Below are 115,343 nucleotides of genomic sequence, written 5' to 3'. Positions count from 1 at the left end.
AGCGACTACGCGAAGGTGACCGGCTCCGACGAGGACTGCCTGTTCCTCAACGTGACGGCGCCGCGCGCGCCGAAGAGGAACCGGCCGGTGATGGTGTGGATCCACGGCGACGGCGCCCTGGGCTCCGGCGACCTCAGCGACGTGCGCCGGATCGCCACGCGCGGGGACGTGGTGGTCGTCACGATCAACTACCGGCTCGGGATCTTCGGGGGCTTCGGGTACCCGGGGCTCAAGGGGTCGGGCACGTACGGCCTGCGGGACCAGCAGGCGGCGCTGCGCTGGGTCCGCCGCAACGCCGCCGCGTTCGGCGGGGACCCGGCGAACGTGACGGTGTTCGGCGTCTCGTGGGGCGCGCTGAGCATCAGCGGGCACCTGACCTCGCCGGGTGGCGGAGGCCTGTTCGACCGGGCCGTCATGCAGAGCGGCGAGGGCATGATGGACATGCTCGCCGGCAGCATGGGCGAGGGCGTCCCCGCCTACCCGTCCTACGCCTGGCGCACCGTGGCGGAGGTCGAGAGGATGGGCACGTACGTGTCCCCGAGGCTCGGCTGCGAGGATCTCCGCTGCCTGCGGGCCCTCCCGGTGGAGAGGATCCTCGGGGTGCCGCAGATCATGAACATGTTCCAGACGTACGCCTACGGAGGCGAGACGCTGCCCGGATCGCCGTCCGCGGAGATGCGGGCGGGTCGTTTCCACCGGGTCCCGGTGATCTCCGGGGCGACCCGCGACGAGCACCGGATCTTCGTCGGCTTGTTCCACGACGCGGCGGGCGAGCCGGTCACCGCCAAGCGGTACGGCGAGCTGCTGAGGACCGCGTTCGGCGAGGACGCGGCGAGGGTGCGCGCGGAGTACCCGCCCGCCCGGTACGGCTCGCCGGGGCTGGCGTGGGCCGCCGCGATCACCGACCGCATGTGGGCCAGGGCCACCTTCGAGCAGAACCGGCTGCTCAGCGGGAAGGCGCCGACGTACGCCTATCGGTTCGCCGACCGCCGGGCCCCGATGTTCCTGCCGTTGAAGACGGACTTCCCCTGGGGGGCCTACCACGCGGGCGACATGCCGTACCTGTTCACCGAGAAGGCGGTCACGTTCACCCCGGCCCAGCGGAGGCTGTCGGACCAGATGATCGCCTACTGGACCAACTTCGCCCGGACGGGCGACCCCAACGGAGCGGGGCTGCCCCGCTGGGAGCGTTTCGACCGTGCCGCCCCCGTCCCGTACACCCAGTCCCTGGAGCCTGACGCGGTCGGACCGGTCGACTACGCCGCCGACCACAACCTCGCCTTCTGGGCATCCCGGTAGTGACCGGGTCCCCTGGTCCGGCGAGTACGACACCGCCCCCGGCCCTCCGCGATCGGCCGGAGGCGGTGCCGTGCGGGAACGGCGGATCAGGCGACGGCCCCGATCCGGTACCGGCCGCCGTCGCCACAGCAGAACTCGTAGTCCCGGGTCACGTCCCCGGTGACGGTCTGGCCTCCGATGGTGTCGTGGGGGTCGAGGTCGTCGTACTCCATGAGACGGAGCTGGGCGCCGACCGGGACGCACTTGTCGACCTCGACCCGCTGACCCGCGGACATCGACACGTAGGTCGAGGTCGTCGGCCAGATCTTCGCGCCGTTGCTCGTGATGTACACCTCGTCACGGCCGACCTCGCTGACCGTGAGAGCCCGGAGGCCGTCGAGGAACACGCCGGCGCCACAGGTGAGCGCGGCCTTCTCCTGGGCCAGGTTCGCGTCGGCGACCGCCGCCGGGGTTCCGGCCAGCGCGAGGCATCCGGCCACCGTGGCCGCGACCGCGAGCTTCGGCAGCTTCCGCCGGGCGCGCATCCCGGTTCCCCTCTGTCCCCCGTGGGAGTTCTCTTCGACTCGCATTCGTGTGCACTCTCCGTTTCGACTGCTGGTGATGTGCGTTCGCGCCACGCGTGCACCCCGCCCCCGGCGGGCGCGTGGCTCTCCTTGTCTCCGTCAGATCTACGGCAGAGCCACTCGCACGGACCAGGATTGGGCACGGTCCTGTCGGTAAACCTGGAGTTCGTGTCCGTTTTCGACAGGGTGTGCGCACCTGACCGGGCGTAGCGTGTCGGCGACCGTGAACCGGGAGGTCAACGGCTATCAGCCGGGTGAGGGGACGACCGTGCGGCCCGACTACACGTACGGCGGCTGTGACGAACCGCACGGCGCGCGAAGCTTCGGAGGCGTCGTCCTCCGGCCTAAATACGTTGGCGTCGCGGTCCTTGATCGGGCTAGCTTGGCTTCCGTCATGCGCCGGGCGGATGTGCCCTGTCCGCGCCCGCGAGCCAACAGATGGGAGACGCGGGATGACTGCCCAGCTCGTCGCGCTCTGCTTCGACGCGAACGACCCGCTCCGTCTCGCGCGTTTCTGGGCCGGGGTTCTGAGCTGGGAGACGGTCGACGACCCCCGTGACGGCATCACGCTCCTGCCGGGCGACGACACCGGGTTCCGGATCCGGTGTCTTCCGTCCCAGGAGAAGAAGACCCGCCAGAACCAGATGCACTTCGATCTGACGAGCACGTCCCTGGAGGACCAGCGGCGGACGGTGGCGAAGGCCCTCGAACTCGGTGCGCGGCACATCGACATCGGGCAACTCCCCGAAGAGGATCACGTGGTGCTCGCCGACCCCGAAGGCAACGAGTTCTGCGTCATCGGGCCGGACAACAAGTTCCTCGCCGACTGCGGATTCGTCGGAGCGCTCGCGTGCGACGGTTCGCAGGAGGTCGGATACTTCTGGAGCGAGGCGCTGGGCTGGCCGCTGGTCTGGGACCAGGACCAGGAGACCGCGATCCGCTCGCCGCACGGCGGCCCGAAGATCACGTGGGGCGGTCCGCCGGTGGCGCCGAAGACCGGGAAGAACAGGCTGCGCTTCGACCTCGCCCCATCCCCGAACGGCGATCAGGAGGCGGAGGTCGCCCGTCTCGTCTCCCTCGGAGCGACACGGATCGACGTCGGCCCGCACGAGGCCGGTCAGGTGATGATGGCCGATCCCGATGGCAACGAGTTCTGTGTGCGGAGCTCTCGATAGCGTGACCCCGGCCCGGGGGCGGCGCGTCCCCGGCTCCCCCTGTGGCACGGTGTGACGCCGGCGACGCCGCAGCTCGCGGTGACGTGATCGCCGCCCCTTTCCGTTCGTGACGTCATGATCATTGGTCGGTACGGAGACAGGACCCATCGGCTTCCGGGGGTGAACCCGGGCGGCCGACAGAGGCGACGTGCTTAACCGTCCTCGGCGGTGCGGGCGTTCCGGTCAGCGGTGGGAACCGAAGGACGGGCTCGACGCGATCACGTGCGCCCGGTGGCGCGAGCCCCGCCGGCACCCCGTGATCCTTACCCGTACGCGGCCGCGGGCCGGCCTCGGTCCACGGGCCGCGACCAGATGCCGGCTCACTCGGCGCCGGGCACCGCCCCTTAGTTGCGTACCTCGTACCCAGTGACTTAGTCTGGCCGCTTAACCGCGTACGACGTACCCAATTATGAGGGTGCGGAAGACCCGATCGCGGTCTTCGAGGGGCGGTCCGGACGAGAGGAATGAACGTGGCAGAACCCGTACACACCGTCAACGCGCTGCCGACTGCACGGCGGCCCGGCTGCCCCTTCGACCCGCCCGAGGCGCTGATCCAGGCTCGCGAGCACGGCCCGATCAGCCGCTACACCTTCCCCGGCGGGAAACCCGGCTGGCTGGTCACCGGCTACGACCTGGTCCGGTCGGTCCTGGCCGACTCGCGGTTCAGCTCCCGCAAGGAGCTCATGCGCACTCCGTACGTGGACATAGGCGACATCGAGATTCCTCCGGCGGCGCCCGGCGAGTTCCTCCTCATGGACGAGCCGCGCCACGGCCGCTACCGGAGACCGCTTGTGGGAAAGTTCACCGTACGGCGGATGCGGCTGCTCACCGAGCGCGTCGAGCAGATCACCGCCGAGCACCTGGACGCGATGGAGAAGGCCGGGCCGCCGGCGGACCTGGTGACCGCGTTCGCCGAGCCCATCCCCACCATGGTGATCTGTGAGCTGCTGGGGGTGCCGTACCGGGACCGGGGCTCCTTCCAGGAGCAGGCCGCGACGATCTTCGGTGGGGACGCGGAGGACCAGCTGGCCGCCTACCTCGCGATCCGGGAGTACATCGCACGGCTGGTGGCCGCCAAGCGCGCCGATCCCACCGACGACGTGCTCGGCGACCTGCTCGACAGCGACCTCACCGACGAGGAACTGACCGGGGTCGGCCTTCTTCTGCTGGCGGCCGGGCTCGACACCACCGCGAACATGCTGGCGCTGGGCACCTTCGCCCTGCTGAGCAACCCGGCGCAACTGGCCGCGCTGCGCGCCGATCCCGCGCTCGCCGACAAGGCCGTGGAGGAGCTGCTGCGGTATCTGAGCGTCGCCAAGACCTTCATGAGGACGGCCCTGGAGGACGTCGAGCTGGGCGGCCGGACCGTCGAGGCCGGGACGACGGTCGTCCTGTCGTACAACACCGCCAACCGTGACCCCGGGCGCTTCGCCGATCCCCACACGCTCGACCTCGGCAGGCAGGACGGCGGGCACCTGGCCTTCGGCCACGGCATCCACCAGTGCCTGGGCCAGCAACTGGCCCGCGTCGAGATGCGGGCCGCCTTCCCCGCCCTGGTCACCCGCTTCCCCACCCTGCGCCTGGCCGTACCGGCCGAGGAGGTCGTCCTGCGCCCGGAGACCGCGGACGTCTACGGGGTGAAGAGCCTCCCGGTCACCTGGGACGCGTGACGGACGAGGATCACCGGGGACGCCGGGCTCGACCTCGTCGTCCAGCCGGCCGGGTTCGCGTCGGAGACCACGCACATCCTCGTGATCACCGTTGGCGGGGGGCCGCTGGGCGTGACCCCTCTCCGAAAGCCATAGCGGCGGGGCCCGTCGGGCTGACGGGCCCCGCCCCTGTCCGGGGTGATCGGTGGCGAGCGGTGGGACCGGCCCGCTATCCGGCGTAGGTCTCGAACTCGGCGACCCTCGGCGTGCCGGTCGAGCCGGTGATCCTGAAGGTGATCTTGCTCAGCGAGGTCGGGGCGAAGGTGATGGTGCCCGCCCCGGTGCCGGACCTCAGGACGGTGCCGCCGTTGAGGAGCTGCCAGGACCCGATGCCGCCCGTGGAGCCCGACGCCTCACGGATGACGACCCTGGACACCGTCCTGGCGGAACTCCACTTGATCGAGATGTCACCGGTCGAGCCGGCCGGTGACCAGTAGGTGCTCAGGTTGCCGTCCCGCACGTTGCCGTAGCTCGTCCCGTCGGCCTTGCTGGAGCCGTCGGAGCCCGCCCCGATGCTGAGGTTGGTCCCGCCGGGCGGAGGGGTGATCGTGGGGGTGGGCGTGGGAGTCGGGGTCGGCGTCACCGTCGGCGTCGGGGTCGGGGTCGGCGTCTGCGGCGAGCAGCTGCCGTTCGACACCCGCAGCCCCTTGTTGGCGCCCGCCGTCTGGCGGACGATGTCCGGCACGCAGCTCGCCCCGTCGAGGCCGTAGGAGTACGGGACGCTGACGGTGGTGTTGGACTGCGGGTTGGGCCCGGCGGGGGCGTTGTCGCCGCCGGGGGCGGACCAGGTCACGTTGTCGAAGATGTTGCCTGCGACCTGCCAGTAACCGGCCTCGCTGGTGTAGAAGGTGCCCAGGACGTCCTTGGAATCCTTGAAGTAGTTGTTCTCCACCTTCGCGCGAGCCCCGGCCCGGGAGTTGATGCCGGACTCGTGGAGGCTCACGTAGGAGTTGTTGTAGATGTGGGCTATGCCGCCGCGCAGCAGCGGGGTGCGGGAGTCGATGTTCTCGTACAGGTTGTGGTGGAAGGTGATGAAGCCGTTCGAGCGGTCGCTCTCGCTCGACCCGATGAGCCCGCCGCGGCCGGAGTTGCGCAGGGTGCTGTAGGACAGGGTCACGTACTGGACGTTGTCCTTCATGTCGAAGAGGCCGTCGAAGCCCGCGTCCTCCCCGCCCGAGGCCTCCAGGGTGACGTGGTCGACCCAGACGTTGCGGACGGTGCTCTCCATGCCGATGGCGTCGCCGCCGTTGGAGGTGGGCGAGCCCGACTTCTTGACGTTCCGTACGGTGACGTTCTGGATGATGATGTTGCTGGAGTCGCGGATGTGGATGCCCAGCTGGTCGAAGACGGCCCCGTTGCCGACCCCGATGATCGTGACGTTGCTGATCTGCTTGAGTTCGATCACGCCGGCGGCGGTGTTGCAGCTTGAGCCCGACACCTTGGTGGTGTTGCCGTGGTTGATCGTTCCCTCGACCTCGATGGTGATCGGGGTGCTGCCGCTCGCCCGGCCGCACAGGGCCGCGTGGATCGCGGTCCCCGTGGTGGCCCGTACCGTCTGCCCGCCCGCGCCGCCGGTGGTCCCGCCGTTGCCGGTCGCGTAGCCGGTGGCGCTGCCGACCGCCGCCGACGCCCGCATGGCCGGTACGGCCACACCGACCGCGGCCACGGTGGCCGCCGCGGCCAGCGCCGCCTGGAGTCGCAACGCGACTGCTCGTCTCATCCTCGTCTCACCTTCGTGCTCGAACGCCTGGTCCGGGGGGTGGTCGCCGGCCGCCACGTGGCCGGCGTAGACGTGCGCGTACCTGAACCGGACGCGGGAGTGGCGGCACGCGAAGGTTCGGGGTTGTTCCTGTCGGCCCGCTTTTGGGCCGAGTGAAGGCGCACGAATCCATACAAGGCGGCACGGAAAGCGCTTTCCTGCCATTTGGACCATAACGTCGGCCGCCAAAAGGCGTCAATGGCGAGAACGGAAGCTGCAACAAAGCTGCAAACGCACATGTGAGATCAGCGCGACATCTCCCCCGCCCGCCCACCGGGACGCGGAGGCTCAGGCGTCGTTCGCGAGCCGGTCGCGCTGGATCCGGCAGGCGAGGGCGCGGCGCACGGAGGCCGGGGCGGCGGCGACGGCCTTCGAGGGGACGTCGAGACCACGGCTGATCTCGTCGTAGGCGTCCCGGTAGCCGCCGGGCAGCTCCGCCCGGTGCAGTCTCAGGTCCTCCTCGACGAGACGTCGCAGCTCGTCGACATGCTGGGGGTCGAAGCGCTTCCTTCCCCGGGCGATGGCGTTGACGTGGCGCGTACAGCGGGCGGCGCCCTGGAGGGTCTCGGAGATCTCCTCGGCGAGGCCCCACAGGCGCCCTTCGAGCCAGGGGGCGTCGCGCTGGTCGAGGGAGAGCTCCACCGAGGGAGGCGGGTCGCCCACCCCGTACTTCGTCACCTGCTTGGAGACGGCGGGCCGCGCGGCACCGGCCGGTCCGCGACCCCCGAGGACACCGCCTCCTACCGCTGCGACCGCCTGGCCGACGACGTCGAGGCGCTCCGCGAGCACCTCGGGCTTTCCCGGATGGACCTGCTCGGCCACTCCGCCGGCACGAACATCGCGACGCGGTACGCGGCCCGCCACCCGCACCGCGTCGGCAGACTCGCCCTGATCGGCCCCAGCACCCGGGCCGTCGGTATAGAGATCACCGGGGAGACGCGACGTGAGGTCGTACGGCTCCGCGAGAACGAGCCGTGGTTCCCGGCGGCGTTCGCCGCGCTGGAGGCGATCACCGAGGGCACCGGCGACGACTGGGAGGCCGTCGCCCCCTTCTTCCACGGCCGGTGGGACGCCGAGGCACGGAGGATCCACGCGGCCGGTCAGCCGGACAACGAGGAGGCCGTCGCCCTCTTCGCGGCCGAGGGCGCCTTCCACCCGGAGACCACCCGCGCGGCGCTCGCCACCTTCGAGGCCCCCGTCCTGCTGCTCACCGGGGAGTTCGACGTGAACAGCCCTCCCCGGTCGGCGGCCGAGTTCGCCGGGCTGTTCCCCGACGCCACGCTCGTGGTGCAGCCGGGGGCGGGCCACCACCCCTGGCTCGACGACGCCGACCGGTTCGTGGCGACCGTCGCGGCGTTCCTCGGCTGAGGGCCCCTCGCCCCGGGCCGTGAAATGGCCGCTCCCGGCCGGAGGCTGCTCCGGCTCGCCCCTCACCCTCACCCCGGGCCGCGAAGTGGCCGCGCCGGGAAAAGGGCGGCCCCGCGACCCCCGATCTGCCGTTGTGTGGTCGACGAAGGGGTCCTCCATCGTCCGATCGGCGGCCACAGGACAATGAAAGAGCGGTTAGAGCACCTGATTTCGGTGGTCGATCCACGGCTGAGTGTTCAGGTGACACCTCACGGGATGCGTTCGGGCTTGATGGGCGGGTTCGTAATCGCGACGCCGGACGGAGGAGGAGACGTACTGTGTGCGGAGACGGCCGTACGAGGTCTCATCACGAGCGATCGGGAAGGCGTCACGGCGGCCGTGGAGCGTTTCGCGGCGATCCGGACCGAGGCGCTGCCGCTGAACATGTCCATCGAGCTCATCCAAAGGGCGGTAGAGGAAAAGTGGACCTGAGTAACGCCACATGGGTCACGTCCAGTTTCTCCGGCGACAACGGCGGCGACTGTGTCGAGGTCGCGAAGCTCGGAGACACCACGGGCCACCCCGCCCTGGTCGCCGTACGCGACTCCAAGGACCCCGAAGGCCCCAAACTCCTTGGCGGCGTGCGGGCCGGCCGGTTCGGCCTCGGTTGAGAGGGCCGCTCCCGGCCGGGGTACGCCCGGCGGCCGGATCGCGAGCGGTCATCGAGTTCAATGGCACGGAACGTCCCGCTCCGCCGCATCGGCGCCGGAGCGCTCACCATGGCCGTGGAGGGGATCCGACGTGAGAAGCACGACCTCGTCCGTCGCGGGCGACCGGTACGCCCGCCTGTCGGTCACCGACCGGATGATGCTGAGGGTGGAACGGCCGTCGGCGCCCCAGCATGTCGCCGGGCTCTGCGTGGTGGAGGCGGCGCCGCTGCTCGACGCGGCCGGCGAGCTGGACCTGGACGCGATCAGGGACCGCCTTGAGCGGCGCCTGGCCCGGGTTCCCGAGCTGCGGCGGATGCTGCGCCCGACACCCCCGCTGTGCGGGCCCCCGCTCTGGGTGGACGACCCCGGCTTCTCGATCGAGCACCACGTGCACACCGTGCGCGTACCCGCGCCGGGTGACGAGGCGGCCGTCCTGGAGACCGCCGAGCGGCTGCTGCGCGACCCGCTCGACCGCTCGCGGCCGCTGTGGGACCTGCGGTTGCTGACCGGCCTGGAGAACGGCCGTGTCGGCCTGCTCGCCAGGGTCCACCACGCGCTCGTCGACGGCCTGGCGGCGATCGCGCTGATCACCGCCTTCCTGGACGTCGAGGCCGGGGCCGCCGACCCGCCCGCGACCGCGTGGCGGCCCGTACCTGCGCCCTCGAACCCGGCGCTCCTCCTCGACAACGCGCACGGGCGGCTGTCGGCGCTCGGCTCGGCTCTCGCGCACCCGGTACGGACCGCGCGGGCGCTCGCCTCCGTGGCGGGCTTCGCGGCGCGCCTGCTTCCCGGCGTCGACGCCGCCCCGCGGACCTCGCTCAACGCGCCGATCGGGTCCGGTCGCCGGCTGCGCGTCGTACGGCTGGACCTGGAGACCGCCGCGAAGGTGGCGCGCGCCCACGGGGCCAAGGTCAACGACCTGCTCCTGGCCGTCGTCATGGGAGGCGTCCGCGAGCTCCTGCTCGGGCGCGGCGAGTCCGTCGCGGGCCTCGACCTGGTGGTCGCGATCCCGGCGTCGATACGGCACGCGGACGAGGCCCGCGAGCTGGGCAACGCGGTGGGCGCGCTGTACTGCCGGATACCGGCCGGGGAGCCGGACGCCACCCGGCGCCTGGACCTGGTCTCCGCCGTGACCCGCGACGCCAAGGCCACCCAGCACCTGTCCCAGGAGGGCTCGACCCTCATGTACGGCCTGCTCGGCTGGGCCGCGGCGCTCGGGGTGTCCCTGGAGGACCACCAGCGGTCGATCAACTTCCAGGTCGCGAACGTCCCGGGACCGGAGGCCCCGCTCTATCTGTTCGGTGCCCCCATAGAGGACGTGATACCGATCACGGAACTCGCCGGCAACCTGACCCTGACGGTGGCCGCGCTCTCCTATCGCGGGCGGCTCACCCTCACGGTGACCGCCGACCGCGGTGGCTGCGCCGACGTGGACGTCCTCACCGACGGGATGCGGCGGGCATGGATGGAGCTGACGGAACTGACAGGGGCCACGGCGTCTTTGGAAAGCTCCACGCCGGGGACCCGGCGGCTGACACGGGACTGACCCGCGTCAGGAACCGTCCGGGGCCGGGGAGCGGCGGACCAGCCTGACCACGACGCTCTTGGACGTGGGCGTGTTGGAGGTCTCCGCGACCGAGTCGAGCGGCACGAGCACGTTGGTCTCCGGGAAGTACGCGGCGCAGCAGCCCCGGGCGGTCGGGTAGGCGACCGCGCGGAACGACTCCGCCGTGCGCTCCCCGTCGGGCCACTCGCTGACCAGGTCCACCGTGTCGCCGTCGGCCAGACCCCGTTCGGCCAGGTCGTCGGCGTGCACGAAGACCACCCTGCGGCCGTTGCGGATGCCCCGGTAGCGGTCGTCCATGCCGTAGATCGTGGTGTTGTACTGGTCGTGGCTGCGGACCGTCTGGAGCAGCAGCCGCCCCGGCGGGACCCGCAGCACCTCCAGGTGGTTGACGGTGAAGTTGGCCTTGCCCGTCGCGGTCGGGAAGCGGCGCTCGTCGCGGGGCCCGTTGGGCAGCGTGAAACCGCCCGAGAGGCGGGCGCGCAGGTTGAAGTCCTCGAACCCGGGCACCACCCGGGAGACGCGGTCGCGGATCACGTCGTAGTCGGCCGCGAACAGCTCCCAGGGCACGTGCGGGTCGGCGCCGAACAGCTCCGTCGCCAGGCGGCAGACGATGTCCACCTCGGAGAGCAGGTCGTCGGAGGCGGGCGGCAGGTTGCCCCGCGAGGCGTGGACCATGCCCATGGAGTCCTCGACCGTGACGAAGCGGCCCGCGCGGCCACCGCGTGCGACGTCGCGTTCGGTGCGTCCCAGCGTGGGCAGGATGAGCGCCTCGCGCCCGCACACGGCGTGGGAGCGGTTGAGCTTGGTCGACACCTGCACCGTGAGCCTGGCCCGGCGCATCGCCTCCTCGGTCACCGCCGTGTCGGGGGTCGCGGCCACGAAGTTGCCGCCCATCGCGACGAAGACCTTCGCCCGCTCCGACCGCAGGGCGCGGATCGCCTCGACGGTGTCGAAGCCGGGGTGGCGAGGCGGCTCGAAGCCGAACTCGGCGCGCAGCGCGTCGAGGAACCAGGCCGGCGGCCTCTCGTAGATGCCCATGGTGCGGTCGCCCTGGACGTTGGAGTGCCCGCGGACCGGGCACACCCCGGCCCCCGGGCGGCCCACGTTGCCACGCAGCAGCAGGAAGTTGACGACCTCCCTGATGGTGGCGACGGAGTTCTTGTGCTGGGTGAGGCCCATCGCCCAGCAGACGATGACCGACTTCGCGCCGAGCACCTCCCGTACGGCGTCCTCGACGGCCGGGCGGTCCAGGCCGGTAGCCTCCTCGACCTCCGCCCAGTCCAGGGAGCGCAGGTCCTCGGCCCACTTGTCGAAGCCGTGGGTGTGGGTCTCGACGAAGGCGCGGTCGACCACGGTGCCGGGGGCGGCGTCCTCCGCTTCGAGCAGGAGCAGCGACATGGCCTGGAAGAGCGCGAGGTCGCCGTTCAGGCGGATCTGCAGGAACCGGTCGGCCAGCGTGGTGCCCCTGCCCACCAGCCCCGAGGCCTTCTGCGGGTTCTTGAAGCGGAGCAGCCCGGCCTCGGGCAGCGGGTTGACCGCGATGATCCTGGCGCCGCCGCGCTTGGCCCGCTCCAGCGCCGACAGCATGCGCGGGTGGTTGGTGCCGGGGTTCTGGCCGACCACGAAGACGAGGTCGGACTGGTACAGGTCCTCCAGCGAGACCGTGCCCTTGCCGATGCCGAGGGTCTCGTTGAGCGCCGAGCCGCTGGACTCGTGGCACATGTTGGAGCAGTCGGGCAGGTTGTTGGTGCCGAACCTGCGCACCAGGAGCTGGTACGCGAACGCGGCCTCGTTGGAGGTGCGGCCGGAGGTGTAGAACAGCGCCTCGTCGGGGCTGTCGAGGGCGCGCAGCTCGCGGGCGATGATGGCGAACGCGTCGTCCCAGCTCACCGGCACGTAGTGGTCGGAACCCTCGGGCCGGTGCATCGGCTCGGTGAGCCGTCCCTGCTGGCCGAGCCAGTAGTCGGTGTGCCGGGCCAGGTCGCCCACGGTGTGCCGGGCGAAGAAGTCGCGGGTGACCCTGCGGACGGTGGCCTCCTCGGCCACCGCCTTGGCGCCGTTCTCGCAGAACTCGGCCGGGCTGCGGTGCCCGCCCTCTGGCCAGGCGCAACCCGGGCAGTCGAAGCCCTCCTTCTGGTTGACCACGGCGAGGGTGCGCAGGGTGCGGCCGACGCCCATCTGGGCGTTCGCGGCCTTCAGCGACCGGGTCACCCCGGGGATGCCGGCGGCCCACTCCTTGGGCGGGCCGACCTCGATGCCGTCCTCGTTGACGTCGTCGCGCGGGGCCTTCCTGGCCATCCTCGCGCCTCCTTCCGGCCGGTCACCTTCGCGAACGCACAATACAGGCGCTCAGCCGGGCCCGGTTCGCGGCCCGGTCCGCAGCCTGTCGAGCACCCAGTCGTGGAAGGCCCCGATGTGGTGCTCGCTGGGCACCAGGACCCCACCCTCAGCGTACGCCCGGGAGTTCATCGCGGGCTGGCAGCGCTCGCAGGCCTCGAAGTCCTGGACGTTGACGCGGTGGAAGAGCTCGACGGACGGGCCGAGATCCCGGCCCGAGTCCACGACGTCACCGAGGAAGAGCCAGTCGCACTCCACGATCGTCCGGTCGGCCGCCAGCGGGAACATCCGGTGCAGGATCACGTGGTCGGGCACGAGGTTGACGAAGACCTGCGGCTTGATGGTGATCGCGTAGTAGCGGCGGTCCTGGTCCTCGCCGACCCCGGGGATGCGGTCGACGCCCTCGGAGCCGTCGACGGTGAACCCCCGGATCTCCTCGCCGAACTCCGCCCCGTGCCCGACGAAGGACTGCGCCGCGTACCCGTCGGCGAACTCGGGCAGCACCTCGGTGAGCTCGGGATGGATGGTGGCGCAGTGGTAGCACTCCATGAAGTTCTCGACGATGAGCTTCCAGTTCGCCTTCACGTCGTAGACGATCCTGCGGCCCACCCGGAGGTTGGCGATGTCGTAGTTCTCGATGGACCTCTCGTCGCCCAGCCTGTGCGTCGCCTCGGCGATCACGTCCGCCTCGAACGACGGCGGCTCGTCCGCGAGGCACACCCACACGTAACCGATCCACTCGCGCACGTGGACGTTGATCAGCCCGTACTCCACCCGGTCGATGTCGGGCATCCTGGTGAGGTTCGGCGCGGCGATCAGCTTGCCGTCGAGGTCGTAGGTCCACGCGTGGTACGGGCACTGGAAGGACCGCTTGACCTCGCCGGACTCCTCGGTCCGTATCCGGGCGCCCCGGTGGCGGCACACGTTGAGGAAGGCCCGGATCGAGCCGTCCCTGGCCCGGGTGACGAGGACGCTCTCGCGGCCCACCTGGACGGTTTTGAAGGCTCCCGGCTTACCGAGGTCGGACGCGCGGGCGACGCAGAACCACATCGTCTCGAAGACGCGTGCCTGCTCCAGGGCGAAGACGTTCTCGTCGGTGTAGTAGCTGCCGGGCAGGGTGGCGATCACGCTGGGGGGCAGGCTTCTCGCGGTCACGGTCGCTCCTCCTCACGCGGCGCTCGCGTCTCCACGCGACTCGCCTCCTCACCTGGCGCTCGCGGCTCTGCGCGGCTCGTGTCATTGCGCGGTGCTCGCGTCTTTGCGCGGCTCGTGTCGTTGAGCGGTGATCGCGTCCTCACGCGGTGCTCGCGCGGACGCCGGGCGGCAGGTTCGGGGGCTCCTCGGAGGGGATGACGTAGACGGTGCCGTCCTCGACCACCACCCGGTGGGTGCGCAGCGGCAGCTTGGCGGGAGGAGAGCTCGGCCGTCCCGTCCGCAGGTCGAAGCTCGACGCGTGCAGCGGGCACTCGATCTCGCAGCCCTCCAGCCACCCGTCGGATAGGGAGGCGTCCTGGTGGGTGCAGGTGTCGTCCACGGCGTAGATCTCGCCGTCCTCGGTGTGGAAGACGGCGATGGGCGGGTCGACGTCGAGCCGGTGGGCCTCACCTGGTGGCAGGGCCGCGAGGGGACAGGCAGGGATCATCGCAACAAACCCCAGTTTCGTAAGGCGGAACAGGCAGCGCTATACGCAACAGCGTGACCTCAGGAAATCCCGATGTCAAGAGTCGCCACCTGGGTCTCCCCCATGGTCACGCAGGGTTTCCCGGACAAGTCCGGGAGGTCCCACGGTTCCGACGTTCCGACGTTCCGACGAGGGTACGTACACGCGATGATCGCGCCGCCGCCGGACGCACCGTCCGGGAAAGCGGTCCCGCGCCTTCGCGGGATCACGCGTAGGCGTCGGCGCCGAGTTTGACCGCGACGAGCAGGCCGCAGGTGGCGGCGCCGAGCCGGAGGGCGCGGCCGGGCAGGCGGCGGGCGATCGGCGGCCCGAGCAGGCCGCCCAGGAAGAATCCCAGCGAGAGCGGCACCACCGCCGACCACTGCACCGGGCCGAAGAGGGCGAAGCCGATCGTCGCCACACCGTTCGCCATCGAGGACACGACGGACTTGATCGCGTTGACCCTGGCCGGCGTCTGGTCGAGCACGGCCGAGAGCACCGCGAACATGAGGATCCCGCCCGCGGCCCCGAAGTAGCCGATGTAGACGGCGACGCCGAAGAGCGCGGCGCGCGCCGCCCATCCGTCCTCGCCGCCGAAGCCTCCCTCGGCCCTGGGCGGGCGGATCAGCAGCAGCGAGGCGACCGCGATCAGCCACGGCGCTATCGCCTCGAACGTGTCGGAAGGGGTCAACAGCAGCAGCACCGACCCCACCGCCCCGCCGATCAGGGTCATCACGCCGAGCCGCAGGACCCTGCCGCCCTGCCCGGCGAGCTCGGGCCGCGACCCGAGCGCCGCCCCCACCCCGTGGAAGGTCAGCGCCACCGTGTTCGTGACGTTCGCGGTCAGCGGCGGCAGGCCGAACGCGAGCAGTGCCGGGTAGGAGACCATCGACGCCAGGCTCACCACCGTACCGACCACCCCGGCCAGTGTCCCGGCTCCGAGCAGCCCCAGCATCTCAGCGACGTCCACGGGGGCACAGCCAATCACACGCCCCCGCACGGCATGCCATGGCCCCCGGCTATGGGGCGGGGCCTGCGAGATCGTACAGTGGCCGCCGTGACGAATATGGCGCAGATGGTGGCTTTCGCCGGCGTGATGACACTCGGGGCGATGTCTCCCGGGCCCGACTTCGCCGTGGTCGTCCGGCGTTCCGCCGTGTCCGGCCGCGCGTACGGCATGGCCGCCGCGGCCGGGGTCTCGGTCGGGGTGTTCGTCTGGGTGCTGGCCGCGGCGAGCGGCATCGCGGCTCTGCTGGCGACTTCGGCCATGGCGTTCACCGTGGTCAAGGTCGTCGGGGCCGGCTACCTGCTGTATCTCGGGGTCAGGGCCTGGCGTGCGGCTCTGCGCAAGGGCGGCGACCTGCGGCTGGATCCGCCCGACCCAGGAAGGCGCGGCCCGCTGGCGGCGTTCACCGAGGGGCTGCTGACGAACATGCTCAACCCCAAGGCGGCGCTGTTCCTCATCGCGCTGGTGCCCCAGTTCGTCTCCGGCGACGCCGGGCTGGGAGACGCGCTGGTGCTGTCGCTGATCGCGGTGGCGGGGACCGTACTGTGGTTCCTCCTGGTGGCCAACATCGTGGGGGCACTGCGCCGACTGTTCGCCAGGCCAGCCGTACGCAGGACCGTGGACGGGCTCACCGGAACCGCGCTGGTCGCCCTCGGCGTCAACCTGGCCGTCGCCGGCCGCTCGTAGAAGGGACGCGGACCAAGTAACGCCGAAAAGGGCCGATCTCCTGGTCACGGCGGTGTCAGACCGTCCCGGTTCACGTGTGCGCGCGGAAGGGTGTCGCGGATGCCGCGGAACTCAGGGCCGCGTCGTGCGTGTGCGGGTGCTTCGCTTTCGGTGCCAAGGCGTCGACGGGGGCGGAGGAAGAGGGCACCACGACGTCGCCTCGGGGTGGTGTGAGCTGTGCGGCCCGCCGCGCTTTACAATGTAGATTATTTTCTCCCGGGGGCAGCTCGTCCGGCTCCGGCTGATTCCTGGCCGACGTTCGCCGCGTCACGGCAACCGGTTCGGCAGGCCCGAGGAGCGTGTTCCCCGAAGGCTCTCCCGGTCGTCCTGTGGCTATGCCAAATCGGCGAAGTCGTGTACGGTCGCCGATCCTGACCGGACAACATGGATCCCGCTTCCAGTGCCGATCTCTTCCGAGCGGACCTTGAGGGCTTCGGTGTCCATGCCTCGCGGCCACTTCGTTCCGCTCTCGGACCAGCGCACGCCATCGAGGTTCACCCCGGTCACGTTCGCGGCGCGTAGATCAGCGGTCGTGAAGTCGTCCAGGAACGCCTTCAGTGAGGCTTCGTCGAGGCCGGGTAGATCTTGGCCCAGCGCCAGGGCGATGGCTTCCCGCACCTCGGCCACATGGAAGTCGACGATGCCGCCGGCGAGGTCGAGGCGGAGAACGAGATCGAGGTCGCGGGCGAGAGAGCGTGCGAGGGCACGGACGCGATCACGGACGCTGTCGAGGTCAAGGTCGAGGTCGCGGGCGAGGTCGCGGACACAGTCGAGGACGCGACTGAGGACGCTGACGAGGTCGAGGACACTGCCGCGGTCGAGGTCGAGGTCGAGGTCGCGGACGAGTTCAGGGCAGAGGGCGCGGATGCGGCCGAAGGCGAGGTCGAGCCGGTGGGCGAGGATGCCGATGAGGACAAGGTTGCGGGATGTCGTCATGACCTGAGGGTGGAGGCGCAGCATCAGGCGGTCTTCGGGACCGATCGGCCAGGTGAGCTGTCCGGAGGCCGGGCGATCCTGCTCCGTCGCGTGCGGCTGCGGTTGGACGACCGGCGCGGGTGGGGGTACGGCGGCCGGCAGGATCGCGGCCAGACCGGCTTCGACGTCGAGGACGGTGTCCAGGTCGTCCATGAGGGCTACGTGACGGGAGTGGAGCAGAACCTCGCGCAGGCCGGCTTCGACGTCGAGAACGGTGCCGAGGTCGTCCACGAGCGCGCGCCGGTGCTCGTCGAGCCAGTGGCCGGCGGCCTCGTCATGGTGTTCGGACGGTCGATGAGTGTTCCCTGTTCCCCCTCCCCCGCCTCACGGTACGCGGCGGCGGCGCGGCGGGCCTTCTTGAGGTTGGCGCTGACCGCGTTGGGGGTCATGCCGAGCTGTTCGGCGATCTCGGAGGGTGTGAAGTCGCTCATCGTCCAGGCCAGAACCTGGCGTTGTCGAGGCGGCGGGCTCCGGAGCATCCCCAGCCCGTCGTGGCGGGCCTCCCACTCCGCCACGCGTTCGCCCGCCCCTCCGTAGTGATCCACCCCCTGCCTCGGGGTCAGTCAGGCGAAGTGAGCCAGCCGCGACGGCGCAGGGTCGATGCGGTGCACGTCGCTGCAGTCCATCAGGGTGCAGCCGAGCAACTGCCGGACGGTGACCAGGTCGAAGGCGTGGATGTTGCGGGCGCTCTTGAACTCGACCAGGACTCCGCCGGCGATCAGGTCGGCGTCGGCCGCGCCGAGTATCGCGGTGAGTTCTGTTGAGCGCCGGATTTCTGTCACCGGAAGCGCCGATCCATCTGTTGCGCGCGAAGATGATGTCGGTGGACGCGCGGGATTGTCGCAGTGGGTCGCGGACCTGATGTCAGTCACTGGTTGCCGATCGCATTGAGCGGGCGGGAGCGCTCGCCGTAGTAGTCGTCCTGCGCTCCCGAGCCGCTCGTTTCGTTGTCGTGGCCGTTGAGCGTGGAAAACCGTCAGTCGTCCGCACGGAATCAATGGCGGTGCTGTACATGGACTCGTAGGGGACCCGCCGCCTGCCGTCGCCGTGTTCGAGGACGTCCTTGAGGCCGTGGCCCTCAGTTGACGCGGCGGATTTCAGACCTTCCGCGCGTCCATCAGATGGTGATCTTTTTTGTGTGAGGGAGAACCCCTCGTGGCTTCCGATGAAAGAATCAGGACCGGAGGTGATCATGGCTGCGACGTCTTTGGGACCGGCGTACCACCGTTTGTGGCTGGCGACGGCGCTGTCCAATCTCGGCGACGGGATTCGGATGGCGGCCTTGCCGTTGCTGGCGGCTGTCATGAGTTCGGACCCGGTCGTGGTGGCCGGCGTGGCCGTCGCCGGGCAGAGCCCGTGGTTGATATTCGGGTTGTTCGCGGGAGCCGTTGTCGATCGTTACGATCAGCGCCGTCTGACGGTTCTCGTTGATGTGGCACGTGTGCTGCTGCTGCTCGTCCTGGTGGTCTCGCTCGCTTTCGGCGTCGCCAATATCGCCGTGGTGTACGCGGTGGCGTTCGCGTGCGGTGTCGGAGAGACCTTGCGCGATACGGCGACGGCCACCCTCCTTCCTCCCCTGGTCAGTGACGAAGACCTCGATCGGGCCAACGGTGGTTTGGTCAACGCGGAGGTCGCGGGTAACGAGTTGGTGGGGCCACCTCTCGGCGGGTATCTGTTCGGTGTCGCCTTGGTGCTCCCCTTCGCGGTCAACGGCAGCGCGCTGGCGTTGGCGGCGGCCCTGGTGTTCAGCCTGCCGAACGTGTTCGCGCGCAAGGCCGCGTCCTTCACCTCCAAGAGACAGATGGCGGCTGACACGCGTGCGGGTCTGCGGTGGCTGGCGCGTCATCGGCGTTTGCGCACCCTTGTTGTCCTGGGTGCTCTGTTCGCGTTGATGGACAGCGTCTGGTTCCCCATCTTCGTGCTCTACGTCGATCAGACCCTCGGACTGCCCGCGTGGGCCTACGGCGGATTGCTGGGTGTGGGCGCCGTAGGAGGTCTGGCGGGCGGTTACCTCGCCGCACGTCTCACGAATTCGCTCGGATCCACGACGGTTCTGACGAGCTGCCTCGTGTGTGCCGCGGTGGGACAACTGATGCTCGGGCTCACCACGTCGGCCCCTGTCGCGGCCGCCGGTTTGGTGATGACGAGCGGCGCGTTCGGGGTGTGGGCGGTCGCGGCCCGGACACTTCGCCAGCGGCTCACCCCACCGGAGCTTCTTGGCCGAATCAGTAGCGCGTCGATGACCGTCGTGATGGGGGCGGCGCCTCTGGGAGCTCTGGCCGGCGGGCTCATCGCGGCCGGCTGGGGACTGACCGCGCCGATCCTGGTGGGGATACCCGTACTTACGGTGGGCGCGCTTGTTTGCCACACGACGTTCCGCGAGCGCGACGAGCCCGGATGACGGCGGTCCGAGTATCTGCGGCCGGTCACTGACATCATCTCCGCGCGCGGCACCATCGACGGTGACCGGCATCGGCCTGACGTCGGCAGGTTGCGGTTGGGAGATGCCACTGATGGACGGATGGACGGCGTTCACCGGGTCATCGGCCGGGTGATGGCAAGGCCGAGGTCGGCTTCGACGAGGTCGCGGGTATCGTGCGAGCGATACCGGTCGCCGCGCAGGTTTCGGACGACACCCGTCCTGCCGGGCGGGTACGGCGACGAGGTGGATGTGGTCACGGGCGTGCCGCAGGGCGATGCATCGACAGGCTTCGGCCTCGGCGAGGGGAGCGATGCCGCGCGGGTGTGCGGGGAGAGTCCTCGTCGGCGGTGGCGTCGTCACCGGCACGCCCGTGCGCGGCCAAGGGAGCGGGGCGAGTAAGGCAACCGCGCGGGCGGCGACCGCGACCGCACCACTGGCCCGCCTTGATGCGATAAGACGGTGCCGGCCGCGGGCGGACCGGGCTCCGGAGCGGGACCGGGGCCGCGCGGTCGCCGACGTCGCGCGGGTCACGGCGAAGGGAAGTGGGGCGTGCACGAGCTGGGCAGGTTGTTGGAGGAGGTCGCCCGCGGGGTCTTCCCCGATGCCGACGGCGCGGTGGAGTTCGTGGACCAGCCCGGCCCGCGCGACTGCGGGGTCATCGCGTTCACCGCGCACAGCGTGGTGTTCGCCGATGTCGATCGCGAATGGATGCGCGGCCTGCTGCCCGCCGGTGACGTGTCCGCGCCGCTGAATCCGCCGTTCCTGCGCGCTCTGGAGGAGCGGACCGGGCGCCGGGTGGACAATCTGGACCTGCTCGCCGTCGCCGGCGCGCTGAGCGGCCCTCCCCCGCTGCCTCTGGTCGAGATCACCGACGCCGGCCACCCTCGCGTGCGCCGTGCCCTCCGGCATCGCGACGGGGTGCGGGCGTGGCGGAGCGACGGAGGAATCGTACTGCTCGGCCAAGGGGTGGCGGGCCGCTGGGAGATCGCCGTCGAGGTCGAGGACGCCCACCGTGGCCGGGGCCTCGGCAGGCGACTCGCGCGAGCGGGACGACACCTCCTCGGCGCCGAGCAGGCCGGGCAGGCGGTGTGGGCACAGATGGCGCCGGGCAACGCCGCCGGCGTACGTGCCTTCCTGGGCGCGGGTTTCCTTCCGGTCGGCGCCGAGGCCCTGCTCATCCACCAGACAACGGCGAGCACTCCCCCGGGCACACCGGACCACCGTGCCGACGGCTTGGCCGGCGGTGCGTTCCGGGCCTGAGCGCGAACCGTCGGGAGGTGGGTCGGATGCGCGAGTGCCGCGCCAGGAACCAGCCGGTGGCGAGGCCGGTTTCCGTGACGCGTCCGACCGGCGTCAGGGCCGAGCTGACGCTCTCCGGCGTATCCACGGGATCGTCGAGGACGTCGTCGTCGCTGCTGCTCGGCTTTCGAGGAGAATCAGACCGGATTTCGGCGGCGGCCAAGCCGTGGCCGGTTCGGCCCGTACCGTGGCCGCCGAAGACGACGCAGAACGGGTGACCGACGGGATCGGTGAAGACGCGGAAGCCCGTCTCACGTTCACCCGGGACACGGACGGCACCCAGGGCGAGGAGTTCCCGCTCCGCCTGGTCGGGGTCACTCACGCGAATGTCGAGGTGCATCCGCTGGGGATGCGCCGGGTCGGGCCGGCTCGGCGGAACCCATGGGGTCGCCCTCTGGAAGGCCAGCTGCCGAAGACCGGGCTCCGGGCCGATGACTACCCAACCGTCGATGTCCTCGTTGACCCTCATACCGAGCACCCGGCAGTAGAACTCCGCGAGCGCACGCGGATCCGGGCAGTCGATCACTGTCTTTTCGAGACGTCCGATCATGCGTAGAGAATGCCAGCATGCCGGCCACTGGTGGATGCGCGCGAAGACGGGCCCGGTCCTGGCGCCGCCGTGGACGCTACGAGGATCCAAGGGCGCGGGCCAGGGACTCGGCTCTGCGGTGGTCGTACGGTGCGGCCAGGCGTTCGGCGGTCGCCATCGCCCGCTCGGCCGCCCGCCTGGCCCGCCTTCGCTCACCCAGGGCTGCCAGGACCAGCGCGAGGGCCCAGCCGATCCGGGCGGCGGCGCCGGGGTTGCGGGCGGCGTACCGGGAGAGGTGCCCGAGCAGGAGGGGGGGCACTGTCCGGTCCTGCCTTGCGTGTCCGAGCGGGAGAGGGGCCAAGGTCCGGTCCTGGCCCGCGTTCCCGAGCAGGAGGGGAGTCACTGTCCGGTCCTGACCAGCGTGCCCGAGCAGCTCGGCGAGGCTGGTCCAGCACTCCAGCATGCCGGGCTGCACCGTCGGCAGCCGCTCGGCCAGCGTCAGCGCCTCGGCCAGCGCCGCGGGCGCCCGCGCCGGGTCCAGGCGGGCCGCGATGGTGAGCAGGCGCAGCTCCTGGATCGTGCGGCTCGCCGGGCTGTCGCGCAGGCCGAACTCCTTCGCGTGCGTGCGCCGCCGCTCGTGCGAGGCGCGGGCGGCCGCCAGCAGCTCCCGGATCCGCTCCACCGGCACCCCGTCCAGGCGCGACAGCGCTTCGGCCCGGCCGGTCAGGCACCAGTGGCGGCCGATGTCGTCCCCGCCCACCCGCGCGACCGCCAGTTCCTCCGTCTGCGCGTACCCGGTGGCCGCCGCGGCGAACTCGCCCTGCCACAGTGCGGTCTCGGCGAGCATGCCGGCGCAGTTCTCGGCCACCCGCGGGTCGATCGTCCGCGACCGTCCTTCCGTGAACGATCGTTTGGCGTCCTCGAAACGGCCCGCGTGCAGCAGGTCGATCCCGCGCGCCAGCCGGGCCCGGTGCACGGCCTCGTCCGGGTGGTCGGTATCGGAAAGCGCCTGGTCGGCGAGGCCGCCGTAGCGGGTGGCGATCCGGTGGCGACCGGCGAGGCGGGCGATGGTGGCGAAGTTCGCGTAGGACTCGGCGCGCAGGGCGGGGTCGGTGCCGCTGTCGGCGGCGTTGAGCTGGCGCAGCGAGGTCACCAGCATCACGGGGAGGTCCTGCCGGTGGTAGGCGAGCCGGGCGAGCAAGGTCAGCGCCTGCGCGACCTCGGCCTCGTCCGTACGGGGTACGGGGAGGAGACGGCGGGCGGCCGTGACCGGCAGGAGGCGGTGGGCGGCCTGGCGGGTGGCGGCGGTCAGCAGAGCGGTCGCGAGGCCGACGGGGGTGGCGGGGAGTGGCTCGCCGAGCGTGTCGAGGGCGGCGCGGGCCAGGCGGGTGGCGGCGCGTTCCCTGGCGAGCTGGTGGGAGCTCACCGCGGCCATCCGGAGCAGGCGGGCCCGCGGGCGCGGGTCCCGCGCAGGGCGGTCGAGGTGCTCGCGGACGATCGCCGCCGACTCCTCGTACAGGCGCAACCGCAGGCACAACGTCCAGTAGTGGTCCAGGAAGCGCGGCTGCCCGGACACCCGCCAGGCCAGGCGGATGTTGTCCATCTCGGCGCCGAGCACGCGGACGACCTCGGCGTCCGAGCCGTCCTGGAGCGCGGTGGCGTGCCGGTCGAGGAGACGGGCGTAGTGGCGGGCGTGCCGTTCGCGTACCCCCGGGTCCTCCAGGTGGGCGGCGGCGAGCTGCTGGATGACGGGGTGGAGGGTGTAGCGGCCGGACGGGGTGAGCCGCAGCATGCTGTGGTCGACCAGGTGGACCAGCACCTCGGGGCTGGTCGCGGCGACCTCCAGGGCCGCGCGCAGGGTGCAGCCGCCGCCGAACACCGACAACGCCGCCAGCGCCGCCCGCCTCGCCGGGTCGAGCAGCCGCCAGGACGTCTCGAAGACCGCACGCATGCTCGCGTGCCTGGACCGTACGGCGGGCCCGGCCGTGCAGAGCAGCCCCGTGTCCACGCCGAGGCGTTCGGCCAGGTCGGCGCACGGCACGGCACGAAGCAGGCCGGCCGCCAGCTCGATCGCCAGCGGCAGCCCGCCGGTCGCGGCGCAGATCGCGGCCACCAGCGGGGCCTCGCGCCCGGGGTCGAACCCCGGCCGGGCCTTGAGCGCCCGCGCGACGAACAACGCCTCGGCGTCCGGCCCGGCGAGCCCCTCGACCTCGACGACCACCTGTCCGGGCACGTCCAGCCGCCGCCGGCTGGTCGCCAGCACCCGCAGGTCCGGCGCCACCCGCAGGATCTCCGCGATCATCCCGTCGAAGGACGGCAGATGTTCGAGGTTGTCGAGCACCAGCAGTGTCGAGCGACCGGCGAGGGCGGCGAGCAGCAGTTCGGCGGCGGGCCTCGGCGGCGAGAGGTCCACGCCGAGCCGGCGCGCGAGCGTCGTCACGGCCGCCTCCGCCCGCACCCCGACGAAAGACACGAACGCGACATCCGCCGGGGAGGGGGACGCGCCGTCGTGCTCACCGGGCTTCGCGCAGGAGAGGGGGGCGGTGTCGTACTTCCCGGTCTCCGTGGAGGAGACGGACGTGGTGTCGTGCTTCCCGGTCCCTGCGGAGGAGGGGGGCGCGCCGTCCCGCTCCAGGGAGGCGGTGTCGTGCTTCCAGGTCCCCATGGAGGAGACGGACGCGGTGTCGTACCTCCCAGTCCTCGTGGAGGAGAGGGACGCGCCGTCCCGGTCCGCGGCCTCCGCCGCGGCGATGGCCAGGCGGGTCTTGCCGATGCCGCCCGGGCCCGACAGGGTGACCAGGCGCTGCCGGGACAGCAGGGCACGGAGGCGGCGGATGTCGGACTCGCGGCCGACCAGCTCCGACCCGGGGACCGGCGGGGCGGCCCGGCGGGCGGTCGCCGGCCGGGGCGTGAGGTCCTGGCGGAGCGCGCGGGTCTCGGGCGCGGGATCGACGCCCAGCTCGCGCGCCAGCCGCAGGCGCAGCTCCTCGTAGCAGGCCAGGGCCGCGGCCCGGTTCCCGGACCTGGCAAGGGAGGTGATCAGCACCCGGTGGGCCTCCTCGTCGTAGGGGTCCAGCTCCGTCACGATCCTGGCCAGCCGTACGACGTGTTCGCGGGCGGCGGGCCCGGCGCGTACGAGCAGCTCGCGCAGCACCAGCCGGGCCCGCCGCCGCTCGCACTCCAGCCACCCGGCGAACGCGGGCGCGTCCCCGAAGGAGAGACCGTCGAGGAACTCCCCGCGCCACAACCGGAGCGCCCCCGCCACCGTCGGGTCCCGGGTGAGCTGCCGGTAGTCCACGAAGCAGTCGTCACCGGCGCGCAGGCCGACGTGGTCGCGGGTGATGTCGAGCCAGCCGCCCACGTCCTTACGCAGCTCCGACAGCGCCAGCCGCAGGCTGCCCCTGGCGTTGGCGTCGGGACGCTCGCCCCACAGCAGCCCCGCGAGCTCGGCCCGCGAGCGCGCCCCCGGCGTGGTGGCGAGGTAGCACAGGAGTGCCCGGGTCTTGGCGGAACGGATCCGCACCGGCCTTCCCCCGACGGCCAGCTCGGGCGCGCCGAGCAGCAACAGGCTGAAGGAGTCTCCCATGCGACGACGGTAGGCGCGGGCCCGCCGCCCGGCTGTGCCGGAAGACACGGAGATCGTGTGCCCTATGCCGTTGACCTGTGGTCTAACGATGTGCTCACGCCGCGTCCGCGACTCTGATGCCGCGTTTCGCGACGGTCGCGAGACGTCAGTGTCTCCAGGAGGAGCAGCATGCATTCTCGTAAGGTGATCGCCGCACTCGCCCTGGCCGGAGGTCTGGTGGCGCCGATGGCGCTGGCCGCGACCCCGGCGGCCGCGATGGCCGGCTCGTGCCGCGTGGAACTGTACGACGTCGACGCCGGCAACGTGGCCGACCGGGACGGCAGGGACGAGCTCCGGTTCCTGGTCGACGGGAACCTGTTCCCCAGGATCAACGCCAACTACTTCGGCATGAACGCCGGTGACGACGGGGATCCCGGCGACTTCGAGGACCCGACCTCGATCATCCTGAACACCCAGGACGTGGACTTCGAGCTTCGCGAGGCCGACGGCCCGGCCTGGGGGCGGGGCGACCTGCTCGGCACGGTGACCGCGCTCGGCAGCACGTGCGCCGGGCTCGCCACCGGCGCCACCAGGACCATCACGAGGACCCTCACCGGGACCGAGCAGACGGCGTACTCGTACGTGGTCGCCCTTGAGATGACCGCTCTGTAACCGCCGCCGGAGCCGAGGCCGCGCCGCCACCGCGGGGCGGCGCGGCAGGGGCGTCGGCGGCGCGGGTTCGGCGGCACCCTGAGGTTCTCGGCTCTACATCGCAGACATCCGGGGGTGGCGTACCGGGGTACCGGGGTGTCCCCAGCCGCCGGGGGGCGTCGGCGGCTGCGGCGTACCGCCGCCACCCTCCGGCTCCTCCCGCGGACCCGCGTCGTCGACCGTGGCCACGCGAGTCCTGCCCTGACGTGGCGGGTCTTCCCCGATCGGACGTCGCCGGGATGTCGTCATCGCCGGTCGGCCTCGCGGAGCATCGCGTCCGTTTCGGGGTCGGGCATGAGCTCCCGGACCTCCTGCGCGCAGCGGCAGGCGACGGCGATCTTGGCTGCCCACGCCAGCGCCTCTTCGCGTGAGGCCACGTCGACGACCGAGAACCCGCCGACGACCTCCTTGGTCTCCGGGTAGGGGCCGTCGGTGACCAACCCGTCCGTGGCCACGACGCTCGCCCTCTGCCTTTCCAGTCCGGCGCCGAACACCCACACACCGGCGTTCACGGCCTCCTGGATCACCGCGTGCGAGGCCTTGCCCACGTCGGGAAACTCCTCGTCGGAGATGTGATCCATCGCACCGTCGTCGAACGAGATCAAGTACCGCGTCATCCCACCACTCCCTCGCACCGGCGGCCTCTCCCGACCGCCTCTCACCTGTTCTACGAAAGCCTCGCCCCGGATTCGACACCGTGCCGAAATTTTCGTGGAATCCCCGCCGCCCGGCGCCCGTGAGTGTCGTGTCCCCTCACCCGCCGACACGCGGCCGAGCGGGCGGACGTCTCCCGACGGCACCCCGCTCAGGAGGCGTGCCGCTCGATCTCTCTGACGAGTTCCGGCCAGACGCCCGCCCGGCCTCCCGAACACCTCGTAGGCGATCTCGACCTCTCCGTTGCGTGCGATTCCGCTCTCCGCCACGCCTTCTCCCGGCAGGTTCGTCATGCGATCGCATGATAGGAGGAATGCCGCCGGATGGCCGCGGAGGCCGTCATCGATCTGTTCACGACCGGCGGCGCCGAGGAGACCGGGACCGGGCCGTGTCCGGCGAGCATCCGCCGGGGAGCGTGTGGTGCGCGTTCGGAGGTGGTCACCTCGACATGAAAGATCGTGACCTCAAAGTGAATCTGACCGCGCCCGGCCGCTCGAATGACCGTCCATGGGGCACAGCCAACAGGTGAGCAGCGGACGGCCCGGGCGCGGGGCGGTGCGGGAGCGGCCCTCGCCGGTGAGGCCGCGCGCACGCGTGGCGAGCGTGCTCGGCGCGGCGCTGCTGGCCGCGATGGTCGTCGCGCAGGTCGCCTCGGGGCTGCAGGCCCGGCCGATCACGCTGACCAGCGTGGTCGTCCTGCTGCTGGCGGCGGGCGCGCTGGCGTTCGCCTGCGCGACCCACCCCCCGGCCAGGGTCGTCGCGGCGTTCGCGGCCGTGGTCGCGACCGGGTACGCCGCCGAGTGGATCGGGATCAGGACGGGCCTGCCGTTCGGCGACTACCACTACACCGGCGTTCTGTGGCCCGCGCCCGGCGGGGTGCCGGTGATCGTGGCGCTGGCGTGGGGCGGCATGGGGCTGGCGGCCCACGCGGTGGCCGCCGCCGTCGCGCCGGTGAGCCGGGCGGCGCGGATCGTCACGGGGGCGCTGGCCCTCACCGCCTGGGACCTGTTCCTGGACCCGCAGATGATCCGGCTGGGCCTGTGGGCCTGGCACGACCCCGGCCCCTACCGGGGCGTTCCCCTCGGCAACTTCGCGGGCTGGCTCGTCGTCTCCCTGCTGGTGATGGCCCTGCTGGAACACGTACTGGCCGAGCCGGCGGCGTGGAGCGCCGGGCTGGTGTCGATCTACACGGTGATGGCGGTCATGGAGACCGTCGGCTTCGCGGCCGTCTTCGTCCCGCCGGACCCGCTGGTGGCCACGGCCGGAGGGCTCTCGATGGGGCTGTTCGCCCTGCTCGCCTGGCGGCGCGGACGCCGGAGCCGGCCGGTTCCCGGGGCGGGCCGAGCATGACGACGACTCCACTCATCAGAGCCGGAAGCGAGACCCGAAGGGAACGCGGATGCCCGAGGTAACGGTGATAGGCGGCGGCGTCGGGGGCATGGTCTCCGCGCTGCTGCTGGCACGGCAGGGGCATCGGGTACGGCTGTACGAGCGGCTCCCCCGGCTGGGCGGCAAGCTCGCCGAGCACACCAGGGACGGCTTCACCTTCTCCGTCGGCCCCTCCCTGCTCACCCTGCCCGGCGTCTTCACCGACCTCGGGATGGACCTCGACCTGGTGGAACTCGGCGAGCTGTGCCGCTACCGCTTCGCCGACGGCTCGACGCTGGCGGCGTACCGCGACCCGGCCAGGATGGCCGCCGAGGTCGACCGGCTCGCTCCCGGCGAGGGCCGCGCCTGGCTCGCCTTCCACGACTGGGCGCGGCGCTGTTTCGACGCGTCGCGCCGCACCTTCTTCACCGGGCCGCTCACCCGGCCGCCTGCCGAGGCCCGCCTGTCGGACCTGCTGGCGGTGGCGCCGGGCCGTACCCTCGACGGCCTGGCCCGCCGCTTCTTCACCGACCGGCGCCTGCGCCAGTACGTGGGCCGCTACGCGACCTACGCGGGCTCCAGCCCGTACCGCGCCCCGGCCGCACTGGGGTGCGTCCCGGCGATCGAGCACGGTGAGGGCGGCTGGTACGTCCCCGGAGGACTGCCCCGCATCGCCGACGCCCTGGCCCTGATGCTGGAGAAGGCGGGGGTGGAGGTCGTCCTGGGCGCGGAGGTGGCCCGGGTGCTCGCCGACGGCGAACGGGTCAGGGGGGTGCGGCTCGCCTCGGGGGAGCGCGAGCGCGCGGACGTCGTGGTCGCCAACACCGACGCGGCGGCGCTGTACGGGCGGCTGCTGCCCGACCGGCGGCGGCTGCGGCGCATCGCCGGGCTCGGCACCTCCTCGTCGGTGTTCCTGCTGCTGGCCGGGGTGGAGGGCAGGACAGAGGGGCTGGGGCACCACTCGATCGTCTTCTCCGGCGACTACGAGCGGGAGTTCGGCGACATCTTCCGGCGGCGCAGGCCACCGGAGGACCCGACCGTCTACATCGGCTGCTCGGTCGTGGACGACCCGTCGCAGGCCCCGCCGGGCACGGAGAACTGGGTGATGCTGGTCAACGTCCCGGCCCGCGACCCCGGCCGCTGGCCGATGTCCCCCGAGGCGTACCGGGACCTGGTGCTCGGCCGCCTGGCCTCCAGGGGGTACGACCTGTCGGGGCGGCTGCGCTTCGTGGACCTGTTCACCCCCGCCGACCTGCGCGACCGGTACGGCGCGTGGGGCGGCTCGATCTACGGCGGCGCCTATTCCGGCAGGCTCGCGCCCTTCCGCCGCCCCGGCAACCGGGGCCCCCGGCGCGGCCTGTACCTGGTGGGCGGTTCGGCGCACCCCGGCGGCGGGCTGCCGCTGGTCGCGATGGGCGCCCGCATCGTCGCCTCGCTCGTACGGGAGGACTTCCCCGTCACGGAGACACGACGATGAGACTCCTGACCGCGCTGCAGGCCGTCGCCGCGCTGGCCGTGGCGGCGCGACTGGCCGGGGGGCGGCGTCGCCGGCCCGCGCTGGCCCCCGTACGGGCGGCGTCGCCGCGCGTCTCGGTGGTGATCCCCGCCCGCGACGAGGAGGCCCGCCTGGGCCCGTGCCTGTCGGCGGCGCTCGCCGATCCGGACGTCGCGGAGGTCCTCGTCGTCGACGACGAGTCCCGCGACGGCACGGCACGGCTGGCGTCCGGGCTCGGCGCGAGGGTCGTCGCGGGGGCGCCGCTCCCCGAGGGCTGGGTGGGCAAGCAGTGGGCGCTGCAGCAGGGTGTCGAGGCGGCGGTGGGTGAGGTCGTGGTCACCCTGGACGCGGACGCCCGGCCCGCGCCGGGATTGTTCGGCGCGCTCGCCGCGGCCCTGGGGGAATACGACCTGGTGAGCGCGGGCCCCAGGTTCGTGTGCGAGGGAACGGCCGAGCAGGCGCTGCACGCCTCGTTCCTGGCGACGCTCGTCTACCGCTTCGGCCCGATCGGACCGGCCACTCCCCCGCCCCCGCACCGGGCGATGGCCAACGGCCAGTGCACGGCCTTCCGCCGCACGGCGATGCTGGACGCCCGCGGATTCGCGCGGGTACGCGGGCATCTGGCCGACGACGTGGCGCTGGCCAGGACCCTGGCGGCCGACGGCTGGGCCGTGGGGTTCCTGGACGCCGGGAGCCTGCTGGAGGTCGACATGCACGACTCGGCCGCCGGGGTGTGGCGGGAGTGGGGGCGGTCGCTGTCGCTGCGCGACGTCACCACGCCGGGCCGGCAGGCGGCCGACCTGGCCGTGATCTGGCTGGCCGCCGCACTGCCCGTGCTCCGGCTGGTGACCGGCCGCCCGACCCGGCTCGACCTGGGCCTGCTGGCCGTACGGCTGCTGCTGGCCGGCGCGCTGCGCGGCAGCTACACGCGGCCCGGGCCAGGCGTGCTGCTCTCCCCGCTGCTGGACCCGCTGGCGGTCCTGCGGCTGACGCAGGTCACGCTGCGCCCGGTACGCGACTGGCGGGGCCGCGCCTATCCGGCCGCCACGATGGCCTCCCGCCTCGGCTCCGGTACGACGAACGCGCGACCAGGTCCGGGGACGGCGGGCACCCGCTCCGGCGGGGCCGCGACGGACACCCGGCCGCGAGCGGACACGCGCCCGGCACCCGACACGGCATCAGGCCCGGACGCATTGCCGAGACCGGACACGGCACCGGGCCCGGACACCCGGCCGCGAACGGACGGCCGACCGGCACCGGGCACACCACCGGGGCCGGTCACGAGGGACGGTCGGTCCGCGCGGCCTGGCCGAAGCGCAGCCCGATGAGGCACATGAGCAGGCCGGTGGCGGCCACGTACGTGACCGGCGCGAAGAGCAGCTGGAACAGCGGGATGCCGAAGACACCGGCGCGCGCCCCGATCGCGAAGGACCGCGTCACCAAGGCGACCCCGGCCAGGGCGGCCACCCCGAGCAGGAAACCCGGTGGGCAGATGACGGCGAAGCCGCCCGCGAAGGCGAGGATCGACCGGCCTCCCCTGAACCCGGCGAAGACCGGCCAGGCGTGCCCGGCCATGGCGGCGGCCACCGCCAGATACACCGGCAGCGCACTGTCGCCGCTCACCCCGCCGGGCCAGGCGAGGTGCGTGCCGCCGGCCCACAGGCCGAGCAGCCCGGCGAGCGTGCCCTTGAGCGTGTCGCCCGCGAAGACCGGAACGGCGGCCCGCCAGCCGAGCCGCTCCCTGACGTTCCAGAAGCCGGGGTTGCGGTCGCCGACCTCGCGGGGGTCGAACCCGTGCGCGCGGGCGACCAGCACGGCGACCGGTACGGATCCGAGAAGGTAGCCGCCGATGACCGATACGAGCAGCGGAACCATCGCGTCCTTTCATCTCATGAGATATGCGGATATAGGGGCTATGCGGTACATGGCGTTCGACCGGCCGGTGCTGGGGAGGACGCCGGGGCTGACGTTCTGGCGGCTGCTCGGCTCCGGTCGCGGGGCCTCGACGAGCATGGGCGCGGACCTGCGCCGCTGGGCCCTGCTGGCGGTGTGGCGCGACGAGCGGGACCTGGACCGTTTCCTGAGCGACTCCCCGGTGGCGGCGCGCTGGCGGAGCGCGGCCCAGGAGTCCTGGCAGGTCCGGCTGGTCCCCCTCGCCTCACGCGGCCGCTGGAACGGGGTGGACCCGTTCGGCCCTCTCCCCACCGGCCCGTCCGTCCTTTCCTCCGGGGCCGGAGGCCCGTCCGCGCTTCCCTCCGTGACCGCGAGCCCGTCCGGCCTTCTCCCCGGGGACACGCCCGGCCTTTCCCCCGAGGGCGCGTCCAGCCTTCGCCTCGGGAACACGCCAGGCCTTTCTCCCTGGGGTGCGCGACCGGATCCCGGCGGTCCCGTCGCCGTGCTGACCCGCGCGTCGATCCGGCCCGCCCGCCTGGTGGCGTTCTACCGTTCGGTCCCCGGAGTGGATCGCCTCCTGGCGGAACAGGAGGGCTGCCTGGCCTCGGTCGGCGTCGGCGAGTGGCCGCTGGCCAGGCAGGGCACGTTCTCGCTGTGGCGCGACGCCGACGCGGTGCGCGACTTCGCGCACCGGGGGCGGGCGCACCGGCGGGTGATCGGCAGGACCCGCGCGGAGGGCTGGTACTCCGAGGAGCTGTTCGCCCGGTTCTCCCCGTACGCCAGCGAGGGCACCTGGGACGGCGCCGACCCCCTGGCCTGACCCGGCCCGATCCGCCCGGCGTCGCGGCCACGGTCCTGTTTCCGGCCACGATCCCGTTCCCGCTCAAAGGGCGGGTTCCGCGGCGAGGTGGTCCCCGAAGCGGGTGGCGACCCCGCCCTCGGCGAGGTCGTGCGCCACCGCGCAGGCGCGTGCGATCGTCGCCGCCCGCGAGGAGCCGTGCGCGACGACGACGGTGCCGCTCAGCCCGAGCAGCGCCGCCCCGCCGTGGGTCTCGGGGTCGTAGCGGCGGGCCACCTCCCGCAGGTCCCCGGCCCCGGCGACGCCGGAACGCGCCACCAGCGTCAGCGCGGCCCGTACGGAACCCTCGACGTTCTTGAGCACCACGTTGCCGGTGAAGCCGTCGGTGACGATCACGTCGACGGTGCCCGCGAGCACGTCGTGGCCCTCCACGTTGCCGTGGAAGCGGAACGGCAGATCGGGAAGCAGCTCACCGGCCCTGCGCGTCAGCCGGTTGCCCTTGCCCGGTTCCGAGCCGATCGACAGCAGGCCCACCGACGGGTCGGCGACGCCGAGCACGAGCTGGGCGTAGGAGACGCCGAGCAGCGCGAACTGGGCGATCATCTCCGGGGTGGGGTCGGAGGTCGCCCCCGCGTCGATCAGCACGGTGGCGCCGCCGGTGACCGAGGGCAGCGCGATGGCCAGCGCGGGCCGCAGGACACCCGTGGCGCGGCCGATGCCACGGATGGCGCACGAGACGACCGCGCCGGTGGATCCGGCCGACACGAACGCCGACGCCGCCCCGCGCCGTACGAGATCGCAGCCGACCGTCAGGCTGGTCGTGCCGGAGGAGACCGCTCCCGCGCCCCGCTCGGCCATCGGGACGACGTCCTCCGCGTGCACCACGCCGACCTCGGCGGCGGCGCCGTGCCGGTCGAGCTCGGCGCGGATGTCCCCGGCCCTGCCCACCAGCAGCACGGGGATCCCCAGCTCGCGCCGGGCCGCCACCGCCCCGGCGACCGTCTCGACCGGTCCGTGGTCTCCGCCCATCGCGTCGACGACCACAGGTTCCGACATCACGCCCTCCTGACGACAGTGTTGGACGACCTCACGAACGACGACGACCTCACGAACGAGGGCGACCCCGCGAGCGACGACGCCCCCGCGACGGACGCCTTCGCGACGGACGGCCCGACAACGAACGACACGGAAACGGACCACCCGGCGACGAACGACAGCGCGACGGGCCGCCCGACGACGGATCGCACGGCGACGGTCCCGTACGGCCGGTTCACGGGAGCTCGACGGTCAGGCGGCGTTCGGCGCGGTCGGCCGCGGACGCCGCGAGCAGGTGCCGCGCGAAGATCGCCGCCCTGCGCCGCCGGGGCACGGCGACCCTGGCGGCGAGGACGTCGTAGCGAGCGGCCTCGATCCGGTCGAGGATGCCGCCGTACAGCTGGAAGGCCGCGCGGATGCACGGCCGGGACGAGGGGGTCAGCATGTCGATGCCCTCCGCGGCCCGCGCGTAGTGGTCCCTGGCCCGCCGGGTCTGGAAGGCCAGCAGCTCGCGCAGGGCCGGAGTGCTGGAACCGCGCCCCAGGTCGGCCACCGTCACCCCGAACCTCTCCAGGTCCTCCATCGGGAGGTAGACCCGGCCGCGTTCCAGGTCCTCGGCGACGTCGCGCAGGAAGTTGGTCAGCTGGAAGGCGAGCCCCAGCTGGCGGGCCGGTTCGCGGGCCTTGTCCTCCAGGCCGGGCAGCGGTTCGAGGACGGGCAGCATCATGGTGCCGATCACCGCGGCCGAACCCTCCATGTAGGCGAGCAGGTCGTCGTAGGTCGCGTAGCGGGTGACGGTCAGGTCGGCCCGCATCGAGCTCAGGAACGCGTCGATGTCACCGTGGTCGACGCCGAAGGAACGCACGGTCTGCGCGAACGCGGGGAGCACCGGGTCCTCGGTGGTCCCGCCCGCCAGGGTGGTGGCCAGCCGGGCGGCCAGGCCGTCGAGCGCCCGCGCCCTGTCGCCGGTCATCGTGAAGGAGTCCACGATCTCGTCGGCGTAGCGCGCGAAGCCGTACAGGGCGTGCACGTGCGGGCGCTTCCAGGCGGGCAGCAGCAGGGTCGCCAGGTAGTACGAGCGGCCGTGGCGGGCGTTGAGCCTGCGGGAGAGCTCGTAACTCGCGGTCAGGGTCATCGGGCGCTCTCCAGTACGCGTTCCGCGGCGAGCCGGCCGGAGATCAGCACCGGGGGAACTCCCACCCCAGGCGCGGTGTACATCCCGGCGAAGTGCAGCCCGGGAACGCGCCTGGCCGCGCCGGCCGGCCGGAACCAGGCCGTCTGGGTGAAGCGGTGGTCCAGCGCGAAAGGGGTGCCCGCCGAGTGGCCGAGCCGCGCCCAGGCGGGCGGGTCGAGGGTGAGCCTCGGCGCGGAGGACAGGTCGCCGTAACCGAGGTCGGCGAGCCTGCCGAGCAGCCGGTCCTCCAGCCTCGGGGTGAGCCGGTCCCAGTCGGCGCCGCCGCGCAGGTTGGCGGTCGGCTCCAGCACGGTGAGGGTGGCGTGGCCGCGCGGCGCGGCGCCGGTGTCGGACTCCGGGTAGGTGACCAGCAGGTTCGGGTCGGGTTGCGGCCGCCCGGCCCGCAGCGCGTCGAAGGTGGCGTCCCACTCCCCGCCGAAGTGCAGGGTGTGGTGCGCCTGCCCGGCCAGGCGCCGGTCGAGGCCGAAGTGCAGGACCAGGCAGGAGGGCGAGTAGCGGGGACGGCGGAGCCGCCAGTCGCCCGCGCCCTTCGGGAGCAGCCCGGTGTGGGCGCGGGACAGGTCGCAGGCGACCACGACGTTCCCGGCGGCCAGGCGCTCCCCGGTGTCGAGCCTGACCCCGGAGACACCGGAGGGACCCGCCTCGACCCTGACGGCTCGCACCCCGTACCGGATCCGCGCGCCCGCCTTCTCGGCGAGCGCGGCCAGGGCGCGCGGGATGGCGTGCATCCCGCCCTCGCGCGGGAAGAAGACGCCCCCGACGGTGTCCATGTGGGCGATGACCGCGTAGATCCCGAGCGCCCGCCGGGGCGGCAGGCCCACGTACAGGGCCTGGAAGGTGTGCGCCTTGACCAGCCGGTGGTCGGTGAGGTGGCTCTTGACGAGGGAGTCCAGGCCGCGGAAGCCGCCCAGCGCCGCGATGCGGGCGAGGACGCGCGGCCGGGCGAGGTCGCGCAGCCGCGTCATGTCGCGGTCGATGAAGGCGGGCCACTCCGCGTCGAACAGCTCGCCGAGCCGGGCGCGGAAGCGCCGGTACCTCTCGGCCTCGGCGGCGCCGCTCAGCTCGCGTACCCGCTCGGCCATGGCGTCCTCGCCGGCCACCACGTCGAGGTGGGAGCCGTCGTGGTAGCGCAGCCGGTAGTACGGGTCCAGCCGCCGTAGCGGGAGCACGCTCTCCATGTCCTCCCCGGCGGCGGCGAAGACGTCGGCGAGGACCTCCGGCATGGTCAGCACCGAGGGGCCGGTGTCGAAGCGGTACTCGCCGAGGGTGGCCGTGCCGCAGCAGCCTCCCGGCACGTCGTTCGCCTCCACGATCGTGACGTCGCGCCCGGCGGCGGCCAGCCGGACGGCGGCGGCCAGCCCGCCCAGACCGGCGCCGATCACCACCACCCGGCTCACGCGCTCCTCCTCGTCGCCAGGTCCCCCCGACCGGCCCGCGGGACCGTCCCTCGTCCGGCACGGGGGCCCGTCCGCTCACCGGGCCGATCGGTGTCACACGTGACAGCGGCCATGGGCATCACTCCTTAGCGTCCATGGAGGACTTCGCGAGCGAGGCCGTGTCCGGATGCGTCCGTCCGGCGGCATGCTCACGGCCCATGACCGATGGCGTCGGGCGACCCATCCCCGGGCGGGGCTACCGGTAAATCAACCCGCCGCGCAAGAAGACGCAAAGGAAGCGGCGGGGAAAGCGCGGAAAACCAGGCCGGGGGCCGAGCGGGCGGCGGACGCGTGGAGGGGCGGGCGAGGAGCGCCCGGCCCCCTACCGTACGGGAAGGCCCGGCCCCCTCACGTACGGGAAGGAGGCCGGGTATCCGGTTCGGGTCAGCGGACCGCCCGGAGGGCGTCGACGATCCCGTAGCCGTAGAAGCCGTTGTGCGGGGCGCTCCGCTCGCAGGTGTGCGTCGAGGTCGCCGTGGTGCCGTCCGGCAGGTGCCTGGTGTAGGTGTGGGCGGCCGGGGTGGGGCAGGCCGTCCTGGTGGCGGTGCCCTTGAGGACCGTCTCCACGACGGCCGGGGGGAGCTTCTTGCCGCCGTGCACCGGGTCGCGGCGGCCGTACTCGCTGACGATGAGCGCGGCGACCCCGGCGGCGCGCGGGGAGGCCATCGAGGTGCCCTGGAGATACGCGTAGTAGCCGCAGACGGCGCCCTTGCAGCTGCGGACCACGTTGGTGACGTTGGGGGCGCCGTCGGGGTCGAGCTGGCCGCGCGCCTCGGCCACGGACCTGGGGTAGGCCGCCAGCGTCGCCCTGGTGACGTCGCGGTCGCCGGCGGCGGTGTCGTAGACGTCGCCGCCCGGTGCGGCGACGTCGACGTGGCCGTCGCCGTAGTCGGAGTAGTACGCCTTGCGCCCGCTGATGCCGGTCGAGGAGACCGAGATCACGTGCTCGCCCTCGCTCGGCATGGAGACGCAGCTCGTGGGGATCGTGCGCGAGTAGGGCTTCTCACCGGGCACCCCGGCGAAGTCGGGGCTGGAGGCGTCGACGAGCTCCCCGGTGTAGTCGGAGGCGCCGTTGCCCGCCGCCGACACCAGGGTCACCCCCCTGCTGTGCGCGTAGGTGAGCGCCCGCTGCATGGCCTTGACGACCGTGGCCTGCTCCTGCCGGTACGCCGGGGAGTCGGCGGGGTTGTCGTCGCAGTTGAACAGCCACGGGTCGATGTAGTAGCTCATGTTGACCACGTCGATGCCGACGTCGCCGGCGTAGGTCAGCGCGTCGATGCTGGGCTGCAGGAAGAAGAAGCCGGAGTCCTGGCCGGCCCGCAGGTTCACGATCGAGACCCTGGGCGCCACGCCCGCCGTGCCGAGCCCGTTGAGGGGCGAGGCGATCGACGACGCCACGTGCGTGCCGTGCTCGTTCTCGTCGACGTCCGCCGGGTCGTCGCAGGAGCGGTCGGGCTCGGCCTCGCACGGGCCGTCGATCACCTTGCCGTCTGCGTCGGCGGGGATGTCGACGGTGAAGTTGCGGCTCAGCTCGCGGTTGAAGTTGGGGGCGATGTCGGGGTGGGAGCCGTCGACGCCGGTGTCGACGACCCCGACCAGCACGCCCGGGTCGCCCTGCTGGTGGCGGTAGGAGCCGTCCACGGTCGCGTGGATCCGCTTCATGTCCCACTGGAGCTCCGACAGCGGCTCCGCGGCGGGCGCGGGCCTGCCGAAGGTGGAGGCGGCGGGCGCGCCGTCACCGGCCTTCTCCACCGCCCTCGACTGCACGGCCGCGCGGCCGGCGGCTCCTCTTCCGGCGGCGGGCACGCCGCCGATGGACCGGTTGTGGGCGATGTCGTCGATCGGGGCGGCGTCGCGCACCGCCTCGGCGAAACGGGCGTTCGCCGTCTTGACGGTGGCGACGCCGACCGCGGCGTTCTCCTTGAGGATGCTCCCGCCCGCCGCCCTGATGGCCCGCTGGGCGTCGGCGGGACGCGCGCCCTCCGTGTAGAGGACGACGTACTCGGCTTCCGCGCCCGGTTCGGCGATCGCCCGCCGGGCCTGCGCCGAGGGCACCAGCGCGGCTGCCGTGAGGGCGGCGGCAGCTACGGTGATGATGACGCGTTTCACATATACCTCCGTGTATCCGAAGAGCTCCCCGCAAATGTGATTTAACGCGCGCCGACCGATCAGCCGTGTCCACATCTGCCGCCGAGGCGTAATAGGACCGGCAGGGGCCGGGAAATCCCGTCACCGCCGTGACCTGCACACATCGGCGAATCATGTCATCAGGGAACCGTTACCTGGAAATTCTCGCGCCAAAACCACGGGCGGTGTGGAGTTTCACACGGTCGACCCCGTTTTTGAAATACGGGCGGGAGCACAAAAGGATTGAGAGAGGGTGGAAAGGGCGGAAAGGACGGGGCGGGGCTCAGCCGGGAGGGCCGACCCGCTCCTGTCGTTCCGGCAGTGAGGTCACGTACGAGATGAGCGCGCGGAGCGGGCCGGAGAGGTCGCCCTCGCGAGCGCGCGTCGTGAGCACCCGGCCGCCGTCCTCGACGGTCAGCTCGTAGTCGAAGCGGTCGGGCCGCCCCGCCGGGGGCCCCTGCCGCTCCGGCGCGCCGGACAGCCCGGCCCGCTCCACCCCGGCGCGCAGCTCGGCGGCGGCCTCCGGCGCCAGCGACGCGGAGTCGACCGTGGTGACCGTGACGAGGCCGGCGATGCCGCCTCCCCTGACGATCGAGACCTTCATAGAAGCGATCCTAGACCGGCCCGCGCGGCTCGGCCGGTGGCGTGCCGCGACCGTTCACGCCCGTGGCCGTGGCCGTGGCCGTACCCGTGCCCGGATCCGGTCGCGTCGCCGTGACCGTGGCCGTGGCCGTGGCCGTGACCGTGACCGTGACCGTGGCCTTCGCCGCGACCGTGACCACGACCACGACCGTGACGCAGGGTGCCGTCGAGGATGAGCGGGCCGGTTCCGGGCACGGAGACTCCCTCCCGCTCCCCGCGCGGCGTCGTGCGCGACGCCTGGCCCGACGACGAGCCGCCGGTGCGCGTCATTCTCCGGACTCTCCGGCGGGGACACCAGCCCGCCTGGACCGACGTGACGCACCGGCACAGGACACGACCTAGAGGACCCCGACCTGCTGCCACGCGGCGCGCACCTTCCGCTGCTCGTCCCCGTCCGCGCCGAACAGCTCTCCGGCCACCTCCACGGTCGCCTCCGCGGCCTGCCGGAAGTTGGAGCGCGGCCGGAGCCGCTCGGTGAGCGTGACGTACCAGACGCGTCCGGCGCGCTCCCAGGCGTTGCCGCCGATGGCGGTGGCGGCGAGGTAGAAGGCGTGGTTGGGGATGCCCGAGTTGATGTGGACGCCTCCGTGGTCGTTGGCGGGGTCGCCGTCGTCGGGCAGGTCCACGTAGTCGCGCATGTGTCCCGGCTGCCGGTCGCGTCCCCCGGAGGGGGTCGACCAGGCGGTTCCCGGCGCCTTCATCGACCGCAGGGCCGTCCCCTGCAGGGCGCTGCCCAGGATGCCGTCACCGATGAGCCAGTCGGCCTGGTCGGCGGTCTGCCCCCGGCTGTACTGCTTGGCGAGCGACCCGAGGACGTCGGAGAACGACTCGTTGAGGGCTCCCGGCTGCTTGCTGTAGACCAGGTGCGCGGTGAACTGGGTGATGCCGTGGGTCAGCTCGTGCGCCACGATGTCGACGGCCTTGGTGAGGGAGCCCTTGGTGAAGATCTGCCCGCTGCCGTCGCCGTAGATCATCTGGAAGCCGATCCAGGCGGCGTTGTCGTAGTCGGTCCCGTAGTGGACCGAGGAGACGATCTCCAGTCCCCGCCCGTCGATGCTGTCCCGCCCGAAGACACTCCGGTAGAAGTCGTAGGTGATGCCCGCCCCGTCGTAGGCGTCGTCGACCGCCGCGTCACCGGACGGCCCGTCGCCCTCCCCGCGCCTCCTGCGCCCGGGAAGGTCGAAGTCCCCGCCGTTCTCGACGTCGTAGACCGTGCGCACCATGCCGGGGGCGGGCGCCACGTCGGCGACGGTGAGACTGAGCTGGCGCAGCGCGCCGGCGAACGACGCGCGCTGCGCCCTGGCGGTCTCCGAGGTGGCCAGGGTCCTGAGCGCGGCCTCGCGCTCCTCGGGGGTTCCCTGGTCGGCGACCGCCTGAAGCAGGTCGGGGGGTGCGATGCAGCACCGGGGCATGCTGTCGAATGGAGTCATACCTCAAGAATCGCCGTCATCTTTGCCGGTCGCATGGGTATGGCCTTACCTATATGGGAAATCAAGACCCCCAAAAACGAATAATTAACCCTTTTGTCCACTTTTCCTCTTATTTTCAGGAGGCCACCCCTTTCCCGGAGAATGCGGGATCACCCCCGAGCGCGCGGGAGCACCTGTCGCGAAGCCGGGGCGAGGCCGCGCTCACGCCTCGCGTGACTCAGGGGCGTCACCCTGGCGTCCCGCCTCCCGGGGCACCTCCTCGACGTTCCGGCCGCCGTACGCGGATGCCCGGACCACCGCGTCCGGCCACCTCCCAACCAGCCACCCCAGCCGGGCGCCTCCCAGCCGGGCGCCGGACAGCGGGCCCGGTCCGGTGCCGGCGGGATCGGCCCGGGGGGCGTCGCCCGGCCGGCTCGTCCTTGACGTCGATGATCTCGTCGCGGAACACCGAAAGCCGCGTGACGGGATCCACTTCGACGGACGTGTGGAACGGCGGATCGTCGTGGACCTCGGTCGCTCCGCTCGAACCCCACGGCTGGAGCGTCGGGTTTCTCACCGCGCTTCCTTCTCCGGCTCCGGATGATTAGCCCATGACTTTGGACGCGATCGACAATTCCGCCCAGCCTGGCCCGCAAGGTCACCACCACACCTGAGCCAAGGGGTAGTCATGAGTTGGGGGCCGAACGAACCGAGTCGTTCTATGGTGTGGCGATGCCCATTCCCCAGCAGAGAAATCCCACCCCAGGCGGTAAGCGGGTGCCGGTTCGCATCGGTGAGCACACGCTCCAGGTCCTGGCGATCGATATCCTCGTCTATCTGGTCGAGGTATACGATCAGAACAAGAAGCTGATCACCGACTTTCCGTTCAGGCTCATGACCGACGCTCAGGCCTTCATGCGGGCGGAAGGCGTTCCCGGTGGCCACGGGGACCTCGTCGTGTACGACATCTCATTCCGGAGAACCCCCGTCCGCGTGAAGGTGCTCGACTCGGTCGACTATCCGAACGACCGTGAACCGCCCGAGGCCGGCGAGAGCCCCGCAAAATGAGAAAACCCCCGGCCGCGAGGCCGGGGGTTTTCCTCTGTCTGGTCTAGAAGTCGAACTCGCCCTTCCTGGCGCCGTCGAGGAAGGCGTCCCACTCACCGGGGGTGAAGACGTGCACGGGGCCGGCGCCCCGGTCCTTGGTGTCCCGCAGGGCCACCCGCCCTCCGGACAGGGGGGCGACCTCCACACAGTTACCACCGTTGGAACTGGTCTTGGTAGCGGTCCGCCACGCCGCCGTCGCCAGCTCTGCCGCCAGCTCATCCTTGAGGCTCATACTTCACCTTCGTCTCTCTGATCACTCGCTCAGACACGTGGAGTGGATGTGCCCAGGCACGAACCGCGTCGTACTTGAGCGTAACCATATGCACCTCTTCGGCGCGATCGGTTACCTGGCCGTTGATGGGGCTGTCCAGGTAGGCCGCGTCTCGCTCGCCCGCCACCTGAGCGAGGGCAAAGGACCCTGACAGGCCCGTCGTGGCCCCGACACTGACAGGGACCACCTGGACCGTGAGGTGCGGCCGGGCCATCAGCTCAAGCAGGTGCTCCAGCTGGCGGTGCATCACCTCTCTCCCGCCCACCGGCCGGTACAGGACGCCCTCGTCGATGACGACCGAGATCATCGGCGGTGTGGCTCGATCGAAGATCTTCCGGCGCTGGATCCTGGCGGTGACCAGCTCCTCGACCTCGCGCTCCGACACGCCCGGCTCGCACCGCAGCACCGCGTAGGCGTACTCCGGTGTCTGAAGCAGCCCCGGGATCAGCAGAGGCTCCCAGAGGCGAAGGACCCGCGCCTCGGCCTCGATCTTCGTCCACGGCCGGAACCAGCGGGGTGACGTCTTCTCGCACTGGGCGAGCAGCGGCATCAGCTTGCCGACGGCACCGAGGGCGGCCTCGCACCGAAGGAAGAAGTCTTCCTTCGGCGCCCTTTCCGCCCGTTCCACGAAGCCGACCATGGCCGAGGAGAACTGGATCTTCGCCGCCAGGTCGTCCTGCGACCAGCCCAGCGACTCGCGCAATCGCCGCAACTCCTGCCCTAGATGCGCTTCGGGCGTGTTTGACATATCCCGTTTTTTGCGCGGCATTCGAACTCCTATCCCAGGCTACCGCTGTGGTCGCGACCACCAGGTCTACCGCAACCAATGTGTCACGCAGGTGTAGTCGGCCATAAGTGATCGGACTCGAAGCTCAGCGTGCAACCTGGGAATCCCCGAACGGGCGGAAAACACACAAGGGGCGCACCGTTGGAGTTCCAGCCGGGACGATAGAGGTCGAGAAGCCGCAAAATGGGCAGGCAGGATAAAAACCGATGCGTGCGACTCCTTGGAAAGTGTCCCTGATAGGCGAGATGGAGCTATCTCGTGAGCACGGGTCCCCCGGCACGGCGAGAACGGCCGTGGACGGATGGCTTGGGGAGGATCACCCCGCCGGACCCGGCCGCGGCGCGCGACGCCGGCGACGCCGGGAGTGGCGGGGCTCCCGCCGTTTCGCGGCGGGGTGGGGTGCGCCTCCGGGAGCGGTCGTGAGAGGGTTCTTTTGCTCGGCGATCACGAGTTCGTGACCGCGCCCGGGAAGCGGGCGAGACGGAGGCGGCGGTGCTTGGGAACGTGGAAACGAACGAGGGGGCGGCGGGGGCTCCCCCGCCGCCGGGTCTCGGCGGTTCGCGGGAAGCGGATCACGCATGACGTCACTGCTCGCCATCAGCGACCTGCACATCGGCTACCAGGAGAACCGGAGCATCGTCGAGGAGCTGCGGCCCACCTCCGCCTCCGACTGGCTGCTGGTCGCCGGGGACGTCTCCGAGAAGGTCTCCGACGTCGAATGGGCCCTGGGGCTGCTCGCCGAACGGTTCGAGAAGGTGGTGTGGGCGCCCGGCAACCACGAGCTGTGGACCCATCCCAGCGACCCCGTCCAGCTGCGGGGCGAGGAGCGCTACCGGCACCTGATCGAGATGTGCCGGAACCTGGGGGTGACGACGCCCGAGGACCCCTACCTCACCTGGACCGGCCCAGGCGGCCCGGTCACCGTCGCCCCGCTGTTCGTGCTGTACGACTACACCTTCCGCATGCCCGGCGTGGACACGAAGGAGGAGGCGCTCTCCCTCGCGTACGACAAGGGCGTGGTCTGCACCGACGAGATGCTGCTCCACCCCGATCCGTACCCGACCCGGGACGCCTGGTGCGACGCCAGGATCGCCGAGACCGAACGGCGCCTGGAGGCGAGGCCGCCCGGGGTTCCGACGGTGCTGGTCAACCACTATCCGCTGGTGCGCGAGCCCACCCTGATCCTGTACCACCCGGAGTTCGCGATCTGGTGCGGCACCGAGCGCACCGCCGACTGGCACCTGCGCTTCGACGCCGCCACGGTCGTCTACGGCCACCTGCACATCCCCCGGACAACCTGGCACGACGGTGTCCGCTTCGAGGAGGTCTCCTTGGGTTATCCCCGCGAGTGGCGTCCCAGGCCCACCGCGCCCGGCCAGCTGCGGCGCATCCTGCCCGACCCGAGGACCGTCGCATGATCGAGAAGATCCTGCCGCCGTGGGTGGCGAGCGCGGAGTGCTTCGAGGACCCGCCGGACGTCGTGCTGTTCCCCGAGGAGGAGGCGGCCGTCGCCCGCGCGGTGGACAAGCGGCGGCGCGAGTTCGGCACCGCGCGCCACTGCGCCCGCCGGGCCCTGGCCGACCTGGGGCTGCCCCCGGCGCCGATCCTGCCCGGCGAGCGCGGCGCGCCCGGGTGGCCGGACGGGGTGGTGGGCGCCATCACCCACTGCGCCGGATACCGCGCGGCGGCCGTCTCCCTCGACGCGCTCGCCGTCGGCATCGACGCGGAGCCCCACGAGCCGCTCCCCGACGGCGTCCTGCCCGCGGTCTCGCTGCCCGAGGAGCGCGACGAGATCGCGCGGCTCGACGACGGCGTGCACTGGGGACGGCTGCTGTTCAGCGCCAAGGAGAGCGTCTACAAGGCGTGGTTCCCGCTGGCCAGGCGCTGGCTCGGCTTCGAGGAGGCCCACCTCACCTTCTCCCCCTCCGGTACGTTCACCGCCCGCCTCCTCGTTCCCGGCCCCCGGGTGGAGGGCCGGGAGCTGACCGGTTTCACGGGGCGCTGGCTGGTGTCCGACGGCCTGGTCGTGACCGCCATCGCGATACCCGGGAAACCCGCGCCCTGACCCCGCCCCGGCCCGCCCGGCCGGGCCGGCGGAGGGTCACACGACGCCGGCCTTGTGCGCGAACACCGCCATCTGGAGACGGTCGCGCAGGTTGAGCTTGCTGAGGAGGTTGGACACGTGGAACTTGACGGTCGCCTGGCTCACGTACAGCTTGCTCGCGATCTCGGTGTTGTTCAGCCCGTCGGCGACCAGGGCCAGCACCTCGTGCTCGCGTTCGGTGAGCGACTTGACGGCCTCCGGCGGGCGGTACGGGAGCCCGTTCTCGAAGCGGCTCAGGAAGCTGCTCGCGACCCGCGGCGCGAAGAACGCCTCCCCCCTGGCGATGGCCTTGATGGCCCCGACCAGCTCGTCCTGGTCGCTGGAGCGCAGCAGGAAACCGCGGGCCCCGGCGCGTACGGCGTCGAACATGGCCTCCGGGTGCTCCGTCAGGATGACGCTCCGCACCGAGCCCGCCAGCGGGTCGGCGCGGAGCCGCTCGGTGACCTGGACGCCGTCGAGGCCGGTGAGCCGCTCGTCGACGAGGGCGACGTCGGGCCGCAGGCCCCTGGCCTTGGACACCGCCTCGAACCCGTCGCCGGCGTCCCCCACGACGCGCAGCCCCGGTTCGGCGGCGAGGATCGAGCACAGTGCCGTGCGCAGCAGTCTCTCCGAGTAGCAGATCAGCACCCGGATGTCCGTTCCAACCCCGTTGTTCATCGGTGTCTCATCTCAGGCGCGCGAGCGCGATGTGCCGTGACGGTACGAGTTCGGTGAGCGGTTCCCTGCCGGTGACGACGACGCCGGTGAAGCCGAGTGCCAGCAGCGGCGGCACGCGGCCCTCCGACAGGCCGTCGGCGCCGTGGGCGTCGTCGAGCAGGAGCAGGCAGCGCCCGCCGGAGACCGGGGACGTCATGCGGGCGATACGCGCCAGCCGCACGGCGTCGCGCAGCTCGCGGGGGTCGCGCCGGTCGCGGCCCAGGTCGAGGAAGAGGACGTCCAGCCCCATCCGCTGGCGCAGCACCAGGGCGCACTGGGTGGCGAGGGTGGTCTTGCCGACCCCCGCCGGGCCGGTGACGGTCACCAGCGCGGGCTCCCCGCCACCGGAGGCGACCGACACCGTGTCCTCGACCTCCCGCAGCAGCGGGAGCCGGCTCAGCGCGACGGTGCCGCTCACCGAGGGCAGCGCCCACTCCGGGGGCGGCGCCACGGCGGGGGCGCCGAGCGAGCGGGGCGGGGCGGCCTCGAAGGTGAGGCGGTCGTCGCCGGTCAGCTCCAGGGCGGCGGCCAGGCGGCGCACCGAGGTGCGGTGCGGGTAGCGGGTACGGCCCCGCTCCAGATCGCGCAGCGTGCGCACGCTCAGGCGGGCGCGCTCCGCCAGTTCCTCCTGCGTCAGCCGCGCCTTGTCCCGATGGGTGCGCAGCAGCTGGGCGAACCCCAGGCTGTCGGACAGAAGTGCAGACCTCACGTGAGTCCTCCCGGTGACGATCAGATGCCGTCAACATAGGAAGATCCGATTATCGTCGGGTATCGTCGCGATATCGCCGGTCATTCTGCCTGGTCAGACCGTACGGGCGCTGGCAGCGTGAGCCTCATGCTTCCGACAGGACGGATACGGCGGCCCCCGGCACGGTTACTCGACGACGCGGTCCTGACCCAGCGGTTCGACTGGGAGATGGGCACCCTGCTCCGGCACTACCGGTGGATCGAGCTGACCCAGACCGCCGAGTACGCCCGGATGGGCCTGCTCGGCCACGACGCGGCGGAGCGGATCCGCCGGGTGGTGCTCGACCTGACGCCCGAGCAGGTCGGCGCCGAGCGCGCCGCGGCCATGTCGGACCCGCTGTTCGCCCTGGAGAGGTCCGTCCAGGCGCGCGTCCCCGAGGGCGCGCACGCCTGGCACGTCGATCGCAGCCGCAACGACGTCCAGGCGTGCGCGCAGCTCATGCTCGGCAGGGAGCGGCTGCTGGAGACGGTCGCGGCGGTGGGCGGGCTGGCCCGCGCCACGCTGCGGGCCGCGGCCGGGCACACCGAGTCGGTCATGCCGGGCTACACCCAGCACCAGACCGCGCAGACCATCACCTTCGGCTTCTACCTGGCCGCGCTCGCCGAGGCGGCGACCGACGCCGTCGAGTCGCTCCTCGCGCTGTTCGACACGGTCAACCTCTGCCCGCTGGGCGCCGGGGCGATGGCCGGGCTGGAGCTGCCGTGGGACCGGGAGCGGATCGCCGTCGCGCTCGGCTTCGACCGCCCGCAGCCGCACGCGCTCACGTCGGTCGCCTCCCGCGCCTGGGTGCTGCGCACGGCCGGGGAGCTGTCGGTGCTCGGCACCACGCTGAGCCGCTTCCTGACCGACCTGATCTGGTGGAGCGGGTCGAGCTGCCGGTTCGTCGACCTGCCCGACGAGCTCGCCGGGATCTCCTCGGCGATGCCGCACAAGCGCAACTTCCCGATCCTGGAGCGGGCCCGCGGGATGACCGGCCACCTGGTCGGGCTCTCGTACGACATCATGATCGGGCAGCGCAACACCGGCTACACCAACCTGGTGGAGGTCTCCAAGGAGAGCACCCGCTTCCTGGAGGACCTCTTCTCGACCTGCGGCACGATGCTGGCGCTGTTCGAGCGGGTGGTCGCGAACGTGCGGTTCCACCCGGAGCGGGCGGCCCGGGTGGCGCGCGGCGAGCTGACGGCCGCCTCGACCGTCGCCAACCACCTCACCCTCGAACACGGCGTGCCGGCCAGGAGCGCGCAGGTCGTCGTCGGCTCCTGGATCTCGGCCACCATGGAACGGCTCGGCCCGGACGCCGCCCTCACCCCCGACCTGCTCTCGGCACCGGACCTCGCCGCCGCGGGCGAGCGGCTCGGCTTCCCCCTCGCCGTCGAGGAGGCCGATGTACGCGGCCTGCTGGACGCCGAGGCGAGCGTGTGGCGCAAGCGGACCGGCGGCTCGACGGGTCCCGAGCAGGTCCGTCTCCTCCTGGAGCAGACCGGCGACCGGCTGTCCGCCGCCGAACGCGGAGCCGCGGAGCGGTCCGGGTGGCTGCGGGAGGCCTGGGAGCACACCACCGGCACGAAGGCGGGCGATCTGTCATGACCATCCAGATGCCGTTCGAGGAGACCGTCACCGGCCGGGCTGGTGGGGTCGGCCGGGGGCGCGCCCCCGGCACGTTCGGCGAGCTCCTCCAGGGAATCCTGGGACCCGGTACGGACTTCCTGGTGACCTTCCCCGTCGACCTGTACGTGGAGGCCGTCTTCGAACCCGACCCGCAGCTGGACCAGGTGATCGTCTCGCCGCCGCACAAGAACAAGGCGCGGCGCCTCGCCACCCGGATCCTGGAGCGGTACGGGGCGCACACCGGCGGCTGGCTGATGCTCAACAGCGCGCTGCCCGAGGGCAAGGGCATGGCCAGCTCCACCGCCGACCTGGTCGCCACCGCGCGGGCGGTGGACTCGGCCTTCCGCCTGAAGCTGCCCAACCGGCTGCTGAAACAGATGATGGCCGAGATCGAGCCGTCCGACGGGGTGATGCACCCGGGGATCACCGCGTTCTTCCACCGGGAGGTGCGGCTGCACCGGCGCATGGGCACCCTCCCCCAGCTGACCATCGCCGGGATCGACGACGGGGAGAGCGTCGACACCGTCGCCTTCAACCGGTCGAGGAAGCCGATCCCCGCCCACTGGGCGGTGCGCTACGGCGAGCTCCTGGACGACCTCACACGTGCCGTGCGCGACCACGACCTGGCGGCGGTCGGCAGGGTCGCCTCCGCCAGCGCGCGGCTGTTCCAGACCTTCAACGCCAAACCTCACCTTGCGGCGGTGGAGGAGATCTGCCGCGACGTGGGCGGGCTCGGCACGGTCGTCGGGCACAGCGGGACGTGCCTGGGGATCCTGCTGGCCCGGCACGACCCCGAGCACGGTCCCCGGCTGGCCCGCGCCCTCACGGAACTGGAGCGGCTGGGGCGGCCCCTCATCGTCTGTAGGAGCACGAGCCGGACATGACACTGAGAACTGACGCGATCGACGCCATCGGCCGGACCCCGCTGCTGCGCCTGCGGGCGACCGGCGGGGCGACCGTCCACGCGAAACTGGAGCTGGCCAACCCGTACGGGATGAAGGACCGCGTCGCCAGGCAGGCGATCCTGACCGCGAGGGCCGAGGGGGTCCTGGCCGACGGCGGCCTGATCGTGGAGAGCTCCTCCGGCACCCTGGCGATGGGGGTCGCCCTGGTCGGCACGTACCTCGGCCACGGGGTGCACATCGTCACCGACCCGCGGATCGACCCGATCACCATGGCCAAGCTGGAGGCGCTGGGCGCCACCGTGGACATCGTGCCCGCGATGACCGGCAACGGCTGGCAGAGCGCGAGGCTGGAGCGGCTGCAGGCCGTGATGGCCGCCAACCCGGGCGCGTTCTGGCCCCGGCAGTACGACAACCCGGCCAACCCCGCCGCCTACGACCGGCTCGCCGAGGAGGTCGTCTCGGAGATCGGCCGGGTCGACGTGCTGGTGGGCGCGGTGGGCAGCGGCGGCTCGCTGTGCGGGACGGCGCGGGCCCTGAGGCGGACCAACCCAGGGCTGCGCGTGGTCGCCGTCGACGCGGTCGGCAGCGCCATCTTCGGCCAGCCGGACGTGCCCAAGCGGCTGCAGAGCGGCCTGGGCAACAGCCTGGTACCGGCCAACGTGGACTTCTCGGTCATCGACGAGGTCCACTGGCTGTCCGACCGGGAGGCGTTCGCCGCGACGCTGGAGCTGGCCTCGTACGAGAAGGTGTTCGCGGGCAACAGCTCGGGCTCGGCCTACCAGGTGGCGCGCTGGCTCGCCTCGCGGCTCGACCCGGACGTCTCGGTGGTGGTGATCTTCCCGGACCGGGGCGACCGGTACGTGAACACGATCTACAGCGCCGAGTACCGGGCCGCGCACGGCCTGACCGACCTGCGCCCGCCGCGCGCCCCCGACCCCATCCAGCTCACCGACACCGCGGTGACCTGGTCCTACGCGACGCTGGGCCGGGCCCTGGAGTACGCATGAACCCGGCCCCGATCCTTGTGTTCGTCGAGTCCAACACCACCGGCTCGGGGATGCTCGCCTTCGCCAGGGCGGCGGCGCTGGGCTTCACGCCGGTGCTCGCCACCGACAGCCCCGCGCGCTATCCCGGGCTCGCGTCCACCGGGGTGCGGGTCGTCACGTGCGCCACCGGCTCCCCCGACACCCTGGCCGCGGAGCTGTGCCACGCCCTGGGCGGGATGGCCGAGATCGCCGGGGTGACCACGACCAGCGAGTTCTACACCGCCGCGGTCGCCAGGGTCGCGTTCGACCTCGGGCTTCCCGGCAACCCGCCGGAGGCCGTCGCCGCCTGCAGGGACAAGGGGCGGATGCGCCGTACCCTGGCGGCGGCCAGGCTGCCCTCCCCCGCCTTCGAGCTGGTGGGCCCCGGCGACGACTTCGACTCGCGGATCGTGATCGCGCTGTCGCGGATCGCCCTGCCGTGCGTCGTCAAGCCCGTCGACGACACCGGCTCGCTGAGCGTGGTGCTCTGCTACACGCCCGGCGAGGTGGCCGCCCACTGCCGCCGGATCATCTCCTCCGGCGTCAACGTAAGGGGGCAGGCCACCGCGAGGACCGCGCTGATCGAGGGATACCTGGGAGGGCCGGAGTTCAGCGTCGAGACGGTCAGCTCCGGCGGGTTCCACCGGTGCGTCGGCATCACCGCCAAGCGGGTGACGTCGCCGCCGCACTTCGTGGAGCGCGGGCACGTCTTCCCCGCGCCGCTGCCCGCGGAGGAGGTCCGGGTGCTCACCGGGGTCGCGCTGCGGGCGCTGGCCGCCGTCGGGATCACCCACGGCGCCACCCACATCGAGATGAAGCTCATCGACGGTCACGCGTACGTCGTGGAGATCAACGCCCGGCCCGCGGGCGGCATGATCCCCGAGGTCATCGCGCGGGCGTGCGGCTTCGACCTGCTCGACGCGCACCTGCGGGCCGCCGCCGACCTGGACCAGCTGCCGCTGCCCGACCGCTTCACCCCCGCCGGCATCGCCTTCCTGCTCGCGCCGGACGGCGCCGGGGGTGGGCGGGGGAGGGTCACGCTGCGGGAGGTGGCCGGGGTGCAGGACGCGGGCTCCGTGCCGGGTGTCGACACGGTGACGGTCACGGCTCCGCCGGGCTCGGAGGTGCGGCCACCTCGCAGCAGCTACGACCGGCTCGGCTACGTGATCGCGCACGCTCCCGGCCACAGCGAGCTGTACGACACGCTGGACACCGCGCTCGGGCACCTGCGGCCCGTCCTGCTCCCCGAGCTGCCGCCGATCGAGATCCCCCGGCAGGGGTACCACATCTCCCCCTCCTGACCTTCCCTTCGATCCGACCGTCACCGCCCCTCCCGGAACCCCCGATTGGAATCCCATGACGAGCGTGCTGGACACACCCCACCTGGTCGCCGGAGAGCACGACGACGGCGGCGAGATCGAGCTGCGCAGCGACACCTTCACGCTGCCGACCCCCGAGATGCTGGAGGCCGCCGCGAACGCGCCGCTGGGCGACGACGTCTACGGCGAGGACCCGACGGTGGCCAAGCTGGAACGGCTCGCCGCCAACCTGCTGGGCAAGGCGGCGGGCTGCCTGATGCCGAGCGGCACCATGGCCAACCTCGCGGCGCTGCTGGCGCACTGCCCGCGCGGCGGCAAGGCGATCGTCGGCCACGAGTCCGACCTGTACGTCTACGAGGCCGGGGGCGCGTCGATGTGCGGCGGCATCGTCTACGAGCCGCTCGCCAACCTGCCTGACGGGACGATCAGCCTGGAGGACATCGCCGAGGCGTGCACGGTCGACCGTACCGACCCGCAGATCGCGCCGCCCGCGCTGGTCAGCCTGGAGACGCCGCAGAACCGGTGCGGCGGCCTGCCGCTCCAGCTGGACTACCTCGCCGAGGTGGCCCAGCTGACGCGCTCGCACGGGGTGGCGCTGCACCTGGACGGGGCGCGCATCTTCAACGCCTCGGTCGCGCTGGGCGTCACCCCGGCGGAGATCGCCTTCTACGCCGACACGGTGCAGATCTGCCTGTCGAAGGGCCTGTGCGCGCCGATCGGATCGGTCCTCGTGGGCGACCGGGCGATCATCGCCCAGGCCAGGCGGATGCGGAAGATGCTCGGCGGCGGCATGCGGCAGGCCGGCATGATCGCGGCCTGCGGCATCATCGCCCTCACCGAGATGACCGGCAGGCTCGCCGAGGACCACGAGAAGGCCGCCCGCCTCGCCCGCGGGCTGTCACGCCTGCCGGGCATCCGGCTCGCCCCCGGCCCGCCGATCACGAACATGGTGTTCTTCCGCGTACGCGACGAGCGCTACACCACCCGGTCGTTCATCGCGGCGGCCCGGCGCCGGGGCGTCCGGGTGGAGGAGCTGGGCCACGGGCGGATCCGCGCGGTGACCCACGCGGGTGTCGGCACCGACGCCGTCGACCGGGCGATCAAGATCTTCGCCGAGCTGCTCGCCCCCAGCGGCCGATGAGAACGGACCAGAGCGGGCCGGCGAGCCGGCGTACGGAAGAGCCGGTGACGGGGCTGGGGCGGCCGTTCCGGCACCTGTGGGCGGCGTCCGGCCTGTCGAACCTCGCCGACGGCGTCCTGCTGGTCGGCGTTCCCCTGCTGGCGGTCTCCCTCACCCGCTCGCCGGTGCTGGTGTCGCTGGTCAGCGCCGCCACGACGCTGCCGTGGCTGCTGCTGGCCCTGCACGCGGGCGCGATCGCCGACCGCCACGACCGGCGCCGGATCATGATCCTGGCGGGCTGGTCGCGGGTGGCCGTGCTGGCCGCGACGGCCGCCGCCGCGTGGTACGGCGTGCTGACCCTGCCGGTGCTGGTGGCCGCGGTGCTGCTCGCCGGGGCCGCGGAGGTGTTCGCCGACACCTCCGCCCAGTCGGCGCTGCCGATGGCCGTGCCCGGCGACCGGCTGGAGGCGGCCAACGGGCGGCTCGTCGCGACCCAGACGCTCGGCAACCACTTCCTCGGGGCGCCGCTCGCGGGCCTGCTGGTCGGTGTCGCCTCCACCGCCGTCTTCGGGACGGCCGCCCTGCTGTACGTGGGCGCCGCGCTCCTGCTGCTCGGCATGCGCGGCCGGTTCCGGCCGGAGACCGCCCCTGCGCAGGCGTTGCGCGCCGACATCGCCGACGGCATGCGCTACCTGTGGGGACACCGCGCCCTGCGCGGCCTGGCCGCGTACTCCGGCGTGCTCAACCTGGCCTACGGCGCGTACTTCGCCGTCTTCGTGCTGTGGGTGGTCGGCGGCGGCTCCCGCGTGGGGCTCACTCCCGGCCAGTACGGCTTCCTGGCGGCCACGCTGGCGGCGGGGGCGGTGGCCGGGTCGGTGTTCGCCGGGCGGCTCACCCGGCTCGCCGGTGAGAACGGCGCCCTGGTGGGCGTCACGCTGCTCAACGGGCTCCTGCTGCTGGTTCCCCTGCTCGTCCCCTCCCCCCTCGCGGTCTTCCCCGCCGCCGCGGGCATCGGCGCGGCCAACGCGGTCACCAACGTCGTCTCCGTCTCGATGCGCCAGCGGCTCATCCCCGACGGCCTGCTCGGGCGGGTGAACGCCACCTGCCGTCTCATCGGCATGGGGGCCATGCCGCTGGGCGCCGCGGCCGGTGGCCTGGTCGCCGCCCTCGCGGGCCTGCCCGCGGTCTTCTGGGCCGCCTGCGCGCTCTCCCTGCTCGGCGCCGCCCTGGTCCCGCGCGGCGAGATCGCCTCGAAGCCGTGAACGGCGGATGACGGACACCGGACCGGCCCGCCACCGGGAGGGGAGGTGGCGGGCCGGCGCGTACATGCTCCTTAGGTCGCCGTGCAGGTGAGGGCAGGGGTGCCGCTGGTGCCGGAGCCGAGGAATCCGAAGGTGCCGACGGCGCCGGCGCCCAGTGAGCCGTTGTGGGCGACGTTGCGGGCGCTGACCGCGGACCCGCTGGTGGTCAGGGTCGCGTTCCACGACGAGGTGACCCGCTCACCGCCCGCGAAGGTCCAGTTCACCGTCCAGCCGGTGATCGCCCTGGAGCCCGCGGTCACGCTCACGTCCGCCTGGAAGCCGCCGGACCACTGGGAGGTGACGCGGTAGGTGGCCGAGCAGCCGCCCGGGACCGGGGTCGGGGTGGGGGTCGGAGTCGGGGTGGGGGTCGGCGTGGGCGTCGGGGTCGGCGTGGGGGTGGGGTTGGGGTTCGTCCCGCCGGTGAAGTTGACGTCGCTGCAGAAGTAGTAGGACTGGTCGAGGTGGCTGGCCTGCCAGACGGTGTAGACGATGTGGTGGCCGGTACGGCCGGGCGCGTTCACCGGGATGGCCGTGGTGGTGCCGGTGGGCCTGCTGCCCAGCTGGTTGACGAGTTCCAGGTCACTCCACCTCAGCGGCTGGGTCTTGGGGTTGAAGCCCTGCCTGGTGACGTAGACGCGGATGTAGTCCGCGCCGTGCGAGGCCTGGTCCAGCAGGTTCATCGTGAACGAGGCGGGACGGTCCACGGTCTTCCACGCGCCGACCGTGTCCATGGAGTTGTATCGGCCGCCTTCGGTCCGGCCGCCGCTGCAGAGCTGCCCGTCGGGGATAGCGGCCTGGTGGTTGCCGCCGACGCCCTCGCGGAACAGCCCGTTCCAGTTCCACATCGCGTTGGTGTTGCTCTGCCAGGCCTGCCAGCACATGGGGTCCTGCTGGGCCATGGCCGGGTTCTGGAAGTCGCTTCCCCAGCGCTGCCAGCAGCCGTAGTTGCGCGAGGGCGGGTCGCTGATGGAGCCGTGCGCCGAGGCGGGTGTCGCCATCGCGGTGGTGAGCGCGAACGCGGTCGCGAGCGCGACCAGCGCCGCGACGACCATCCGCCAGACCGGGATCCGGTGGAGGGAGGCGACGCCGGACGCGTGGGACTGGTCGCGCAGGAGTCGGAGCGTACGTGACCTCATCGGTACAGGTCTCCTTTTCGAGTGCCGGGGGGACGAGTCCTGGCGCGCCGAGCGAGGGCGGGGTCCTCGCGCCAGAGGCTCCTCACCGTCGCCGAATCCACTTGTGGGGGCAACAGTGGCCCACGGCTCTCGGAGGGCGACCGGCCCGGAGCTGGCCATACCTCGCAAAAGCGGATGAAAGGTTCATCGCGCTTTTCGGGTCAGACGCGCACCTCCGCGGTGTGGGCGTACCCGCGGCTGCCACCCACCTCCACCTTGAGCGCGGTCCTGGCCCTGCGCACGCTGCGATCGCTCTCCCTGACCGATCTCACCGGCCAGGGCAACGTGATCCTCACCTCGTCGACGGTCCTGGACGGGTCGGATACCGCGAGCCGTACCCGCTCGCCGGCGCGGCGGACCAGCAGCGTGCAGGGGCCGTCGACGGTGAGCGGCCCGTCCGCGGTCTCGACGGTCCCCGCGCGCCAGAAGACGGCGGCGATCACACCGTCGCGCGAGATGGCCTGCGCCGCCGCGGAGTTGGCGAGGATCTCGACCCGCCCCTCGTAGGCCTCCATCTGAGTGATGGAGGCATCGGGCAGCACGGCGTAGGCGTAGCGGGCCCCGCGGGGATCGACGCCGTGGTCGATGAGGATCGTCGTGTAGTGCCTGGTGACAGGGGAGGTGTCGCCACCGGTGGTGGCGCCCCTGTCGATGTCGCGCCAGCGGCCGGTGCGCTCCTCGCGGATCACCTTCGCGTCGGCGCCGTCGAGCACCGCGTAGCCGGCCACACCGGGCAGGTGGATCCAGCCGTCGCCCCGGGTCAGCGGTGGATGCCGGTCGTGGGTGTTGCGGTTCTCCAGGACGGTCTCGACACGGCGGCCGCCGGAGGCGGTGATACCGGCGCCGAGGGCGATCACCGCGTCGTCGAGCAGGAACCACGCCTTCCTGGCCCGCAGCGAGGAGCCACCGGCGACCAGCCGCATGGCCGCCACACCGTACTCGCCGTCGAGCGCCACACCGCCCGCCCACGGGGTCGGCGGCAGGCGACGGTGGTCGTGCGGGAGATCGGCGCGCCTGCGCCTGTCGACCGTCGTGCCCGGCAGCCGGTACGGGTCGATCGTGGGCCACAGGTCGTCGTTCCAGTGGGTGAGGTCGCCGGTGTAGAGGTAGGTCATGCCGTCGCCGGTGTACCAGCCGTGCAGGTTCTCCCGGTTCATCGCCTCGGCCGCGCCGATGCGCTCCGAGCTCATCGCGATCGCGTACGCCCAGGTGGGACGGCGGTGCACGACCCGGTCCATGTCGGCGAAGACGTACGTGCCCGTCGTACGCGGGCCGACCGGCACCGACGGGTCGGCCAGCAGGGCCGTGGCCCTGGCGATGCTCGCCGGCGGCGCGAACGCGCCGTAGGGGGTGGCCTGGTTGCGGGTGAGCCAGCCCTTGACCAGCGGTCGCCAGCGCCGGGCATGGCGCTCGGGTGCCGTCTCCAGCAGGGTGAGGACGGCCTCGACCGCCTTGTGTCCCGAGTGGTGGTCACGGTGGCCCTGCACCGAGATCTGCCGGCCGCGTACGCAGTCCATCATCAGCCCGTCGAAGACGAACGGCACGAACGAGCGGTCCACGAGGTCGTAGACGTTGCCGATGCCGGTGATCTCCCACGGCGACCCGGCGAGCATGGCGATCAGCTTGGCCACGCTCTCCAGGTAGTCCACGCCGTAGCTGCCGGTGTAGGGGTACACGTCGTGCTGGATGAACGACCCGTCACGGTAGAAGCCGTCGCCCGGGCCCCTTGTCGGCCGCAGCAGGTCGGAGACCGCGTCCCTGGCCCGCCTGACGAGGCGCGCGTCGTGGGTGAGCACTCCGCGCATCGCCACCGCCATGGCCTTGCCCGCGCGGTTGGCGCCGGTCTCGACGACGCCCGGGTGGCTGACACGGCGCTCCGGGTCGGGGCACCAGCGGCGCAGGGGACGCAACCAGCGGTCGAGGCGGCCCGAGGGCAGGCCGTCGTACAGCAGGGCGCAGGTGTCGGTCAGCGCGCGGGGGACGCCGATCTCCCACCAGAACCAGTTGCTGCCCCGCCGGTCGAGCCCTTCGTGGTAGGCGTGCTCGTGGAGGAAGTCGAGCGCCCTGACAGCGGTCTCGGCGACCCGGCCGTCCCGGTGCATGGCGGTGCCCGGCGTGGCCCAGGCCAGCGCCAGCGTGCGCATGCGGTTGTAGGAGCGGTTGAAATTACCCGTCCGGGGGTCCGACAGCGGCAGGTCCGGCCACAGGCTCGGGCGACCGGCGGCGGGCCTCAGCTTGCGCAGCACCGCGCCGGCCGAGCCTTCGAGCGCCCGCGTCCTGTCGGTGTAAGCCCTGTCGGCACGCGCGGAGTCGTACGACCCACCGGCCAGCAGGCTCACCCACCGCTCACGCGCGGCGTCGAACGCGGCGGCGTCGAACGTGGCGCCGACCGCCTTGGCCGGTCTCTCCCACAGGGCGAGACCGGCCACCGTCGCGGCGCCCAGCAGGGCGGACCGCCGACTGAGGGGGTGGCGCATGAAGACTCTTCCGGCGATGGGGCAATATCACAAAAGATCATAGGGTGACATATGGGTTGGTTGTTCACTTCCGGTGACGGCGAGCGGGCGTACGAACGCCGCCGGGAACACGCTGTGGCGGATGTCCATGGAGGACTCGGTGCGTGGGCTGGGGCGCATTCCCCACCTTCAAGGTTCCCCTCAAATAGCGGAAAACAGCCAATAACGGCATATAGAGGACGAACTCGTCACTGAGGGGGGTATGGAACTCCTCTTCCAGGCATCGGCAAGGGCCTGGACCGTCCGACGCAGCCGCACGAGGCGAGCGCTGACCACGGTGCACCTACCAGAGGTCACAGCGGGCCATAAAACCGCCCCCAAAGCACAAAGCTTGATTATGATCACGCAATGTGTCCGTAGACGTTGGTAGGAACCAGCTTTGCGTGAGCTTCAAAGCCCAGAAGGAAGCGTCCAGCGCTGTTCAGGGAGGTGCGGCAGCGGCGCTGCTCCTCTTCTACAGCGCCGAATGCGGCCTGAAAGCAGCACTCATCGAGCGTCTGGGCCTGAGATCCACCTCTCAGCTACCGCCGGAGTTCAGAAGCCATGACCTGCAGCGCCTCGCCAAAGAGTTACGGCTGGCACCACAGCTCTGCGGCCGGATGCGCCCATGCGCGAGCCTGAAAGAGGACAAGGGACCAGTGCCCTTCGGGGATCTTCATCAAGCCTGGAGATATGGTCACGCCCTCAAAAAGGATCACGAGGAGCAGGCACTTGCCGTGTTACACGAGCTTCTGATCTGGTGTCAGCGAGAATTGAGAGCGTGATCATGCCCGAGCAGGAGATCAAGGTCCCCGAGCACATCTACACCTGGGTCGATGTGGACGCTCACCTCGCCGCCCTGGCGGCAGACGGTCAGTGGCCGGACTGGCTTCATGAGTGCGACGCCTTCTGGGACGGCCTCGAAATGACGATCGCCCCGCAAGCTTCGCCTCAGGTGGCCCTGTCCTGGTTAAGCGACGCATTCGGGGTCAATTCGACCAAAACTCATGACGGGGAGACTGTACTCCAGCTTGACGACGTCCCGGAGCGACCTTCTGCCAGACTGCTCCCGATTTCGGTGCGGCAACGGGAACTCGAACCATCCCGGCGTGAGCCCCGCTGGAGGGAACGGCGCATCGTTCGTGGCCTCGGCGAACCGCTCCCTCATCCGGAGTCTCCGTTCCCAGGAAACGTGCGGATCGCCGCGATGCACTCCTTCAAAGGCGGAGTGGGACGGACCCTCCACGGAGTGGCTCTCGCCGACGCCATAGCCCGGCGCGGCGATCGAGTGCTGCTCGTCGACGCCGATCTAGAAGCGCCGGGGATCACCTGGATGTTCAGCACACACAGCAGGCGCGTCGACTTCAGCTACGAGGACTTCCTCGCACTGCTCCACTCCTCCGAGGACGGCCGCCCCGACGATGCGGTGAAACTGGGCGCGGCCTACCTGCCAAACCAGATGATCGACAACGTGATCGTCATGCCCACCCGGCGCTCGCTGCGGGACATCGCCCCACCACGCCTCGAACCTACCGACCTCTTGACCCCAGACCGGTCGATCTACTACCTGACCGAATCACTCGCCGCGCTCGCCGACCGGCTCGGAGCACGGACGGTCCTGATCGACCTGCGCGCGGGCAGTAGCGAACTCGCGGCTCCCGTCCTGCTCGACCCACGCGTCCAGCGGATCTTCGTAACCACCATCAGCAACCAGTCGCTGTACGGCACGCTCCGCACCATCCAGGAACTCGGCCGACGCGCGCCGACGCGCGCCGACGACCCGGCGAGCGTGGCCGTCATCACCCAGTTCCGTCAGGAGGGGCACTGGGAACTGGCCACCAATGCAGCGACCCTGCTCCGTGACGTGATCACCAAGACTCTCGAACCGATCGCTCAAGAAGGTGAGGATCGGACCGTCGACCGCGACGTCACACTGGAGCCCATCTTCAGTGTTTTCCAGGATCGGCTGCTGGCACTGCCCGCCTCCTGGGAGGCCGTCGTCGAACTGGTCCGGCGTCAGCAACTCGCGGAAACGCTCGGACCGCTCGTCGAAGGACTCGTGGTTCCGAAGGAACTGAATCTCACCGAAGACGCGGTTGCCACGGACACGATTTCCGTGGTGAAAATCGGCGACCTGGCCTCCCAGCGTGAAGCCCTCAGCGAGTTTGCCCGACGGCTGGCGTATGCCGAGACAGCGGACGACACGGATTTCCTGCCGACTGAGTCCCTGCGAAACATGCTTGTCTCTCATCGGACCGAGCCACCGGTGTGCGTGGTCACCGGAGCCAAGGGCTCGGGGAAGACCTTCACCCAGCTCCAAATGTGTTTCCGGAAGACGTGGCGTGACTACGCGCAAGACGTCGGCGTCGAGGACGTGACCCTGAACGCCCTCCTGGCGCCCGTGCTCGTCTCCAAAAACCTCAGTGACCCGACCGGCGAGCGGATAAGCGAGATCCAGCGAAACGCCTCCGCCTCCCCGAATGCCAAGCCCGCGACCCAGCTCGAACTACGTGACCTGGTCGACAACGCTCTGCGTTCGGAACCGACCAACGTCCAGTGGCGCCAAATCTGGCTGACCTGCATGGCTCGGGCCGTAGGAATCGATGCCTCTCCCGACGACGCCGAACAGAAACTGGTCGACTTCGCTGCGGCGAACACCCGGATCTTCCTGTTCGACGGGCTTGAGGATCTTCTCCAGGACCTCCTCGACAGTGATGTCCAGCGGCAGGCGCTCCGCGTTCTCCTCGTCGACTGTCTCGACTGGCTGCGTAGCCTCCGCGGCCGACCGCTTGGGCTAGTGATCTTCGTCCGGCGCGACCTCGTGCAGGCGGCCATCAAGCAGAACTACGGACAGTTCTCCGCGCGATATAGCGACTACGAGCTCAAATGGAACCATTTCGAAGCCCTGCGACTCGCCCTGTGGGTTGCGCAACGTTCAGGTGCCCTTCCTCAATACACCTCAGAAGGAGCAGCTTCGGTAAAGAATCAGGACCTCAGCACGGCACTTCATCCGCTCTGGGGGGAGAAAATGGGATCGATACGGTCCCGAGAGGCTCGCTCTGACGGCTGGTTCCTCGCCGCACTCTCCGACTTCAACGAGCAAATTCAGGCACGTGACATCGTGACCTTCCTCAAGGAGTCGGCTGCTCTTTCCGTGGAGGACAGCCGCTGGCCAGACCGGCTACTTACCCCGGCGGCTATGAGGAAGGCTCTCGTCCAGTGCAGCCTCGACAAGATCCGCGCCATCACGGAAGAGAGCCCGCAGGTCGGGAGACTCCTCAGGCACCTCGGTAACCTCGCCACGGACAAGAAGAGAATTCCCTTCATCCCCGAGACAGTGGAGCTGTCCAGCCAGAATCTGGAAATCCTAGCCGCCAACGGAGTCGTCTTCCGTGAGGAGGATCAGTATTGGATTCCTGAGATCTTCCGCCACGGCCTCTCTTTCAAAGCCACCGGTCGACCGAAGATCCTGGCAATCGCCAACCTGGTACGCCAACGCAACAACCTCGACTGATTCCATCAAGAGGAGATCCAACGACTACGACGTCTTGGAATGGTGGTGCGTCTCGATCCACTTTGTGGGAATCTTCAGCGCGCTGAGGATGCCCAGGGTCGACCGATCCTCGATGTGCGGTGCGCCGCCCCGCTCGACCGCCAGCAAAAGCCACCGGGCTGCGGGCCGGGCGGTCGCCTTGTCCGTCAGCCGTTCCAGCACAGCCAGCCGGTCGTAGCGGGCCAGCGGCACCGCCTCGACGACCAGCAGCGGCTCCGGTTGGGTGGTCAACCGCGTCTCCAGTCCGACCTCGGTCGATGACTGGTTGAGGACCACACCCGCGTGTACGAACAGCAGGTCGCTCCCGGCGTCGATGAGGAGCTGCCCGAAGTGTTTGGCCTTACTGTCAGCGAGGATATGTGAGTTGTCCTCGGCGGAGAGTCGAGCCCCGAGGGAGGCATTTTCTCCTTGGCCGTTTCTCCCTCCACGGGAACGCGGACAGTTCCTCAATGACCGGGATAGCCGCGTTCCCGTCGGCCGAGGCCGCCAGCGGCCTCAGCACCGGCCGAAGGGTCAGCTGGGCTCGTAGGCCAGGTTGGGACGCAGCCAGCGCTCGACCTCCGCGAGGTCCAGGCCCCGGCGCCGGGCGTAGTCCTCGACCTGGTCCCTGCCGAGGCGGCCCACGGTGAAGTAGCGCGACGACTCGTGGGCGAAGATCAGCCCGCTCACGCTGGCGGCCGGGGTCATCGCGAAGGACTCGGTGAGGCCCATCCCGAGCCCGTCGGCGTCCAGCAGGTCGAACAGCTCCCGCTTCTCGCTGTGGTCCGGGCTCGCGGGGTAGCCGAGCGCGGGACGGATGCCGCGGAAGCGCTCGGCGTGCAGGTCCTCGATGACGGGATCGGCGTCCGGCTCGAACCAGCCGCGCCGCGCCTCCAGGTGGATGTGCTCGGCGAACGCCTCGGCCAGCCGGTCGGCGAGGGCCTTCACCATGATGGACCGGTAGTCGTCGTTCTGCTCCTCGTAGCGGGCCGCGAGCTCCTCGGCGCCGTGCACGGCCACCGCGAACCCGCCCAGGTGGTCCCCGGCCGGGGCGATGTAGTCGGCCAGGCACCGGTTGGGCCGGCCGTCGGGCTTGGCCGTCTGCTGGCGCAGCATCGGCAGCCGGAGACCGTCCTCAAGCACGATGTCGTCGCCCTCGGAGTGGGCGGGCCAGTACGCGTAGGCGCCCTTGGCCTGGAAGCTCCCCTCGGCGATGATCTGGTCGAGCATGGTGTTGGCGTCGTCGAAGAGCTCGCGGGCCACCGGCTGGTCGAGGATGGCCGGATACTTGCCCTTCAGCTCCCAGGCGAGGAAGAGGAACTGCCAGTCGATCATCGCCCGGAGGGTCTCCAGGTCCGGCTCCACGACGCGGACGCCGGTGAAGGCGGGAACCGGCAGGTCCTCGAAGGAGACGCGCTCGGGGTTCGCGCGGGCCTTGTCGACGGTGAGGAGCGGGGTGCGCTGCTTGTTGGCGTACTGCTCGCGCAGGCGCTCCTGGTCGGCGCGGTTGCTCGCCTCCAGCGTCTGGGCCCGGTCGGCGTCGAGCAGGTCGGAGACCACGCCGACGACGCGGGAGGCGTCGAGCACGTGGACCGTGGGGTTGTCGTAGGCGGGGGCGATGCGGACCGCGGTGTGCTGGCGCGACGTGGTGGCGCCGCCGACCAGCAGGGGCAGCTTCAGCCCGCGGCGCTGCATCTCAGCCGCGACGGTGACCATCTCGTCCAGCGACGGGGTGATCAGCCCGGAGAGCCCGATGACGTCCGCGCCCTCGGCGACCGCGGTGTCCAGGATGACCGAGGCGGGGACCATCACCCCGAGGTCGACGACCTCGTAGTTGTTGCAGCCGAGGACGACGCCCACGATGTTCTTGCCGATGTCGTGCACGTCGCCCTTGACGGTGGCGAGCACCACCTTGCCCTGGCCGCGTCCGGTGTCGAGACGCCCCTCCAGCCGCGCCTGCTCCTTCTCGGCCTCCATGTACGGCTCCAGGTAGGCGACCGAGCGCTTCATCACCCGCGCGCTCTTGACCACCTGCGGCAGGAACATCTTCCCCGACCCGAACAGGTCGCCCACGACCTTCATCCCGTCCATGAGCGGCCCCTCGATCACCTCCAGGGGGCGTGCCCTCTGCTGGCGGGCCTCCTCGGTGTCGGCCTCGATGAAGTCGACGATGCCGTGCACGAGGGCGTACGACAGGCGCTCCTCCACCGGGGCGTCGCGCCAGGCCAGGTCCACGACGCGGCGCGTGCCGGAGCCGCTCACCGTCTCGGCGAAGGTGACGAGCCGGTCGGTGGCGTCCTCACGCCGGTCGAAGATCACGTCCTCGACGAGTTCGAGCAGGTCGGCGGGGATGTCCTGGTAGACCGCGAGCTGCCCGGCGTTGACGATGCCCATGTCCAGCCCGGCGCGCACCGCGTGCAGCAGGAACGCCGAGTGCATCGCCTCGCGCACGACGTCGTTGCCGCGGAAGGAGAACGACAGGTTGGAGATGCCGCCGCTGGTCAGCGCCCCCGGGCAGCGCTCCTTGATCTGCGGCAGCGCCTCGATGAACGCCTTGGCGTAGCCGTTGTGCTCGCTGATGCCGGTGGCGACCGCGAGCACGTTGGGGTCGAACACGATGTCCTCGGGGGCGAACCCGGCCCGCTGGGTCAGCAGGTCGTACGCGCGGGCGCAGATCGACACCTTGCGCTCGGCGGTGTCGGCCTGCCCCTTCTCGTCGAAGGCCATCACCACGACGCCCGCGCCGTAGTCGCGGATGATCCGGGCCTGCTCAAGGAAGGCGTCCTCGCCCTCCTTGAGGCTGATCGAGTTGACGACGCCCTTGCCCTGCACGCACTTGAGCCCGGCCTCCAGCACGCTCCACCGCGAGCTGTCGATCATGACCGGGATGCGGGCGACCTCCGGCTCGGTCGCGATCAGGTTCAGGAAGGTGGTCATGGCCTGCACGCTGTCGAGCAGGTCGGCGTCCATGTTGACGTCGAGCAGGTTGGCGCCGCCGCGTACCTGCTCCAGCGCGACGTCGACCGCCGCCTGGTGGTCGCCGCCCTCGATCAGGCGGCGGAAGCGCGCCGAGCCGGTGACGTTGGTGCGTTCGCCGATCATGACGAACCCGGTGTCCGGGCCGATCTCGAAGGGCTCCAGGCCGCTGAACCGGGTACGGGCCGACGGTTCGGGGACCTGGCGGGGCGGGAGGCCGGACACGGCGGCCGCGATCCGCTCGATGTGCGCCGGAGAGGTGCCGCAGCACCCGCCGACGACGTTGACCATCCCCGACGTGGCGAACTCGCCGAGCAGCGCCGCCGTCTGCTCGGGGGCCTCGTCGTAGCCACCGAACGCGTTGGGCAGGCCCGCGTTGGGGTGGCAGGCGACGTAGGTGCCGGCGAGGCGCGCCAGCTCGGCGACGTGCGGGCGCGCCTCCTTGGCGCCCAGCGCGCAGTTCACGCCGACCACGAGCGGCTCGGCGTGCCGGATCGCGCTCCAGAACGCCTCGACGGTCTGTCCCGACAGCGTGCGCCCGCTCAGGTCGACGATCGTCACCGAGATCCACAGCGGCAGGTGCGGGGCGACCTCGCGGGCGGCGGCGATCGCGGCCTTCGCGTTGAGCGTGTCGAAGATCGTCTCGATCAGCAGCAGGTCGACCCCGCCCTCGGCCAGCGCGCTGATCTGCTCGGCGTACGCGGCACGGACCTCGTCGAACGAGACCGCCCGGTAGGCGGGGTCCTCGACGCGCGGGGACAGCGACAGCGTGACGTTCAGCGGGCCGATCGAACCGGCCACGAACCGCCCGCCCGCCTCGTCGGCGGCCTGGCGGGCGAGCTGGGCGGCCCGCACGTTCATCTCCCGCACCAGCGACTCCAGCCCGTAGTCGGCCTGGCCGATGCTCGTAGCGGTGAAGGTGTTGGTGGTGGTGATGTCCGCGCCGGCCGCGAGGTACTGCCGGTGGATGTCCAGGATGACGTCGGGGCGCGTCAGGTTCAGCAGGTCGGGGTCGCCGGTCACGTCGCGCGGGTGGTCGAGGAACCGGTCGCCGCGGTAGTCGTCCGGGGTGAGCGAGGCTCCCTGCAGCATCGTGCCCCAGGCCCCGTCGAGCACCAGGATCCGCTGCCCCAGCAGCTCCCGCAGGGTCCGCGCGCGGTCCTCGGCTCCCGGCACGCCGTCAGTGGGTACGAGGTCGCGCTCGTCGTGCTTCAAAGATCCGTTCACCGGTCAGCCTCCCGTCGCGGGAGGCGCCCTTGCCGGAAGATCAAGGCCGAGCGTGGCGGGCATGAGCCCGTTGCAGCGCCTCTCGGCCTTGAGATCGAGAATACCGAGGGTTGGGACAAGACGCCAAACAACGACCCGCAATCCGGAAAGATCCAGCCCATATACGGTCACGGAACCCTCTTCACGTGACCCTCTTCACAGGAGACCGGAGGCCTCCACCCCGGCCCCCGGCGGAACAGGAACCCGTCCGAGGCCGGTCCCGGCGGCCCCGCTCACCTCGACCAGGGCTCACTGCAACCAGGGCTCACTGCAACCAGGGCTCACTGCGACCGGGCGAGCCGGAATCCCAGGTCGTCGACGCGGAAGGTGGGGTGGCTCTTACGACGGCACGAGGCCCGGCACCCCCGGGGCAGGTCGCACCAGCTTCCCCCACGGAAGACGCGGTACGGGCCGTAGACCTCGGGGTCGTAGACGTCCCAGCACCACTCCCACACGTTGCCGATCATGTCGTGGAGGCCCCACGCGTTCGGCGCCCTGGTCGCGACGTCGTGCACCTCGTCGCCGGAGTTCCCCCGGTGCCAGGCGATCTCGTCCAGCTCCCCGTAGCGGACGCCGGAGGTCCCGGCCCTGCAGGCGTACTCCCACTCCGCCTCGTACGGGAGCCGATAGCCGCCGGACTCCGGCTCGCAGACCACGTCCTGCCCGTCGGGGTCGGTTCCCACCGAGTAACAGGGGTCGAGCCCCGCTGCCCGCGAGAGCAGGTTGCAGAACCGGACGGCGTCCATCCAGGAGACCTCGGTCACCGGCGTCCGCGGCCCCGCCGCGCTCTCGGGCGCCTCACCCAGGACGGCGCGGTAGAGCTCGCCGGTCACCGGATGCGGCGCCAGCCGGAAGGCCGCGACCTCCGCCTTCCAGACCGCCTTCGTGCCCTCGTCCCGCAGGAAGATCGACCCAGCGGGAATCGTGATCATGTTTTCGGCGGCCACCCGGAGCGGCGTCGATTCGGAGCTCATCGCGGGTCTCACCCTACATGATCACTACACGCCGTTGACCTGCCGATACGCCTGCCCGCGAACGGGACCGCGCATGCCGGGGGCGGCCCCGCGGACACGGTCTAAAGCCGCCCTTTCCGTCGCGTTCGGGGCTGTTCGGCCCGCCGCCCGCGTTCCAGCAGCCGCGAGCCCAGCGGTGCCGGACCCGGGTGTCCCCGCACTCGAAGGATCACGCGACGGCCGACGTGTTTCACTCGCGGCCGGGATGGGCGCGCAGCTCACGGCGTGTCCGGTGACGGTCGCGGCGGCGCTCCTCGCGGCGGAGGCGGGACCACTCCCGGCCCCCGTGGCCGTACCCGAACAGGTAGTAGGCGTAGGCGGTGGCACTCCAGTAACAGTTGCCCGCGCGGTGGCTCAGGGAGGCGCTGTCGGCGGTGATCTCGTCCGGCAGCGTGCAGGGCCCGAACCGGTGGTCATGCACGGGCAGGCAGGTCGCCATGGGCGCGTCGGCCATCCGCACCCACCAGGGCCGGGTCTTGTCGGTCTTGCTCATACGGTCACCTTTCGGCTCCGTGACACCCCGGGCTGGGGCCGTCACAAGACCGGATGCACCGTGATCACCTCCGACTTCACGCGGACATATCAAGATCGAAAGCGACCTCGCCGCTCAGGGGAACCGGTTCCGACGCTACTACGAGCCACAGGAACGCGCGGTGTGCGGTGAACGGCAATGTGCCCGATCGGCCAGACCGGACCGGGTGGCGGTGGCGGGCGCCGCCAAGCCGGACGAGGAGGACAAAAGGCCCAGGAGCTGGGGATTGTCACGTAAAGTAAACGGAGATTACGGCCCGTCGGACCATCACGCAGGGCTACGCTTCGTGTCGAAACAGTAAAAGCCCCGGCGGGTGCGCCAACACCCCCGGGACATGGCACACGGAGCAACAATCCGCATGCGCGTTCATCGTAACAAGCACACGACCGGTTTCACGGTCCTGCCGAACTCTTGCCTCAGAGACCGGCGGCTGTCCTTCACCGCTCGCGGTCTGCTCTCCTACCTTCTGTCCCATCCCGAGAGCATCCGCCAGGACATCAAGACCCTCGCCGCCGGAAACCCCGAGGGCCAGCAGGCCATCGCGCGGGCCATGCGGGAGCTGATCACCTACGGTTACCTGACCCGCGAGCACGTCCGGAACGCGGCAGGACGGGTCTCCACCGTGGTGGACGTCTACGACACTCCCCAAGCTGGCCGTCAGGGTGTCAAAGGGCAGGTCAGACCGCGTCTCGGCTCGCCGAGACCCGGTGAGCCGCGTCCCGGCGAACCGAGCGCTCTCCCTACGGGAGTGAAGAAAGAAGAGAAAGAAACCACCCCCTTCCCCCGGGGGTGCGCGCCGGTCGAGCCCGTGCGGTCCGCCCGGCCACCGACGGGGGAAGGCGAGGATGGACCGGCGCTTCCCGGTTCCCTCTCCCAATCGACGGCTCCAGGCGCCGACCTTCAACCGATGGCTCCAGGTTCTTCCGCTCCCCCATCGAGGGCGTCAGGCACCGACCTTCCACCGACGGCTCCCAGTGTCGCCCCTCGATCAAGGGTTCCAGGTTCCGTACCTCGATCGACGGCTCCCGGTGTCGCGCTCCTCGCCCGCCTCGGCCGTGCCGAACCCCGGCTCACCGTCGGCGAGTCCGAGATGGCCCCCGTGCTGCCCCTCCTCGCCGAGTGGCTCGCCCGGGGCGGCACCGAGGCGCAGATCCGGACGGTCCTGACCGTCGGGCTGCCCGACGAGGTCCGCTCCCCCGCGAAACTGATCGCTCACCGGCTGCGGAGCAAGATGCCCGCTCCCGCCGTTGTCCCGGCGGCTTCGAGGCCGGTGACCCATGACGAGTGCGATGAGTGCGGGCGCCCGGTGACCTCCCCCGGTGTGTGCTCCCGGTGCGACGACACCGCGCGGAGCGGGAGACTCGGCCCGACCGCGGACGTGAGACGCGGCGCCGCCCTCGCCCGCGACCTGCTGAAAAACCCTCGCCCCAAGGCGGCTTAGGAGCACGGGACGACCGGCCCCCGCCGCCGGTCGTCCCGGGGAACCACGCCCCGCCCGGAAGCCGGACGCGAGGCCGGGCCGCCGGTCTCAGGGCGTGAGGAAGCGGCTGATCTGGTCGACGTGCGGGGCTCGGAGGAGCTCGTGGTGTTCACCTCGGATCTCGCGGACGGTCAGGTCGGAGACGGTCTGGCGCCACCCGGCCTCCTGGACGGCCCGCAGCTTGGGCGGGTGCAGCTCGCTGGCGAGGAGCGTGACCCTCCCGTGGAACCATCCGGCCCGGTAGCCGGCCAGGCCGCGCAGGCTGTCGCGCCACAGCCGCAGCAGCCCCGGCCCGTACGCCTCGTAGTAGGCGGCCACCTGGGGCGGTGTCATGCCCAGGCCCGCGAAGAACCCCACCTGCGAGTCGAGCAGGACCTGCCCGGCCTCGGCGGCCCCCAGCGGGGCCAGCCGGTCGATCAGCGCCTCCAGCTCCCCCAGCTCGCCCAGCAGGTCGGTCACGAACACCTCGGGCAGCACCGAGTCGATCAGCACCACGTGGTCGACGCGGTGGCCGAGCGCCTGGAGCCTCCTGGCCGTCTCGAAGGCCAGCACCCCGCCCGCCGACCAGCCCGCGAGCGTGTACGGCCGCGCCAGGTCCAGCCCGGACCCGGCCAGCTCCCCGGCGTACGTGGCGGCCATGTCCGGCAGCGAACCGGCGCTCACCCCCGACTCCAGCGCCTGCAGCCCGTAGACCGGCCGGTGCGCGGCGAGCCTGGCCGCCAGCCCCGCGTAGCAGAGCGCGGAGCCGCCGAGAGGGTGGAAGCAGTAGAGCGGGTCCCCGGCGGTCGAGGAGACGACCAGTGGCGTGATGACGGGAAGGGACGCGGTGGGGACGTGCCCGGCCCCCTGGCCGGAGTCGTGTTCACGACCGGGTGCCGGACCACGGCCGGAACCGGTGCCGGAGGCGGGGGCGGAGGTGCTACGGGAATCGAGGTCGGAGCCGGTGTCAGGGTGAGGTGCCGGGGATCGGCCGGAGACCCGGTCGGGGACGGCGGCCGACACCAGGGTGGCGAGGCCGCTGACGGTGGCGTTGGCGAGGAACTTGCGGAGCTTGACCTTCACGCCCAGCCGCTGCTCCACACTCGCCATCAGCCGTACCGCGCCGAGCGAGTCGATGCCCCTGGCGAACAGGTCCTCGTCCGCGCCGACGTCCTCGGAGCCGATCCCGAGCAGGCTCGCGATGAGGTCGGCGATCTGCCCCTCGACGGCGGTGCGCGGCCGGGGCGGCGCGGGCTCCTCCGCCGTGTCCCGCGCGGTCGCGGCGCTCACCTCCGGCAGCGCGGATCGGTCCACCTTGCCGTTGCGGTTGAGCGGGATCGCGGGCAGCGGCACGAAGACCGAGGGCACCATGTACTCGGGCAGGCTCCGGGCGAGGCCCGCGCGCATCTCGGCCGCCGTGGCGGTGCCGACGACGTAGGCGACGAGCCTGCGTCCGGCGCCCGGTCCGCCTCCCCGTACGACTCCAGGTCCCGCGGCTCCTGCTCCGGGTCCGGCCCCTGGTCCGGCCTCGGGCCAGGGGGCGGCGACGACCACCGACTGCTCGACCCCCGGCAGTTCGTCCAGGGCGGCCTCGACCTCTCCCGGTTCGACACGGAACCCCCTTATCTTCACCTGGTCGTCGATCCTGCCGAGGAACTCGAACTCCCCGTCGGCCCGGAGCCTGCCCAAGTCGCCCGTACGGTAGAGCCGTGAGCCAGGGGCGCCGAAGGGGTCGGGCAGGAAGCGCTCGGCGGTGAGCGCGGGCCTGCCGTGATAGCCGCGCACCACGCACTCGCCGCCGATGTACAGCTCGCCCGGCACGCCCATCGGGAGCGGCCGCATCGCGTCGTCCAGCACGTACATGGTGGTGCCCGGGATGGGCCTGCCGATGGGGACCAGCTCGCCGCCGATCGGGCCGGTCACGGTGTGCACGCAGTTGGCGACGGACGCCTCGGTCGGGCCGTACTCGTTGAGCAGCACCGGCGCCGGGTCCAGCGCCTGCCAGAACGCCAGCGCCCGGCTGGGGAAGGCGTCGGCGCCCACCACCAGTACCCCGGCCAGGCCCGCGGCCTGCTCGGCGGAGAGCTGCCCCGCCAGGACCTCCAGGTGCCCGGGGGTGAGCTTGACGAACCCGTACGGCCGGGCCGACAGCGCGGCGCCCAGCTCGTCCAGCGCGGTGTCCTCGGCGGCGACGTGCAGGCACTGGCCGACCACCAGCGGCGTGTAGATGTTGGGCACGACCATGTCGTAGGCGACGGAGGAGAACAGCGGCGCGCCGCCCACCCCGCCGACGGCGTAGGCGGACACGCACCAGCGCAGGAAGTTCACCAGACCCCGGTGCGGGACCATGACGCCCTTGGGCCTGCCGGTGGAGCCCGAGGTGTAGATGAGGTACGCCATACTCTCCGGGCTCTGCGGCGCGCCGGTCGCCCCGGGGTCGCCGGAGGGGTGGCCGGAGGTCTCGGCCTCCAGGGCCGCCGCGTCGTCCAGGACCAGGCGGGCGCCGGAGTCGGCGACCATGTGGGCGAGCCGCTCGGCGGGCAGCCCGGGGTCGAGCGGAAGATAGGCGGCCCCGGCCTTCCACACGCCGAGGAAGGCGGCGACGAGCCAGTCGGAGCGTTCGAGGCGGACGGCGACGACGCTCTCGGGGCCCATGCCCCTGCCGCGCAGCCAGTGCGCGATCCGGTTGGCCCTGGCGTTCAGCTCCCGGTAGCTCAGCCGGACGGCGCCGAAGGTCAGCGCGACGGCCTGCGGCGTGAGCCGGGCCTGGCGTTCGAAGAGCTCGTGGGCGCGGGCGTCGGGCGGCCCCAGCGGTTCCGGCCCCCGGCAGGCGGCGAGCAGCGCCTCGCGCCGGGCGGGCGGGAGGATCTCCAGGGTGCCGAGCGGCGCGTCGGGCGAGGCGGCGGCCTGGGCGAGCAGGTGGACGAAGGACTCGGCGAGCCGCCGCGCCGTGTCCGGCTCGAACAGGTCGGCGCGGTAGGTGAGGTGTCCCATCAGGCCCCCGTCCCCGTCCCCGGGCATCAGGGACAGGGCGAGGTCGTACTTGGCGGCGGTGTCGGGGAAAGCGAACGGCTCCGCGGCCAGGTCCCCGAGCGCCGTGGCGCCCCGCAGTCCCGCGTGCATCTCGTACAGGACGCGGAACGGCGGGGTGCGGCCCTCGGCCTGCATCGGGTACGGCAGGTGCTGGTGGGTGAGGGCGTCCAGGCAGTAGGCGCGGGTGCGGCGCAGCAGCTCGGTGAAGCTCGGGCCGCCCGACAGGTCGGCGCGCATCACGACGGTGTTGAAGAAGGCCCCGACCAGGTGCTCGGAGTGCGGCGTGGCGCGGTTGGCGACGGTGCTGCCGATCGCGACGTCGTCCTGGCCGCAGTGGCGCGACAGCAGGGCGGCGAACGCGGCGAGCCCGGCCATGTAGGGGGTGGCCCGGCAGCGCCGGGCGACGGCGCCGAGCGCGGCGGCCGTCGCCGCGGGGACGGCGAAGGTGACGACCGCGCCCTGCGCCGAGGTTCCGGAGACGGGCGCGTGGTCGGCGGGCAGGTCCAGCACGGGGAGCCCGGCCAGGGCGGCCCGCCAGTGCCGCAGGGCGGGCCCCAGGTCGGCCGCCCGCTCGGCCGCCACGACCTCGTCGTAGGAGGCGGGCAGCGGCGGCAGCGGGCCGGGCAGGCCCTCGGCGCGGGCCCGGTAGAGGGCGTCGAGCTCGCGGAGGAACACCCCCATCGACCACTCGTCGAAGGCGATGTGGTGCACGGTGAGCACCAGGACGTGGTCGTCTCCGGCCAGGCGGGCGAGCCGGGCGCGCAGCACCGGGCCCGCCGTCAGGTCGAACGGCCGCCGCGCCTCGGCGGCGGCCGTCTCGCGGACCTCCTCCTCCGAATCCGCGAAGTACACCGGCAGCCCGACCGGCGCCGGGGGCAGCACCGACGCCACCGGCAGGCCTCCGGCGCTCGCGTAGACGGTGCGCAGCGCCTGGTGGCGGGCGACGAGGTCGCCGAGCGCCCCGGCGAGCGCCGGGACGTCCGGCGTGCCGCGCAGCCGCAGCGCCAGGCACACGTTGTACTCCGTGCCCGCCGGGTCGAGCTGGTGGCCGAGCCACATGCGCTCCTGCGCGTACGACAGCGGCATCCCGGTCATGGGCGTCTCAGGCGCTGCGACCGGCACCTTCCACCCCCAGTGGCGACGACGAGAGTGACGTCCCTGCCTCCAGCATCCCGGCGACCACCTGGGCGAGCTCGCCCACCGTCGGGTAGGTGAACACGTCGGCGACCGGGACCTCGACGCCGTGCCGCGCCCGGATCCTGGCGACGATCTGGACGGCGATCAGCGAGTGCCCTCCGGCCTCGAAGAAGTCGTCGTCGGGGCCGACTGCGTCCAGGCCGAGCAGCGTCGCCCAGTCGTCGGCCAGGGCCCGCTGGACGAAGGCGTGCGTCGCTTGGGCGGAGGTGTGCGTGGGCGCTTGGGCGGAGGTGTGCGTAGCGGCGGGGGTGTGCGTGGGCGTGCTCATCATGGTCTCCTCGCCGCGCCCGCGGGCACGAGCTGGTCCTCGGCGCCCGGTACCGGGCGGGCCGGGTCGTGGTCGACGTCGACGATCCGGTTGGCGCCGTCCACGTGGACGACCTGGGGCCGGTAGCCCGGCAGCTCGCCGCCCGAGTACTGGCCGTAGGAGATCAGGATCACCATGTCCCCCGGCGAGACCAGGTGGGCGGCGGCGCCGTTGATGCCGATCACCCCGCTGCCGCGCTCGCCGGTGATGACGTACGTCTCCAGGCGGGCGCCGTTGGTGATGTCGACGATCGCCACCTGCTCGCCCTCCAGCAGGTCGGCGGCGTCCATCAGGTTCTCGTCGATCGTCACCGAGCCGACGTAGTGCAGGTCGGCGTGGGTGACGGTCGCTCGGTGGATCTTGGATTTGAACATCGTGCGCAGCATCTCGGACTTCCGTTCACGCATGGGGGACCGGTGACAGTGCCGAGAGCGGCGCGTGCGGTTCGCGCACCGCCGCTCCCAGCAGATGCAGCCATGCATCCACCAGGCCCTCGACGGTGGGTCCGTCGAACAGGCCGGTGTTGTAGGCGACCTCGCCGATGATCGAGTCCGGGGTCTCCGCGACCGAGCAGACGAGGTCGGCGACCGTGGTACGTGTCGCCAGGTCGATGGGGGTCACCGTCAGCTGGGGCAGGCGCACGCTCTCGGCGCCGGTGAGCGCGCTGAGCGGGACGCCGTTGAAGATGACGTCGAAGAACGGGGTGCGGCCGGGGCGGCGCGGCGGGCGCAGCGCCTGGACGAGCCGCTCGAACGGGACGTCCTGGTGGGCGTAGGCGCCGTGGACGACCTCGCGGACGCGCTCCAGCAGCTGGGCGAAGGTCGGGTCGCCGCCGCAGGAGGTGCGCAGCACCAGCGTGTTGGCGAAGAAGCCGATCATCTGCTCGGTCTCCGGGCGGGTACGGCCGGGCACCGGGGAGCCCACGGCGACGTCGCCGCCGCAGGCCTGGAAGAGCGTGGCCTGGAACGCGCCGAGCAGGGCGGCGAACAGCGTCGTGCCCGCCTCCCGGCTGAGCGCGCGCAGCTCCTCGGTGACCCGTTCCTCGATCATGAAGGAGGTCCTGGCGCCCGCGTAGGTCTGCACGGGCGGCCGGGGCCGGTCTATGGGCAGCTCCACAGGGGCGAGCCCGGCCAGCTGGGAGCGCCAGTAGTCGAGCTGCTCGCCGCCCACGGCGTGCCCGCGCTGCCAGGCGGCGTAGTCGACGTACTGGGCGCCCGGCTCGGGCAGCACGGCGGGCCGGCCGGACAGCGCGGCCTCGTACAGGGTGGCCAGCTCCTGCCAGAACACCTGCTCGGAGCCCGCGTCGTAGCCGACGTGGTGGACGACCATGGAGAAGACGTGCTCGTAGTCGTCCAGCCTGGTCAGCCTGGCCCGCACCGGCGCGGCGGCGGCGAGGTCGAACGGCTCGTCCCAGTCGGCCTGCAGCGCGTCGGAGGCGGCGCCCTCGCGGGCGATGCGGGTCTCGCCGGGCGCGTTGCCCACCGTCAGCCGGGGTCCGCGGGCGTCGATGCGCACCTCGGGGATCCCCTCGGGGCTCTCGACGTAGCGGGTGCGCAGGATCTCGTGCCGCGCGACCAGCTCGTCGAACGCCTGGCGGAACGCCGCCACGTCGAGGCGGCCGTGCAGGCGGCAGGCGGTCGGCACGTTGTACGCGGTCGAGCCGGGCGCCAGCCGGTGCAGGAACCACAGGCGCTCCTGGCCGTAGGAGAGCGGCAGCGGCCCCTCGCGGGAGGCGCGCGGCAGCGGCGGGAGCTGCTCGGCGCGGGTCTCGGCCACCTCCTCGGCCAGCTCCTCCAGCGACTCGGCGGAGAACAGCAGGTAGAGCGGGAAGTCGATGCGCAGGTCGTCCTGGATGCGGAACATGACCTGGGTGGCGAGCAGCGAGTTGCCGCCCAGCTCGAAGAAGTTGTCGTCCAGGCACACCTGGTCCAGGTCGAGGACGTCGGCCCAGATCGCGGCGAGCGTCTTCTGCACGGCGGTGACCGGGGGCCTGCCCTCGGACCGCTCGGCGGGCGCGACGATCTCCGGCAGCGCGGCCCGGTCGACCTTGCCGCTGGTGTTCAGCGGCATCTCGGCGATCACCGCGATCTGCGCGGGGATGAGGTACGGGGGAAGCCGGTCGGCCAGGTGGGCACGCAGCTCCGCCGGGTCCGGGACCGTGTCCGAGGCACCGTCCGAGGCACCGTCCGAGGGGACGACGTAGGCGAGCAGCCTCTCCCCGGTGACCGTGACGGCGGACCGCTGGACGGCCGGGTGGGCGTCCAGGGTGGCCTCGATCTCGCCCAGCTCGACCCGCACTCCGCGAATCTTGACCTGGTGGTCGGTGCGGCCGAGGAAGTCCAGGGCGCCGTCGGGGCGGCGCCGCCCCAGGTCCCCGGTGCGGTAGAGCCGCGATCCCGGCGGGCCGTAGGGGTCGGGCAGGAAACGCTCGGCGGTGAGCGCGGGCCTGCGGTGGTAGCCGCGCGCCAGGCCGATCCCGCCGATGAACAGCTCGCCCGCCTCACCGTCGGGCACGGGCTCCCCTGCCTCGTCCAGCACGTGCACGGTGTTGCCGGTGAAGGGCGCCCCGATGGAGACGACCGGTCCGGCGTGCGGGTCGTGCGGGTCGTAGGTGTACAGGGTGGAGTCGATCGACACCTCGGTGGCGCCCCACTGGTTGTGCAGGCGGCAGCCGTACAGGCCGATCTGCTCGTGGAAGGCGAGGGCGAGCGGCGCGGTCAGCGCCTCCCCGCTGGAGACCACGTGGCGCAGGTGCGGCAGCGGCGGCAGCCCGGCCCTGCGGTGCGCCTCCAGGAACAGGGAGAGCATGCTGGGCACGAACTGCGCCACGGCGGCGCCGAAGTGGAGGGTGGCCTCCAGCAGCGCGACCGGGTCGCGGTGCTCGCCCGGCGGCAGGATCGCCACCACACCGCCGACCGACAGCGGCCAGAACACCTCCACGGCCGAGTCGTCGAAGCTGAGCGTCGTCTTGTGCAGCACGGTCTCGCCGGGTTCGAGGCGGTGCTCGGCCTGCATCCAGCGCATCCGGTTGACCCAGCCCCCGTGGGTGCTGGCCACTCCCTTGGGCGTGCCCGTCGAGCCGGAGGTGTAGTAGAGGGAGACCAGGTGGTCCGGGCGTACCCCGGAGCCGGGGGGTGTCACCGGCCGGCCGTCGATCAGCGCGCTGTCGCGGTCGAGCAGCACGACGCGGGTGATGTCGCCGGGCAGCAGGTGGGCGAGCGCCTGCTCACCCACCGCGACCGGCACCGCGCCCTCGGCGAGCATGAGCCGCACCCGCGCGGGCGGCGCGTCGGGGTCGATCGGCAGGTAGGCGCCACCGGCCTTGAGGATCCCGTGCAGCGCGATGACCAGGTCCAGCCCCCGGTGCACGCACACCGCCACGGGGGTGTCGGCGACCACTCCGAGGTCGCGCAGGTGGTGGGCGAGCTGGTTGGCGCGCCGCTCCAGCTGGCGGTAGGTGAGGGTGTTGCCGTCGGCGTCGATGACGGCCACGGCGTGCGGGGTCCGCTCCACCTGGGCTTCGACCAGCTCGTGCAATCCGGCCACGACTACTCCTAACGGTTCGCCGACGCCAGCAGCGCGACGCGGTCGATCTTCTTGGTGGGGGTGAGCGGGAAGGCGCCGCGCACGTCGATCCTGGCGGGGATCATGTACGAGGGCAGGTGGGCGGCGAGGTGCTTGCGCAGCGCCCGGGGGGTGACGTCTCCCTGGGCGAACAGCAGGAGGGCGTCGTCCACGATGTGCGCGGCGGCCAGTTCGACCAGGGGGTGCTCCTGCGCCACGGACTCGATCTCGCCCAGCTCGATCCGGTAGCCGCGCAGCTGCACCTGGCGGTCGCGGCGGCCGTCGAACCTCAGCTGCCCGTCGGGGCGCAGCCGTCCCAGGTCGCCGGTCCGGTAGAGCCTGCCGTGCTCGGGGTGGTCGACGAACCGCTCGGCGGTGAGCTCGGGGGCGCCGCCGTAGCCGAGGGCCACGCCGCGCCCGCCGACGTGGATCTCGCCCTGCTCGCCGTCCGGCACCCGCGCGCCGTCGTCGTCGAGCACGACGACCCGGTAGCCGTCCAGCGGCCTGCCCACCGGCAGCGGGTCGGGCTCCGCCGCGTCCACGAGCCCGGCGGTGCACCACACGGTGACCTCGGTGGGGCCGTAGAAGTTCCAGACGCGCCCGGCGTGCCGGGCCAGCTCGGCGGCGAGCCGCGCGGTCAGCACCTCGCCGCCGCAGACGGCCCGCAGCGCCTCGCGCCCCGGCGTCAGGTGCGGCAGCAGCGCGCGCCAGGCGGTGGGGGTGGCGTGGACGACGGTGACGCCGTGCTCCTCCAGCCAGCCCACCAGCCGCCCGGGGTCGGCCTGCAGCGCCTCGGAGGTCACCAGGGTCGCGCCGCCGTGGCTGAGCGGGACGAACATCTCCAGCAGCGAGATGTCGAAGGAGAAGGTCTGGTTCGCGGCGTACCGGTCGGCGGGGCCGGGGGCGAGCAGCTCGGCGACGGCCCGTACGCAGTTGTGCAGCGAGGCGTGCGAGACCCGCACCGCCTTGGGCCGCCCGGTGGAGCCGGAGGTGAACATCACGTACGCGCACTGCTCGGGCCGGACGTCACCGGTGAGCGGCTCGCCGGTGTCCCCGGCGCCTTCCGCGCCCTCGGTGGGCGGCAGTGAGTCGAGGAGCAGGCTCATGCCCGCCTGCTCCCGCTGGAAGCGGAGCCGCTCGGGCGGCAGGGACGGGTCGAGGGGCAGGAAGACCGCGCCGGCCTGCCACAGGCCCATGATCACGGCCACGTATTCGGCGGAACGCGGCAGCGCGACGCCGACCACGTCCCCCGGGCGCACGCCCCGGTCCCGCAGGACGCGGGCCACCGCTCCGGCTCGGGCGGCGAGCCGCCCGTAGGTGATCTCGGAGCCCGGGTCGGCCGCCGCGAGCGCGCCGGGCGTGCGCTCCACCTGGCGGGCCACCTCGTGCAGGACGGTGCTCACCCCGTCGCCTCCCGGCGGGACCGTCTCGTACGGGACGGCGTCCACGCCTCCGCCGTCTCCTGTCCGGGCCTTCTCGTACGGGACGGTGTCCATGCCGCCGTCTCCCGGTCGAGCCGTCTCGACGGTGCTCATGCGGTCACCTCCTGGGGAACGGCGGTCACGGGGCCGGCCGGGGAAGCCGGGGGAAGGGGGGCGGACCAGTCCCGTGACCAGGGGAGCAGCGGGATGGACGTCACCGCCCCCGGCGGGTTGAGAGCGGCCCAGTCGGGGTCGTGGCCGAGCTCGTACAGGCGGATCAGCACGCCGGGCAGGTCGCTCGCGGTGGCGCAGCGCACCACGCGGGCCCTCCTGCCGCCCGCGACGCCGCGCAGCCGGGGGCCGAGTCCCGCGGCGCCGATCTCCACGAAGGTGCGTACGCCCCGGTCCAGCGCGCCGGTGAGCGCGTCGCCGAGCAGGCTCGGCCCGGCCAGATGGCGCGCCCAGTACCCGGCGCCCTGCGCGCGGCCGTCGACCGGCGCGCCGGTGAGCGTCGACAGCGACACCGTCTCCCCCACGTTGGCGGGCAGCCCCTCCAGGGCCTCCGCCAGCTCGGCGGCGAGCGGCCCGGCCAGCCCGCTGTGGTCCGCGGTGGCGGGTCCGAGGTCTCCGCAGAGCACGTCCCCGGCGGAGAGGGTGGCTGCCAGACCGGCCAGCGCGTCCCGGGGGCCGACGATGACGCAGGTCTGCGGGTCCTCCACCGTGGCCACCGCGAGCGCGGGACCGACGCGGGCGCACAGGGCCTCCGCCAGCCTGCGGGCCAGCCGGACCCGCAGGGCGTGCACGGGCGGCAGCCCGGCCAGCAGCCGGGCGCGGTACCCGGCCACGGCGTCGGCGGCGGCGGGCGCCAGCACGCCGAGGTGGCGGGCGGCGGCGACCTCCCCCGCGCCGTGGCCGATCACCAGGTCGGGACGGATCCCCGCCCGGCGCAGCTCGTCGGCGAGCCCGGCGAGCGCGGCGGAAGCGGAGGATGCGGCGCGTTCAGCGTGTTCGGCACGTTCGGTGAGCCCGGCCCGCGCGCCGTCCTCGGCGGGCGCACCGGGCTCACCGGTGTACGGCTCGTCAACGTGCGGCTCGTCGGCGAAGACGAAGGCCAGGCCTCCGGGGGCGGTACCGCCGGGTGTCGCGGCGGCCAGGTCGGTGAGCGCCCTGTCGAGCTCGCGGTCCAGCTCGGCGGCGTCGGCACCGGTCACCCCGGCCCGGTGGGCGTGGTGGTCGCGCCGGTCCCCCGCCGTGTGGCAGGCCGCCGCCAGGTCCAGCGCCGGATCCCGCAGCGCGGCCCGCCACCGCACGACCAGCTCCCGCAGCGCGGCGTGGGTGTGCGCCGACAGCGGCAGGTAGTGGCGTCGGCGGGGAGCGGGTTCGGGATACGACCACATCTCGTCGGGGGGCAGTCCCTCGCAGTCCTCCCAGACCTGCCGCCGGGGACGGACCCGAGCCGGCGGGGACGCCTCTCCCCGGACCTCGCCCGCGCGTCCCGTCGCGACCGGGGCCGAAGACGGGGGCGGGGCCTGGGCCGGGATCGAGGACAGGACCGGGGACGGGGGTGCCTCCAGGATCAGGTGGGCGTTGGTGCCGCCGAAGCCGAAGGAGCTCACCCCGGCCAGCCGTCCCGCCCAGGGTTCGAGGCGCTCCTGCACGCGCAGGCCGCTCCCGGGCCAGTCGAAGTCCTCGGCGGGCCTCGCGGCGTGCAGGCTGGCCGGGAGCGTGCCGTGGAAGAGCGTCAGGGCCAGCTTGGCCAGTCCCGCCGCGCCCGCCGCGGCCTCCAGGTGGCCCACGTTGCTCTTGACCGAGCCGATCCGCAGCTCGGCGCGGCGCCCGGCGGTGGCGCCCATCACCTCCGACAGGGCGCGCAGCTCCATCAGGTCGCCCAGCCGGGTTCCCGAGCCGTGTGCCTCGACGTAGCCGACGTCGCCGGGCTCGACCCCGGCCGCCCGGCACGCCGCGCGCAGCAGCCGTACCTGCGCGGGGGCGCTCGGCGACATCAGCCCGTTGGTGCGCCCGTCGCTGTTGACCGCGCCACCCCGGATGAGGGCGTAGATCCGGTCCCCGGCGGCGAGCGCGTCGCCCAGGCGCCTGAGCGTCACCACGACGGCGCCCTCGGAGCGGCCCATGCCGTCGGCCCCGGCCCCGAAGGACTTGCAGCGGCCGTCGGGGGCGAGCACCCCGGCCGTACGGAAGCACAGGCCGATGTCCGGGGAGAGGATCGCGTTGACCCCACCGGCGAGCGCGGTGTCGCACTGGCCGGTCCGCAGGGCCGTCACCGCCTGGTGGACGGCGACCAGCGACGACGAGCAGGCGGTGTCGACCGACATCGAGGGGCCGTGCAGGTCGAAGACGTAGGAGATGCGGTTGGCGGCCACGCTGTGCGCCACGCCGGTCGGGGTGTAGAGGCCGGGCTCGGCCGCCCCGGAGAAGCTGCTGACCAGGAAGTCCCCGCTGCTGACGCCGGCGAACACGCCGACCTGGGTCCCGGCCAGGCCGGCCGGGCCGTCCAGGCGCAGCCCGGCGTCCTGCAGGGACTCGTGCGCGACCTCCAGCAGCATCCGCTGCTGCGGGTCCATCGCCTCGGCCTCGCGGGCGTTGACCGTGAAGAACGCCGGGTCGAACGCCTCCACGTCCGGCAGGAACCCGCCCTCGCCCACCCCCGGCTCGCGCCAGCCCGGGTGCCGCGCGGCCCGCTCCCCCGGTACCGCGCCGACCGCGTCGACGCCGTCCGTGAGCAGCCTCCAGAGGTTCGCGGGGCCGTCGGCGCCGGGCAGGCGGCAGCCGATGCCGACGATCGCCACCGGTTCGGGGGAGTACCCGGCGGCCTCCCGCCCTGACCGCCCCGCCGACGACACCGGTTGCGCTGACGGCGCCGACGGGGCCGACGCGGTCAGGTACGCCGCCAGCATGCGGGGGCTGGGGTGGTCGTAGAAGACGGTGGTGGGCAGCGGGAGGCCGAGCCGGGCCTCCAGCTCGGCCGCGAGCGCGACCGCGTCGGCGGAGCCGATGCCGCAGTCGATGAACAGCCGGTCGGCGTCGACGCCGGCCAGGCCGGTGCGCTCGGCGACCAGGGAGACCAGCAGGTCCTGGACGTTCATCGCAGGGCCGCCACCGGGCCGGCGCCCGCGAGCGCGGGCGAGGTCCATCCGGCCAGCACGGTGAACTCGCCGTCCAGCAGCATCGCGCGGCACTCGCGGCGCCGGATCTTGCCGCTGGTGGTCTTGGGGACGCTGCGCGGCTCGACCAGGAACACCCCGTCGAGCATCACGTCGTGCTCCCTGGCCACGGCGAGGCGGATCTCGGTGATCAGCTCGTCGAGGTTGCCGGCGTTCTTGACGGTGACCTCGGCGACCACCACCGCGGCCTCGGCCTGCGGCACGTCGCCGGTGGGCTCGGTGGCGAACGCGGCGCCGCAGCCGCCCCGCACGGCGGGGCTGACCCGCTCGACGGTGTACTCGACGTCCTGGGGATAGTGGTTGACCCCGTTGAGGACGATCAGGTCCTTGTGGCGGCCGACGATCACCACGTCGCCGTCGCGCATCACGCCGAGGTCCCCCGTGCGCAGGAAGCTCTCCGGCCGTCCCGGCAGGCGGGCGTGGAAGGTCTCGGCGGTGGTCTCGGGGCGTTGCCAGTAGCCGTCGGCGACCGAGGGCCCGGACACCCACACCTCCCCCACCTCGCCGGGCGCGCTCGGCAGCCCGGTGGCGGGGTCGGCGATCTCGAAGACCATGTCCTCCACCGGGGTCCCGCAGCGGACGTAGGCGCGCTCCCCCACCTGGACGCCGGGGTCGTCGGCCTCCAGCCGCGAGGTGGAGATCACCAGGGTGCTCTCGGCCATGCCGTACGCGACGCGCAGGCTTCCGGCGTCGAACCCGGAGGGCGCGAACCGTTCGGCGAAGTTCCGTATGGTGGCCTGCCGGAGCGGTTCGGCGCCGTTGACGGCGACCCGCCAGCTACTCAGGTCCAGGGACGCGACATCGGCGTCGGTGGCCTTCCTGACGCACAGCTCGTAGGCGAAGTTGGGCGCGTAGGAGAGCTGCCCGCCGTACTCGGAGATGGCCCGCAGCCAGCTGACCGGCTGCGCGGCGAACGCCTGCGGGGACATCTTCACCACGTGGGCGCCCCACAGCAGCGGCGACAGCAGCGAGCCGATGATCCCCATGTCGTGGTAGAGCGGCAGCCAGGAGACCGTGGTGCTCTCGTGGGTGGCGCCGACGGCCGAGGCCACCGCGCGGGCGTTGTGGGTGAGGCCGCCGTGGGTCACCATGACGCCCTTGGGGTTGCCGGTGGAACCCGAGGTGTACTGCAGGAACGCCAGGTCCGCGGGGGCGGGCAGCGACCAGTGGTCGGCGGCGTCGCCGGAGAGCAGGCCGGCGAAGTGCAGCCAGCCGCGGAACCCGGGCAGCGTCGCCAGCGCGCCCGCGTCGGGGAGCGGCTCGGGGGCGACGGCGTAGGCGGCGCCGGAGTCGCGGGCGATGGAGGCGATCTTCGACCAGGCCGACCTGAAGTGCGCGAGGGAGGGCATGTAGACGGGCACGGGCACCGCCCCGGCGAGCATGCAGCCGTAGAAGACGGGGGCGTACTCGGCGGAGGAGGGGCAGGCGAGGAGCACGCGCTCGCCGCACGCTCCGGCCTCGGTGAGGCGGGTGGCGACCTGCCGGGCGCGCAGGGCCAGCTGGGCGAAGGTCCACGCGGTGCTCTCGCCCCTGCCCAGGAAGGTCAGGGCCGGACGCTCGCCGTGCTCGTCGGCGGTGGCCAGCAGCGACGCCAGCACCGAATCATGAGATGTCATGCCATTCCTCCGATGTGGTCGTTGAGAAGCTCGTCCAGCAGGGCGTCCACCTGGGCGTCGGACAGGGCGTCCAGCCGCGCCGCCATCGGGTCGCGGGCGTCCGCCACGGGGTCTCCCCCGGCCGTACGGTCGCCCAGGTGGGCGCTCACCCGCCCGGCCAGCTCGGCGACGGTGGGGCCGTCGAGGAACGCGGGGGTCGGCAGCCGCACCCCGAGCCGGGCCTCCAGGAGGTTGCGCAGCTCGACGGCCATCAGGGAGTCCAGGCCGAGGCGGGTCAGCGACACCTCGGGGTCGATCACGGCCGGGGAGGTGCGCAGCACGCCCGCCACCCACTCGGTGAGCGTCCTCTCCAGCTCCTCGGGGGTCGCGATGCTCAGCGGGCCGGTCGCGGTGTGGCCGTCCGCCAGCCCGGCGAAGATCGACCAGTGTTCCTGTCCCGGGTTGTGCGCGAACCAGGCGGGGGCGTCCAGGGGGACGACCGCGACCTGGGCCGGCGACTCCGCGAGCAGGCCGGCCAGGATCCGCAGGCCCGACGCGGGGTCGATGGAGCCCATGCCCTTGTCGGCGAGCCGGCCCGCCCTGTCGGGCCGGGCGGCGAGCCCGATCTCCGACCAGACGCCCCAGTCGACGCTGGTGGCGGGCAGGCCCTGCCCCCTGCGCCAGTGCGCGAAGCCGTCCAGGAAGGCGTTGGCCGCCGCGTAGCCGGCCTGGCCGCCGGAGCCGAGGAGCCCGGCCGCCGAGGAGAACAGCACGAACAGCTCCAGCGGGTCGCCGGAGGTGAGCCGGTGCAGGTTGCGGGTGCCGTCCACCTTGGGGCGCAGCACCTCGCGTACCTCGTCGAAGTTCGTGGCGGTGATCGTGCGGTCGCGCAGCACCCCGGCGGCGTGCAGGACGCCGCGCAGGGGCGGCGCCTGGACGCGGAGACCGGCGAGCGCGCTCTCCAGCGCGGCCGCGTCGGCGACGTCGGCGGCGAGCACCGTGACCCGCACGCCGTCCTCGCGCAGCGTGGCGATCCGCCGCCGCGCGTCCGGTCCCGGCTCGCTCCTGCCCATCAGGGCGAGGTGCCGGGCGCCCTGCCGTACGAGGCCCTCGGCCGCGGCCAGGCCGAGACCGCTCAGGCCGCCGGTGACCAGGTAGGTGCCGTCGGCGCGGAGCCGGGGCCGGTCGAAGGTGAGGACCACCTTGCCGATGTGCCGGGCCGACGCCATGTGGCGGAACGCCGCCTCGGCCTCGGCCGCGGGGAAGGCCGTCACCGGCAGCGGGGCGAGCGTGCCGTCCTCGACCGCGCCCACCACCTCGCGCAGCATCGCCCCGGCCAGGTCCGGGCGCCGCCAGGTCAGCGAGAACGCCTCCACCGCGTGGAAGGACAGGCTCTTGGCGAACGGCGCGAGCGGCAGCGGCCTGTTCCCGGCGATGTCGCGCTTGCCGAGTTCCACGAACCGGCCGAAGGGCGCCAGGACGCGCAGTCCCTCGTCGACGGCCTCCCCGGCCAGGCAGTTGACCACCATGTCGACCCCGGCGCCGCCGGTGACCTCCATGACCCGGTCGGCGAAGTCCAGGGAGCGCGAGTCGAAGACGTGCTCCACGCCCTGTTCCCGGAGCCAGGCCCGCTTGCCGGGCGAGCCCGCGGTGGCGATGACCTCGGCGCCCGCGCGCCCGGCCAGCCGCACCGCCGCCTGGCCGACGCCGCCGGCCGCGGCGTGGATCAGCACCCGGTCCCCGGCCTCCAGGCGGGCCAGCCGCTCCATGCCGTAGACCACGGTGACGTACGCGGCGGGCAGCGCCGCCGCCTCGGTGAAGCCGAGGTCGGCGGGGATGCGCACGGCGAGGCGGGCGTCCACGGTGACGTGCGAGGCCATCGCGCCGATCTCGGCGACGAGGGTCGTCACCCGGTCGCCGGGGGCGAGGCCGGTGACGCCGTCGCCGACGGCGGTCACCTCTCCGGCGCACTCCAGGCCGTAGCCGAGGGGCTCGGGCTGCTCGCCCAGCATGCCGAGCCCGCGCAGCACGTCGTTGAAGTTGAGCCCGGCGGCGTGCACCCGGATCCGCACCTTCCCCGCTCCGGGAGCGCCTCCGGCGAGGGTCTCCGGCGCGGAATCCCGTCCGGCCAGGTCCTGTACGGGCGGGACCTCGGCCAGGGTCAGGGTGCCGAGGTCCTTCTGGACGCGCTGGACGAGGCGGTGCGGGCCGCGCGGCCCGGCCGGTCGCGGGGTGAGGCGCGGCGCGAACGCCCTGCCGCCCCGCAGGGCGACCTCGTTCTCGCTCCCCAGGTTCCAGGTGGGCGGCTCGTCCCCGGCACCGGGGACGTCACGGCCCGGCACGGACGGCACAGACGGCTCGCCCGGAGCCGGTTCCCCGGCGGGCGTCCCGTCTCCGGCACCGTGCCCGGCCGTGGCCCGGGTGGACGGGCCCGGCCCGGCCGGGGTCCAGGTGGACGGGTCGTGCCCGGCGTCCAGGTCGACCAGGACGCAGCGCAGCTCGGGGTGTTCGTGCCTGACCGTGCGGGCCATCCCCCACACGGCGGCGGCGTCGGGGTCGACCGGGTCGCCGGGCTCCACGGGCTGGGCGTTCCTGGTCACCACCCACAGCCGCTCCGGCTCCGGCGCGGCGGCCAGCTCCTGGACCAGCTCCAGCAGCGACCGCAGCGACTCCTCGGCGGGCCGTCCCGGCTCGACCCGGTGGACCACGCCGTCGAACGGCTCGCCGTCGCCGGGCTCCACCGGCACCCAGCGCGTGGTGTACGTCCAGCCGCCGGCCCCGGCCTCGCGGTCGATCGCCCGCAGCCGAACCCCGCGCAGCGCCAGGACGACCCGGCCGTCCTCGTCGCAGGCGTCGACGCTGAGCAGCACGTCCGCCCCGGCGCCGGATCCGGCGTCCGGGCCCCCTCCCGCGACCCTGGCGTACGCCCAGCGGGCCGTGCCGACCTCGCCCAGCACCGACACCCTGGCCACCGCGCTGGGCAGCAGCAGGCCGTCCCCGTCGCCGAGGGCGGGCGCCGCCGCCTGCAGGCAGGCGTCGATCAGTGCCACGTCCAGCCGGTACGGCCCGGACACAGCGGAGGGCGCGGCGGAAAATGTGGCGGAGCGGGGAACCGCGCGCAGGCGGGCGAGGGACTCGCCGGGGGCGGCGAAGACCTCCTCGACCCGCCGGAAGGCGGGGCCGTACTGCATGCCCCTGGCCTCGAAGCCCGCGTAGAGCTCCTCGGCGCCGGTCCGGGCCGCGCAGCGGGACCTGATCCGCGGGAGGTCCAGGTCCTTCGCGGGTTCCGGTGTCGTGCAGCAGGCCGAGGCGTGCGCGCGCCCCTCCGCCACGAGGTCGATCGCGTCGCCGTCGAGGACGGCGCCCAGGCGGCGCGGGACGTCCAGCACCAGCGGGACGTGGAACTCCACCCCGGCCAGCGCGTCCGAGTGCTCCAGGGCGGCCGCCACGTACCCGGCGCCGGGGAAGACCGGACGGCCCTCGACCCGGTGGTCGCCCAGGGGGCCGTCCGAGGTCAGTTCCACCTCGCGCAGCCGGGCGAGGGAGCCCGCGAAGGCGGCGGTGTCCTCCTTGTGCACGGACGGCAGCAGCAGCGCGTCGACGTCGCGCAGCCCGGACAGCAGGGTGGGGTGCGGGCTGAGCTCGACGAACGTGTCGTGCCCCGCGGCCAGCAGCTGCCGGATCACCGGCCAGAACAGGACGGGCTCGCGCAGGTTGCGACCCCAGTAGGCGGCGTCGGGCGTCGTGCCGGGGCGGCCGGTGACGGTCGACCAGAGCGGGGTCGTGGCGGGCACCGGCGCCAGGGCGGCCAGCGCGTCGCGCAGCTCGGGCAGGAGCGGGTCGACGTGGTGGCTGTGGCCGGCGACGTCGGCGCCGACCAGGCGGCAGAAGACGTCCTCCCAGCGGAGCTGCTCGACGAGCGCGTGGACCGCGTCGTGGTCACCGGCGACCACGGTCGAGCCGGGCGCGTTGGCGGCGGCCAGGCAGATGCGACCGCCGTGCCGGTCGTTCTGCTCGGCGACCACGGTGGCGGCCTCCTCCCAGCCGAGGCCGAGCAGCGCCATCGCGCCCGTCCCGCTGAGCCCGCGGTAGAGGCGGCTGCGGACGCCGACGATCCTGGCCGCCTCCTTGAGGGTGACGGCGCCCGCCACGTGCGCGGCGGCGACCTCGCCCAGGCTGTGCCCGACCACGGCGGCGGGCACGACGCCGTTGGCCTCCCACAGGCGGGCCAGCCCGACCTGCAGGGCGAAGAGGGCGGGCTGGACGACGTCGATCCTGTCGGCGTCGGCCCTGCCCGCGAGTACGTCGGTGACGGATCGGTCCAGGTACGGTTCGAGCGCGACCTCGCACTCCCGGATCGCCGCGGCGAAGGCCGGTTCCTGCTCCAGCAGGGCGCTTCCCATGCCGCGCCACTGGGCACCCTGGCCGGGGAAGACGAAAACGACACCGTTCATGCCGAGAAGCATCGCCAGGCGCGGCGCCGGCGTCTTCCGCCGCAGGGCGCGGACGGTACCTAGCCGCCAGGCCGGGTCGCCGGGGGAAGCCTAGCCCGCCGACGAATACCCATATGTCGTGCCATTGGAGATCGTCCTGACCTGTGGACGAAGAATTCGGCTCCCTGGCCTCGGCCTTCTACGAGCACGTGCTGCGGCGGCCCGACGCGCTCGCCGTCACCGACGAACACCGATCCGTGAGCTACGCCGAGCTGGCGGACGCCGCCTCCGGGATCCGCCGCTCGCTCGGCGAGCTGGGGCTCGTCCCCGGCGACCGGGTCGGCGTCTTCATGCGGCGCTCCTGGCGGGTCGTCGCCGCCGTCGTGGCGGTGATCGGCCATGGCTGCACGTACGTCCCCCTCGACCCCGACTACCCCGCCGAACGGGTGCGGTTCATGGCCGGCGACAGCGGGCTGCGCGCGATCTGCGCCGACCCGGACGGGCCCTGGCCCTTCGCCGGGGTGCCGAGGATCGAGGTCACCGGCGCGGTCTCGGGCGGGGACGTCCTGCCGCCCGTCCGGCGCTCCCCGGAGATCCCCACCCACGTCATCTACACCTCCGGCTCCACCGGGACGCCCAAGGGCGTCGCCACCCCCGAGGGGGCGGTGCTTGAGCTGTTCCGCTCCGCCCGCGAACGGTTCTCCTTCAGCGGGGACGACGTGTGGAGCTGGTTCCACAGCCACTGCTTCGACTTCTCCGTCTGGGAGATGTGGGGGGCGCTGCTGCACGGCGGGCGCGTGGTGGCGATCCCGGTCTCGGCCGGACGCGACCCCCGGCTGCTGCTGGAGACGCTGGACGCCGAACGGGTGACCGTGCTCTGCCAGGTGCCCAGCATGTTCAAGTACCTGGCCTGGGCGATGGAGCAGAGCCCCCGCCCGCTCGCGCTGCGCTACCTGATCTTCGGTGGCGAGGCCATCGACCGCGACACCATCCGCGCGTGGATGGACCTCACCGGCGGGCGCGAGGAGATCGTCAACATCTACGGCCCCACCGAGACGACCGTCTTCTCCACCTGCACGGTCGTGGACCGCGCGACGGTGGAGGACACCTCCGGGCCCACGAACATCGGCCGGGCGCTGCGCCACGTCCGTACCGCCGTCGTCGGCCCGGACGGCCGCGCGGTGCCGACCGGTGTCGAGGGCGAGCTGTGGGTGGGCGGCACCGCGCTGGCCGCGGGCTACGTCGGGCGCCCTGAGCTCAACGCCGAGAGGTTCCCGCTCGCCGACCTGGGCGGCGGGGAGCGGCGCTGGTACCGCACGGGTGACCTGGTACGGCAGCTGGAGTCCGGGTCGTTCGAGTATCTGGGCCGCATCGACTCCCAGGTCAAGATCCGCGGGTTCCGCGTCGAGCTGGGCGAGATCGAGGCCGTGCTGCGGCGTACCCCCGGCGTGACCGACGCGGCCGTGATCGTGCGGACCCCGCCGGGCGGTGAGCCGCTGATCGCCGCCTACCTGGTCGGCGAGCCGGTCTCCCCCCGCGAGCTGCGCGCCCTGTGCGGGGAGCGGCTGCCCGCGCACATGATCCCGGCCCGGTTCCACACCGTCGCCGTCCTGCCCCTGAACCCCAACGGCAAGCTCGACCGACTCGCCCTGGAGGCAACGCGATGACCGACGCGATCAGAGACGCCGTCCTGTCGGGCGAGAGCGACCCCGGCCACTTCGCGGCGCTGGCCGTGCCGGAGTCCTACTGGGGCGTCACGGTGCACGCCGACGAGGTCGACATGTTCGCCGGGATGCGCGGCGAGGACAAGGACCCGCGCAAGTCGCTGCACATCGAGGAGGTCGCCACCCCGGAGGTCGGGCCCGGCGAGGCGCTGCTCGCGGTGATGGCCAGCTCGGTCAACTACAACACCGTCTGGTCGGCGATCTTCGAGCCGGTGGCCACCTTCGGGTTCCTGCGCCGCTACGGCCGCCGCAGCGAGCTGGCCCGCCGCCACGACCTGCCGTACCACGTGCTCGGCTCCGACGTCTCCGGCGTGGTGCTGCGGGTGGGGCCGGGCGTCACCAAGTGGAGGCCGGGAGACCGGGTCGTCGCGCACTGCCTGTCGGTGGAGCTGGAGGACCCCGAGGGGCACGACGACACGATGCTCGACCCGCAGCAGCGGATCTGGGGCTTCGAGACCAACTTCGGCGGCCTGGCGGAGCTCGCGCTGGTCAAGGCGAACCAGCTGATGCCCATGCCCGCCCACCTGACCTGGGAGGAGGCGGCCTGCTCGGGGCTGGTCAACTCCACCGCCTACCGGCAGCTGGTCTCGCGCAACGGCGCGGCCATGAAGCAGGGCGACACCGTCCTGATCTGGGGCGCGTCCGGCGGCCTCGGCTCCTACGCCACGCAGTACGCCCTCAACGGCGGCGCCACCCCGGTCTGCGTGGTCTCCTCCCCCGAGAAGGCGGAACTGGCCAGGAGGGCGGGCGCCTCCCTGATCATCGACAGGTCCGCGGAGAAGTACTCCTTCTGGCAGGACGAGCACACCCCCGACGTCGCCGAGTGGCGGCGCTTCGGCAAGCACATCCGCGAGCTGACCGGCGGCGACGACCCCGACATCGTGTTCGAGCATCCCGGCAGGGAGACCTTCGGCGCGAGCGTCTACGTCTGCAGGCGCGGCGGGACGATCGTGACCTGCGCCTCCACCACCGGGTTCATGCACTCCTTCGACAACCGGTACCTGTGGATGAGCCTCAAGCGCGTCGTCGGCACGCACTTCGCCAACTACCACGAGGCCTGGCAGGCCAACCGGCTGGTCGCTCAGGGACGCGTCCACCCGACCCTGTCACGCAGCTACCCGCTGGAGCAGAGCGCCGAGGCCGTGCACGACGTCCGGCGCAACGCGCACCAGGGCAAGATCGGCGTTCTCTGCCTCGCCCCCGCAGAGGGTCTCGGCGTGCGCGACCGGGAGCTCCGCGAGCGGCACCTGCCGGCGATCACGCGCTACCGGTCCTCGTAAGGAGAGAGCCATGACCTCGACAATCCTCGAACCCGGCGCGGGCACGCGCGAATCCGGCAGGCCGCTGGACATCTGCGTCTTCTGCGGCGCGGGACGGAGCAACTCGCAGGCCATCGTCGACACGGCCAGGACCACCGGCAGGCTCATCGGCGAGCGCGGCCACCACCTGGTCTACGGTGGCGGCGGCTCCGGCCTGATGGGCGAGGTGGCCTGGGCTGCGTCGGAGAGCGGCGCGGCCATCCGGGGCATCATCCCGCGCTTCCTGTACGAGCGGGAGCGGGCGATCGCGGCACCGGTCCAGGAGACGCACCTGACCGACACCCTGCACCGGCGCAAGGAGCACATGCTGCGCTGCTCCGACGTCTTCATCGCGCTGCCCGGGGGCTACGGGACGCTGGACGAGATCCTTGAGGTGATCTCCGCCACCTACCTGGGCAGGTCGGCGAAACCGCTGATCCTGGTGAACACCGAGGGCTTCTGGGACGGCTTCATCAGCCTCGTCGAGACGCTGCGGCGCTACGAGCTGATCGCCCAGGCCGGTTCGTCGGCGCAGCCGGTGTTCCACTCCGTCCCCTCGCCCGAGGCGGCCCTCTCCCTCGCCGAGCAGCTGGCCGTCCCGGCGGCCTGACCCCCTACTGGAGGACTCCGATGGAGACCCGAGCGCCGCTGTCCCCCGCGGACAAACGTGCCCTGCTCGCCAGGCTGATGAAGTCGGCCGCCGCGCCCTTCCCGCTCTCGTACGGCCAGCAGTCCCTGTGGTTCATGGACCGGATGCGCAGGGAGGCGAGCGTCGCCTACAACATGCCGTTCGCGTGGACGGTGCACGACGACGCCGACCCGGGCGCGCTGCGCGGCGCGTTCGAGTGGCTGGTCGCGCGGCACCCGATCTTCCGCACGACGTACGGGCACGTCAAGGGGACCCCGGTGCAGCGGGTCGCCCCGGAGGGCGGCCTGGACTTCCGCGTCGCCTCCCTCGCGCCGGGTCAGGACCTCGCGGACCTGCTGGGCGCCGAGGCGGCCCGCCCGTTCGACCTGGAGCGCGGGCCGGTGCTGCGGGTGGTGCTGGTGCGGCGCCCGGGCGCGGCGCCCGTGCTGCTCTGGGTCACCCACCACATCGCGATCGACGGCTGGTCGTTGTTCCTGCTGCTGGAGGAGCTCGGGCAGGCGTACACGGCGCTGCGGAACGGGGCCGAGCCGGGCGTCGCGCCGCCCGCCGCGACCTACGCCGACTTCGTGGCGTGGCAGGCGGCGATGCTGGCCGGTCCCGACGGCGCCCGGATGGAGGCGTACTGGACCGGGCTGCTGGCGGACCCGCCGCCGGTGCTGGCGCTGCCCACCGACCGGCCCCGCCCCGCCGACCAGGGCTTCCAGGGCTCCTCGTACGCCTTCCGGCTGGGCGCGGAGCGGTCGGCGGCGGTCTCGGAACTGGCCGCGAGGGGCGGCTCCACGCTGTACACGACGCTGCTGGCCGCCTTCCAGGTGCTGCTGGGCAGGGCGGCCGGCCAGGACGACTTCCTGCTCGGCACATGGACCTCCGGGCGCAGCCGCCCCGAGTTCTCCGGCGTGGCCGGCTACTTCGTCAACCCGGTCGTGCTGCGCGCCGACCTGTCGGGGGACCCCGGGTTCTCCGAGGTGCTCGGCCGCACCCGGGAGGCGGTGCTCGGGGCCCTGGACAACCAGGACTACCCGTTCCCCCGGCTGGTGGAGCGGCTGGGCGCGCACCGCGACCCGAGCCGCTCCCCGCTGTTCGACGTGGCGTTCACGCTGCGCGCCTCGCAACGCGGGGAGATCGTCCGGGTGGCGTCGTCCGAGTCGCCCGAGTCGCCCGAGGCGGTGTCGCCGCTGGGCGCCTCCTCCGCGGGCGAGCGGGGCATGCTGCTGCGGCTGGGCGAGCTCGCCCTGTCGACGTACCCCCTCGACCAGCGGACCGTCCGCTTCGACGTGGAGCTGGAGCTGGTCGCCGCCGACGGCGAGATCTCCGGCCTGCTGCGGTACGACACCGGCCTGTTCGACGAGGCCACGATCGCCTGGCTCGCCGAGGGCTACCTGCGGGTGCTGGACTTCGCGGCCGAGGACCCCGGCCGTCCCGTCGGCGCCGTGCCTTGGCAGCCGCGCCCCGGCGTCGTGACACGCGACGGCGTCCCGGCGGCCGAGGCCGGGCGGGCACCGGCCGGGTTGCTGGAGGCCGTCACCGGCATCTGGAGCGAGGTGCTGGGCCTGGACCCCGGGGAGATCGCCCCGGACGACGACTTCTTCGACCTGGGCGGTCACTCCCTGGCCGCCGTCCAGGTGGCGATGCGGATCCAGGACCGGCTGGGCGTGGAGGTGTCCATCTCCGACGTCTTCCACCACCTGACGCCCGCCGAACTGGCCGGCTGGCTGGCCGGGCCCACCGGGACCGGGCCGCGCCCGGTGCCCAGGACACCCGGCGCCACCTACCCGCTCTCCCACGCGCAGGAGAGCCTGTGGGTGCTCAACCAGCTGGCCCCGAAGAGTCCCGCCTACAACGCGCCGCACGCGTTCCGGCTGCGCGGCCCGCTGGACGTCGAGGCGCTGGAGTGGGCGATCGGGCGGGTGACCGCCCGGCACGAGTCGCTGCGGACCACGTTCACGATGACCAGGCGGGGGCCGGTGCAGCGGGTGGCCGACCCGGCGCCGGTGCCGCTGCCCGTGGTGGAGACGGCCGACGCCGCCGGGCTCGTCCTGGAGGAGTACCGCAGGCCGTTCGACCTCGCCATGGGCCCGCTGCTGCGGCCCGTCCTGTACCGGGTCTCCCCCACCGAGCACGTGCTGCTCGTCCTGGTGCACCACATCGTCTTCGACGGCTGGTCGACGGCGGTCTTCTGGCGGGAGCTGTGCGCCTTCTACCGCCTGCGCGTCGAGGGCGGCGCCGAACCGGCGGCCCCCGGCGTGCAGTACGTCGACTTCGCCGTCTGGGAACGCGAGTCGCTGACCGGCGACCGGCTGGCCGGCCTGGTGGACTACTGGCGGGAGCGGCTGGCGGGCTCGAAGGGCACCGCGCTCCCCACCGACCTGCCGCGCCCGAGACGGCCGCTGTTCCAGGGTGCCCAGCACGCCTTCGACCTGCCGGTCGACGTCCGGGAACTGTGCCGCGCCACCGACACCACGCCGCACATGGTCTACCTGGCCGCGTTCAAGGTCTGGCTGGCCCGCCGCGCGGGCACCCGGGACGTGGTGGTCGGCTCGGTGGTCTCCGGCCGGTCCAGGACCGAGGTCGCCGACCTGGTCGGGCACTTCGTCAACACGGTGGCCGTCCGCACCCGGCTGGGCGGGACGCGTACCTTCGCCGAGGTCGTCGGCCGGGTGCGGCAGAGCCTGCTCGGCGCCTACGAGCACCAGGAGCTGCCGCTGTCGCGGCTCACCGCTGAGCTGGGCATGGGCCGCGGGACCCCGTTCGACGTGCTGTTCACCCTGCACGACAGACGCCTGCTGGAGTCGGCCGACGACGGGCTGCCGGGGGTGGCGGCCGAGCGGCTGTTCACCCCGCTGGGCACCTCGCAGTTCGACCTCGCCCTGGAGGTCACCGACCTGGGCGGCTCGGCGCGGGCGGTGCTGGAGTACGACACGGCGCTGTTCCGCCCGGAGACGGTCGCCGCGATGGCCGCCGAGCTGGAGCGCTGGATCACCGCCCTGGTGACCGGCCCCGACCTCCCCCTTGAGGTGACGTGATGACGACGACGCGCGTGCTCGACCGCGCGGCGCGGGCGGTGAGCTTCCCCGCCCCCCGCCCGCGGGCCGCGGTCCGGCTGTTCTGCCTGCCGTACGCGGGCGGCGGCTCCGTGGAGTACCAGCAGTGGGCCGACCTGCTGCCGGACGCGGTGGAGGTGGTGCCGGTGCACCTGCCGGGGCGCGAGCGCCGGTTCCGCGAGGCCCCGCACACGGCGATGGACGGCCTGGTCGCCGAACTGGCCGACGCCCTCACCCCGCACCTGGGGCGGCCGTACGCGCTGTTCGGCTACAGCATGGGCGCCTGGGTGGCGTTCGAGCTGGCCAGGGAGCTGCGCCGCAGGGGCGCGCCCGCGCCGGAGGCGCTGCTGGCCGCGGCGGCCGGAGCGCCGGACGGCCCGCGCGCCCCCGCCGTCCACGACGCCCCCGACGGCGAGCTGGTGGCCTGGATGCGCCACCTGGGCGGCAGCGGCGGCCTGCCGCTGGACGACCCCCGGCTGCTGGCGGTGGTCCTGCCCCGGGTGCGGGCCGACCTGCGGGTGACCGAGACCTACCTGCCCGCCACCGAGCCGCCGCTGGCGTGCCCGCTCACCGTCTACACCGGCGAGGGGGACGAGATCGTCTCGCCCGGCGAGGCCCTGCTGTGGGGCCCGCACACCGGCGGGGACTTCCGGCTCCGGGTGCTGGACGGCGACCACTTCTTCCTGCACGAGCGCCGGGCGGAGCTGCTCGGCCACATCATCCGCGACCTGGAGGTCTGACGTGAGCACGTACGTAGTGGTGGTCAACGACGAGGAACAGTACTCCCTCTGGCCGCACGACCGGGACCTGCCCGCCGGGTGGGCCGCCACCGGGGCGACCGGCGGCCGTGACGACTGCCTGGCCCACATCGAGCGGGTGTGGACGGACATGCGCCCCCGATCGCTGCGCACGCCATGACCGTCCTGCAGGGGACCCGGCCCCGTGTCAACGCCGGGCGCCTGGTGGAGCACGTGGCCCGGCTGGGCGCGGTCGGCGCGGTACCCGGCGGCGGGGTGACGCGGCTGGCGTTCACGCCCCAGGACGTGGAGGGGCGCGCCTACGTCGCGCGGCTCATGGAGGAGGCGGCGCTGACCGTGGAGGTCGACGCGGCCGGGAACCTGATCGGCCGCCGCCCCGGCTCCGTGCCGGGGGCCGCCGCGCTGGTCCTCGGCTCACACATCGACACGGTGCTCAACGGCGGCGCCTACGACGGGGCCTACGGGGTGCTGGCCGGCATCGAGGTGGCCAGGACCCTGTACGAGGAGGGCGTCCGGCTGAACCACCCGCTCGCGGTGGTGGCCTTCTGCGACGAGGAGGGCGCCCACGGGACGATGGGGATGCTGGGCTCGCACGGGTTCGCCGGGGTGCTGCCGCCGGGGGCGGCGCTCGCCCTGGACGACCGCGGCGTCCCGGTCGCCGACCTGCTCGCGGCGGTCGGGGGCGACGCGGACCGGCTGGCCGAGGCGGCCTGGTCGCCCCGCGACGTCGCCGCCTACCTGGAACTCCACATCGAGCAGGGAGACGTGCTGGAGCGCCTGGGCGTGCCCATCGGGGTGGTCGAGACGATCACCGGGCGGGTGAACGTCGCGGTCACCGTCGAGGGCACGGCCGGGCACGCGGGCACCACGCCCATGGAGCACCGGGCCGACGCGCTGGACGGCGCCGCCCGGCTGGTGCTGGCCGTGCGGGCCATCGCCGCCGCCGAACGGCTGGTGCTGCGCGCCACCACCGGGACGTGCGCCGTCGAGCCCGGCATGTGGAACGTCATCCCCGGCAGGGTCCGGCTGGGGGTGGAGTTCCGTGACACCTCGGCCGGGGCCCTGGACGCGGCGGTGGCGCGGCTCGCCGAGGTCGCCGCCGAGGTCTCGTCCGCGACCGGCACTCACATCACGGTCGTGCCCGGGGCGCGCACCGCGCCGGTCGACTGCGACGCGGGGCTGCGCGAGATCGTCGCCCGCTCCGCGGCCGGGCAGGGCCTGCCGTACCACCGCCTGCCCAGCGGGGCCGGTCACGACGCGCAGATCGTGGCGCGGATCGCGCCCGTCGGGATGATATTCGTGCCGAGCAGGGGCGGCGTGAGCCACGCGCCCGCGGAGTACACGGCGCCGGAACACCTGGCGTGGGGCGCGGACGTGCTGCTCACAGCGGTGCTGATGCGCGACGCGGCCCCGGATATCGACCGGTAGCCGATGCGATACCGACTCGATCGCGCCTCATTCTACGTTTGTCGCAGAACGAAAGAAGGAAAGAAAACACCACGGATGAATGAGGTCGAAAATGTCTCGGTGGATTACCTGGGTCGCGAAAGTCACCGCCACTGCCGCGCTCTTCACGCTCCCTCTGGCAGTCGTTCAGGGCACGGTCACCGCGGCGGCGTCAATCGCCCACACCACCGGCGACAGCACATGGACCTGATGATTCGGAGGGAATTACGGATAAAGTCGCCAACCGCTCCGTGATTAGCCGATAATCCTCGGAGCCGGTGTCGGCACAATAGTCAAGAGCACGATTCAGCGCATCGAAGGCCGCGGGCTCGTCCCCCTTGAGGATAAACACCTCCCCCAGCGCGGACAGAGCCCGAAACCGCCACAACCGGGTATCCAGCTCGGTGGATATCTCCAGCGTCTCCCGCAGGTGGGCCACCGCCTCGTCGAACCGGCCGCACCGGGCGTGCAGCCGGCCGAAGGCCAGGTGGATCCGCGCCTCGACGAACCTCTCCCGCACCCCCTGGGCGATGACGAGCGCCTCGTCCAGGCTCTCCACCGCGGCGTCCGGCAGGTCCTGCCGGAGCTGTATCTCCCCCAGCCCGCACAGGATGTACGCCTGCCCGATACCGTCCTGTCTCTTCCTGACCAGGGCGAGCGCGGCCCGCACGATCTCCTCGGCCTCCGCGGGCCGGTCCTGGCGCAGCAGCGCCTCCCCCAGCCTGTTGAGGATCTGCGCCTGCCCCCGCTCGCTGCCCAGCCGGCGGAACACCTCCAGCGCCTGCCGCAGCAGGGGCTCGGCGAGCTCCAGCCTCCCCAGGTCCACGTGGACCTGGGCGATGCCGCCGAGCACGTGGGCCTCGGCGAAGTGGTCGCCGACCTCGGCGAAGATCCTCTTCGCGGTGAGGAACCCGTCGAGCGCCACGTCGAAGCGGCCCGCGAGCCGGTCGAGCAGCGAGATGTTGCGCAGCGCCAGCGCCATCCCGTAGGGGTCCTCCAGCCGCTCGAACAACTCGCGCGCCGCGCCCAGGCACTCGCCCGCCCGCTCCGGGACCTGCTGGAAGAGGTGCATGCTTCCCAGCGAGCACAGGACGGCCGCCTCACCGCGCAGGTCACCCGCCTTGCGGGCGGCGTCGAGGGCCGTCTCGTGGGTGGTGCGCCAGTCGTCGAAGTAGCTGCGGACCTCGAAGAGGGTGGTGGCGGTGACGGCGAGGTCCCAGCACAGCTCGGACGCGCCGAGGTGGGCGGCCTGGGAGATCGCCGCGACGATGGCGCCGCGCTCGGCGTCCAGCCAGTCGAGGGGTCGTTCCAGGAGCTCGTCGGCGTCGGCGGGCCGCCAGCGGGGCACCGAGCCGTGCAGCTGGGTGAAGGCGCCGCCGTACTCGCGCTGGTGGGCCTCCTCGGCGAGCGCGAGCCAGCAGCTCAGCGCGCGGGTGATCGCGGCGAGGCGGTCCCCGGCCGGTTCCTCGGCGTGGGCGCACTCCCTGGCGTACAACCTGACAAGGTCGTGGAAGCGGTAGCGGATCTGGTCGGCGCCGTCGCGGCCCAGCACCTCGACCAGCTGGGCGTCCACCAGCTGGTCGATCAGGTCCTCGGCGTCGAGGCCGTCGACGCCGAGCAGCGCCGCCCCCGCCCAGGATGCGAAGTCGGGCGCCTCCAGCAGCCCCAGCCTGCGGAACATCAGCGCCGCCTGGGGGTTCAGGTCGCGGTAGCTGAGGGCGAAACTGGCCCGTACGGTCAGCTGGCCGTAACTCAGCTCGTCCAGGCGGCGGCGCTCGTCGGCGAGACGCTTGGCCAGGCGGGCCGGGGTCCAGTACGAGCGGGCGGTGAGGCGCGCGCCCACGATCCGCAGCGCCAGCGGCAGGCCGTCGCACAGCTCGCCGAGCAGGGTGGCGGCCTTGGGGTCCTCCTCCATCACCACCGAGTCGGCGACCCCGGAGAGCAGCGCGGCGGAGTCGGCCGAGCCGAGCACCTCCAGGTGGATCACGCTGGCCCCCTCCCTGGGGGCCAGGTCTCCCAGCGGGTCCCGGCTGGTCACGATCACGCAGCAGGTGCCGGAGCCGGGCAGCAGCGGCCTGACCTGGTCGATGACGCGGGCGTTGTCCAGCACCAGCAGCACCTGGCGCTTGCCGATGACGGTGCGCAGCAGGCCCGCGCGCTCGTCCAGGTCCTCGGGGATGCGCTCGCCGCCGATGCCGAAGGCCCGCAGGAAGCGGTCCATGACCGCGCCGGGCGCCAGCGGCTGGGCGTTGAGGTCGTAGCCGCGCAGGTTCACGAACAGCTGGCCGTCGGGGAAGCGGGAGGCGACCCGGTGCGCCCAGTGCACGGCGAGCCCAGACTTGCCGACCCCGCCCACCCCGGTGATGAGCGCGATGGTGAGCAGCCCCTGCCCGAGCCGCTTGTCCAGCAGGGCGTCCAGCTCGGCGATCTCGCCGGCCCTGCCGACGAAGTGCGGCACGTCCGCGGGCAGCTGCGCGGGCACCACCCCGTGCTCGACGTGAGCCGCCGCCGGGGGCTCGGCGGGCGCGGGGGCGGGTTCGGGTTCCGCGACGGCCTCGGGGGCGGGCGCGGGCGTCCGGGCGGGCGGCGGCGCGGGCGCCGGGGTCAGGTCCGGGTCGTCGCGGAGGATGGCGTCGTGCAGGGCCTGCAGCTCGGTGCCCGGTTCGATGCCGAGCTCGTCGACGAGCTGCATCCGCCCGATCCGGTACGTGTCCAGCGCCTCCGCGCGGCGCCCGCACCGGTATCTGGCCAGCATCAGCTGGGCGCGCAGCCGCTCGCGCAGCGGGTTGGCGTCGACGAAGACGGAGAGGTCGTCGATGAGTTCCCGGTGCCTGCCCAGGGCGAGCTCCAGCTGGACGCGCTCCTCGGTGAGCGTCAGCTGGCGGTCGTCCAGCCTGCGAGCCTCGGACTCGACGAACGCGCTCTCGATGCCCGCCAGGACCGGGCCGCGCCACAGGCCGCACGCCTCGGCGAACAGCCGGGCGGCGCCCGCGAGGTCGCCCGCGCTCTCCGCGGACCGCGCCTGGGAGGCGAGGCGCTCGGCGAGCAGGACGTCGACCTGCGACGGGTCGGCCTGCAGCACGTAGCCGGGAGAGGAGGTGCCGAGCAGGTTCGCCGGAGCCCCCGCCTCCAGGAAGGCACGGCGGAGCCCCGAGACGCAGATGACCACCTGGCTGCGGGCGGTCGGAGGTGGGCGCTCGCCCCAGATCGCCGTGGCGAGCAGGTCGACGGGGACGACCCGGCCCGCGCGCAGGATGAGGGCGGCGAGAATGATGCGCTGGCGTGACCCGCCGATCGAGACCCGTTGCTCACCTACCAGGACTTCAAGTGGACCGAGAACTCGAAACGACAGAGCAGTGTCCATGCGCCACCATCAGGAAGTGTTCGACTGCCCCTTACGCAGGGTGAATCAATTACTCACGAAAAACCCCATTCCAACAGCATTTGTCATGGCATGTCCAGTCTTTAGCGGGCGAGTGCCGCCTGACACGGCCCCACTTGCGGGATTACCGGAACTTTCTTCTGCCGGACGTCCGTATTCACGGCGAACGACGCGGCCGGAATCGCGCGGAGAGGCTGCCGGTGCCACCGGCGTCACCGGCACCGGCCGGCGAGGGCTCGCCGTCCACGGGCCGGCCACCGTCCACGTGCCGGGTGCCGTCTCCCCCGGTGTCGCCGCCGGCCTTCCCGTGCCGGGTGCCGCCTTCCCCGGAATCACCGCCGTCCTTCCCCGGCCCGCCGCCCCTCACCAGCCTGGCGGTGCGCAGTCCCAGCCAGAAGAGAACGGCCAGCGCGGCGACCAGCAGGTACTCGATGGCGGGGATGCGGACGATCTCGTCGATCCCGCCGGAACCGCGCGCCCCGTACACCGCCAGGACGGCACCGGCGTAGAGGGCGGCGAGGATCCACCGGGTGGCGCGCGACAGCCCGAGGCCGTGCATCTGGGTGATCACGAAGATCCCGAGGAAGCCGAACAGGAACATCGGCCACATGCCGCCGGGGCCGCTGTTCATCACCGCCACGAGGGTGCCGTGCACGGCGACGAGGAGCTCCAGCGTCGCGGTCCACCAGCGGTTGGTGTGCGCGCGGGTCATGAACAGGCTGCCCTGCAGCAGGAGCAGGAACATGTAGAAGAAGCCGATCAGGTGGCCGCCGGTGTTCTCCATGGGGTGGTACCAGAAGGTGTATATCGCGGCCCAGCTGAACAGGTAGCCGTGGTACTTGCGGGCGAACCCCACCACCTCCGCGGAGATGGGGGCGGGACGCCCGGCGAACAGGCCGCGGCGGCCGTTCTCCATCAGCAGGACCACGACCAGCAGCAGGACCACCGACCCCTGCGAGCTGAAGATGGACACGTCCTGCGCGAGCCCGTCGTAGAACAGGTGGGTCTGCAGGGTGTGCAGGACAATGAAGCCGAAGTTGACCGCGAGCGCCACGACGTTCACCCGGTGCAGGCCGGTGGTGTAGCGGCGGACCCTGGTCTGGGCGTAGTGGATCAGCCCCCAGGCGGCGAGCTGGTGGGCCGCGTAGCCGAGCCACGCGGAGGCGCGGGTCCAGACGGTGGGCTCCGGCAGCTTCCAGTAGTACCAGGAGGCACCCTGGTCGGGCAGCAGCCGGATGCCGTGCAGCCGCTGGCCCAGCAGCCAGACCAGCCCGGTGAGCACCGCGCTGGCCACGATCCCCAGCAGGAGGGTACGACCGGCGCCCGGGCGGCGGATATCGTTCAGCACACTGAGCATTATGCATTTACTCAGCTTGCTGAACAATCAGGCGTTTCAGCCCGCCCGGAGGCGAACCTCTGTGCCGTGACTCATCCCGGCCCATCCGTATCGGCGAGGCCCGGCCGGGAGTCCGGTCGCCGGAGACGCGTATCGCTCGACGGCGATGGGCGTCCACATGAAATCGAACATGTGATCTAAAAACCTGGAATCTGCGGCCCGATCATGGTTACGATCTTGCTGTTCGCCGGCCGGGCCGACCGGCCGGTCCTCATCGACAAGGGCGCGAAGACGCCCATGACCGCATGGGAGACAAAGCTTGAGACGTGCACTGATCGCATTGGGTGTCGGTCTGAGCATGCTGGGTTCCACCCTCGTCGCCGGGCCGGCACAGGCCGCGAGCCCGGTGATGGTCCCGCTGGCCACCACCACGACGGCGGCCCAGCAGGTCGCGGGTTTCTGGTTCGCCGACGGGGGGGCCAACCTGAGGAACGCCACGCCGTACGCCGTGCGGACGGTGGTCGGCGGGGAGCGCCTGACCACGGACATCGTCCCGGAGGGTCCCCAGTACTCCATACCGCCGCTGGAGGGGCCTGTCTCTCCGGAAGGGGGGCTGCCCACGACCTCGGGCAAGGTGTTCTTCATCGGCGACGACCTCCAGCCGCACTGGTGCACCGGCACGGTCGTGCACTCGAAGTACCGGAACATCGTCGCGACGGCGGGTCACTGCCTGCTGAACGTCGAGGCCCCCGCCGGTCCGCTCGACAAGTGGGTCTTCGTCCCCGCCTACTCCGACGGCACGGCCCCGTTCGGGCTGTACGTCGGGAAGGTGGGCTTCGTGCATCACGACTTCGACGACATCCGGGACTACGACCGCGACCTCGCCTTCGTCAACGTGTACAACGGTGTCGCCTCCTCCTCGCCGGACGTGCTGACCAACACCGGAAGGCTGGCCGAGAACGTCGGCGCCCAGGGGGTCGTGTTCAACCAGCCGCTCGCGCCCACGATCGACGTCTTCGGCTACCCCGCCGGCCCCAACCCCGGCGGCAGCGCGCCCTACACGGGCGAGACCCTCGAACGCTCGACCGGCCCGACGTTCACGATGAACGTCACCGGCCTCCCCATGGACCGGCCCGTCGGCGTGGACTCCCCGTTCACCGGTGAGGGCTCCCTGGGCTCCTCGTGGCTGACCGGCTACACGAGCGACAGCAGTACCGGCTACCTCAACGGCATCACCATCAGCGTTTCCGACACCGACGGCGACAACCGCTACGACGCCGGCGTCTCACCGTATTTCGACAGAGAAGCGACCCTGGTCTACCGGAAGGCCGAGAGCATGTGGACCGGCACCGTCGTCCGCTAGACAGCCTCACGCCCGCCGCGTCCGCCCGGAGGGGCGGGCGCGGTGTCATGCTCGGAGCGTCGTGGTACGCCGCGTCCGGATCGGCCCGGCACCCGGACCGGCACATAGACCGGCACCTGGACCGGCCCCGGCCGCTTCGTGGCCCGTTGTGCCGCCGCTCCAGGTGGCGCGGGGCCCGCGGCTCGCGCGTCTGTGACAATGGGCGGGTGGCCGAGGGAGATGAGCACCGAGTCGCTCCGGATGCGCACGCGATGCGGGCGGACATCCGCTCGTGGCCCACGGGGCGCCTGCTGTCGGTGGCCGCCCGCCTGGTCGAGGGCCGCTTCCACGACTTCCTCGCGGCGCACGACCTCACCCACGCCGGCATGATCGCCCTGCATCACGTCGTCGACGGGCGGCTGGCGCAGCGGGAGCTCGCGACGCTGTGCCGGGTGACCGACCAGACGATGAGCCGGACGATCGAGGGGCTGCACCGGGCCGGATACGTGGTGCGCGGGAGCGACGAGCGCGACCGGCGGCGTACGCTCATCGAGATCACTCCCGCGGGGCGGGAGGTGCTGGAGACCGCGCGCCGCGAGGAGCGCGGTTCCGAGGTCCTGCTGGGCGCGGTCGACGAGTACGACCACTTCCGCGAGCAACTGATCAAGTTGATCACGATCGTGTGAGGCACTCGCCGACCGCGGGGAACTACCTGGTGATGGTGAAGGTGTCCACGTCGAACAGCGAGCCCGAGCCGCCGCTGAAGGTCAGGAAGATCGGTCCCGAGCCCGTCGCGGTGAGGGTGGTGGAGACGGTCCTGAAGGTGTCCCAGCTGCCGGTGTTGGGCACGGCCACCGTGCCGAGCACCGTCCCGGTCTGCGAACCGGCGCGGACCCGGATGGTGCCGCCGGGACCGGCCGAGGAGACGCGGGCGCTGAAGGTCCTCGCGCCGGAGGCGTTCACCGACGCGTACCCGGCCCAGTCGCCGTTGTCGATGTAGCCCACCGTCCTGCCGCCGCTGGCCGGACCGTGGTTCGCCGGCTGCACGCCGGAGTTGGAGGTGTAGGCCTCGCCCTCGACCGTGGTGGATCCGCCGGTCCTCGGGCTGCAGTCGGCCGCGACCTGCCCGGCGGCGTACCTGATGCCGCCGAGGAGCAGGCTGCGGAAGCCCGTCTCCGCGTACGACTGGATGGTGTGGCCCAGGCCCGTGTAGAACGAGCGGCCGGAACCCTGCGGGTGGCACCAGGTGATGGGGTGGTCACCGTTCATGGTGCCGCCGCTGTAGCTGCCCTCGTCGAGGGACTGCAGGACGCGCGCGCTGGAACGGGGGTTGGTGCCGTAGTTGTACCACTCGTCGCTGCGGCTCCAGGTGGCGCCGAGGTGAGAGGTGGCCGGGTGGGTGTTGTCCTCGGTCCGCACGGTGGCCTGCTGGATCGCGGGGTGGCCGCTGAACCAGGCGCCGACGAGCTGGCCGTAGTAGGCCCAGCCGTACTCGGTGTCGGCCGCCGCGTGGATGCCGAGGTAGCCGCCGCCGCCGTTGACGTAATTCTGGAACGCGGTCTGCTGGGTGTCGTTGAGCACGTCACCGGTGGTGCTGAGGAAGACCACGGCCTCGTAGGTGGCCAGGTTGGACGCGGTGAAGGCGTTTGCGTCCTCGGTCGCGGTGACGGTGAAGCCGTTGGCGGTGCCCAGGTCCCTGATGGTCTGGATGCCGGTCGGGATGGAGTCGTGGCGGAACCCGGCCGTCTTGGAGAAGACCAGCACCTCGTACGGGGCCGCTGCGGCCTGGGCCGCGGCCGGGACGAGCACTGTCGCCGCCGCCATGGTGGCCGCCGCGACCGTCGCCAGCCCGCGTGCGATGAAACTGCGCATCGCTGTCCTTTCGTATGCGGAAAGATCCCCGGCGCGGCGGGAGGCCGCCGCGCCGGGGATTCGTCACTACTTGGTGATGGTGAGGGTGTCGACGTCCAGCAGGGCGCCGGAACCGCCGGTGAAGGTCAGGAAGATCGACCCTGAGCCCGTCCCGGTGAGGTTGGTGGAGACGTTCTGGAAGTTCTCCCAGCCGCCGGTGTTCGGCACCGCCACCGAGCCGAGCACCGTCCCGGTCTGCGAGCCCGCGCGGATCTGGATGGTGCCGCCGGGACCGCCCGAGGAGACGCGCGCGGAGAAGGTCTTCGCCCCCGGCGCGGTCAGCGTGGAGTAGCCGGCCCAGTCGCCGTTGTCGATGTAGCCCATGGTGACACCGCCGCTGGCCCCGGTGTGCGGGGCCGGCTGCACGCCGGAGTTGGAGGTGTAGGCCTCCCCCTCGACCGTCGTGCTGGTGCCGCCGCCACCGGTGTTCAGGGTGAAGGCGTCCAGGTCGAAGAGGTTGCCCTGACCCGTGACCCCCTTGAAGACCAGGAACAGCGTGGTGGTGCCCGAGGGCGCGTTGCTCAGGTTGGCCGAGACGTTCTGGAAGTTCTCCCAGCCGCCGGTGACCGGGACGGTGGCCGTGCCGAGGAGCGTGCCGGTGGCCGACCCCGCCCTCACCTCCAGCGTGCCGCCGACACCGCCGGAGGAGACGCGGGCGGTGATGGAGGTCGCGTTGCCGAGCGCGTACGGCGTGAAGGAGATCCAGTCGCCGTTGTCGATGAACCCGGCGGTCTTGGCGCCCTCGGCGGGGCCGTGCTCGGCGATCTGGATGCCCGACTGGGCGCCGAAGTGCTCGGCCTGACGGTGGCGGGGCTGCAGGGTGCGGGTGTTCTGGGTGGTCAGGCCGCCCTTGTCGGTGTAGCTGGCGACGAAGACGCCGTAGATGTTCGCGGCGCTGTCGTGCTCACCGTCGGTCGGGACCGTGATGCTTCCCGAGCAGCCGTTCTTGCTGGTGATCTCGTGGGCGTGGCTGTCGTGGCCGAGGAGGTAGGTGACCTTGACCTTGGTGCAGTCGATGGTCCCGTCCTCGGGGTCGCTCACGTTGACCTGGAAGGGCACCGTGTCACCGAAGGAGAACAGCTGCCCGTTGACGGGCTGGGCGAGGTTCACCGTGGGCGCGGTGTTGCCGACCGTGATGGTCACGTTGGCGGTGCCGGTCAGCCCCCCGGAGTCCCTGACGGTCAGCGTGGCGGTGTAGGTGCCGTTGGCCGTGTAGGTGTAGGTGGGGTTGGCCGCGTTGGAGGTGGCCCCGTTGCCGAAGTTCCACGAGTAGGTCAGCGCGCCGCCCTCGGGGTCGGAGCTGCCGGCCGAGGAGAAGGCGACGGCGAGCGGCGCGGTCCCGGAGGTCTTGTTCGCGGCGGCCTTGGCGATCGGGTTGCGGTTGGTGCCGGCGATGTACTCGACGCGGAACAGCGTCTGGTTGCCGGAGCCGGTGCCGTAGTCGAGCACGTACAGGGCGCCGTCGGGGCCGAAGGTCAGGTCCATGACCTGGGTGCCGGTCCACGGGAAGGCCTCGATCACGCCGGGCGCGCCGGAGGAGGTGACCTCGATGGCCTTGATCCAGCGGCGGCCGTACTCGGCGGCGAAGAAGCGGCCGTTGAGCGAGGCGGGGAACTTGATCGCCGAGTTCAGGGCCGCGTCGTAGCGGTAGACCGGGCCGCCCATCGGCGACTCGGAGCCGCCGCCGAACTCCGGCGGGGAACCGGCCTCGCCGCCGTAGCGGATCCAGCTGGGCTTGGCCGCGGGCAGGGTGGTCAGGCCGGTGTTGCGGAACGAGTTGTTCGTCGGGCCGCCGGCGCAGTTGTACTTGGCCTGGGAGGGACCCGAGGGGAAGGTGTACTCGTTGTAGGTCTCGGCCGTGGTGTTCGTGCCGGTGCAGTACGGCCAGCCGTAGTTGCCGGGTGCGGTCACCCGGTTGAACTCGACCTGACCGCCGGGGCCGCGGTCGGCGTTGGGGCCGCCGGCGTCCGGGCCGTAGTCGCCCAGGTAGACGATGCCGGTGGCCTTGTCGACCGACATGCGGAACGGGTTGCGGAAGCCCATCGCGTAGATCTCGGGGCGGGTCTTGGCCGTGCCCGGGGCGAACAGGTTGCCCGAGGGGATCGTGTAGGTCCCGTCGGCCTGCGGCTTGATGCGCAGGAGCTTGCCGCGCAGGTCGTTGGTGTTGCCCGAGGAGCGCTGCGCGTCGAACTGCGGGTTGCGGTCGGTGCGCTCGTCGATCGGGGTGTAGGAGTTCGACTCGAACGGGTTGGTGTCGTCACCGGTGGTCAGGTACAGGTTCCCGGCCGCGTCGAAGTCGATGTCACCGCCCACGTGGCAGCACTGGCCGCGGTCGTTGGCGACCTGCAGCACGACCTTCTCGCTGGCGACGTCGATCGTGTTGTCGGCCTTGAGCGTGAAGCGGGACAGGTTCAGGTGCCCCTTCCACGCGTCGAAGGTCGCCGCGCTGCCGCTGGTGGGCGCGTCGCCGTTGGGGGTGGAGAGCCTCGGCGAGTAGTACACGTAGACGTAGCGGTTGCTGGCGAAGTTCGGGTCGGCGGCGATGCCCTGCAGACCCTCCTCGTCGTGCGTGTAGACGTTCAGCTTGACGACGTTCGCGGTGTCGCCGGCCGCGGTCGTACGACGGATCGTGCCGTCGCGCGCCGTGTGCAGGATCGACCTGTCGGGCAGCACCGTCAGCGACATGGCCTCGCCGAGCTCGCTCGGGCCGGTGGCGAGGGAGACCTGCTGGTAGTCGGAGGCCGGGATGTCGGCCATCGCGCGGGCCGCCGCGCCGGTGGCCGATCCGGTGGCCGTTGAGGCCGACGATCCGGTGGCCGCGGAGGCCGCCGGGACGGCCGCGGCGCCGGTGGTGATGAGCAGGGCTGCGGTCAGCAGCCTGGCCCACGGCCGAAGGCGTGGGGACATTGAGGGTCCTTTCCTGACTTGGGGGGATCAGTCAGGCAAGGCGCGCGCCGCCGCGCTTATGCCGTCCGGTGGCGCTGTCACGCGCTACCGGATGATGCCGGGTTTGTGTTGTGGTGCGGTGGTGCGATCCTGCACGCGATCCCGGAGGGTGCCGTCTCCGGGACAGACCGATGGAAGCCCAGCAGTCTGTTTTTTTCGCGACTCGATGTGCGAGTTACAGATTTTTAACACGCATGCAACTTCGTGTAAACCCCCTGTCAAGGCTTCCCAGGTCAGTCCCCTGATGCGGGAGCGCCGAGAGCGCCGGGAGTTCCGCGCCCGCGCCCCCGGGATCCGGGGGACGGGAGCCGGGAGCGAGTCATCGGAGCGGTGAGTCCGGGCGGTGATCCCCGAGACCCGATGGGTGAAAACATACAATAATTGGGTAGATCGGGCATGGTGACCGAAGACAACTGGTTTCTTGACCGCGAGGAACGCGGCAACCCGGCGTCCCGGATCGACACCCGGCACGACACCGGGACCGCCTGGTCGCACGGCAACACCGTGCGGCCCATCCCGCACGGCGCGCCCTACTTCACCGAGCTGCTCGCCCGCGTCCGCGAGCTGCGCTCGGGCGACCTGCTGATGTTCACCGACTGGCGCGGCGACCCCGGGGAGCGGCTGGACGGCCCCGGCACGGAGGTCGCCGACGTGTTCGCCGAGGCCGCCAGGCGCGGCGTCGTGGTCAAGGGCCTCCTGTGGCGCTCGCACTGGGACAAACTCTTCTTCAGCGCCGAGGAGAACCGCCACCTTGGTGACGCCATCGAGGAGGCGGGCGGGGAGTGCCTGCGCGACATGCGCGTCCCCCTCGGCGGCTCGCACCACCAGAAGCTCGTGGTGCTGCGCCACCGCGACGACCCCCGGCGCGACATCGCGTTCGTCGGCGGCATCGACCTGTGCTGGAGCCGCCGCGACGACTCCTCCCACGAGGGCGACGCGCAGGCCGCGCCGATGGCCAAGGTGTACGGCAGCCACCCGCCCTGGCATGATGTGCAGGCCGCGATCCAGGGACCGGCCGTCGGCGACGTCGAGACCGTCTTCAGGGAGCGCTGGGAGGACCCCCAGCCGCTGACCCGCAACCCCGTGCACCGCGTCGCCGACCTGGTCAGGCGCGAGGACACCCAGCCGGATCCGCTGCCCCCGCAGCCGCCCGACCCGCCGGTCTGCGGGCCGCACGCCGTACAGCTGCTGCGCACCTACGCCCACCGCAGGACCCGCTACTCCTTCGCGCCGCGCGGGGAGCGCAGCGTCGCCCGCGGCTACCTCAAGGCCCTGCGCCGCGCCCGCAGCCTGATCTACATCGAGGACCAGTACCTCTGGTCGCCCCAGGTCGCCGAGTCCTTCGCCGAGGCGCTGAAGGCGAACCCGGAGCTGAGGATGATCAGCATCCTGCCGCTCCACCCCGACCAGGACGGCCTCATCAGCGGTGTCCCGCAGATCCTGGGCCGCAACCAGGCACTGGCCGTCCTGAAGCGCGCGGGCGGCGACCGGGTCGCGGTCTACGGGGTCGAGAACCGGGAGGGCACCCCGGTCTACGTCCACGCCAAGGTCTGCGTCATCGACGACGTGTGGTCGACCATCGGCTCCGACAACTTCAACCGGCGCTCCTGGACCTACGACTCCGAGCTGACCTGCGCGGTGCTCGACGAGACCCCCGACGGCCGCGAACCGCTCGACCCCGGCGGGCTCGGCGACGGCGCCCGCCGCCTGCCCAGGGACCTGCGCCTCACCCTCGCCCGCGAGCACCTCGATCGGCACGGGGACTCCGACGCGGACCTGCTCGACCCCGCCTCCTTCTTCGACGCCTTCGCCTCCTCGGCGGCGGAGCTCGAACGCTGGTACGCGGGAGGCCGCCAGGGCCCCCGCCCGCCCGGACGGCTCCGCACGTACGAGGTGTCCCAGATGTCCCCCTGGACCACCGCCTGGGCCACCCCGTTCTACCGGTTCCTCTGCGACCCCGACGGCCGTCCCCGCGCCATGCGCCGCGCCGGGAGATACTGACCTCGTACGACCCTCGTACACCCCCGTATGACCCTCGTACGACCGAAGCCACGGCACCGAAGCGCTCACGGGACCGGAGTCACGGCCGGAGCCATCGGGCCGGGGGCGCGGGGCCGGATTCGCGGCCGGAACCACAGGAGCGGACGCACGGGGCCGGACGCACGGGGCCGGACGCACGGCCGGAACCGTATCCCTGCCGGGTCCGCGACGCCGGACCGGCCTCCGGCTCGTCCCGGACGCTCCCGGGTCAGGAGCGGGAGTCACGGAGCCGGACGCACGGCCGGAGCCGTGACGATGCGTCGGGCTCGGCTCGCCCCGGGCCCTCCTCGGGGCGGCGGGCGAGCGGTCAGCGCGCTAGGGCAGGCCGTTCCTGGTCCGGTAGTCGTTCCACACCCGCACGCAGTAGGCGTGGCGCCAGTCCCCGGAAGGCAGGTGACGGCAGGCGTAGGCGGCACTGATGCCGGCGGCACTCCCGCTCCCGTTTCCGCTTCCGGTGACCGGTGGCCTGTTCCTGGAGGCCGAGGGCGACGGCGACCTGGTGGCCGGTGCGCCCGTCCTGCCCGCCCGGGGCTGTGACCTGCTCTCCTGCGTCCCGGAGCCCCGCGCCCCGGAGCCCTGTGTCCCGGAACCCCGCGCGCCGGAATCCTGCGTCCCGGAACCCTGCGTCCCGGAGTCCTGTGTCCCGGAGCGGGAGCGCCCCGCCATCCCGGCACTCCCGGCGTCCCCGCCGGTGCTCGCGGTGCCCCGCCCGGTGCTCGCCGCCCCCCGACCGGCACCGCCGTTCCCCCGCCCGCTCCCGTGCCCGGCGTCTCCGTTCGCCCGCCTGGCACCGGTCTCCGGTGTGGCGGCTCCCGTCCGTGGCCCGGCGCTCCCCGGCCCGGTTTTCCTCGTCCCTCCCGGCCCGGCACCGGCCCGTGCGGAGCCCCCGCCCTCGCGGTGCCGCCCGGCCCGTTCGACCGGCTTGACCGGCTTCTTGACAGGCTTGGCACGCTCCACTCGCTCGACCCATTCGTCCCGGATGTCCCCGGCACCGGCGAGGGCCCGTTCCGCCGGGAGCACCCGCGCCGGATCGCGCCCCGGCACCCTCTTCTTCCCGCCGCCCCCGCCGGCTCCCGCCGCGCCCGATTTCTTCCCACCCTCGGGGGTCTTCCGCCTCCCGGCCGGAGCCTTCGCGTCCGTCCCGGCCACCGCCGGGCCCCGCGAGGGTGTGAGCACCCTGTCGTGCCCGGCGAGGAGGCGTTCCCCGGGAGAGGCGGGCGACCTGTCGGCGACGGGCGCCCCGTCCCACGGGGACCAGCCGGACGACCAGACGCCGACCCCCGCGGCGGCGAGGAACCCGGCGATCAGCGCGGGCCTCAGGAGCTGGTCGCGCGAGAGACGCGACCAGGGCCGCCGCCACGGGCTGGGGGGCGGGGGCATGGAGAACGGCCTGCTGTCGAGGTAGGTCCAGGAGCGGCGGACCATCGGCCGGGTGACCGCGTCATCCGCGTCGTCAACGCCGTCCGCGTCGTCCGCGTCGTCCGCGTCGTCCGCGTCGTCCGCCTCCTCGTTCTTCCGATGCCGCGCGGGCCCGCGCGGCGCCGACGCCCCCTCCCCCGCGCGCTCCCCCTCGCCCCGGCGGGGCTCCGAGGTGAGCGCCGGCTCCACGGGCATCCGGGACCCCGCGAGTCGGGGTCGCGAAGACTCGGCGTGCCCCGGAGGCCGCCCATGTCGCGGAAGTGCCGAGGGCTCAGGAACGCGGCCGGGACGCGAAGGCGCCGAGGGCGCGGGGGCCCCGAAGGACTCGGTCGGCCCAGAGTGTTCGGAGGGTTCGGCGGGTTCGGCGAGCTCTGGAAGGCGTACGGATCGCGGTGGACCGGCCGGCTCCGGAGATCCCGTCGAACCGGTGGGCCCGGCGGGGGGTGCGAGCGGCGGGTCGGCGTACGGCATGCGCCCCCGTGGTCTCGCCTTGAGGCCGTGGCCGTGAGTGCGATCGTGCTCACCGTGCATCTCGCCTCCCGTGTCGCGTCTGGCCTCCCCACCCTGGCAAAATCACACACTGTATGCGGCCCATGACAGTACGGTCTTACCGATCTGTTATCAGCAGCAGGCCGCAAAGATAAATAAATACGACGAAAACCCGGCCTGACCGGTAAGGGAGCGCCGCGTACGGACCGGGAGAGTCAGGACCGGCGGGGAGAGCGGCGCCTGGCGGGGGCGGCGAAGGCGCGCAGGAAGGTGTTCACCCCGTCGCGGACCGCGGCGGCGAGGTCGCCGGGGCCGACCGGGCGGGTGCCCAGCGCGGACAGCGCGGGAAGGTTGCCGGCGACGAGCGCCATGAACTGGCCGGCCGCGACCAGCGGATCGTCGATCTCCAGGTGACCCCGGCTGGCCAGGCCGGCCAGCCGGCCGGCGAGGACGTTCAGCGTGGGCGCGCCGGCCCGGGTGACCAGCTCGTCGTAGAGGTCGGGCAGGCGCGCGGCCTCGGCGTACAGCAGCCGCTGCAGTACCCAGCCCTCCTCGCTGAGCTGGCACTCGACCATCAGGTGGCCGACCCTCTCCAGCTCGCCGGCGAGGTCGGCGCCGTCGTCGGGGAGGGTGGCGAACGCGGCGATGATCTTGGCGGCCGACCGGTCGGCGCTGTCGCGCATGACCGTGCGGAACAGGGTCTCCTTGTCGTGGAAGTGGTTGTAGACGGTGGGCTTGGCGACCCCCGCGAGGCTCGCGATCGCGTCGACGTTCGTCTGGGCGTAGCCCTCCTGGGAGAAGACCTTCACGGCGGCGTCCAGGATCGCCGTGCGCTTGTCGATCCGTCCCCTGCCCGGCATCGCGCGTTCGGTGGTGGTCACGGTTCGAGATTACCGCAGCCGCCGCCGCATCCCGCTTGCCAATCTGAACGCATGAGTTCAAAATAGTGGCCGGTTGAGTAATGAACTTGAGTGATGAACGGAGAACCACATGGCCACCGACGTCAACACCGGCGACTCCCCGTCCCCGGTCTCGCCCCCGCGGGGCCTGGGCCTGGTGCTCGCCGCGATCGTCGGCTGCGAGTTCATGCTGCAGCTCGACGGCACCATCGTGACGGTCGCCCTGCCGGACCTGCAGAACGACCTCGGCCTGTCGGCGGCCGGCCTGTCCTGGGTGGTCAACGCGTTCCTGCTCTCCTTCGGCGGCGTGCTCCTGCTGGGCGGCCGGCTGGGCGACCTGTTCGGCCACCGGACGCTCTTCCTGGCCGGGACGGGCCTGCTCGCGGCGGCCTCCCTGCTCGCCGGGCTCGCCCCCGGCCTCGGCTGGCTGCTCGCGGGCCGGACGCTGCAGGGGGTCGGCGCGGCCCTGGCCGGTCCCGCCGGGCTCGCCCTGCTGGCCGTCACCTACGACGGCGAGCGGCGGCAGCGGGCGTTCGGCGTCTACTCCACGGTGACGGGCCTCGCCGCGGCGGCGGGGATGATCCTGGGCGGCGTGCTGACCTGGGCCGCGGACTGGCGCTGGACCCTGCTGGTCAACGTGCCCGTCGGGCTCGCCATCGTCGCGCTCGGCGCGCGGACGATCGCCCCCCGGAGGCCCGCCGGGCGCGCGGGCGCCCGCCCGGCCCTCGACCTGCCGGGGGCGCTGCTGTCGGTGCTGGGGACGACGGCGATCGTCCACGGCCTCGTACGGGTCGCCGAGGAGGGGTGGGGGGACACGGTCGCCGTCGTCTCCCTCGCCGGTGGCGCGGTGGTGCTGGCCGCGTTCGCGTTCCTGGAGTCGCGCGTCGCCTCGCCCATCCTGCCCTCGCGGGTGTTCGCCCATCGGGCCAGGGCCGGGGCCTTCCTCACCCTGGTGCTGCTCGCGTTCGTCCTCACCGGTTTCCTGTTCTTCCTCACCCAGTTCCTGCAGCGGGTCCTGGGCCTGGGCCCCCTGCTCACGGGCCTGGCCTTCCTGCCCTTCGGGCTGGCCCTGCTGGTGACGGCCAGGTCCGCGCCCACGCTGATCGCCAGGGCCGGCGGCCCGAGGAACCTGGCCGTCGCCGGGCTCGCGCTCGTCGTGATCGGGGCCCTGTGGCTGAGCGGGGTGAGCGGGGACAGCGAGTATCCGACGGCGATTCTCGGCCCGCTGGTGATCATGGGACTGGGAGCCGGGTCGGCGATCGTCCCCTTCAACGTCATCGTCCTGTCCGAGACCCCGCCCGAGGACACCGGGATCACCTCGGGGGTCCTGCAGGCGTCGCTGGCCCTGGGCGGCTCGCTCGGGCTGGCGGTGCTGCTGACCGCGTTCGCCGGCGAAGGGGCGGACGTCGCCGCCGGCGTGGCGCGGGCCTTCACCGCCTCCGCCGTCATCGCCGGGCTGGCGATCGTCGTCGGCCTCGCGGCCTGGTTCCTCCCCGCTCGCGCCAAAGCTGCGGACTAAAATGAACGCACGGGTTCAATTTTTGAGCGGCGCACGACGTATCGTCCATGCTGGTATCCCCGGCGCCCCCGGACACCCCCGCACCCTCCACGAACCCTTCACGAACGGAGAACATCCCGATGGCAGATCTGTCCGGCCTCCGCCTGTCGGTGCTCGACACCGCCCCCGTCTGGCGAGGGTCGTCGGCCGCCCGGTCCCTGCGGAACTCGGTCGACCTCGCCCGGCGGGCGGAACGGCTCGGATACACGCGCTACTGGGTCGCCGAGCACCACAACACGCCGTGCCTGGCCACGTCGGTCCCGCCCGTGCTGATCGCGCAGATCGCCTCCGCCACCACCACGATCCGGGTCGGCTCGGGCGGGGTGCTGCTGCCCAACCACGCGCCGCTGGCGGTGGCCGAGCAGTTCGGGACGCTGGAGGTGTTCCACCCCGGCCGCGTAGATCTCGGGATCGGGCGCGCGTCGGGCACCGACCCGGCCGCCGCCCGCCTGCTGCGACGGGGCCTGCCCGCGGAGGACGACTTCCCCGAGCGGCTCGGCGAGCTCCTGGGTTACCTGACGCCGGGAGAGCACCCGTCCGACGTGCGCGCCGTCCCCCAGGCGGACACCCGGACACCCGTGTACCTGCTGGGCACGAGCACCTCCAGCGCCCGCTTCGCCGGATCACTCGGCCTGCCGTACGCCTACGCGCACCAGATCAACCCGGCCGGCACGGTGGCCGCGCTGGAGGCCTACCGCAACGCCTTCCGGCCGTCGGCGCGGCTGGACCGCCCGTACACGATCGTCGCCCCCACCGTGATCGTCGCCGACTCCGACGAGCGCGCCCGACGGCTGGCGCGGGGCTCCGCCGCGGGCCAGCTCCTGATGCGCACCGAGGACCGCTTCACCCTCTTCCCCACCGCCGAGGAGGCCGGGCACCGCTCGTTCGACCCCGAGGGCGAGCGGTTCATCCGCGAGCGTCTCGACCCGCAGTTCATCGGTGACCCCGGCACCGTACGCGACCGGCTCACCGACCTCGTCAAGCACAGCGGGGCCGACGAGCTGATGGCGCTGACCATGGTCTCGGACCACGAGGCCCGGGCGCGCTCCTACGAGCTGCTCGCCGAGCTGGTGCGCTCCTGAACGGCTCCGTCACCGACCGTGGGCGAGAGATCGCCGCCGAGGTGTCCGTGCCCGTCTCCGGGCCCGCCGAACGGGCGCGGGACGAACACCGGTCGTTGGAGCGCAGACTGTACGCGCCGCACGGGAACACGCCAAGCAGGCCGGACGCCTCGCGCGGGAACGACCGGGAACGACGAGGCCCGCGCGGCGCGATGCGCCGCGCGGGCCCTGTTGTCCGGATGTCAGGGCTTGTAGGCGATCCCGCCGTACATGAGCTGCTGGCCCACGGTCAGCCTCCCCGGGACGGATCCCTCCGGCCGCCACAGGGGCAGCGGGACGACGCCCGGTTCGAGCAGCTCGAAGCCGTCGAAGAAGGCGGTGATCTCCTCCGGCGTCCGGAACCGGCCGGTGCCGAGCAGCGCGAGATACTTCTGCTCGGCGTCGCGCGACTCCTGGGTGGAGGCGCAGAAGTGGGTGATGAAGAGATAGCTGCCCGAGGGGACCGCCGCCATGTAGGCCTCGACGATTCCCCGGGGATCGTCGTCGTCGTGCAGGTGGTGCAGGACGCCGACCAGCATCACGCCCACCGGCCGGTCGAAGTCGATGAGCCGCTTGACGTCCGGGTCGGCGAGGATCGCCGACGTGTCGCGCAGGTCGGAGGTGACGACCGCCGTACGGTCGTTCTCGGCCAGCAGCGCCCGGCCGTGGACCAGCACCATCGGGTCGTTGTCGACGTAGACGACCCGCGACTCCGGGTTCGCGCCCTGCGCGACCTGGTGGGTGTTCTCCACGGTCGGCAGCCCCGAGCCGAGGTCGACGAACTGGGTGACGCCCCGCTCCGCCAGGAACCGCACCCCCCGGCCGAGGATCTCCCGGTTGTAGGTCGCCACGTCGTAGATCTCGGGGACGACCTTCACGATCTCGGCGACGAAGGCGCGGTCGACCTCGAAGTTGTCCTTGCCGTTGAGGACGACGTCGTAGGCCCTCGCGATGCTCGGCCTCGTCGTATCGATGCCACTGTTCCGCTCGTCCCGCTTGTCGGTCACAGGGGTCCTTCCTCGCAAGCCCGGGGGATCATGGTGATCATATGGCCTGGAAAGCCGATAAATGCGGACTTTCGACTATGACTGAGGGTTGACATCCGGACATCCTGAATCCGTCACCGGCGCCTTCTCCCGAACGTGACCCCGGGTGCCGCCCCGTGGACCCTCGCCGGTGGCTCGATGCTCCCCGCCCGCGCGGAGCCCGGCGCGGGAACGGCCGACGCCGCTACCGGCGTACGGCGGAGAACGGTCCTCGGGAGAGGCCGCCTCCGGCGATCGGAGACGGCCTCCGGCCCGCGCGGATCAGGGGTGTCAGGGAGTGACCGGGATGTTGGTCAGCCCGGAGACGGCGTTGGTGACGGTGTTGGAGGAGTACACGACGTTGAGATTGCCGGCGCACTTGGAGGTGGAGGTGATCCTGATGGCGTAGGCGCCTACCCCGCCCAGGTCGGAGCGGTTGGCCCGCCACACGTTGCCGCAGCCGTTGGCGAACGACGGGGTGGTCGCCGGGTTGTGGGTCTCGTAGCCGTTGACGAAGGTACCGGGCGAGGAGAAGGTGCCGGTGTTGCCCTCGATCAGATAGCCGATGCCCTTCGCGTCGATCCAGGAGTCGGCCGAGTTCTGGCCCGAGATCCCCCTGCCGTCGAAGGTGTTGCCCCGGATGACGCCGTCGAAGGTGCCCTCCTTGACGTCGATGTGCTCGGCGGCGACGTTGGGGCCGATGACGTTGTCGAGCACCCTCACCCGGTCGCTGCGGTCGACCCCGCCGGAGTTGCCGTGGCAGGACCAGTTGGAGTTCGCCGAGCCGATGTAGACGCCCTCACCGTATCCGGGCTGCACCAGGCCGGTGTTGTCGATGCGGGAGTTCTGGATGACGCCGTCCGAGGAGGACCTGCGGAAGTGCACGGCCTCGTCCTCGGTGTGGTGGACGTGGACCCGGTCGATGGTCACGTGGTGGGAGTTGTCCAGGACGATTCCCTTCTTGGAGTCCTTGACGGTGAAGCCGGTCAGCTTCCAGTACGGCGCGCCGTACAGCCACAGGCCGTAGCCGGAGTCCCACCCGTTGCCCGGAGCGGGGCAGGAGGGGGCCGTTCCCGAGGGGCCGTCGTTGACCAGGACGGCGCCGGACGGCCCGGTCAGCGTGATCGGCGCGGACGCCGTACCGGCGCGCTGGGTGGCGAAGGCACCGCGATACTCACCGGCCGCCAGGCGGATCGTCTGGCCCGGCTGGGCACCGGCCAGCGCGGCGACCAGCTGCGCGGAGGTGGAGACGTCCACCGTCGAGCCTCCGCCGCCGGTCGCGGTCTGGGCGGTGACGGCCGCACTCGCCGCCGAGCGGTTGCCCGCCGCGTCGCGGGCGCGGACGGTGTAGGTGTAGG

At 72.3% G+C, this 115,343-nt stretch carries 86 protein-coding genes and 1 riboswitch (1 of these 87 running past the window's edge); of the genes, 39 read left to right on the top strand and 47 right to left on the bottom strand.

Translation table 11 applies throughout. The annotated features are described in order from the left end of the window. Nucleotides 1-1,299, top strand: partial view of a carboxylesterase/lipase family protein gene (locus ACSC1Q_RS33645; RefSeq protein ID WP_436762735.1) — the 3' portion only. Its footprint begins 291 nt before the window's first position; the window shows 1,299 of its 1,590 coding nt (coding positions 292-1,590); the start codon falls outside the window, past its left edge; it ends in the stop codon at nt 1,297-1,299. Nucleotides 1,300-1,385: 86 nt separating this feature from the next. Here the strand turns inward: ACSC1Q_RS33645 and ACSC1Q_RS33640 are convergent, their stop codons facing one another. Continuing rightward, entirely contained in the window at nt 1,386-1,823 is a 438-nt protein-coding gene (locus ACSC1Q_RS33640; RefSeq protein ID WP_436762734.1) for a hypothetical protein, read from the bottom strand. 491 nt (nt 1,824-2,314) lie between these two features. On the opposite strand from ACSC1Q_RS33640, the gene ACSC1Q_RS33635 reads away from it, so the two are divergent. Next, nucleotides 2,315-3,037 (top strand): VOC family protein, encoded by a 723-nt coding sequence (locus ACSC1Q_RS33635; protein ID WP_436762733.1) that lies wholly within the window; start codon nt 2,315-2,317, stop codon nt 3,035-3,037. A gap of 509 nt (nt 3,038-3,546) precedes the next feature. Then, nucleotides 3,547-4,746, top strand: coding sequence for a cytochrome P450 (locus ACSC1Q_RS33630; RefSeq protein WP_436762732.1), 1,200 nt, complete (start codon nt 3,547-3,549; stop codon nt 4,744-4,746). Between the two features lie 208 nt (nt 4,747-4,954). Here the strand turns inward: ACSC1Q_RS33630 and ACSC1Q_RS33625 are convergent, their stop codons facing one another. Further along, on the bottom strand, nt 4,955-6,505 hold the full coding sequence (locus ACSC1Q_RS33625; RefSeq protein WP_436762731.1) for a pectate lyase family protein: 1,551 nt from the start codon (nt 6,503-6,505) through the stop codon (nt 4,955-4,957). 327 nt (nt 6,506-6,832) lie between these two features. Further along, nucleotides 6,833-7,366, bottom strand: coding sequence for a hypothetical protein (locus ACSC1Q_RS33620; protein WP_436762776.1), 534 nt, complete (start codon nt 7,364-7,366; stop codon nt 6,833-6,835). Between ACSC1Q_RS33620 and ACSC1Q_RS33615 the strand changes: the two genes are divergently transcribed. The 4 genes from ACSC1Q_RS33615 (at nt 7,301) to ACSC1Q_RS33600 (ending at nt 10,147) form a co-directional block, all read left to right on the top strand. After that, nucleotides 7,301-7,912: an alpha/beta fold hydrolase gene (locus ACSC1Q_RS33615; RefSeq protein ID WP_436762775.1), complete on the top strand. Its 612-nt coding sequence runs from the start codon at nt 7,301-7,303 to the stop codon at nt 7,910-7,912. The genes ACSC1Q_RS33620 and ACSC1Q_RS33615 overlap by 66 nt on opposite strands. Before the next feature lie 24 nt (nt 7,913-7,936). Then, nucleotides 7,937-8,383, top strand: a complete 447-nt coding sequence (locus ACSC1Q_RS33610; protein ID WP_436762730.1) for a Scr1 family TA system antitoxin-like transcriptional regulator — start codon at nt 7,937-7,939, stop codon at nt 8,381-8,383. Further along, on the top strand, nt 8,374-8,562 hold the full coding sequence (locus ACSC1Q_RS33605) for a DUF397 domain-containing protein (RefSeq protein WP_436762729.1): 189 nt from the start codon (nt 8,374-8,376) through the stop codon (nt 8,560-8,562). Before ACSC1Q_RS33610 ends, ACSC1Q_RS33605 begins: the two co-directional genes overlap by 10 nt. Before the next feature lie 130 nt (nt 8,563-8,692). Further along, the gene (locus ACSC1Q_RS33600) at nt 8,693-10,147 is read left to right on the top strand and encodes a wax ester/triacylglycerol synthase family O-acyltransferase (RefSeq protein WP_436762728.1); all 1,455 of its coding nucleotides are present in this window, start codon (nt 8,693-8,695) and stop codon (nt 10,145-10,147) included. Nucleotides 10,148-10,153: 6 nt separating this feature from the next. On the opposite strand, the gene ACSC1Q_RS33595 is transcribed toward ACSC1Q_RS33600, so the two are convergent. From ACSC1Q_RS33595 to ACSC1Q_RS33580, 4 genes are all read right to left on the bottom strand, one after another. Further along, a complete protein-coding gene (locus ACSC1Q_RS33595; RefSeq protein WP_436762727.1) occupies nt 10,154-12,466 on the bottom strand; it encodes an FdhF/YdeP family oxidoreductase in 2,313 nt (770 codons plus the stop codon). Nucleotides 12,467-12,517: 51 nt separating this feature from the next. Beyond that, on the bottom strand, nt 12,518-13,660 hold the full coding sequence (locus ACSC1Q_RS33590) for an aromatic ring-hydroxylating oxygenase subunit alpha (protein ID WP_436762726.1): 1,143 nt from the start codon (nt 13,658-13,660) through the stop codon (nt 12,518-12,520). A 139-nt stretch (nt 13,661-13,799) separates the two neighbouring features. Then, the gene (locus ACSC1Q_RS33585; protein ID WP_436762725.1) at nt 13,800-14,147 is read right to left on the bottom strand and encodes a bifunctional 3-phenylpropionate/cinnamic acid dioxygenase ferredoxin subunit; all 348 of its coding nucleotides are present in this window, start codon (nt 14,145-14,147) and stop codon (nt 13,800-13,802) included. 244 nt (nt 14,148-14,391) lie between these two features. Continuing rightward, the gene (locus ACSC1Q_RS33580) at nt 14,392-15,135 is read right to left on the bottom strand and encodes a sulfite exporter TauE/SafE family protein (protein WP_436762724.1); all 744 of its coding nucleotides are present in this window, start codon (nt 15,133-15,135) and stop codon (nt 14,392-14,394) included. Nucleotides 15,136-15,276: 141 nt separating this feature from the next. Between ACSC1Q_RS33580 and ACSC1Q_RS33575 the strand changes: the two genes are divergently transcribed. Continuing rightward, nucleotides 15,277-15,858 (top strand): LysE family translocator, encoded by a 582-nt coding sequence (locus ACSC1Q_RS33575; RefSeq protein WP_436762723.1) that lies wholly within the window; start codon nt 15,277-15,279, stop codon nt 15,856-15,858. Between the two features lie 372 nt (nt 15,859-16,230). On the opposite strand, the gene ACSC1Q_RS33570 is transcribed toward ACSC1Q_RS33575, so the two are convergent. The 3 genes from ACSC1Q_RS33570 to ACSC1Q_RS33560 are packed head-to-tail and all read right to left on the bottom strand — an operon-like array spanning nt 16,231 to nt 17,654. Then, nucleotides 16,231-17,025 carry a hypothetical protein gene (locus ACSC1Q_RS33570; protein ID WP_436762722.1) on the bottom strand — a complete coding sequence of 265 codons (795 nt, stop codon included), beginning with the start codon at nt 17,023-17,025 and terminating at the stop codon, nt 16,231-16,233. A gap of 5 nt (nt 17,026-17,030) precedes the next feature. Beyond that, nucleotides 17,031-17,387: a helix-turn-helix transcriptional regulator gene (locus ACSC1Q_RS33565; RefSeq protein WP_436762721.1), complete on the bottom strand. Its 357-nt coding sequence runs from the start codon at nt 17,385-17,387 to the stop codon at nt 17,031-17,033. Nucleotides 17,388-17,435: 48 nt separating this feature from the next. Further along, entirely contained in the window at nt 17,436-17,654 is a 219-nt protein-coding gene (locus ACSC1Q_RS33560; RefSeq protein WP_436762720.1) for a hypothetical protein, read from the bottom strand. 410 nt (nt 17,655-18,064) lie between these two features. Between ACSC1Q_RS33560 and ACSC1Q_RS33555 the strand changes: the two genes are divergently transcribed. Both ACSC1Q_RS33555 and ACSC1Q_RS33550 read left to right on the top strand, forming a co-directional pair. Next, entirely contained in the window at nt 18,065-19,273 is a 1,209-nt protein-coding gene (locus tag ACSC1Q_RS33555; RefSeq protein WP_436762719.1) for an MFS transporter, read from the top strand. A 570-nt stretch (nt 19,274-19,843) separates the two neighbouring features. After that, nucleotides 19,844-20,554: a GNAT family N-acetyltransferase gene (locus ACSC1Q_RS33550; protein ID WP_436762718.1), complete on the top strand. Its 711-nt coding sequence runs from the start codon at nt 19,844-19,846 to the stop codon at nt 20,552-20,554. On the opposite strand, the gene ACSC1Q_RS33545 is transcribed toward ACSC1Q_RS33550, so the two are convergent. Next, on the bottom strand, nt 20,469-21,062 hold the full coding sequence (locus tag ACSC1Q_RS33545; RefSeq protein WP_436762774.1) for a VOC family protein: 594 nt from the start codon (nt 21,060-21,062) through the stop codon (nt 20,469-20,471). The genes ACSC1Q_RS33550 and ACSC1Q_RS33545 overlap by 86 nt on opposite strands. Before the next feature lie 157 nt (nt 21,063-21,219). After that, entirely contained in the window at nt 21,220-24,708 is a 3,489-nt protein-coding gene (locus ACSC1Q_RS33540; RefSeq protein WP_436762717.1) for an ATP-binding protein, read from the bottom strand. 168 nt (nt 24,709-24,876) lie between these two features. Between ACSC1Q_RS33540 and ACSC1Q_RS33535 the strand changes: the two genes are divergently transcribed. Next, entirely contained in the window at nt 24,877-25,359 is a 483-nt protein-coding gene (locus ACSC1Q_RS33535) for a hypothetical protein (protein WP_436762716.1), read from the top strand. Nucleotides 25,360-25,643: 284 nt separating this feature from the next. On the opposite strand, the gene ACSC1Q_RS33530 is transcribed toward ACSC1Q_RS33535, so the two are convergent. Then, a complete protein-coding gene (locus ACSC1Q_RS33530) occupies nt 25,644-26,345 on the bottom strand; it encodes a YciI family protein (RefSeq protein ID WP_436762715.1) in 702 nt (233 codons plus the stop codon). Between the two features lie 214 nt (nt 26,346-26,559). Between ACSC1Q_RS33530 and ACSC1Q_RS33525 the strand changes: the two genes are divergently transcribed. Genes ACSC1Q_RS33525 through ACSC1Q_RS33515 form a run of 3 tightly spaced genes read left to right on the top strand, consistent with a single transcriptional unit; the run spans nt 26,560 to nt 30,243 of the window. Next, nucleotides 26,560-27,402 carry a carotenoid biosynthesis protein gene (locus tag ACSC1Q_RS33525; RefSeq protein ID WP_436762714.1) on the top strand — a complete coding sequence of 281 codons (843 nt, stop codon included), beginning with the start codon at nt 26,560-26,562 and terminating at the stop codon, nt 27,400-27,402. A gap of 49 nt (nt 27,403-27,451) precedes the next feature. Continuing rightward, complete coding sequence (locus ACSC1Q_RS33520) at nt 27,452-28,897, top strand: phytoene desaturase family protein (RefSeq protein WP_436762713.1); 1,446 nt, start codon at nt 27,452-27,454, stop codon at nt 28,895-28,897. Next, on the top strand, nt 28,894-30,243 hold the full coding sequence (locus ACSC1Q_RS33515) for a glycosyltransferase family 2 protein (protein ID WP_436762712.1): 1,350 nt from the start codon (nt 28,894-28,896) through the stop codon (nt 30,241-30,243). The genes ACSC1Q_RS33520 and ACSC1Q_RS33515 overlap by 4 nt, the downstream gene beginning before the upstream one ends. Here ACSC1Q_RS33515 and ACSC1Q_RS33510 read toward each other — a convergent pair. Further along, nucleotides 30,194-30,790, bottom strand: a complete 597-nt coding sequence (locus tag ACSC1Q_RS33510) for a glycerol-3-phosphate acyltransferase (protein WP_436762711.1) — start codon at nt 30,788-30,790, stop codon at nt 30,194-30,196. The genes ACSC1Q_RS33515 and ACSC1Q_RS33510 overlap by 50 nt on opposite strands. A 40-nt stretch (nt 30,791-30,830) precedes the next feature. Here ACSC1Q_RS33510 and ACSC1Q_RS33505 point away from each other — a divergent pair, with 40 nt between their 5' ends. Then, entirely contained in the window at nt 30,831-31,628 is a 798-nt protein-coding gene (locus tag ACSC1Q_RS33505; protein WP_436762710.1) for a spheroidene monooxygenase, read from the top strand. 63 nt (nt 31,629-31,691) lie between these two features. Here the strand turns inward: ACSC1Q_RS33505 and plsX are convergent, their stop codons facing one another. The 7 genes from plsX to ACSC1Q_RS33470 form a co-directional block, all read right to left on the bottom strand. Further along, nucleotides 31,692-32,663, bottom strand: coding sequence for a phosphate acyltransferase PlsX (gene plsX / locus ACSC1Q_RS33500; protein WP_436762709.1), 972 nt, complete (start codon nt 32,661-32,663; stop codon nt 31,692-31,694). Nucleotides 32,664-32,877: 214 nt separating this feature from the next. After that, entirely contained in the window at nt 32,878-33,777 is a 900-nt protein-coding gene (locus ACSC1Q_RS33495) for a phytoene/squalene synthase family protein (protein ID WP_436762708.1), read from the bottom strand. Further along, a complete protein-coding gene (crtI, locus tag ACSC1Q_RS33490; protein ID WP_436762707.1) occupies nt 33,774-35,234 on the bottom strand; it encodes a phytoene desaturase family protein in 1,461 nt (486 codons plus the stop codon). The genes ACSC1Q_RS33495 and crtI overlap by 4 nt, the downstream gene beginning before the upstream one ends. Nucleotides 35,235-35,657: 423 nt before the next feature. Further along, complete coding sequence (locus tag ACSC1Q_RS33485) at nt 35,658-37,382, bottom strand: S8 family serine peptidase (protein WP_436762706.1); 1,725 nt, start codon at nt 37,380-37,382, stop codon at nt 35,658-35,660. Nucleotides 37,383-37,683: 301 nt separating this feature from the next. After that, nucleotides 37,684-38,004, bottom strand: coding sequence for a protealysin inhibitor emfourin (locus tag ACSC1Q_RS33480; protein WP_436762705.1), 321 nt, complete (start codon nt 38,002-38,004; stop codon nt 37,684-37,686). A 10-nt stretch (nt 38,005-38,014) separates the two neighbouring features. Further along, on the bottom strand, nt 38,015-38,182 hold the full coding sequence (locus ACSC1Q_RS33475) for a hypothetical protein (protein WP_436762704.1): 168 nt from the start codon (nt 38,180-38,182) through the stop codon (nt 38,015-38,017). 198 nt (nt 38,183-38,380) lie between these two features. Beyond that, entirely contained in the window at nt 38,381-39,472 is a 1,092-nt protein-coding gene (locus tag ACSC1Q_RS33470; protein ID WP_436762703.1) for a M4 family metallopeptidase, read from the bottom strand. A 711-nt stretch (nt 39,473-40,183) separates the two neighbouring features. Here ACSC1Q_RS33470 and ACSC1Q_RS33465 point away from each other — a divergent pair. Beyond that, nucleotides 40,184-40,519, top strand: a complete 336-nt coding sequence (locus ACSC1Q_RS33465; RefSeq protein ID WP_436762702.1) for a hypothetical protein — start codon at nt 40,184-40,186, stop codon at nt 40,517-40,519. Nucleotides 40,520-40,562: 43 nt separating this feature from the next. Here the strand turns inward: ACSC1Q_RS33465 and ACSC1Q_RS33460 are convergent, their stop codons facing one another. Together ACSC1Q_RS33460 and ACSC1Q_RS33455 are read right to left on the bottom strand one after the other, a co-directional pair. Continuing rightward, nucleotides 40,563-40,790 carry a DUF397 domain-containing protein gene (locus tag ACSC1Q_RS33460; RefSeq protein WP_436762701.1) on the bottom strand — a complete coding sequence of 76 codons (228 nt, stop codon included), beginning with the start codon at nt 40,788-40,790 and terminating at the stop codon, nt 40,563-40,565. Then, nucleotides 40,774-41,598, bottom strand: a complete 825-nt coding sequence (locus ACSC1Q_RS33455; RefSeq protein ID WP_436762700.1) for a helix-turn-helix domain-containing protein — start codon at nt 41,596-41,598, stop codon at nt 40,774-40,776. The genes ACSC1Q_RS33460 and ACSC1Q_RS33455 overlap by 17 nt, the downstream gene beginning before the upstream one ends. Nucleotides 41,599-42,194: 596 nt before the next feature. Here ACSC1Q_RS33455 and ACSC1Q_RS33450 point away from each other — a divergent pair. Next, the gene (locus tag ACSC1Q_RS33450; RefSeq protein WP_436762699.1) at nt 42,195-43,034 is read left to right on the top strand and encodes a metallophosphoesterase family protein; all 840 of its coding nucleotides are present in this window, start codon (nt 42,195-42,197) and stop codon (nt 43,032-43,034) included. Beyond that, nucleotides 43,031-43,681 carry a 4'-phosphopantetheinyl transferase family protein gene (locus ACSC1Q_RS33445; protein ID WP_436762698.1) on the top strand — a complete coding sequence of 217 codons (651 nt, stop codon included), beginning with the start codon at nt 43,031-43,033 and terminating at the stop codon, nt 43,679-43,681. The genes ACSC1Q_RS33450 and ACSC1Q_RS33445 overlap by 4 nt, the downstream gene beginning before the upstream one ends. Before the next feature lie 36 nt (nt 43,682-43,717). Here ACSC1Q_RS33445 and ACSC1Q_RS33440 read toward each other — a convergent pair whose 3' ends face one another. After that, nucleotides 43,718-44,377, bottom strand: coding sequence for a LuxR C-terminal-related transcriptional regulator (locus ACSC1Q_RS33440; protein WP_436762697.1), 660 nt, complete (start codon nt 44,375-44,377; stop codon nt 43,718-43,720). A 7-nt stretch (nt 44,378-44,384) separates the two neighbouring features. Further along, complete coding sequence (locus ACSC1Q_RS33435) at nt 44,385-45,125, bottom strand: helix-turn-helix domain-containing protein (protein WP_436762696.1); 741 nt, start codon at nt 45,123-45,125, stop codon at nt 44,385-44,387. Between the two features lie 126 nt (nt 45,126-45,251). Between ACSC1Q_RS33435 and ACSC1Q_RS33430 the strand changes: the two genes are divergently transcribed. The 6 genes from ACSC1Q_RS33430 (at nt 45,252) to ACSC1Q_RS33405 (ending at nt 52,403) form a co-directional block, all read left to right on the top strand. Beyond that, on the top strand, nt 45,252-46,751 hold the full coding sequence (locus ACSC1Q_RS33430; protein WP_436762695.1) for a lyase family protein: 1,500 nt from the start codon (nt 45,252-45,254) through the stop codon (nt 46,749-46,751). Further along, a complete protein-coding gene (locus ACSC1Q_RS33425; RefSeq protein ID WP_436762694.1) occupies nt 46,748-47,656 on the top strand; it encodes a GHMP family kinase ATP-binding protein in 909 nt (302 codons plus the stop codon). The genes ACSC1Q_RS33430 and ACSC1Q_RS33425 overlap by 4 nt, the downstream gene beginning before the upstream one ends. Beyond that, entirely contained in the window at nt 47,653-48,684 is a 1,032-nt protein-coding gene (locus tag ACSC1Q_RS33420; protein ID WP_436762693.1) for a PLP-dependent cysteine synthase family protein, read from the top strand. The genes ACSC1Q_RS33425 and ACSC1Q_RS33420 overlap by 4 nt, the downstream gene beginning before the upstream one ends. Then, on the top strand, nt 48,681-50,003 hold the full coding sequence (locus ACSC1Q_RS33415) for an ATP-grasp domain-containing protein (RefSeq protein WP_436762692.1): 1,323 nt from the start codon (nt 48,681-48,683) through the stop codon (nt 50,001-50,003). Before ACSC1Q_RS33420 ends, ACSC1Q_RS33415 begins: the two co-directional genes overlap by 4 nt. A 64-nt stretch (nt 50,004-50,067) precedes the next feature. After that, nucleotides 50,068-51,162: a GntG family PLP-dependent aldolase gene (locus ACSC1Q_RS33410; RefSeq protein WP_436762691.1), complete on the top strand. Its 1,095-nt coding sequence runs from the start codon at nt 50,068-50,070 to the stop codon at nt 51,160-51,162. 44 nt (nt 51,163-51,206) lie between these two features. Further along, the gene (locus tag ACSC1Q_RS33405; protein ID WP_436762690.1) at nt 51,207-52,403 is read left to right on the top strand and encodes an MFS transporter; all 1,197 of its coding nucleotides are present in this window, start codon (nt 51,207-51,209) and stop codon (nt 52,401-52,403) included. 71 nt (nt 52,404-52,474) lie between these two features. Here ACSC1Q_RS33405 and ACSC1Q_RS33400 read toward each other — a convergent pair whose 3' ends face one another. Together ACSC1Q_RS33400 and ACSC1Q_RS33395 are read right to left on the bottom strand one after the other, a co-directional pair. Beyond that, entirely contained in the window at nt 52,475-53,578 is a 1,104-nt protein-coding gene (locus tag ACSC1Q_RS33400) for a lytic polysaccharide monooxygenase auxiliary activity family 9 protein (protein WP_436762689.1), read from the bottom strand. Nucleotides 53,579-53,778: 200 nt separating this feature from the next. Beyond that, nucleotides 53,779-56,094: a polysaccharide lyase 8 family protein gene (locus ACSC1Q_RS33395; RefSeq protein WP_436762688.1), complete on the bottom strand. Its 2,316-nt coding sequence runs from the start codon at nt 56,092-56,094 to the stop codon at nt 53,779-53,781. A gap of 422 nt (nt 56,095-56,516) precedes the next feature. On the opposite strand from ACSC1Q_RS33395, the gene ACSC1Q_RS33390 reads away from it, so the two are divergent. Together ACSC1Q_RS33390 and ACSC1Q_RS33385 are read left to right on the top strand one after the other, a co-directional pair. Then, entirely contained in the window at nt 56,517-56,897 is a 381-nt protein-coding gene (locus tag ACSC1Q_RS33390; protein ID WP_436762687.1) for a hypothetical protein, read from the top strand. Between the two features lie 2 nt (nt 56,898-56,899). Then, on the top strand, nt 56,900-59,626 hold the full coding sequence (locus ACSC1Q_RS33385) for a MinD/ParA family ATP-binding protein (RefSeq protein WP_436762773.1): 2,727 nt from the start codon (nt 56,900-56,902) through the stop codon (nt 59,624-59,626). 24 nt (nt 59,627-59,650) lie between these two features. Here the strand turns inward: ACSC1Q_RS33385 and ACSC1Q_RS33380 are convergent, their stop codons facing one another. The 4 genes from ACSC1Q_RS33380 to ACSC1Q_RS33365 all read right to left on the bottom strand — a co-directional run bounded on the left by ACSC1Q_RS33380 (nt 59,651) and on the right by ACSC1Q_RS33365 (nt 65,392). Continuing rightward, nucleotides 59,651-59,941 carry a hypothetical protein gene (locus ACSC1Q_RS33380; RefSeq protein ID WP_436762686.1) on the bottom strand — a complete coding sequence of 97 codons (291 nt, stop codon included), beginning with the start codon at nt 59,939-59,941 and terminating at the stop codon, nt 59,651-59,653. A gap of 237 nt (nt 59,942-60,178) precedes the next feature. After that, nucleotides 60,179-63,847, bottom strand: coding sequence for a methionine synthase (gene metH / locus ACSC1Q_RS33375; protein ID WP_436762685.1), 3,669 nt, complete (start codon nt 63,845-63,847; stop codon nt 60,179-60,181). A 14-nt stretch (nt 63,848-63,861) separates the two neighbouring features. Further along, nucleotides 63,862-63,937: riboswitch (S-adenosyl-L-homocysteine riboswitch) on the bottom strand. 230 nt (nt 63,938-64,167) lie between these two features. Continuing rightward, nucleotides 64,168-64,860 (bottom strand): formylglycine-generating enzyme family protein, encoded by a 693-nt coding sequence (locus ACSC1Q_RS33370; RefSeq protein WP_436762684.1) that lies wholly within the window; start codon nt 64,858-64,860, stop codon nt 64,168-64,170. Between the two features lie 229 nt (nt 64,861-65,089). Then, entirely contained in the window at nt 65,090-65,392 is a 303-nt protein-coding gene (locus tag ACSC1Q_RS33365) for a hypothetical protein (protein WP_436762683.1), read from the bottom strand. Nucleotides 65,393-66,521: 1,129 nt separating this feature from the next. On the opposite strand from ACSC1Q_RS33365, the gene ACSC1Q_RS33360 reads away from it, so the two are divergent. After that, complete coding sequence (locus ACSC1Q_RS33360; protein WP_436762682.1) at nt 66,522-66,872, top strand: hypothetical protein; 351 nt, start codon at nt 66,522-66,524, stop codon at nt 66,870-66,872. Nucleotides 66,873-66,959: 87 nt separating this feature from the next. On the opposite strand, the gene ACSC1Q_RS33355 is transcribed toward ACSC1Q_RS33360, so the two are convergent. From ACSC1Q_RS33355 to ACSC1Q_RS33320, 8 genes are read right to left on the bottom strand one after another with little or no spacing between them, the layout of a single operon-like run. Continuing rightward, on the bottom strand, nt 66,960-71,018 hold the full coding sequence (locus ACSC1Q_RS33355) for a non-ribosomal peptide synthetase (protein ID WP_436762681.1): 4,059 nt from the start codon (nt 71,016-71,018) through the stop codon (nt 66,960-66,962). A gap of 7 nt (nt 71,019-71,025) precedes the next feature. Beyond that, on the bottom strand, nt 71,026-71,388 hold the full coding sequence (locus ACSC1Q_RS33350; protein WP_436762680.1) for an acyl carrier protein: 363 nt from the start codon (nt 71,386-71,388) through the stop codon (nt 71,026-71,028). Continuing rightward, nucleotides 71,388-71,813, bottom strand: a complete 426-nt coding sequence (panD, locus tag ACSC1Q_RS33345; RefSeq protein ID WP_436762772.1) for an aspartate 1-decarboxylase — start codon at nt 71,811-71,813, stop codon at nt 71,388-71,390. The genes ACSC1Q_RS33350 and panD overlap by 1 nt, the downstream gene beginning before the upstream one ends. A gap of 13 nt (nt 71,814-71,826) precedes the next feature. Continuing rightward, nucleotides 71,827-74,973: a non-ribosomal peptide synthetase gene (locus ACSC1Q_RS33340; RefSeq protein WP_436762679.1), complete on the bottom strand. Its 3,147-nt coding sequence runs from the start codon at nt 74,971-74,973 to the stop codon at nt 71,827-71,829. An 8-nt stretch (nt 74,974-74,981) separates the two neighbouring features. Beyond that, nucleotides 74,982-76,526, bottom strand: a complete 1,545-nt coding sequence (locus ACSC1Q_RS33335) for an amino acid adenylation domain-containing protein (RefSeq protein ID WP_436762678.1) — start codon at nt 76,524-76,526, stop codon at nt 74,982-74,984. Then, entirely contained in the window at nt 76,523-79,516 is a 2,994-nt protein-coding gene (locus ACSC1Q_RS33330; protein ID WP_436762677.1) for a type I polyketide synthase, read from the bottom strand. Before ACSC1Q_RS33330 ends, ACSC1Q_RS33335 begins: the two co-directional genes overlap by 4 nt. After that, nucleotides 79,513-81,210 (bottom strand): fatty acyl-AMP ligase, encoded by a 1,698-nt coding sequence (locus ACSC1Q_RS33325; RefSeq protein WP_436762676.1) that lies wholly within the window; start codon nt 81,208-81,210, stop codon nt 79,513-79,515. Before ACSC1Q_RS33325 ends, ACSC1Q_RS33330 begins: the two co-directional genes overlap by 4 nt. Further along, on the bottom strand, nt 81,207-85,643 hold the full coding sequence (locus ACSC1Q_RS33320; RefSeq protein WP_436762675.1) for an SDR family NAD(P)-dependent oxidoreductase: 4,437 nt from the start codon (nt 85,641-85,643) through the stop codon (nt 81,207-81,209). The genes ACSC1Q_RS33325 and ACSC1Q_RS33320 overlap by 4 nt, the downstream gene beginning before the upstream one ends. A gap of 143 nt (nt 85,644-85,786) precedes the next feature. Here ACSC1Q_RS33320 and ACSC1Q_RS33315 point away from each other — a divergent pair, with 143 nt between their 5' ends. Genes ACSC1Q_RS33315 through ACSC1Q_RS33285 form a run of 7 tightly spaced genes read left to right on the top strand, consistent with a single transcriptional unit; the run spans nt 85,787 to nt 94,520 of the window. Continuing rightward, nucleotides 85,787-87,289: an amino acid adenylation domain-containing protein gene (locus ACSC1Q_RS33315; protein WP_436762674.1), complete on the top strand. Its 1,503-nt coding sequence runs from the start codon at nt 85,787-85,789 to the stop codon at nt 87,287-87,289. Then, entirely contained in the window at nt 87,286-88,626 is a 1,341-nt protein-coding gene (gene ccrA / locus ACSC1Q_RS33310; protein WP_436762673.1) for a crotonyl-CoA carboxylase/reductase, read from the top strand. Before ACSC1Q_RS33315 ends, ccrA begins: the two co-directional genes overlap by 4 nt. Before the next feature lie 10 nt (nt 88,627-88,636). Beyond that, nucleotides 88,637-89,254, top strand: a complete 618-nt coding sequence (locus ACSC1Q_RS33305; protein WP_436762672.1) for an LOG family protein — start codon at nt 88,637-88,639, stop codon at nt 89,252-89,254. A gap of 20 nt (nt 89,255-89,274) precedes the next feature. Next, nucleotides 89,275-92,316, top strand: a complete 3,042-nt coding sequence (locus ACSC1Q_RS33300; protein WP_436762671.1) for a condensation domain-containing protein — start codon at nt 89,275-89,277, stop codon at nt 92,314-92,316. Then, entirely contained in the window at nt 92,316-93,074 is a 759-nt protein-coding gene (locus tag ACSC1Q_RS33295; RefSeq protein WP_436762670.1) for a thioesterase II family protein, read from the top strand. Before ACSC1Q_RS33300 ends, ACSC1Q_RS33295 begins: the two co-directional genes overlap by 1 nt. A gap of 1 nt (nt 93,075) precedes the next feature. After that, entirely contained in the window at nt 93,076-93,252 is a 177-nt protein-coding gene (locus tag ACSC1Q_RS33290) for an MbtH family protein (RefSeq protein ID WP_436762669.1), read from the top strand. Next, complete coding sequence (locus ACSC1Q_RS33285; protein WP_436762668.1) at nt 93,249-94,520, top strand: Zn-dependent hydrolase; 1,272 nt, start codon at nt 93,249-93,251, stop codon at nt 94,518-94,520. Before ACSC1Q_RS33290 ends, ACSC1Q_RS33285 begins: the two co-directional genes overlap by 4 nt. Nucleotides 94,521-94,710: 190 nt before the next feature. On the opposite strand, the gene ACSC1Q_RS33280 is transcribed toward ACSC1Q_RS33285, so the two are convergent. Then, nucleotides 94,711-97,902 carry an AfsR/SARP family transcriptional regulator gene (locus ACSC1Q_RS33280; RefSeq protein ID WP_436762667.1) on the bottom strand — a complete coding sequence of 1,064 codons (3,192 nt, stop codon included), beginning with the start codon at nt 97,900-97,902 and terminating at the stop codon, nt 94,711-94,713. 175 nt (nt 97,903-98,077) lie between these two features. Continuing rightward, nucleotides 98,078-99,268, bottom strand: coding sequence for a hypothetical protein (locus tag ACSC1Q_RS33275; protein WP_436762666.1), 1,191 nt, complete (start codon nt 99,266-99,268; stop codon nt 98,078-98,080). A 307-nt stretch (nt 99,269-99,575) separates the two neighbouring features. On the opposite strand from ACSC1Q_RS33275, the gene ACSC1Q_RS33270 reads away from it, so the two are divergent. Together ACSC1Q_RS33270 and ACSC1Q_RS33265 are read left to right on the top strand one after the other, a co-directional pair. Then, a complete protein-coding gene (locus ACSC1Q_RS33270) occupies nt 99,576-100,619 on the top strand; it encodes a trypsin-like serine peptidase (protein WP_436762665.1) in 1,044 nt (347 codons plus the stop codon). 206 nt (nt 100,620-100,825) lie between these two features. Further along, nucleotides 100,826-101,284, top strand: coding sequence for a MarR family winged helix-turn-helix transcriptional regulator (locus ACSC1Q_RS33265; protein WP_436762664.1), 459 nt, complete (start codon nt 100,826-100,828; stop codon nt 101,282-101,284). Nucleotides 101,285-101,306: 22 nt separating this feature from the next. Here the strand turns inward: ACSC1Q_RS33265 and ACSC1Q_RS33260 are convergent, their stop codons facing one another. After that, nucleotides 101,307-102,470 carry a ThuA domain-containing protein gene (locus ACSC1Q_RS33260; protein WP_436762663.1) on the bottom strand — a complete coding sequence of 388 codons (1,164 nt, stop codon included), beginning with the start codon at nt 102,468-102,470 and terminating at the stop codon, nt 101,307-101,309. Nucleotides 102,471-102,536: 66 nt separating this feature from the next. Next, nucleotides 102,537-105,416, bottom strand: coding sequence for a carbohydrate-binding protein (locus ACSC1Q_RS33255; protein ID WP_436762662.1), 2,880 nt, complete (start codon nt 105,414-105,416; stop codon nt 102,537-102,539). Between the two features lie 435 nt (nt 105,417-105,851). Between ACSC1Q_RS33255 and ACSC1Q_RS33250 the strand changes: the two genes are divergently transcribed. After that, complete coding sequence (locus tag ACSC1Q_RS33250) at nt 105,852-107,456, top strand: phospholipase D family protein (RefSeq protein WP_436762661.1); 1,605 nt, start codon at nt 105,852-105,854, stop codon at nt 107,454-107,456. 354 nt (nt 107,457-107,810) lie between these two features. Here ACSC1Q_RS33250 and ACSC1Q_RS33245 read toward each other — a convergent pair whose 3' ends face one another. Further along, entirely contained in the window at nt 107,811-109,109 is a 1,299-nt protein-coding gene (locus ACSC1Q_RS33245) for a hypothetical protein (protein WP_436762660.1), read from the bottom strand. 509 nt (nt 109,110-109,618) lie between these two features. Continuing rightward, a complete protein-coding gene (locus ACSC1Q_RS33240) occupies nt 109,619-110,284 on the bottom strand; it encodes a TetR/AcrR family transcriptional regulator (RefSeq protein WP_436762659.1) in 666 nt (221 codons plus the stop codon). Nucleotides 110,285-110,393: 109 nt separating this feature from the next. Between ACSC1Q_RS33240 and ACSC1Q_RS33235 the strand changes: the two genes are divergently transcribed. Continuing rightward, entirely contained in the window at nt 110,394-111,821 is a 1,428-nt protein-coding gene (locus tag ACSC1Q_RS33235) for an MFS transporter (protein ID WP_436762658.1), read from the top strand. Between the two features lie 119 nt (nt 111,822-111,940). After that, nucleotides 111,941-112,942 (top strand): LLM class flavin-dependent oxidoreductase, encoded by a 1,002-nt coding sequence (locus tag ACSC1Q_RS33230; protein ID WP_436762657.1) that lies wholly within the window; start codon nt 111,941-111,943, stop codon nt 112,940-112,942. A 221-nt stretch (nt 112,943-113,163) separates the two neighbouring features. On the opposite strand, the gene ACSC1Q_RS33225 is transcribed toward ACSC1Q_RS33230, so the two are convergent. Together ACSC1Q_RS33225 and ACSC1Q_RS33220 are read right to left on the bottom strand one after the other, a co-directional pair. Then, entirely contained in the window at nt 113,164-113,967 is an 804-nt protein-coding gene (locus ACSC1Q_RS33225; protein WP_436762656.1) for an SAM-dependent methyltransferase, read from the bottom strand. Nucleotides 113,968-114,276: 309 nt separating this feature from the next. Further along, a partial coding sequence (locus ACSC1Q_RS33220) for a right-handed parallel beta-helix repeat-containing protein (RefSeq protein WP_436762655.1) occupies nt 114,277-115,343 on the bottom strand: 1,067 nt, incomplete at its 5' end.

This window comes from Streptosporangium heterodermiicola, assembly GCF_051390675.1.
GTDB lineage: Bacteria > Actinomycetota > Actinomycetes > Streptosporangiales > Streptosporangiaceae > Streptosporangium.
This window is presented reverse-complemented; position numbering and strand designations above follow the sequence as displayed.

Coding starts and splice junctions, on each gene's coding strand:
- ACSC1Q_RS33640 (WP_436762734.1), bottom strand. CDS start 1,823: ATGCGCGCCCGGCGGAAGCTGCCGAAGCTCGCGGTCGCGGCCACGGTG.
- ACSC1Q_RS33635 (WP_436762733.1), top strand. CDS start 2,315: ATGACTGCCCAGCTCGTCGCGCTCTGCTTCGACGCGAACGACCCGCTC.
- ACSC1Q_RS33625 (WP_436762731.1), bottom strand. CDS start 6,505: ATGAGACGAGCAGTCGCGTTGCGACTCCAGGCGGCGCTGGCCGCGGCG.
- ACSC1Q_RS33610 (WP_436762730.1), top strand. CDS start 7,937: ATGGCCGCTCCCGGCCGGAGGCTGCTCCGGCTCGCCCCTCACCCTCAC.
- ACSC1Q_RS33595 (WP_436762727.1), bottom strand. CDS start 12,466: ATGGCCAGGAAGGCCCCGCGCGACGACGTCAACGAGGACGGCATCGAG.
- ACSC1Q_RS33585 (WP_436762725.1), bottom strand. CDS start 14,147: ATGATCCCTGCCTGTCCCCTCGCGGCCCTGCCACCAGGTGAGGCCCAC.
- ACSC1Q_RS33575 (WP_436762723.1), top strand. CDS start 15,277: ATGTCTCCCGGGCCCGACTTCGCCGTGGTCGTCCGGCGTTCCGCCGTG.
- ACSC1Q_RS33570 (WP_436762722.1), bottom strand. CDS start 17,025: ATGGACGACCTGGACACCGTCCTCGACGTCGAAGCCGGTCTGGCCGCG.
- ACSC1Q_RS33555 (WP_436762719.1), top strand. CDS start 18,065: ATGGCTGCGACGTCTTTGGGACCGGCGTACCACCGTTTGTGGCTGGCG.
- ACSC1Q_RS33545 (WP_436762774.1), bottom strand. CDS start 21,062: ATGAGGGTCAACGAGGACATCGACGGTTGGGTAGTCATCGGCCCGGAG.
- ACSC1Q_RS33540 (WP_436762717.1), bottom strand. CDS start 24,708: ATGGGAGACTCCTTCAGCCTGTTGCTGCTCGGCGCGCCCGAGCTGGCC.
- ACSC1Q_RS33535 (WP_436762716.1), top strand. CDS start 24,877: ATGCATTCTCGTAAGGTGATCGCCGCACTCGCCCTGGCCGGAGGTCTG.
- ACSC1Q_RS33530 (WP_436762715.1), bottom strand. CDS start 26,345: ATGACGAACCTGCCGGGAGAAGGCGTGGCGGAGAGCGGAATCGCACGC.
- ACSC1Q_RS33525 (WP_436762714.1), top strand. CDS start 26,560: ATGGGGCACAGCCAACAGGTGAGCAGCGGACGGCCCGGGCGCGGGGCG.
- ACSC1Q_RS33520 (WP_436762713.1), top strand. CDS start 27,452: ATGCCCGAGGTAACGGTGATAGGCGGCGGCGTCGGGGGCATGGTCTCC.
- ACSC1Q_RS33515 (WP_436762712.1), top strand. CDS start 28,894: ATGAGACTCCTGACCGCGCTGCAGGCCGTCGCCGCGCTGGCCGTGGCG.
- ACSC1Q_RS33510 (WP_436762711.1), bottom strand. CDS start 30,790: ATGGTTCCGCTGCTCGTATCGGTCATCGGCGGCTACCTTCTCGGATCC.
- ACSC1Q_RS33505 (WP_436762710.1), top strand. CDS start 30,831: ATGCGGTACATGGCGTTCGACCGGCCGGTGCTGGGGAGGACGCCGGGG.
- plsX (WP_436762709.1), bottom strand. CDS start 32,663: ATGTCGGAACCTGTGGTCGTCGACGCGATGGGCGGAGACCACGGACCG.
- ACSC1Q_RS33495 (WP_436762708.1), bottom strand. CDS start 33,777: ATGACCCTGACCGCGAGTTACGAGCTCTCCCGCAGGCTCAACGCCCGC.
- ACSC1Q_RS33480 (WP_436762705.1), bottom strand. CDS start 38,004: ATGAAGGTCTCGATCGTCAGGGGAGGCGGCATCGCCGGCCTCGTCACG.
- ACSC1Q_RS33470 (WP_436762703.1), bottom strand. CDS start 39,472: ATGACTCCATTCGACAGCATGCCCCGGTGCTGCATCGCACCCCCCGAC.
- ACSC1Q_RS33465 (WP_436762702.1), top strand. CDS start 40,184: ATGCCCATTCCCCAGCAGAGAAATCCCACCCCAGGCGGTAAGCGGGTG.
- ACSC1Q_RS33460 (WP_436762701.1), bottom strand. CDS start 40,790: ATGAGCCTCAAGGATGAGCTGGCGGCAGAGCTGGCGACGGCGGCGTGG.
- ACSC1Q_RS33455 (WP_436762700.1), bottom strand. CDS start 41,598: ATGCCGCGCAAAAAACGGGATATGTCAAACACGCCCGAAGCGCATCTA.
- ACSC1Q_RS33450 (WP_436762699.1), top strand. CDS start 42,195: ATGACGTCACTGCTCGCCATCAGCGACCTGCACATCGGCTACCAGGAG.
- ACSC1Q_RS33445 (WP_436762698.1), top strand. CDS start 43,031: ATGATCGAGAAGATCCTGCCGCCGTGGGTGGCGAGCGCGGAGTGCTTC.
- ACSC1Q_RS33440 (WP_436762697.1), bottom strand. CDS start 44,377: ATGAACAACGGGGTTGGAACGGACATCCGGGTGCTGATCTGCTACTCG.
- ACSC1Q_RS33430 (WP_436762695.1), top strand. CDS start 45,252: ATGCTTCCGACAGGACGGATACGGCGGCCCCCGGCACGGTTACTCGAC.
- ACSC1Q_RS33425 (WP_436762694.1), top strand. CDS start 46,748: ATGACCATCCAGATGCCGTTCGAGGAGACCGTCACCGGCCGGGCTGGT.
- ACSC1Q_RS33420 (WP_436762693.1), top strand. CDS start 47,653: ATGACACTGAGAACTGACGCGATCGACGCCATCGGCCGGACCCCGCTG.
- ACSC1Q_RS33415 (WP_436762692.1), top strand. CDS start 48,681: ATGAACCCGGCCCCGATCCTTGTGTTCGTCGAGTCCAACACCACCGGC.
- ACSC1Q_RS33400 (WP_436762689.1), bottom strand. CDS start 53,578: ATGAGGTCACGTACGCTCCGACTCCTGCGCGACCAGTCCCACGCGTCC.
- ACSC1Q_RS33395 (WP_436762688.1), bottom strand. CDS start 56,094: ATGCGCCACCCCCTCAGTCGGCGGTCCGCCCTGCTGGGCGCCGCGACG.
- ACSC1Q_RS33385 (WP_436762773.1), top strand. CDS start 56,900: ATGCCCGAGCAGGAGATCAAGGTCCCCGAGCACATCTACACCTGGGTC.
- ACSC1Q_RS33370 (WP_436762684.1), bottom strand. CDS start 64,860: ATGAGCTCCGAATCGACGCCGCTCCGGGTGGCCGCCGAAAACATGATC.
- ACSC1Q_RS33365 (WP_436762683.1), bottom strand. CDS start 65,392: ATGAGCAAGACCGACAAGACCCGGCCCTGGTGGGTGCGGATGGCCGAC.
- ACSC1Q_RS33360 (WP_436762682.1), top strand. CDS start 66,522: ATGGCCCCCGTGCTGCCCCTCCTCGCCGAGTGGCTCGCCCGGGGCGGC.
- ACSC1Q_RS33355 (WP_436762681.1), bottom strand. CDS start 71,018: ATGACCGGGATGCCGCTGTCGTACGCGCAGGAGCGCATGTGGCTCGGC.
- ACSC1Q_RS33350 (WP_436762680.1), bottom strand. CDS start 71,388: ATGAGCACGCCCACGCACACCCCCGCCGCTACGCACACCTCCGCCCAA.
- panD (WP_436762772.1), bottom strand. CDS start 71,813: ATGCTGCGCACGATGTTCAAATCCAAGATCCACCGAGCGACCGTCACC.
- ACSC1Q_RS33335 (WP_436762678.1), bottom strand. CDS start 76,526: ATGAGCACCGTCGAGACGGCTCGACCGGGAGACGGCGGCATGGACACC.
- ACSC1Q_RS33330 (WP_436762677.1), bottom strand. CDS start 79,516: ATGAACGTCCAGGACCTGCTGGTCTCCCTGGTCGCCGAGCGCACCGGC.
- ACSC1Q_RS33325 (WP_436762676.1), bottom strand. CDS start 81,210: ATGACATCTCATGATTCGGTGCTGGCGTCGCTGCTGGCCACCGCCGAC.
- ACSC1Q_RS33320 (WP_436762675.1), bottom strand. CDS start 85,643: ATGAACGGTGTCGTTTTCGTCTTCCCCGGCCAGGGTGCCCAGTGGCGC.
- ccrA (WP_436762673.1), top strand. CDS start 87,286: ATGACCGACGCGATCAGAGACGCCGTCCTGTCGGGCGAGAGCGACCCC.
- ACSC1Q_RS33305 (WP_436762672.1), top strand. CDS start 88,637: ATGACCTCGACAATCCTCGAACCCGGCGCGGGCACGCGCGAATCCGGC.
- ACSC1Q_RS33300 (WP_436762671.1), top strand. CDS start 89,275: ATGGAGACCCGAGCGCCGCTGTCCCCCGCGGACAAACGTGCCCTGCTC.
- ACSC1Q_RS33295 (WP_436762670.1), top strand. CDS start 92,316: ATGACGACGACGCGCGTGCTCGACCGCGCGGCGCGGGCGGTGAGCTTC.
- ACSC1Q_RS33285 (WP_436762668.1), top strand. CDS start 93,249: ATGACCGTCCTGCAGGGGACCCGGCCCCGTGTCAACGCCGGGCGCCTG.
- ACSC1Q_RS33280 (WP_436762667.1), bottom strand. CDS start 97,902: ATGGACACTGCTCTGTCGTTTCGAGTTCTCGGTCCACTTGAAGTCCTG.
- ACSC1Q_RS33260 (WP_436762663.1), bottom strand. CDS start 102,470: ATGCGCAGTTTCATCGCACGCGGGCTGGCGACGGTCGCGGCGGCCACC.
- ACSC1Q_RS33255 (WP_436762662.1), bottom strand. CDS start 105,416: ATGTCCCCACGCCTTCGGCCGTGGGCCAGGCTGCTGACCGCAGCCCTG.
- ACSC1Q_RS33250 (WP_436762661.1), top strand. CDS start 105,852: ATGGTGACCGAAGACAACTGGTTTCTTGACCGCGAGGAACGCGGCAAC.
- ACSC1Q_RS33245 (WP_436762660.1), bottom strand. CDS start 109,109: ATGCCCGTGGAGCCGGCGCTCACCTCGGAGCCCCGCCGGGGCGAGGGG.
- ACSC1Q_RS33235 (WP_436762658.1), top strand. CDS start 110,394: ATGGCCACCGACGTCAACACCGGCGACTCCCCGTCCCCGGTCTCGCCC.
- ACSC1Q_RS33230 (WP_436762657.1), top strand. CDS start 111,941: ATGGCAGATCTGTCCGGCCTCCGCCTGTCGGTGCTCGACACCGCCCCC.